Genomic DNA, 81,776 nt, shown 5'->3' with positions numbered 1-81,776 from the left:
GGCCCACGCGCGGTGAGGAACATGTAGCGGCGAGTCCCTGAACCGAAGTCGAAGATCCGCGCCCACGTCGACACGGTGTCGAGATAGACCCAGACCGCGATGGTGAAGTCGCTCAGTTCGTCCAGCACCGCGAATGGCAATTGGATGAACGAGCTGCGGCCGTCCAGTTGAACGGCTCGGCCTTTCTGGCCGTCGACTCGAACCACACTGTCACTGAGCACGCTGGGCGGCCAGCGCTTGGTGGCATCGGCCGTGGTGTCACCGGCGCGCTCATTGAACGGCAGGTGCAACCACAGGCGGGGCGCCCTGGATGCCGATACTTCGTTGGACGGCACACTCTTTCCACTGGCGCTGACGGCGACCACGACATACCAGTAGGTCGCTTCCTTGTCTTCCGGCGTGTCCGTCCACGTGAGCAGGCCGGAGATGCCGGTGGCGACCGCGGTGTAGGGCCCGCCGCTGCGCTTGGCGCGGCGGACGGTGTACGAGACCGCGCCCGGCGTTCCCCACCATGACAGGACAACCCGCTTGCCCAGCAGCCTGGCGGTGAGGCCGGTCGGTGCACGGCCGGTGCGGGCTTCGCGGGCGAAGGTGAGCGTTCCGAAGCCGAGTTGATCGCCGTTGCCACCGTCTCCCTCGGGGCGGAGGGTTTCTGCCATCGCGGCCACATGGCCGGTGGCGACACCCAGCCGCCCCTCATAGTGATGCAGCGCCATCTCCCACACTGGGCGGCGGTGCCCTTGACCTGCGCCGGAGAGTGCGGTGCTCGTGCCTTGCTTGTTGCTGTAGACGAGGTACGGTACCGAGAAGAAGGCGCCGCTGTCGTCCGTCAGGTTGGACTTGGCGACGTACTGGGCGCCTGCCAGGTAGCGCCGGTTGTCGTAGCCGTAGAGATCGTCGCCCTGGTTCCAGGCCATTTCGCAAAGCGCGCCGGCGAGGCCGATGCCCAGCGTGCAGTGCCCTTGATCACGTCCACTTTCCTGCCATTGGCCCAGGTAGCCTGGGTGGACGTAGTGAACGGCCTGGAGGGCCGCGCCGTTGCCGCCGCCGAGCTTGTAGTAGGCGATGGCCTCGTCGTAGATGTCGGCGCGATCGCACAAGACGCCGACAGCGAGGATGCACGCCAGCGAGCACTGGTCCCAATTGGCCCAGTAGTTGGTGATGACGGCATCGTTGTGACGAACGAGGAAGTCGGCGCTCAACGGATAGAACACCGTCAGCATCATGGTCTGGAATCGCGCCAGGTCCGCCGCCGCCCAGCCGGGGTAGCTGCGCATGATCTCGGCGGCATTGGCGAACTGGTAGCCGTAGATGCCGGCCGCGAGGAAGCGGTCGGCATTGCCGGTGATCGCGGTCAATGTCGACGACCAGGCATTGAGGAAGGTGACGGCGAGATCCGCATACTGCGTGTCGCCTGACACCTTCCAGCGCAAGGCCAGTTGGTAGGTGCGCGCGATGTCGATGTACAGCTGCGCATAGTTCTGCCCCGGGCCGCCGCGTATCACCGTCGCCAGCGGGCGCGGGCTCGCGCCGAGCTGGCTGCGGCCACTCGCGACCAGCGCGTTCCAGCCACTGAGCCATGGCTCGGCTTGCGCAGTCACCTTCTTCCGCATGCGGGCAAAGTCGGCTTCGGTGTGAAGAAGGCCGGGGTGGGTGAAGGCGCGCGGGCTGTGGGCCGACGACGTTGGCGTGGCATTGCTTGCCCGGAGCGCCCCGCAGCCGGCTGCGCCCAGCGCAGCGAGGCGGATGGCAATGGCCAGAAGACTCCGCCGCTGCATCGACACTGAAGAATCGTTCGCGTCCATTGAAAAGCTTCCTGATGCCGTCTATCGAGCCAGCGAGCACGCGGCCACGCGGTTGACTTGAATGTTGCCGCCACCGCCGCTGTAGGCCCACAGCACATCGCCGTTCGGCGCTGTCACCATGTCCTGGAAGTTGTCGATCTTCAGCGTGGTGGACACGGGGCCCTCGATGATGTCGCCGGTGCCCGCATCGGCCACCGCGAGCTTCAACTGGCCCGAGGCTTTCCAGCCGAGCAGCAACTTGCCCTTGCCAGAGGCCGCCATGTAGGGCCGGAAGGGGTAGGTCGCATCCAACGCGGCGCCGGTGGCGATCGTCTTCACCCGTTTGAGCGCCGACCCGGTCGCGGGCACCTTGGCGAGTTTCAGCTCCAGCCCATTCGACGCCGGCTGCAGGTAGTCGATCCAGAAGCCGCCGCTGCCCGCAGGCACCAGGCCGCCGAGTGCCCGGCGTGCGGGGTCGGTGCCCGCCAACCACTGCAAGGGATCGGGCGCCGCGGTGGGAGAACTCAGTCGCGAGACCTGCATCGCATTCGGAAAGGCATCACCATGACAGGCGGCACCCCAGCGCGATCCGCCGTGCGCCAGCCGCACCGACCAGCTGTGGCTGCAGCCCCATTCCCAGCCGCCGTTCACCAGTGCGCCCGTACTGGCATCGACGAACTTCAAGGTGTCGCCCGCGTGGATGTCCACCTCGCCGGGCGCGCCGGGCCGCGGCGTCGACAGGGCCGAACGGAAGTACACGCCGATGCGAGCGCCGTCCGTCGCGAGGCGCGCCGTGTGGCCGTACCACCAGATGAACTGCGCCCCGTCGCTGTCCACATTGCCCTTCTCGGTGAGCGTCGTGCGCGAGCGCTGTGCGCCGCTGGTGTCCACCCGCACCAGATCCATCTTGCCGCACACGGCCTTGTCGGGCGTGTCGGTGCGCCAGCAGTACTTGGGCGAGTAGATGTCGGGGTCGTTCGACATGATCGCCAAGGCCGTCCCATCGGCCTGCGGCAGCGCGGCATGCACTTCCAGGCCGGCCAGCGCCGGCAGCTGGCGCTTCAGCTTGTCCGCAGGCGTCAGTTTGGCCAGTTGGATGCGGCTGGCGGCACGATCGGTCCAGGCCAGCAGGCTGGTGCCGTCACCGCGCGCGGCGATCACGACCGGCGTGTACTCATCGCTTGGCGACACATTGCCGCCGACCGACACAGTGGTGACCCTCACGCGCTGGTCGAGTGCGTCGCAAGCCGCCTGGGCGGTGCCCCAGGCGCCCGTGGCGGAAACAGCCATCATCCAGACGACGGAGCGGAGCTTCGCTGCCCGGCAATTGAAGCGTGCGCGCAGGGGCATCACTTCTTGACGGGCACGACGTACATCGTGATCGAGTCAGCCGGCAGCTCGGCGTTGATGACGCCGCTCGTCACCGGCACGCCAGGCAGATGCTCGATCGCCGACAGATTGGCCGGCGAATAGCGATAGACCTGCGCCTTCCTGCCGGCGGCGAAGTGGTTCAGCGTGATCTTGCTGCTCAGCGCCGTGCCCGACTTGTTCACCGCCATCAATGTGAGCGCACCGTTCTTGCCGCGGCGCGATGCGTAGACCGAAAGTTGCCCCTGGTCCGCGCTCGTGGCCCGCACGCCGCGTGCGCCGAAACGGCCGCCTTGCCCGTCGACGTTGCGGTACATGCGGAAGGCGAACGCGGCCGGCTCGGCGGATGACGGCGGCGACCACAGCGTCGCCAGGTCCAACCCTTCGCGACCAAAGATGCCCAGCACATCGGCCTGGGCCAGCGCGCCGTTGATGTGGCCGTGTGCACCCCAGCTGTACTCGCTGATCGCGAGCTTGGTGCCGGGGTAGTTGTTGGCCACCCAGGTCTTCATGCGCGGGATCAGGTTGACCTTGTCGTTGATCCAGCTTTCGTCGGTGTAGGTCGGGTCCCACAGCGAGCGGGTGGAGCGCAGGCGCAGCGCGGCGGTGTTGGCGTCGGTGCCGTCGCCCCACACGCCGGCCGCCTGCGGGTAGTAGTGCTCGTCCAGGTAGTCGAGGATGCGCTTGCCGTTCTGCTGCTCGTAGACCTTCATCTGCTGCAGGTACCACTCGGCATGCGGCACGCCGCCGTGGGCGTTGCGATCCTTCGGGTCGTCCCACCAGTTGCCGCCGGGTGCGGTGTCGAGGTCTGAATAGAAGTAGGCCACCCAGCCCCAGCTCGACGGCCCGAGGATCTTCGCGCCCGGGTCCACCGCTTTGACGGCCGACGCGTACTGCCAGGTGCGGTCGCGCAACTCGTCGTAGCTCAGCGGCGCGGGCCGCACGTCGCGGTGGGTGGAGCGCCAGAGCTCGGGCTCGTTGTCCATCTCATAGAACTTCACGCCGCCGTTCTTCGCGCTGCCGTAGCTGGCGACGAGGTGGCGCACCCAGTCCTGCACGAAGCTCGGCCCGATGGCCATGCTCGTCTCGGTCGGGTCGTTGCCGGTGATGAGGGTCCCATCGGGCTTCACGCCGTTGCCGCAGTTCGTGTCCCACGTATCGACCGACTGCTGCGCGCCGTAGCGAGACACCTGGAAGCCGCAATCGAACGGATGGTTGTCATTCGGCGGACGGCGCTTGGCCACCCAGCCCGACATCGGCAGCGTCACCAGCGATTTGGTGCCGGTTCGCCGATCCTGCTCGACGAACCGATCGGCGCTGGAGCCATGGGGCAGCACCCGGCCATCGGTGGGCAGCGGATAAGGAATGTTCTCGAAGAACCAATCGCTGCCGCGGTTGTCGATGTCCAGCTGCCAGTTGTAGCGCGTGGTCGTGTTGCCGCCCCAGCGCCGCACCGGCAGCGCCAGCTCCTTGGCCAGGTCCTCGTCGGCGAAGTTCATGCCGTAGATGTCGTCGCTGATGTCGTGCAGATCCGCGGTGGCATCGACCGTGATGGTCGGCCCGGTAGCCGCCCAGGCGGCGGGCATCAGCGCAAAGCAGGCGGCGGCCGCGAGCGCAGTGAGATGAATCTTGCGTGTCATGGGGCTTGTCTCCTGATGTCGTTGCTCTGCTGTTGGCGGCAGTGCAACCGAGCCTCGGCCGAACCGCCCCGTCGAGCATCGTATTGATAACGTTGTCAACCTGCACCTCCTAACGCGCTGTGCGCACGCAAGTTCCGCAACCGGGCGTTACGGCTTCCACGTTTACCACTAGATAGTTGGTGCTGAAGCCGAACTAATCTGGCCGCCCCTGAAAAATGGACGGAGACCCCGATGAGACTGCTCGCGAGGATGACGTCACCAAGCCGCCTGTTGATGGTGGTGGCTGCGGCGATGGCAAGCGCTCCAGCGTGGTCGGCGACGTGGACGAAGGTCGCCGACGAGAACGGCAGCTTCACGGTATCGGGCACGCAGAACGTGCGTTATGGCAGCGGCTACAACTGGGTGTCGAAAGTCGTGACCGGCACGGCTGTCTGCAGCAACAGCTACTTCGGAAGCGATCCCTTCTGGGGCGTCCGCAAGCAATGCCAGGTCGCCAGTGCCACCGTCTGGACGAAGATCGCCGACGAGCGAACCAACTTCACCGTGGCCGGCACGCAGAACATCCGGTATGGCCGTGGCAGCGCCTGGGTGACCAGGTCGGTCACCGGCAGCGGCCAGTGCACCAACGACTTCTTCGGCAGCGATCCGCTGCCGGGCACGAAGAAGGAGTGCCGGGTGTCGGATGCCGCATCGGAATCGCCCGTGGGCTATGGCCGCAACGTCACGGGCGGCGCGGGTTCGTCAGAGATCGTCACGATCTCTCGTGCCGCAGACCTGCCTTCGGCGTTGTGCCGCTCCTACGACAGCGGCGGCGTATGCAACGACAAGGCGCCCCGGATCATCAAGATCGCCGGCGTGCTGGACTTCACCAACACGATGGGGCAGAAGTCGAGCAACGGCTGCGTCTACAACTCGTGCACCGATCCGAAGAAGAACGAGCTGATCCTGACGACCACCAGCCCGTCGTACTGTGCCGGGAAACCGAACTTCAGCGTCAGCTACGACGCGGCCGGGGTCAACCCGATGCAGGTGGGGTCGAACAAGACCATCATCGGCCAGGGTGACGACTCCGGCATCAGGGGCCGGGGCTTGCGGATCATCGGCGGCAACAGCAACGTCATCATCCGCAACCTGACCCTCAGCGACATCAACGACGGCATCATCTTCGCCGGCGATGCCATCACGTTGGACAACGCGGACCGCATCTGGATCGACCACAACCGCATCCAACGCATCGGCCGCCAGTTCGTCGTGTCGGGCTTCGGGACGGTCTCCAACACGACCATCTCGAACAACGACTTCAACGGCGCCGACCAGTACGGCTTCTATTGCGATGGCCGGCATTACTGGAACCTGATGTTCGTTGGTGCCAACGACACCATGACCTTCCACGGCAACTGGGTGCGCCACTTCAGCGGGCGTGCGCCGAAGTTCGGCGGCTCGGGGGCGGGCCAGCTGCACATGGTGAACAACTACTTCCAAGACTCGGGCAGCGGGCATGCGCTGGAATCATCGAACCCCTCGTCGATCCTGATCGAGGGCAACTACTTCCACGGCGTCGGCCAACCGATCAAGAAGGATTCCAACTCGGCTTATGTCTTTGCCCCGCTGGGCGCGCCGACGACCGCGGCCAGCAATGCCTGCAAGGCGGCGCTCAGCCGCGACTGCGGAAGCAACACGGCGAATCCGCCGCCTTCGGAGAACAACTTCACCTTCGACCAGGCGGTGCTCGACAGGCTGAAGTCCGCCGGCTCAGGCGCGGTCATTGCACCCGGCCCGGAGGGTGATCTGCCGACCCGGGTGCCGAACACGGCCGGGCCGCGCTCGACCGTTTTTTGAGATTCGACCCGGCCGCCGTGGCAAGTCGCCAACCGTTCGCCCTGAGCGCGTCGAAAGGGCGATCCTGAGCCTGTCGAAGAATGGCGGTGTTTCGACACGCTCGGCATGAACGGTGGCGGCGGCGCCAGGACGACACCACGAAACCCTGACTTGCATCAAACACGGCCGAGTGGTTATCATTTACCGACCGTTCGGTAGATTAATGCGGGCGGCGCTTGGAGATCCATCGCATGCCCGTGAAGACGCCTGCCCCCGGCGACCTGGAGCCGATCGAAACCGCGAGCCGCGACGAGCTGCAAGCCCTGCAGCTGCGCCGGCTGCAACGCACGCTGGACCGCGTCTACGCCAACGTGCCGCACTACCGCAAGGCCTTCGATGCCAAGGGTGTGCACCCGCTGGACTTGCGCAGCCTGGCCGACCTGGCCAAGTTCCCGTTCACCACCAAGCACGACCTGCGTGCCAACTACCCGTTCGGCATGTTCGCGGTGCCGCGCGAGCAGGTGGTGCGTGTGCACGCGTCGTCGGGCACGACCGGCAAGCCGACCGTGGTGGGCTACACCAAGGCCGACATCGACACCTGGGCCAGCTTGGTGGCGCGCTCGATCAAGGCCGCCGGTGGCCGGGCCGGCGACATCGTCCACGTGGCCTACGGCTACGGCCTGTTCACCGGTGGCCTGGGCGCGCACTACGGTGCCGAGCGGCTGGGCTGCACGGTGATCCCGATGTCCGGCGGCCAGACCGAGAAGCAGGTCCAGCTGATCCGCGACTTCAAGCCCGACATCATCATGGTCACGCCGAGCTACATGCAGGTGATCATCGAAGAGTTCCGCCGCCATGGCCTGAACCCGCGTGACATGTCGGTCAAGGTCGGCATCTTCGGCGCCGAGCCGTGGACGGAGGCGATGCGCCGCGACCTGGAGGCCGGCGCCGCCATCGACGCGGTCGACATCTACGGTTTGTCCGAGGTGATGGGCCCGGGCGTGGCCAGCGAGTGCGTCGAGAGCAAAGACGGCCCGGTGATCTGGGAAGACCACTTCTACCCCGAGATCATCGACCCCGAAACCGGCGCCGTGCTGCCCGACGGCTCGGAGGGCGAGCTGGTCTTCACCTCGCTGACGAAAGAAGCCTTCCCGGTCATCCGCTACCGCACACGCGACCTGACGCGGCTGCTGCCGCCCACCTCGCGCAGCATGCGACGCATCGGCAAGATCGTCGGCCGCTCCGATGACATGCTGATCATCCGCGGCGTCAACGTGTTCCCGACCCAGATCGAAGAGCTCGTGCTGCAGACGATGGGCTTGTCGGGCCAGTACCAGATCGTCGTCACCCGCGAGGGCGCGCTGGACGAAGTGCAGGTGCTGGCCGAGGTGCTGCCCACCCATGCCGGCGCCGACCGCGGGCTGATGGGCCAGCAACTGCAGCAGCGCATCAAGAGCCTGATCGGCATCAGCGCCCGCGTCGACGTGGGCATGCCCGAGTCGATCGAACGAACCTTGGTTGGAAAAGCGCGTCGCGTGATCGACAAGCGCCCTCGATAGGAGAACCGTATGTACACCCAAGCCATGGACACCGCGCCGAAGGAAGAGCGCAAGGCGATTCGCTCGGCCGAAGAGGCGGTGCTCGAAGAGCGCTTCGAGGCGCGCATCGACGAAGGCGCCTTCATCGAAGCGAAAGACTGGATGCCCGAGCACTACCGCAAGACGCTGGTGCGCCAGATCAGCCAGCATGCGCACTCCGAGATCGTCGGCATGCTGCCCGAGGGCAACTGGATCACGCGCGCACCGACGCTCAAGCGCAAGACCATCCTGCTGGCCAAGGCGCAAGACGAGGCGGGCCACGGCCTGTACCTGTACTCGGCGGCTGAAACGCTGGGCACGAGCCGTGACCAGATGGTGAACGCACTGCACACCGGCAAGGCCAAGTACAGCTCGATCTTCAACTACCCGACCCTGACCTGGGCGGATGTCGGCGTGATCGGCTGGCTGGTCGACGGCGCGGCGATCATGAACCAGATCCCCCTGTGCCGCTGCTCGTATGCGCCGTATGCGCGGGCGATGATCCGCGTCTGCAAGGAAGAGAGCTTCCACCAGCGCCAGGGCTTCGACTCGCTGCTGGTGATGATGACCGACGGCACGCCCGAGCAGAAGGCGATGGTGCAGGACGCGACCAACCGCTGGTGGTGGCCGAGCCTGATGATGTTCGGCCCGCCGGATGCCGACAGCCCGAACACCGCGCAGTCGATGCGCTGGGGCATCAAGCGCCTGTCCAACGACGACCTGCGCCAGAAGTTCATCGACGCGACCGTCGAGCAGGCCAAGGTGCTGGGCGTCACGCTGCCCGACCCGCTGCTGAAGTGGGACGCCGAGCGCGAGCACTACGACTTCGGCCCGATCGACTGGACAGAGTTCTGGCGCGTCGTCAACGGCGACGGCCCGTGCAACCGCGAGCGCATGGCCGCCCGCGTGAAGGCGTGGGACGACGGCGCGTGGGTGCGCGAAGCCGCGCTTGCTCATGCCCGCAAGAAGACCACCGCGGCTGCAGCCGCTTGAAGAGCCACAGGAGCAACACGCAATGACAACGCAAAACGAATGGCCGCTGTGGGAAGTCTTCGTCCGCCCGAAGGCGGGCCTGGACCACAAGCACTGCGGCAGCCTGCATGCCAGCGACGCGAAGATGGCGATACAGCTGGCGCGTGACGTCTACACCCGCCGCATGGAAGGCACCAGCGTCTGGGTCGTGCGTTCGGACCAGATCGTCGCCTCCGACCCCGCCGACAAGGACATGTACTTCGACCCGGCCGAGGACAAGGTGTACCGCCACCCGACGTTCTACGAACTGCCCGAGTCCGTGAACCACATGTGAGCCGAGGCTGCACGACATGACGACGCCTTCGATCACCCCGCCGAACGACCTGCGCACGCGCTACCTGCTGCGTGTGGCCGATACCTGTCTGATCCATGCCCAGCGCCAGTCCGAATGGTGCGGCCACGGCCCGATCCTCGAAGAAGACATCGCGCTGACCAACATGTCGCTCGATCTGCTGGGCCAGGCGCGTGCGCTGCTCACGCATGTGGGGCAGGGGGCGGCCGTGCCTGTGGATGAAGACCAGCTCGCCTTCCTGCGTGACGAGCGCGACTACCTGAACATGACGATGGCCGAGCTGCCGGGCCGCAAGGGCGGGCGCGACTTCGGCGATGCGGTGCTGCGCAACCTCTTCCTCGGCACCTGGCTGCACCTGTTCTGGCAGCGGCTGCAGGCCAGCAGCGACGCCGAAGTGGCCGCGATCGCCGGCAAGGCGGTGAAGGAAGCGCGCTACCACGTTGAACACGCGTCGGGCTGGGTCGTGCGCCTGGGCGACGGCACTGAAGAGTCGACGCGCCGCATGGGCCAGGCACTGGACAGCCTGTGGCCGTATGTCATCGAGCTGTTCGACGACGATCAGGCCGATGCGAACGCCGTCACCACCGGCCTGGGCCCGGCGCGCAGCGAACTGCGCGACGCATGGCAAGCCGCGGTGAGCGCCGTGCTGGCCGATGCCAAGCTGGCCCAGCCGAAAGACAGCGCCTTCCGCTCGACCGGCAGCCGCGGCGTGCACAGCGAGCACCTGGGCTACATGCTGGCCGAAATGCAGCACCTGCAGCGCAGCTACCCCGGCGGCAAGTGGTGACAGCCATGGTCGACACCCGCGGCCTGTTCCCCGCGCTGCCGACGCCGGACGCACGCTGGGCGCTGCCCGACGTGCCTGCGCGTCGAGCGGGCGAGGGCCGAGTCGAGCGCGCCTGGGGTGTGCTGGGCAGCGTGCCCGACCCGGAAGTGCCGGCGCTGTCGGTGGTCGACCTGGGCTTGGTGCGCGAAGTCGTCGATACCGGCGCGGGTCTGGAGGTGACCGTGACCCCTACCTACTCGGGCTGCCCGGCGACCGAGCAGATCAACGAAGCGATCGTGCGCGCGCTCGAAGATGACGGGCTCGGCCCCGTCAACGTGACGATGCGCCGCGCGCCGGCCTGGACCACCGACTGGATCAGCGAGGCCGGCCGCGAGCGTTTGCGTGCCTATGGCATTGCGCCACCTGGGCAATGCAGCGCCGAGGGATCGCCGATCCGCATCGTGGCCCGCGACATCGATTGCCCGCACTGCGGCAGCGCGCAGACCGAGCGCCTGTCTGCATTCGGTTCCACCGCATGCAAGGCGATGTACCGCTGCCTCTCCTGTCGCGAACCCTTCGAACATTTCAAACCCATATGAAGAGCCCCCACGCCCCTCCCGGAGCTCGGCCCGTCGGTAGGCACAAACAGTCCTCAGGACTGTTCATGTCCGACCTCGGCCCCCCGAGGGGGCTCGCGCAGCGGACCGGCAAAGCCGGATCCGCGCACGCCACTTGGAGCGAGCGGCGCTGCGGCGCTCCGTTGACGGTGACATTCCAATGACTACTCTTCACTTTCATCCGTTGCGCGTCCGCGAGGTGCGCCCCGACACCGACGAGGCGATGATCGTTTCGTTCGAGGTGCCCGACGAGCACGCCGAGATGTTCAAGTTCACGCAGGGCCAGTACCTGACGGTTCGGCATGACGTTGACGGGCAGGACGTGCGCCGCTCGTACTCGATCTGCGCCGGGCTGGACGACGGCGAGTTGCGTGTCGGCGTGCGCAAGGTCGCCGGTGGCATCTTCTCGAACTGGTTGCACCAGCACCTGAAGGCCGGCGACACGCTGCAGGTGATGCCGCCGCAGGGCAAGTTCTTCGTGCCGCTGGCGCCCGAGGCGCCACGCCACTACCTGGGCCTGGCCGGTGGCAGTGGCATCACGCCGATCCTGTCGATCATGAAGACGGTGCTCAAGCGTGAGCCCGGCAGCCGCTTCACGCTGGTCTACGGCAACCGCCGCGCGGCGTCGACGATGTTCAAGGAAGAACTCGAAGACCTGAAGAACCGCTACATGACGCGGCTGACGCTGCACCATGTGTTCAGCGACGAGCAGGTCGATTCGCCGTTGAACATGGGCATCATGAACCGCGAGAAGATCGCCGAGTTCCTGCACACCGTGATCGACGTCAAGCACGTCGACCATGCCTTCGTCTGCGGCCCCTACGCGATGAACGACGAAGGCGAGGCCGCGCTGCTCGAAGCGGGCCTGGCGCAAGAGCGCATCCACATCGAACGCTTCGGCATCGCGCTGCAGTCGGCTGGCGACCTGGCCAAGCTGCATGCGCCGAAGGAAGGCGACGCCGACAACGCCAAGATCACGATCGTGCGCGATGGCCTGACGCGTGACATCGTCTTTCGCAAGACCGACCCCAGCATCCTCGACGCGGCGGCCGGCGCGGGTATGGACGTGCCGTACTCCTGCAAGTCCGGCGTTTGCGGCACCTGCCGCGCCAAGCTGCTGGACGGCGAGGTGCGCATGGACCGCAACTTCGCGCTCGAGAAGGCCGAAGTCGCCGACGGTTTCATCCTCACCTGCCAGGCACACCCGCTGACGCCTTGTGTCACGGTGTCGTTCGATGAGCGTTGACAGCCGCCACGTGTCCGCCCTGAGCCTGTCGAAGGATGGTGCGCGGGTCGACGTGCAGCCACCGGTTTTCCGGCCCTTCGACAGGCTCAGGGCCGGTGCTTCGACTAGCTCAGCACGAACGGTAGGGGGTACGCCGCCCGCGTTCTTGCTGCTTGAGGGCCCGTCGAAGGCCCCAGACCTCCACCGCCACTGACCCATGGCCCGACCCCGTTCCGCCGGCTACGCTGACCAGCGCGATCAGATCCTCGCGAAGGCCTCGGCCTTGTTCGCGCAGCAGGGCTACACCGCGACGTCGATGAACCAGGTCGCGGCGGCGTGCGAGTTGTCCAAGGCGGCGCTGTACCACTACGTGCGCGACAAGCATGCGCTGTTGGCGCTGGTGGCCGAGGCACACGTGAAGCGGCTGGAGGCCGTCGTCGAAGAGGTGCTCTCACAGCCCCTGTCGCCCGAGGCTCGATTGCGCGAGCTGATCGTGCGCTTCGTCCGCGAGTACGCCAACGCGCAGAACGAACACCGTGTGCTGACCGAGGACGTCAAGTTCCTCGAAGACACCGAACGCGAGCAAGTGCTGGCGATCGAAAGGCGCGTCGTCAACGCATTTGCCGACACCGTGGCCACCGTGCGCCCTGCGCTCAAACCCGTCGATCTGCACAAACCGCTGACCATGCTGCTGTTCGGCATGATCAACTGGATGTTCACCTGGCTCAAGCCAGCCGAAGACGGGCAGCGCCTGACGCACGAGCAGATGGCCCCGATGGTGGCTGAGCTGTTCTTCGGTGGTCTGGGCGCTGTCAGCGTGCCCGCCGCGCCCACCGAGTCCCCCGCTTCCCGCAAGAAGACCCCCCGAAAGGAGACTGCCCTGTGAAAGCCCTGAAGACCCTTGTCGCCGCCGCCTGCGTGATGGCCGCCGGCGCGGCGCTGGCCGACATCAATGTCGGCGTCACCGTGTCGTCCACCGGCCCGGCTGCTTCGCTCGGCATCCCCGAGAAGAACACGATCGCGCTGATGCCGACCACGATCGCTGGCCAGAAGGTCAACTACATCGTGCTCGACGACGCGTCGGACACGACGAAGGCGGTGGCCAACACGCGCCGCCTGATCACCGAGGACAAGGTCGACATCATCCTCGGCTCGACCACGACACCGAACTCGCTGGCGATGATCGACGCGGTCTCGGAAGCCCAGGTGCCGATGATCTCGATGGCTGCGTCGGCGCGCATCGTCGAGCCGGTCGACGCGAAGAAGCGCTGGGTCTTCAAGACGCCGCAGAACGACATCATGATGTCGCTGGCGATCGTCTCGCACATGGCCGATGCGAAGATCAAGACCGTCGGCTTCATCGGTTTCGCCGACGCCTATGGCGAGGGCTGGTACGGCGAGTTCAGCAAGGCCGCCGGCATCAAGGGCATCCAGATCGTCGCGAGCGAGCGTTATGCCCGTACCGATTCGTCGGTGACCGCGCAGGTGCTGAAGCTGGTCGGCGCCAAGCCCGATGCGGTACTGATCGCCGGCTCGGGCACGCCGGCCGCGTTGCCGGCCGCCGCGCTGGCCGAGCGCGGCTACAGCGGCAAGGTCTACCAGACGCACGGCGTGGCCAACAACGACTTCTTGCGCGTCGGTGGCAAGAGCGTCGAGGGCGAATTCCTGCCCAGCGGCCCGGTGCTGGTGGCCGATCAACTGCCCGCCGGCCACCCGGTGAAGAAGTCGGCCCAGGACTACGTGGCCAAGTACGAGGCGATGTACGGCAAGGGCTCGGTGTCGACCTTCGGTGCGCATGCCTGGGATGCCGGTCTGCTGATGACCGCGGCCGTTCCCACGGCGCTGAAGAAGGCCAAGCCGGGCACGCCGGAGTTCCGCGCCGCGCTGCGTGATGCGCTGGAGCAGGTCAAGGAGCTGGCCGGCGCGCACGGCATCTTCAACATGTCATCCCACGACCACCTGGGCCTGGACCAACGCGCGCGGGTGATGGTCAAGATTGAAAAGGGTGCGTGGCGGTATCAGCCCTGACGATCAGATTTCCTCCACTCCGTTCGCCCTGAGCCTGCCGCAGGGCCGGCGACTGCGCGATGGGGCTTCGACCAGCTCAGCCCGAACGGTGGGGGAGGTGCCCCATCCGGCCTGAGCCTGTCGAAGGCCAGGCCCCCGGGACTTCGGCCGCCAGATTCTCATTCCAGCAAAGAACAGCATGACCACCACGCCCCAACTCCAAAGCTTCATCGCCGGCCGCTGGATCGGCAGCGATGCGGCGCAGACCCTGCGCAGCGCGATCAACGGCCAGCCCGTAGCGCGCACGCATGCCGACGTGATTCATTTTGGCGAGGCGCTGGACTATGCGCGGGGCACCGGCCTGCCGGCGCTGATGGCGTTGAACTTCCAGCAGCGCGCGGCGCGGCTGAAGGCGCTGGCCAAGTACCTGAACGAGCGCAAGGAACAGCTCTACGCGATCTCGGCCCACACCGGTGCGACACGCAACGACAGCTGGATCGACATTGAAGGCGGCACCGGCACCTTGTTCGCCTACGCCAGCATGGGCTCGGCCGAGCTGCCCAGCAGCAATGTCGTGCACGAGGGACCGGTGGTTCCGCTGGGCAAGAAGGGCGGGTTTGCCGGCACCCACATCCTGGTCCCGCGCGGCGGCGTCGCGGTGCACATCAACGCCTTCAACTTCCCGATCTGGGGCCTGCTGGAAAAGTTCGCGCCGACCTTCCTGGCCGGCATGCCCTGCATCGGCAAGCCCGCCACCGCGACCAGCTACCTGACCGAGGCGATGGTGCGGCTGGTCGAAGAGTCCGGCATCCTGCCGCCGGGCAGCCTGCAGTTGGTGATCGGCGGCACCGGCGACCTGCTGGACCGCCTGAACGGTGCCGACGTCGTCACCTTCACCGGCTCGGCCGATACGGCCGCCAAGCTGCGCGTGCACCCGAACCTGATCCGCCACTCGGTGCCGTTCAACGCCGAGGCCGATTCGCTGAACTGCGCCATCCTCGCACCTGATGTGCAACCCGGCGACGAGGAGTTCGACCTGTTCGTCAAGGAGGTGGCGCGCGAGATGACGGTCAAGGCCGGCCAGAAGTGCACCGCGATCCGCCGCGCGATCGTGCCGCGCCAGCATGTCGATGCCGTGGCCGCCGCGTTGCAGGCTCGGCTGGCCAAGACGGTGGTCGGCGATCCGGCTATCGAGGGCGTGAAGATGGGCGCGCTGGCCTCACACGCACAGCAGGCCGACGTGGCCGAGCGCGTCGCGATGCTGCGCAAGGACGCCGAGCTGATCTGCGGTGCCGATGCCTTCACGCCGCAAGGCGCGGGCACCGCCGAAGGAGCGTTCTTCGCGCCGACGCTGCTGCTGGCGAAGAACCCGATGACCAACGACGCGGTGCATGACGTCGAGGCCTTCGGGCCGGTCAGCACGCTGATGCCCTACGACGATCTCGATGAGGCCATGGCATTGGCCGCACGCGGCAAGGGCAGCCTGGTCGGGTCGCTGGTCACCAAGACGCCAGCGATTGCCGCGAAAGTCATCCCGGTCGCCGCGGCACATCATGGCCGCATGCTGATCCTCGACCGTGAAGCGGCACCGGAGTCGACCGGCCACGGCAGCCCGCTGCCGATGCTCAAGCACGGCGGGCCGGGCCGCGCCGGGGGTGGCGAAGAACTGGGCGGCATCCGCGCCGTCAAGCACCTGCTGCAGCGCACGGCGGTGCAAGGCTCGCCGACGATGCTGGCCGCGGTGACCGGTGAGTACGTGCGTGGTGCTGCCCGCATCGAAACCGAGGTGCACCCGTTCCGCCGCCACTTCGAGGATCTGCAGATCGGCGAGAGCCTGCTGACGCACCGCCGCACGGTGAGCGAAGCCGACATCGTCAACTTCGGTGGCGTCTCCGGTGACTATTTCTACATGCACTTCGACGAGATCGCCGCGAAGGACACGCAGTTCGGCCAGCGCATCGCGCATGGCTACTTCGTGCTGTCGGCCGCGGCAGGCCTGTTCGTCAGCCCCGCACCGGGCCCGGTGCTGGCCAACTACGGGCTGGACACGCTGCGCTTCGTCAAACCGGTGGCGATCGGCGACACGATCCAGGCGCGTCTGACCGCCAAGCGCAAGATCGACCGCATGAAGGTCGACGACAAGGGTCGCGGCCAGGGCGTGGTGGCGTGGGATGTCGAGGTGACCAACCAGCACGGCGAGCTGGTTGCCAGCTACGACATCCTGACGTTGGTGGCCAAACACGCCACACCGGCTGCATGAACCACGGCCTGCGCCGCATTGCGCTCGCGTTGGGCCTGGCCTGCGGCGCGGGGCCGGTCCTGGCCGCCTGCCCGCCAGAAGGCCAGACGCGTGACAGTCTGCTCGTGCTGCGCAACGCGAAGTGGGCCATCGACAACGTGGCCAGGCGCGAAGCGCTGGCACTGGGCCTGGTCGATTGCCTGGCCGACCCGGACCCGGCGCTGCGCGACGAAGTCGGTTTCGAAGCCCTGCAGCACTGGATGCGTGCCGGCGAGCTGTCACCGGCCACCGTCAAGCGCATCGGCGACCAGTTGCTGCGCCGTGTCATGCCTGCCACGGTGGCGGCCGATGCGCGCGGCGTGGTGGCACCGTTCGCGGCGCTGACACTGGCCGAAGTGGCGCGCGTCGATCGGCTTACGCCGTTGTACGGCGCCGCCGAACGGGACGCGTTCGTCATCGCCGCCGCGTCGTATCTGGCCGGTGTGCGTGACTACCGTGGTTTCGATGCCAAGGACGGTTGGCGCCACGGCGTGGCCCATGGTGCCGACTGGGCGATGCAGCTGAGCCTGAACACGGCGCTCGACAAGGCACAGCTCGACCGGTTGCTTGCGGCGATTGCGGTCCAGGTGCTGCCTCCCGGCGAGCACAGCTACATCTACGGCGAGGGTCAGCGCCTGATGGCGCCGGTGTTCTACATCGCCAAGCGCGGCCTGCACGACAGTGCGTTCTGGACCATCTGGTTGAGCCGCATCGTCAGCATGGCGACGCCGGGCGAAGGCCGGGCCTTTACCGCGGCCTCGCTGGCGCGCATGCACAACGCACGCGAGTTCATCTGGCCGCTGTATGCCTCGGTGCAGGAGACGCCCGATGCCACCCAGCGCGAGCGTCTGCTGCCCGGCTTGAAGGCGGCGGTGAGGGCCCTGCCGTGAGCCGCGCTCGGCCGGCCGCATGGGCGCAATCCCGCTTGGCGGTACGGCAAACAAGCCGCGAGGTGCGTCAATGAGTGCAGGTGACGAGCTGCCGCCGCTGCCCGACACGCCGCCCGGGCGCTACCGCCACTACAAGGGCGGTGAATACGAAGTGATCGGCGTCGCCCGGCACAGCGAAACGCTGGAGCCGCTGGTGGTCTACCGGCCGATCTACAACGCCAGCGGCCTGTGGGTGAGGCCGCATGCGATGTTCTTCGGCACCATCGAACAAGAAGGCCGGCAGGTGTTGCGCTTCGCACGTATCAGCTGAAACGGTTTCCGATTGGCGCGCCGCAAGCCCGCAGACGCTGGTTAGCATGCAGCGGTCGTTTGCCGTATCTGCCTGCTGAACCGATGCCTTCGCCCCGTCGCCGCGCCCGCGTCGCCCCCACCGAGGCCGAGCACGCGCCGGTGCGGTCACCGGGCGAGTTGGGGTTCGCGCAGATCGTTGGCGCGGCTTACCTCCCGTCGGCGCCGAAACGGGTACGCAAGCGGCCCACGGCTGCGCCGCCCGAGACCGGTGAAGAGCCGTTGGCCGACGCGCTTGAACGCGCGCTGCTGATGGTGCGCGGTGGCCAGGTCGAGGCGGGTCTGGCGCTGAGCCAGAAGCTGTGGCCGCGCGCCGCGCAGGCCGACGATGCGCTGCAGATGGGCATCTGCCAGCATGTGATGGCGATCGGCTATCACTACAGCGGCAAGCTGAAAGAGGCGCTGACCACCGGGCATGTCGGCATCGAGCTGTTCGCGCGCGCGGGCGACACGACGCGGCGGTTGCGGCTGATGTCGCTGCACGCGATCACGCTCGCGCAGCTGGGCCAGGCGGCCGAGGCGATGGAGCTGCTGGGCCGGGCAGTTGAACTGCTGCCTCAAATCGACGGCGAGCCTTGGCAGCAGTGCGTGTTCTGGAACAACGCCGGCAGCGTCTACGAGACGCTCAACCAGACTCCCGAGGCGCTGGCTGCCTGGGAGCGCTGCATCGCGTTGAGCGCTCACTTCGACGAGCCGAGCATGAAGGCGATCTCGCGGGGCAACCTGCTGACGATTCGCCTGACCTCGCTGCACCGCGAAAAAGCCGACCGCGAAACGGTGCTCGCGGCCTATGCCGAGCAGCGGCGGCATCTGGATGCGTTGGTGCAAGAGGAGCGCCACCACCTGGTGATGAACTGGGCCGCCGAAGCCGCCGACGTGATGATCCAGCTCGGCGAGATGGAAGAAGCGCGCGCGCTGTTGCACATGGGCTTGAAGTGCGGTGCGGCGGCCGGTCTGGGGCCCAAGCGTGCGAGCCTGGAACTGCAGTTCGCCCACGTCGAGCGGCTGAGCGGCCAGTTGCGGCCGGCGGCGGCCCACGTGGCCGAAGCGCTGGCGCTGGCCAACGAAAGCCAGGACCTGGAGCTGCTGGCGCGTGTGCATCTCGAGAACAGCTTGCTGCAAGAAGCGCAAAGCCATTGGCGTGCCGCCCTGGATTGCTACAAGCGGTACGCCCAGACGCGCGAGGCGCTGCTCGCCGCACAGGCCGAGGCGCGCTCGCAGGCACTGGCGGCGCGGGTGGATGTGGAGCGCAACCGGGTCGATGCCGAACTGGCGCGCCTGCGCAGCGCCGAGTTGCAGCGCCAGGTCGAGCATCTGGCGCGCCAGGCGGGCGAGCTGAAGCGCCAGGCGCTGGAGGACCCGTTGACCGGGCTGGCCAACCGGCGCCAGTTCGAGCGTCGCATCGACCAACTGAGGGGCGAGGGGCCACCGGGGCAACCGCTGGTGCTGATGATCGGCGATATCGACCACTTCAAGCGCATCAACGACCGTTACTCGCACACGCAGGGTGACGAGGTTTTGCGCACGATCGGCCGGCTGATGCGCGATCATTTGCGCCCGCACGACGTGGTGGCGCGCTGGGGTGGCGAAGAGTTCGTCGTCGGCTTCGGCGCCGGCTTGACGCTGGCGCAGGCCCTGACGGTGGCCGATCGCCTGCGTGGTGCCATCGAGCGGCACGCCTGGGCTTCGATGGCCCCGGCGCTGAGTGTCACGATGAGCCTGGGCCTGGCCGAGTGCCGGGTCGGCGACACGATCGCCGACACCCTGCAGCGGGCCGACGAGGCGTTGTATGAATGCAAGCGAGGTGGCCGCAACCAGGTGCGCGCGGCCCCGTGAGTCCTGTTGTTGTTTGCGGTACGCACCGGGCGGCCCCGAGCGAGCAGATCTCACGCCGGGCGTGGCGGATGGCTTGGGCGCGCTGATTGCTCTGACCCAGCTTGGCCGTCGATCGCTACGATGTGATGACCGCCTGGAGATCGCCGCCGATGTCGACTGCCCGCCCTCAGCCGCCCGCCGCCTCGCGGGACACCGATTCCGCCACCGCCACATCGCCCGCGCCTTCCGCAGGCGAGCTGGGCTTTGCGCAGATCGTCGGCGCGGTGGGCACCCGTCCCTTGGTGCCGAGGGCGTCGCGCAAGAAGGCCGCCGCGGAGCCGGCCGCCGCCGAGCAAGAGAGCCCCGCCGCGGCGCTGGAGCGCGCCGCCGCGATGGTGCGCAGCGGCCAGACCGAAGCCGGCATCGCGTTGTGCCAACAGATGTGGCCGATCGTGTCCGAAGCCGACGACGTGCTGCAGATGGGGATCTGCCAGCACATGCTGGCCATCGGCTACCAGTACAGCGGCAAGCTGAAGGAGGCGCTGACCGCGGGCCACTTGGGCATCGAGCTGCTGACCCGCGCGGCCGACCCGATCCGCCTGCTGCGCCTGCTGGCGGCGCACGCCATCACCGTCGCGCAGCTGGGCCAGGCGGCGGAGGCGTTGGAGCTGCTCAACCGTGCGATTCAGTTGTTGCCGCTGGTGGGTGATGCGCCATGGCACCAATGCGTGTTCTGGACCAACGCCGGTGCGGTGCACGAGGCGCTGGGGCAGACGGACCAGACGCTCGCCGCCTGGGAGCGCTGCATCGAGCTGAACAAGCGCCACGACGACGCCAACCTGGCGGCGGTGACGCGGGCCAACCTGATGGCCTACCGACTGGTGACCGCGCGCAAGCGGCATGCCGACCGCACGACCATCATGGCGGCGTATGACGAACTTCGGCGCTTGCTCGACGAACTGGTCGCCACCGAGCGGCACCACCTGGTCCTCGATGGCGCGGCCGATGCGGCGGACGCGATGATCGACCTGGGTGAGCTGGACGAAGCGCGCGCGGTGCTGAAGCTGGGCGTCAAGTCGGCCAAGATCGCCGGCCTCGGCCCCAGCCGCGCCAGTCTGGAGCTGCACCTCGCCCGCGTCGAACGCCTGAGCAACCAGCATCGGTTCGCGGCGGCGCATGTGGCCGAGGCGCTGGTGTTGGTCACTGAAAGCCAGGACCAGGAGCTGCTGGCCCGCGTGCACCTGGAAAACAGCCTGCTGCAGGAGGCGCAGCAGCATTGGCGTTCGGCCCTCGACTGCTTCAAGCGCTACGCCGAAACGCGCGAAGCCTTGCTCGCCGCGCAGGCGGACACGCGCGCGCAGGCCTTGGCCGCGCGGGTCGACGTGGAGCGCAACCGTGTCGACGCCGAACTGGCCCGCTTGCGCAGTGCAGAGCTGGAGCGGCAGGTCAATCACATGGCCGAAGAAGCGGGCGAGCTGAAGCGCCAGGCGCTGGAAGACCCGCTGACCGGGTTGGCGAACCGGCGTCAGTTCGAGCTCCACCTGGCGCAGTTGCAGGCCGAGCGCGGGCCCGACCAGCCGCTGGTGCTGATGATCGGTGACATCGACCACTTCAAGCAGATCAACGACCGCTTCTCGCATGCCTGCGGCGACGACGTGCTGCGCGCGATCGGCCGCTTGCTGCGCGACCACCTGCGTCCGCACGATGCGATCGCACGCTGGGGCGGCGAGGAATTCGTCGTCGGCTTCGGCGGCGGCCTGCCGCTGGACCAGGCCCTGAAAGTGGCCGACCGCCTGCGCGCGACGCTCGAGCAACACCCGTGGACCTCGATCGCACCTGAACTGAAGGTGACGATGAGCCTGGGCCTGGCCGCGATCGCCGAGGGCGAGCGCATCGCCGACGCGCTGCTGCGCGCCGACGAGGCTCTGTACGAATGCAAAAAAGGCGGCCGCAACCAGGTGCGCGCGGCCGTCTGAATCGGCCTGGCCCCTGGCGCTCGCCGCCAAAGCCCCCTCAAGACCCTTGAGGGGGTTGAGTCAACTCAGGTCAACCGTCGTTGACTCCAGAGCACCCAGCAAGTGTTGTGCAGCCCGCTGTGGGCGGCCTGGCCACGGCCCGCCACTGCGGGCCGCGTGCGCCAGCAGGGCTGGCGCTCAAAGTGTGTGGCGCAGCGCACCCCAACGGCGTCCCATGAACCATCGATGTCGTCTCCAGTGGAGGGGCGCGGCTTCGCCCGGCCGCGCCCGAATGGAACGAGTCAAACCAGGGCCCGGTATGGTGGCCGGACGCTGCGGGCGCCTCGCGAAGGCCCAGCGCTTTTGGCGGCCTGCTTTCGTGGTTGCAGTTGTACGGGCGACGACCCCGGTGCGACCACTTGGTGCTAACCCGCTTCGGGTTGATGCGGGTTCGACACCACGCCGGAACCTGGGCGCACCCGACGTTGCCCACGACCCGTGGCTGACGGACGCTTGCCGACGCGGCCCGCAGCCGACCTTGCGTGGCGGGCCCTAACCCAGCCGTGCTGGTGACAGGTAGTCGGCCAGGAAGTCTTCGAAGGTCTGCGTCTCGGCTTCTTCGATTTGCCGTTGCTTGACCAGCGATTCGGCGGCCGTGGCGGCCCAGCGGGCCGGCGCCTGGGCATCGGGCAAGGGGCGCGACAGGATCTGTTCACGCGCCTGGCCCGAGCGGGCGTCGATGAATGGCGCGAACTCGCCGCCGTACTCGCGCTGCATGACCTCGATCACTCGGGCCGATGGCAGCGTGGCCGGGATGGTCAAGGCACGTTGCGCGGCGGCCAGCGCATCGGCATGTGCGGTGCCGCCGTTCACCTCGTCGAGTACCCGGGCGATCGGCGCGCATTGGTCGACGATCTCCGCGGCCCAGTCGGCCAGGGCGATCTCGCGGCCGTTGCGCTCGAGCTTCAAGCCCGGCTCGCGGCCGCGTGCGGCGGTCAGGTGCTGGTTGCGCGCCATCGCGGCGATCTCGTCCGGCGTGTCGGGCGGGCTGTCCGACAGCAGGCAGTGCAGCAGGAAGACGTCGATGAAGTGCGCGGTCGTCGCGCCGATGCCGGTGGTTTCGAACGGGTCCAGGTCCATGCAGCGGACCTCGATGTACTCGACGCCGCGTTCGCGCAGCGCGTGCAGCGGGCGTTCACCGGTGCGGATCGTGCGCTTGGGCCGGATCGTGCCGTAGAACTCGTTCTCGATCTGCAGCAGGTGCGTCGACAGCTGCTTCCAGTTGCCGTCGGCATCGCGCAGGCCGATCTCTTCGTACGGCGGGTAGGGCGCGGTCAAGGCCGCCTGCAGCGAGCCGCCGTAGCCGGCCAGGCCGTTGTAGCTGACGGCCAGGCGGCTTTGCGCGTCGCTCTGGTAGCCCAGGCGGCCCATGCGCAGCGAGGTGGCGTAGGGCAGGTGCAGCGTGCCGGGGCCCAGCGGCTCCAGGCCATGCGGCAGGCCGTCGACAAAGGTCTTGCAGACGGCCGGCGAAGCGCCGAACAGCCACAGCAGCACGAACGACTGGCGGCGGAAGTTGCGGATCAGACCGAAGTAGTCGTCGCTCGTCGCACCCGGGATCGACCAGTTGTAGTGGATCCCGGAAATCGTTTGCATGCGCCGGCCGTAGCGGTGGCTCAGGCCGGTTCGGTAGACCGTCTTCGCACGGCCGACGTTCGAATGGCCGTACTGGCCGATCGGGATCTGGTCTTCATCGGGCAAGCAGCACGGCATGCTCGACACCCACAATCGCTCTTGCCCGCCATCGGCCTCGAGCGCATGGAAGACCGCTTGGTGGATCTCACCCAGCTCGGCCAGGCAGCCGGCGACGGTCGAATGGGCGCCGGTGATCAGCTCGACCTGCGATTCGCTGAAGTCCGTGGTCACCGTCGGGTGCATCAGGGCCGAGCCCAGCGCCAGCGGATGGGGTGATTGCGCCAGCGCGCCGCCCGGCAAAGCCCGCAGGCTTTCTTTCTCGATGCCACGCCGGATGCCGCGCAGGCGCTCGGCGGACAGGGCCTGCAATCGGGTGTTCAAAAGGCTCACGGCGTCGTTGGTGTGGTCGTCAGGGTGCGCCATTGGAAGACAGTTGCATGACCGTTACCCGGCGTGGGGGTTTGAGAGGCTGTGCTAGGCAGTTGGTCTTGGTGACTGGCGAGCGGTGCCGATCACTATAGGCCAGCTGTCGCCGCTGCGCAGAGCGTCCCCAACCGGAAGGACGTTTGCAGCCGTCTCGGGCCTCGGGTGGCTTGTACCCGTCAGAGGGGCCACCCAGAATTCCCTCGGTCCATTGCGCCGGAGGCAACGATGCGTGCGGAACTGATCGTGAAGTCCAAGGCCCTGGGGGGCGTCAGCGACTTGACGCTGCTCGCGCCACTGAAGAAGGGGTTCGTTCCTGCCCTCGATGCGGTGACGTACAAGACCCGCGCCAGGCGCCTGCTGAAGACCTTGAGCTTGGGCCGAGCGACGTCGCACGAGTATGCGTTGTTGCGGCCGTTCTCCGATGCCGTCGAGCGTGTCGGCAAGATCCATTCGGTCAGGGTGGCGATCGTCGAACCGGAAGACAAGATCCTGCTGGCCGTCACGTTCGACGGCACGTGGGAAGCCTACTTGCGCGTCCTGTGGCAAAAGGTCGGCACGTTGCTGGACGTGATCTTCTGCAACACCGAAGACTACCCGAGCGCCTGTGACCACAGCTTCGACGCGTGGGCATCGTGGGTGCGGCGCGTGCAGGTCGAGACGGACTTCTTCTACGGTATGCCCCGCTTGACGGTGGACGATGTCCAGTACTTGCGACAAGAGGAGCAACTGCACCGTGATCGACCGGGCCCGCAGGCCGACCTGGCAGCCGTCAGGGCCACGGTGCGCAGCCCCGAGCAGCGGGCCTGGGAGATGGCACGGCGGTTGTCGCCGTCGGCGGTTGCGGAGACCGTGCGCATGGCCCTCCAATCGTTGTCGGTCATTCACCGGCTGGCCAGCCTGTACTTGCCCACCAAGGAAGACGGCAAGTACCTTCACCGCGCGGCGCGCGATCTCCTGCTGGAGTTCATTCGCCTGAAGGACGAGACGCTGTTGATCGACGATCTGGTGAAGGCGGGGCGCGATCGATTTGCCGAACAGCTGGATTGGTTGCTGCGGCCGCCGGCCCCGGGTCGGCTCGAGGCACCACCGCCGCAGCCGGGCGTGCCGGCGTCGGTGAGCAAGGACGTGCAGGCCGGCATCCTCCATCCGCTGCCGCGCAATTCGTACGGGGCCTTGCTGATGTTCGCATTCGACTCCGGTGCGGCGATGGCCAGCTTCATCGGCGATCTGCGCCTGGCGCGTGATGCGGGCCCGGCCCCTGACGATGGGGTCTACTGCAGCGTCTCGCTCACCGTCGAGGGCCTGCGCCGGGCCGGCCTGAGCGAGGACGAGCTGGCGTGGTACCCGCTGGAGTTCCGGGCGGGGATGGAAGCCCGGGCCAGCGTGCTGGGCGATGCCTGGCACAACCATCCGCGTCGCTGGCGCCTGCCGGTGAGTCGACTTGAGCCGAGCAAGCGAATCGAGTTGAGCAGCGTCGAACTCGTGGTGCAGTTGCGGTCCGATGACCCCAGTGCGCTGGACGATGAGAAGGCGCGCCTGTTGGCTCACCCAGGCAGCCTCTTGCTGGCCGAAGAGCCGATGCAGCGGCATTACGAACCGGTTCCAGGGTCCGCCGATCTGGAACAGGTGCGCGAGCACTTCGACTTCGTCGACGGTATCTCGAACCCGGGTTTCGACGCGAAGGACGAGGGAGACGTCTACGACAACCGCATCGCGCTGGGCGAAGTGCTGCTCGGGCACCCGAACCAGGCCGACGCGATGCCCAGCGCCACATGGCCTGCGGCCCGGCGGGAGCTGATGCACAACGGCTCCTTCCTGGTGGTGCGCAAGCTTCGGCAGGACGTCGATGCGTTGAAGGAAACCCTGCACCAGGCACTGGACGGGCCATTGAGCGGCCATGGCCTGACCGATGAAGCCGTCCTGGCGAAGATGATGGGGCGGGGGCGAGATGGCCGTCCGCTGATCCAGCCCCGCGCCGGGGCCAAGCCGCCATTCAGCAACGACTTCGACTATGCCAACGACCCGGACGGCTCGCGTTGCCCCTTCCACGCCCATGTCCGGCGCGCCAACCCGAGGCCACTGGCCGACCCGGACGTTCCGCTGCCGCCCGGCGGCCGCTTTCCACGGCTGGTCCGGCGGGGGATGTCCTATGGCCCGCGGCACAGCGCCGCGACGGCGGACGAGGAACGGGGCCTGATGTTCATGGCCTACAACGCCAGCATCGCCGAGCAGTTCGAGGTGGTTCAACGCTGGTTGTCCGGCGGCAACAGCAGCGGTGGCTACTCAGGTCAGGGCGATCCGTTCCTCGGCGTCGCGCCGGCAGGCCAGCCGCGTCACTTCCGTTTCGAACACAAGGGGGAGGTCTGCTCGATGTTGCTCGACGAGGCCGAGCCGGCGCAGGCGGCGTTCCGGCAACTCGTCAGGCTCGAGTGGGGCGCCTATCTCTTCACGCCCTCCATCAGCGCACTGGGGCTGCTGCAGGCTCGTGCAGCGCTGGCGGACACGGTGCGCCCCGTCTGGAGTGCCGAGCGTGGCCTGCGCACGCTGGAAACGCTCGAGGCCATGCATGCGTCGACGCCCGAAGCGGACCAGATCGTCCACTGGAAAGCAGCCCTCGAAGACCCCGAGGCCCAAGAGCGATTTGCCTGCGCCGATCTCTGGGCTGCGATCCGGGCCCATCGGGATGGCGCGCTGCGGACGCCCTATGGCGTCATCGTGGCTGACGCCGGCCTGGTGAAGCAGGTGCTGGCGCGCAGCGGCAGCGAGTTCAGCGTCAGCGGCTATCGGCAGCGCATGGGCTCGTCGATCGGTGAGGTCTACCTGGGCCTGGACGATACGGGCGAGCAGCGTTGTCCGTATCGCCAGCAGTCCACGGTCCCGAACGACGCGATTTCGGCGATCGGCGAGCAAAGTGCATTCCAGGCGGCATTCGACCTGGTGAACGGCAAGCTCAAGACGATGGTGGGCTTCGAGCAGGCACTCTCTCGAGGCACGGGCCGCGAACCGTGGGAGCTGAACCTCAATCTGAAAGAGCTCATCGACCCGCTGATCGAGGGCTTGTGCGTCGCCTGGTTCGGTGTGCCGACGGCCGCCACCCCCGAGTTCAAGGGCGGCCCGGCGCGGTGGGACTGGACGCCGGTCGATCCACCACCATGCCCTGGCAATTTCACGGCGCCGTCACGCTTTTTCTTCCAGCCGCAGCCCGGCAGGACGGTGCAGGAATTCGGCAAGACCTACGGAAAACATCTGACCCGGGCCATGACGCAGCTGGTCACTCGTTGGCGTCGGCAGTCCGCGGGCCAGCCGATCGCTGCGCTGGCCAACGCACCGGTGGCGTCCGCGATCTTCGCCATGACGATCGATGGCCAACCCGCCAGCGATGACCTGGTGGCGCGCACGATGGTCGGCGCGATGATGGGGTTCATTCCCACGCTGGATGGTGCGCTCCGGCTCGTGCTGAACGAGTGGCTGCGTGATGGCGAGTTCTGGGCTCTGCGAAACCGCTGGCAGATGGCCGTCGCTGCCGAGAAAGCAGGCGATGCCTCGGCGCGGGAACTGGCGGACGCCGCCGCCACGGCGACCCGCACGACGCTGGTCAGGGCGATGCAGCTCAGGCCGATGCCCGAACTCGTCTGGCGGACCGTGGCGCAACCCTGCCAGCTCGGGCCATTGACACTGGAGCGTGGCGAGAAGGTGGTGCTCTCGATTGCCTCGGCCATGCAGCAGGCACTTGCGGATGGCAGTGACGACGTGATGGCGATGTTCGGCGGCGATCGCTCGACGGCGCCGCACTCGCACGCGTGCCCTGGCTACGCCGCGGCGGTGGGCGCGATGCTGGGGGCCGTGACCGCACTGCTGAAGTCGACCGAACCGATGCGGCCCAGTCCCGCTCCATTGGCCGTGACCTTGGGGCCGCTGCCTCCGGTGCCGCCGCTGCCGGTGCCACCCGGCGCGACGACTGTTTCGACGGCGGCACCGCGTCGCGCGAGGCCCGTGACACCATCGGAAGACAAGGCCGGCGACACGGCGAAGGGAGAAACCGGTTCGGGCTACGCCGAGGAAGAAACGTCACAGCGGCCGCTGCTGTTGGCCGAGGGCGACTCGTGGTTCGACCACTGGTCCCAGCCGGGCCTGTCCAACCTGCTGACACCGCTGCGGGACAGCCACGGCTACGAGATCGACGAGGTGGCCACCGCGGGCGACACGCTCAAGGCCATCAGCCAACCTGCCCAGTTGGACGAGCTGGCGCAGCGCATGCGACGTTTGCGTGGACGGGGCCTCACGCCGCGGGCGATTCTGTTGTCGGCCGGGGGCAACGACATCGTGGCGCGCGCCGCCGATGGGAGGACCGTGCTGGAGAGAATGCTGAACAAGAAGGCAGCAGGTGTCACGCAGGGCCTTGATGAAGCCAAGGCCAAGCATTTCGTCGGCAATCTGCGCAAGCTGCTGGAACAGGTTCTTCACCGCATCGATCGGGAGCGGAAAGAGTACTTTCCGGCATCGCCGCCTCCGATCGTGCTGCACGGTTACGCCTACCCTGTTCCGGATGGTCGCGGTGCGTTGGGTCAACTCGGCAACTGGCTGCTGCCCGCCTTTCAGCGCCAGGGATGGGCGGACGATCCGACGGCGTGTCAGTCGGCGATGGAGCGGTTGATCGATCTGCTCAACGAGATGCTGAGCAGCGTGGCCGCGGTCGGTGCGAATGTGCTGTACGTCGATCTGCGAGAGACCTTGCGAAACGAGTTCACCGACTACCGGCAGGCATGGGCGAATGAACTGCACCCGACCGTCGAAGGCTACGCGGCGCTGGCAGCGATTTTTCACGAGTCGATCGACAACCACGTCAAGGTGTCAGCGGTCGCGGGACAGTCCCATCTGCTGTCGAGCTCTTGATGCGTACCAAGACATGTTCAGGCTTTCGAACAGGGCCAATGCGTCCTCGGCGCAGCGTCGGGTGTCGGCCCCTCCTGCAGCGGCCACGGCTGCCCGGGTCAGCAGGTTCTTGGCCCGTTCATGCGGCGACCCGCGTGCACCGGCTGCGCGCTCGGCCTGGGCGAGATAGCGGTGGGCCCGGTCAGGCTGGCCGGTCTGCGCAGCGGCAAGCGCCAACGCCCGGCACCCCTCTGCCTCTCCGAGCCGGTCGCGCTGGCGTGCGCGCAGGAACAGCCGCGCCGCATGCCGACGCGCTTCGTCGAGGCGGTTGAGCCAGACGCACGCATCGACCATGTGGCCGTAGTTCAGCGAAGTCACCAGCCCGCCGCGGCGGGCTTCGATCCAGGCGATCGCGTCGCGCATGGCCTGCAGGTCCTTGTCGCGCTGGTGCAGCATCCACAAGGCACGCCCGCGCAAGGCGCGGCTCATCGCCAGCAACTGCCGGCTCTTGACCTGCTCGGCCACCCATACCGAGGCATCGGCCATCGCCGCCGCCTCATCCCAGCGGCCCTGCCATTGCCAGGTGCAGCTGATCCAGTTGCGCACCGAACTGGCCACCTGGTGCAAGCCGCCACCGAGCAAATCCATCGCTTCGGCGAAGCACTCATCGGCCAGGTCGAAGCGGCCGGTGTCGCCAAGCAGGGCGCCTTTGCAGGCCAGGGCGTAGGCCGATCCGACGGCCACACTGCCACCGGGCCGCCGTTGGCGACGCTTGCTGTCGATGGCGGCGTCGAGCAGCGGCAGCGCCGCCTGGTAGTCGCATGCAGTGTGCAGTACCTCACCCAGCGTCGCGCGGACCTGCGCGGCCAGGCGCTCATCGCCGGATTCCTGGGCCAACGCCAGCGAGGCCTCGCAATGGCTCTGCGCCGGGCCCGCCAGGCCGCGGGCATACAGCAAATAGCCGATCCAGTATTCCGAGCGTGCAATGGCGCGCGTCGAGCCGGCATGCCGTGCCAAGGCCAGGCCACGCTCGAACAGACCGACGCCGTCGCCGAGCGCCAGCGGGTCGAAGACGCAGGCCATGCCCAACTTCTCGGCGATGGCGCACCAGCGCAATTCGTCCTCGCGGGTCTTCGGCCCCTGTGCGTCCATCGCCTCCAGCGCGGCGGTGTACTGGGTCCGTGCGCGGTCCAGCGCCGGTGCCGCAGCGGCCTTGTCGCCGGCCAGCTCGGCATAGCGCGCAGCCTGGTCGGGCATGCCGCCTGCGGCGCAGTGATAGGCCAGGCTTTCGAACGACTCCTCGGGCACCGTGGTGCTGTTGCCGGCGCCCAGCGCGTGCGCCACCTGACGGTGCAAGGCCACCCGTTCCTGCAGGCCGACGGCTTCGTAGACCACATCGCGGGTGATGCCGTGCTTGAAGCGCAGCCAGCCCGGTTGCTCGGCCGGAAAGACCAGGTCTTCCTCGGCCAGCCGCAGCAGGCTGGCGTCGCTGGCATCGGTCTCGCACAGGCGATCCAGCAGCCAGAACGGGAACACATTGCCGATGACGGCGGCCGTGCGGACCAGGCGCGCCAGGTCCTCGGGCAAGCGGGCGACGCGTGACTGGATCAGCGCGCTGAGCCAGGCCGCTGCGCCCTGCGACTGCTCTGGAACGCGGCGGTTGGCGGCGTCCTCGGCGTGGTGGCACAGCTCTTCGATGAACAGCGGGTTGCCGCCGGCATGGCGGTGGATTTCGCTGACCAGGAACGGATCGGCACCCGGCAGCAGGTGATGCATCGCCTGCTGCGCTTCCTGCAGGTCGAGTGGTGCAAGTTCCAAGGTCGTGCAGCGGGCGTGGGCCCAGGGCTCCATGCCGGGCCGCCGCGCAAGCACGATGAGGATGGGCCGAGGCAGCGCATGCAGCGAATCGAGGATGCGCTGGCTGGCCTCGTCTGCCCACTGCCAGTCGTCAAGCACCAGCAGCATCGGTTGCAGCAAGGCGCAGGCGCCGAACACCGCCTGGACCAGCCCGACCGCACTGCCGGCCGAGACGCGCCGGCTTTCGTCCGGCAGCACCAGCGGCAGCGCGGCGACCAGGGCATCGCGCGCGGGCTTGCCCTCGTCGCCCAGGGCATCGAAGGCGCTCAAGGTCGGCGAGGTGAGCAAGGTGGCGCCCGGCGCGCCGGCGGGCAGGTGCAGCAGGCCGCGCAGCATCTGCAGGAACGGCTGCAGCGGTTCGGCGCCGAGATAGCTTTCGCAGTACCCCGTCAGCACCCGCCAGCCTTGCAGCTCCGGCCGACGCAGGAACTCCTCGACCAGACGGGTCTTGCCGACGCCGGGGCCGCCGACGATGGCGACGCTGGCCGGCGAACCGCCGGCAGCCTGCCGGACGCCACCCAGCAGTGTCTGCATCGCCGCTTCGCGCCCGACGAACGGTGCCATTCCACGCCGTGCGCGGGCCTCGTAGCGCCGCTGCAATGCCGCCCGGCCGGTGATTCGGTAGGCCGGCAGCGCAACCTTGCGGCCACGTGGCGTGATCCACTCGCGTTCGCCGAGCGCGAAGAAATGCGCCTCCGGCCCCAGCGTTTCTTCACTGACGACGATCTCGCCGCGTCGTGCCACGTCGGACAGGCGAAACGCGATGTTGGGCACGCTGCCCAGCAGCTCGAACCGGCCGCGCTCGACATCGCCGTCTGAAATGAACACCAGGCCGGCGTGCACGCCGGAGTGCAGCCCCAGCGTGCCGGCCCGAACGATGCTGCCTTCGACCTCGACCCGGGCGATGGCACGTTGCAGGTCGAGTGCGGCTTCGATCGCGCGGCGCCCGTCGTCTTCACGCGGCTCCGGATAACCGAAGATCGCCAGCATGCCGTCGCCCTGCAGCCGCGCGATGCGGCCACCGTGCCGAGGCACGATTTCGCGGCACAGTGTTCGCAGGGCACCCAGCATCTGGGCGTAGTGCTCGGCCTCCAGCAGGTCGCCCAGCTGGGTCGAGTCCGACAGATCGGCGAACAGCACCGTCAGGTGACGACGCCGGCCCAGGCCGGCAACAGCAGGCGTCTCGTGGGCAGGGTCTGGCATACCACTCCCTGAATCTGCAGCCGTTCCCTCGAGGGGCGGTCGCCGTGTGGCGTGACGGCGCCGTGATGGCCACAGTGTAGAGAGATGTGATCAGTTTGTCGTTGCCAGGCTGCGTGCGATGCGTTGTTTGGGCACCGTCGAGCGGGGGACCTTGCCGCGCACGTCGGTGAACCAGGCGCGCACGTCTTCATCCAGCCCGATGCCGTGCATGTAGTTGTAGATCGCCTTCTTCAGGCCCTTGCCGAGTGCGTCGTGGTCGGCTCCCGTCGGGTCGACAAAGCCGACATCGTTCTTTGCGAAGGGCGAGTCGGGCAATGGCAGCAACGTGATGCCGTATTCCTCGGGGTTCTTGCCGACCGGCGAATGCACGGTGCAGGCGAAGCGGTGGAAGAAGCCCGAATGGATGCAACCGTTCTCGAACAGCTGGCGTACGTATTCGAGCGCGTCGACGGTGTCTTGCACGGTCTGGGTCGGGAAGCCGTACATCAGGTAGGCATGGACCAGGATGCCGGCATCGGCAAAGCCTTTGGTGACACGCGCGACCTGCTCGACCGAGACGCCTTTCTTCATCAGCGCCAGCAGGCGGTCCGACGCCACCTCCAACCCGCCGGAGATCGCGATGCAGCCGCTGTCGGCCAGTTGCTGCGCCAGCGATGGCGTGAAGGTCTTTTCGAAGCGGATGTTGCCCCACCACGAGATCTCGACCTGGCGGCGTTGCAGCTCCTCGGCCAGCGCCCGCAACGCCTTCGGCGGTGCCGCTTCGTCGACGAAGTGGAAGCCGGTCTGGCCGGTCTCGCCGACGATGGCCTCGATGCGGTCGACCAGCGTGCTGGCCGAAGCCGCCTCGTAGCGCGAGATGTAGTCGAGCGTGACGTCGCAGAAGCTGCACTTCTTCCAGTAGCAGCCCTGGGCGACGGTGAGCTTGTTCCAGCGGCCGTCGCTCCACAACCGGTTCATCGGGTTGAGCATGTCCAGCAGCGACAGATAGCGGTTCAACGGCAGGCCGTCCCACGTCGGCGTGCCCACCTCGTCGAACGGCACCTCGGGCTCGGCCCAGTTCGTGTAGCGCACCTGGCCCGTGGTGGCCTCGCGGGTGAAGGTGCGCACCAGGCGCGAGGCCGAGCGCTTGCCCTGCAGATGCTCCAGCAGCGCCAGCAGCGGGCGCTCGCCGGCGTCGAGCGTCACGTAGTCGATGTGGTCGAACAACCTCGGCTCGGCCAGCTCCCGCAGCTCGGTGTTGACGAAGCCGCCGCCCAGCACGGTGGTGGTCTCGGGCCGCTTGGCCTTGATGGTCTGTGCGATGCGCAGCGCCGCGTAGACCGCGCCAGGGAAGGGCACCGACAGCAGCACGACCTGCGGGTGGTGGCGATCGAGCGCTTCCAGCGTCAGCTGGCGCAGTGTGTCGTCGATCAGGTTCGGCGGCGCCGCGAGTGCGCTGGCCAGCGGGTCGAAGCTGGGCTGGCTGGTGGCGAGTTGCTCGGCATAACGCACGAACTCGAAGCGCGGGTCCACCGCGTCGCGCAGCACATCGGCCAGGTCGTTCAGGTACAGCGTGGCCAGGTGGCGGGCGCGGTCTTGCAGGCCGAGGGCGCCGAAGGCCCAGGCCAGCGGGTCGGCGTCGTCGGCGTAGAGCTGGCTGTAGATGTCCAGCGAGCGGAAGCGTTCGCCCTCGGGCAGGAAGAAGCGGGTGTTGATGCGGTGGGCCAGCGTCGGGTCCTGGCCCTGCAGAAAGCCGATCACGCGCGCCACCGTCGCTTCGTAGCGCGGAAACTCGTCGATGAACTGCCGCGTCTGCGCGGTGTGCCGCGCGGTGGGCAGGGCCTGCACGGCATCACGCAGCTGCAGCAAGCCGGCGGCGGACAACAGGCGCAGCACCAGCGCCAGTGCAAGGTCTTCCTGCACGGCATCGACCCCGCGCGAGCGCAGGAAACCGGTCAGGTAGGCGGTCGACGGGTACGGCGTGTTCAGCTGCGTCATCGGCGGGATGACGGACAGCACGCGCAGCGGCGATGAAGGGGCGGGGGCGGCGGCAGGCATTCGAAGTCGAAATTGTGCCCGCCGCCCGGCCGGCACGGCGGGTCAGCTGCCGAAGACGTCCTTGTACGACGAGTACATCGTCAACGTCACCAGCGGCAGCAGCACCAGCCAGCCCAGGCCGAACGGGATCGACGCGACGATCGCCGCGACGAGAAACACAATGCCGTGCAGCAGGAAGGGCACGATGTTGCGCAGGCAGGCGGCGAAGCTGGCGCGCACCGCTTCCACCGGCGGCACGCCGCGGAAGACGACCAGCGCCGGCGAGAACCACAGCGCCATGATCACCGGGATCGACAGCGCCAGTCCGACCAGCAGCGCCAGCAGGCCGGCACCGGCCGCGGCCATCATGCCGGCCATGCTCTGCGATGCGCCGGCCGCGCCCATGCCCATGATGGCGCCGAAACCGAGCACGCCCATCACGACCATGATGACGACGATGGCGGCCAGGCACAGCGCGCCCAGCACCAGCAGCGGGTTCAGCGACTCCTTGAAGCCCAGGCTCAGGTCACCGACATCGAGCTTGTCGCCGGACTCACTTTTGCGTGCAGCCAGCAGGCAACTGCCGGTCACCACCGGCCACAACAACGTCGTCGCCAGCCCGCCGAGAAAGGGGATGAAGCTGAGCACGACGGCACCGATCAGCAAGATCAAGGCGATCACGACCCAGATGCCGGCGTTCTTCTGAAACAGCGCCCAGCCGTCACTCCACCAGTTGATACCACGGCCCGCGTCGACGCTGCGTGCCTGAACGCCACCTTCGTTGATGTTCACCATTGCAATCTCCTGTTCCCTGGCTGCTTTTGCCACGCGCCGCACGATAGCCGTTTTCGCCGGCGCTGCCGATGGGCGCGGGGGCTATTTCGTATTTCCCTCGCCAAACCGGACACGCCGCGGTCCCCTAGCCCCCGGGATGGGCGCCGGCAAGCGCGCCACCCACACTGGCGCCGCCGGCCGCAGGGGCTGGCAACCCCCTCGCACCTCGGGAGAACCGCATGAAGTACCACCTCGTCGCCGCCAGCCTGTGGGTCTTGGCCGCCTCCGCCCAGGCCGGCTCGCCAGCCTCCATTTACTGCCCGCCGATCGGCTTCGTCACCGGCAACACGGCGGTCAATGGCAGCTTCGAGACCGCCCAGCCCGGTGTGCCCGCAGGCACCGAAACGTGCTGGACGCCACGCACCGGCTCGACCGACTCGGCCGCCGCCAGCTGGACGATGCACAGCAGCAACGGCGGCGCCAAGGTCTGCTCGACGCTGGTGCCGTCCAACGCCCCGGGCGCCAACGGCAACCTGATGCTCAAGTTCAGGGCCGGCGGTAACGAGGGTGGGGTGTTCCAGAGCATCCCCGGCACGGCCGGCAAGACCTACATGTTTTCGGCCTGGGTCAAGGTGGCCAAGGGCCAGGTGGCGATGCAGTCCAGCGGCGGCAACACCGGCCCGGTGAGCTGGAGCACCAAGCATGGCGAATGGGAGCAACTGCGTGTCTGCACCGATTCGACCGGCGCCACCGACACGATGGTCATCTACAACCAGGATCCGAATGGCGGCCTGTTCTACGTCGATCGGGTCGAGCTGCGCGAGACCGTGCCGGGGCCCTGAGGGCACTGCCGGCGTGTGTCGCCTGCGCGTTCACGGTGCACGACCGGCGGACACTTCCATGACCAACCGTGCCACCAGGTACAGCCGGGGCACGATCGTGTCCGTGTCCACGTGTTCGGCATCGTTGGAGTGCGCACCGAAACCCGTGAGCCCCAGCCCTTCGATGACCGGGCCGCGCGCTCGCAGAGCCGCGAATGCGGCATCGGTGCCACCGCCGGTGGCCACGTCCGCCACCTTCATGGGCAAGCCGAGTTCGCCATAGATCGCCTGGGCGCGCCTGGCCAGCGCCCGCGACGCGTCGGTGGCTTCCAGCGGGGGGCGGCGAACCTCGAACTTGAGCTGGACCTTCGCGCCTGGCACCCGGCCGTTCTGCAGGCGCCGTTGCATCTCGTTCTCCAGCCGATCGAAATCGGCCACGCGCAGCGCGCGTGCGTCGGCTTGGGCCGTGGCGCCGGCCGGGATCACGTTTCGGTTCGTCCCGGCCTGGGCCATCGTCCAGTTCAGCTTCAGGCCGGCTCCCGGCTCGGACAAGTCCTGCATCTGCAGCACTTGGTGGGCGAGCTCTGTCAGTGCGTTGAGGCCACCCTCCGGCCGCGACCCGGCATGCGAGGCCCGGCCTTCCACCGACAGGTACGCCGCGCCGATGCCGCTGGTGGCCAGGCGCACGCCGCCCTGCGTGTTGCCGGCTTCGAAGGACAGCGTCATGTCCTGGTCGGCCGCCAGGCTCGAAATGGCGGCGCGCGACCCAGGCGAGCTGATCTCCTCGTCGCCGTTGATCAGCACGGTGAGCGTGCCGTACTCATCGATCCCGGCCTTCTTCAGCAGGGCGATGGCATGCAGGATCGTCGCCACCCCTTGCTTGTCGTCCGCGATGGCCAGCCCATAGGCCTTGTTGCCTTCGACGCGGAATGGCTGGTCCTTCAGCATGCCCTTCAGGTACACCGTGTCCATGTGGGCGATGAACAGCACCTTCTTGGTCCCACGGCCCTTGAATTCGGCCCTCACCATCGAGCCCACGCGTGCCGGCGTGTCTTCCATGCGGTACAGATCGGTCGGCTCGATCAGCGAGACCTCGCCGCCGAGCGCCTTCAGCTTGGCGGCGATCAGCCCCGCCAACTGAGCCAGGCCTTCCAGGTCCTTGCTGCCCGACTCGACTTCCACCAACGCACGCAGTGTTTCAAGCAACGCGGGCTGCTCTTGCCGCGCCAGTTGCTGCAGTTGCTGCTGTGAGGCGGGTGCGGCAACGGCCAGGCACGCCGCGAAGAGTGACAGCCCGGCGAACAGCGTGCGGAGGTAGGTCTTCATGGCCCGGGATTCTGCCGTCAACCCGGGGCAGCCGGCAGCGCTGCAACGCACCACCAGGTGCTGCCGCGCGATACCTCGTCTTTCATGCGTTAGGTCCACTGCGTCGGGCTCGTCCGGTTGCCGGACTGTCCGAGCCTGTTGGCGTCGGCTAGAACAGACCTGGCTGGTCGCCGAGCTGGGCGCCTTCGAGCTGCAGCAGCCTGAGCTTGGTCTGCAGGCCGCCGGGGCCCGAGAAACCACCCGCCTGGTGACGCGCGGCCATCACTCGGTGGCAGGGCACGAGTGACGCGAAGTGGTTGCGGCCCAGCGCCTGGCCGACGGCGCGGGCCACGGCCGGTCCGCCCAGCTCGGCGGCGAGTTCGCCGTAGCTTCGTGTCTGGCCAGGTGGGATCTGCCGCGCCAGCGCGTAGACGCGGCGGTTGAACACGGGCACGTCGGCATCGGCCAGCGGCACGTCGTCCAGCGTGTCCGGCGCGCCCTGCAGCGCAGCGGCCAGGCGGCGCAGCACCTGTGCCATGGCTGGTGGCGGCTCGGTCTCCCGCAGACCAGGAAAGCGCTGCTGCATTCGCCGTCGCGTCAGTTCAGGCGTGGGCTCAGGCAACTGACCGCCGCAGACTTCGAGCGCGTCGTTCCACGCCAGCCCGCACAGGCCGGCCGGTGTGTCGAAGAAGGCGAAGCCGCTCATCGACGTGGTGGCGCTATTGCGGCACGAAGCCGGTGGCCTTGATGATCTTGGCCCAGGTGGCGGTGTAGGCGCGCTCGCGGCTGCCGAGCTGTTCGCCCGTCATGTGGCCGACCGTCAGGCCCATCGCGGTCAGGCGGTCGCGCACCGCCGGCTTGGCCAGCACCTTGGCCAGCGCCGTGGAGAACTGGTCCAGTGCGGGCTTGGGTGTGCCCGCGGGGGCGAAGACGCCATAGTAGGGCACGTCTTCAAAGCCGGCCAAGCCAAGCTCGGCGAAGGTCGGCACATCGGGCAGCGCCAGCTGGCGCGTGCCGCCCAGCACCGCAACGATGCGCAGCTTGCCGCTCTTGTGGTTTTCGATGAAGTCCGGCACCGAGCCGACGCCGGCCGCGATCTGGTTGCCGAGCATGTCGGCCATCATCGGTGCACTGCCGCGGTACGGCGCGGCCACCAGGTCGAGCTTGTACTTCTCGGCGATCAGCTTGACCAGGAACTCGGGCACCGAGGCGGGCGCGGGCACGCCGACCGCGCCTTTGCCACCACCGGCGCTCTTGACCCAGGCAACGTACTCGTTGAACGACTTGGCTGGCGTGCCGCCGGAGACCGCGAACGAGTTGACGAAGGTGGCAAAGCCGGCCACCGGCACGAAGTCGACCACCGGATCGAAGCCGGGTGTCTTGACGACCTGCGGCAGGATCGAAATCGAGTGGTCGTGGCTGAGGAACAGCGTGGTTCCGTCCGCAGGCGCAGCCTTCAGCGTCTGCGCGGCGAGTTGGCCGCCGGCGCCGGGCTTGTTCTCGACGATCACCGTCGCGCCCAGCTCGTCTTTCAGGCTCTCGGCCAGTACGCGGGCGATGGCGTCGGTGCCGCCGCCGGCGGGAAAGCCCACCAGCAGCTTGAGCGTCTTGCCGGTGAGAGGCTCGGCTTGCGCCAGCCCGGTGAATGCGGTGGTGGCCAGGGCCAGCGCGGCGGCGAGGCCTTGGCGGCGGCTGAATCGGGACAGGCTGGGCATGCGGGATCTCCTCCTCGGGCTTGAGGGCGCCAGCGTAACTGAGAGTCGAAATCAGCGTGCGGCCGGCGCTCGCTGCGCCACAATGACCGCCCATCATGAATTACCCACAATTCGACCGCGCCTCGAACAACTCGCCGCTGGGCGACGACGAACTCGAAGCCTTTGACGAGCTGTTGCTGGCGCTGCCGGCCGACGGCGCGATGACCCTCGAGGGCGTCGACGGCTACCTGACCGCGATGCTGCTGGGCCCGGCCGAATGGCTGGACCAAAGGCCCACGGCCGATTGGCTGCCGCTGATCTGGGGTGGCGATGGCCCGAACGGCGAGCCATTTGCCAGCAACCGCCAGCGCAAGCGTGCCACCCTGTTCACGTTGCGCCATTTGCAGGCCATTGCCTGCCAGCTGCGCGACCACCCCAAGCACTGGGAGCCGCTGTTCAGCATCGTCGAAGCCAACGGTGAAGAGTGGGTCGACGCGCAGGACTGGTGCACCGGTTTCCTGCAGGCGGTCGACCTGCAGCCCGATGCCTGGGCCGATTGGCAGGCCGACGCCGAGCTGGGCCCGGGGCTGGCGACGATCGCGCTGCTGGGTGACGACGAACTGCCCGACACTGGCAGCGAAGAAGCGCAAGCGCTGGCCGACCCGGCGGCGCGCGACGCGATGGCGCGCGAGGTGTTTGCCGCCGTGCTGGCGATGCACGCCCGGCGCCACGGCGCGCCGCGCTGAACTGGCGTCAAGCGGGCACCGGCGCCGATCGGCGCCGCGCCAGCCAGGTAAAGCTGGCCAGCGCCGCCAGGCCCAACAATCCGGCCGAGACGGCCAGCGCCGTGCGAGCGCCCCAGGCGGTCGCTGCCGCACCGCCACCCAGCGCGCCGGCCAGCGTGACGGCGTGCCCGATGCTGCGCAGACTGCCGTCGACGCGCGCCAGCCGATCCGGCGGCGCAGCGGTCTGGCGCCAGGTGGCGTCGTGCACGTTGCGCAGCGTGTGACCGGCATCGCCGACCAGCTGGTGCAGGGCCAGCAAGACCAAGGCGCCCCAGCCGGCGCCAGACGCCAGCGGAATGAAGCAGGCGCCGACGGCCATCGCCGCCAGCCCCAACGTCATCGCGCGACCCGGCCCCCAACGCCGCCCCAGCGCTGGCGCCAGGGCGGCACCGGCCAGCGAACCGAGGCCGCCGAGCGCAAACACCATGCCCAGCGGGCCGAGCGCGAGACCGAGGTCGCGCGAGACATAGATCATGTAGCTCGTGCCGGTCACGCTCACCGCCAGCGCCGTCAAGGCCTCGATGCCTGCCAGGCTGCGCAGGGCCGGGTGCTGCCAGAGGGTCGTGAAGCCGGTGCGCACGTCGGGCCAGAGGCTGGCCGCCGGCGGGTGGGCTTCGGGCTCGCCTGCGGCAGGTCGGGCTTCCGGTACGCCGCGCAGGCACAGGGCCGAAGCGAGATAACTCAGGCCGTCGAGCGCCAACGCGGCCACGGCGCCCAGACCCTGGTAGAGCCAGCCGCCGATGCCGAAGGCCACGGCCTCGACCACGCTGCCGGTGGCGGACAAGGCAGCGTTGCGCTCGGCCAGCGTCTGGCTCGCGCTGGCTCGGGCCAGCCAGGCCGAGCGCGCCAGCTCGAAGCCGACGCTCCACAGCCCGCTCAGGCCGGCCGCCAACGCCAGCATCCACCAGCTCAGCCAGCCGGCGGCTGCGAGGCCGGCCAGCGTCAGCAGCAACAGCGCGCGCAGCCCGTCGGTCAACAACATCACGCGGCGGGCGGGCTGGCGGTCGACCCAGCCCCCCAGCCACAGTGCGCCGGCCGCGCCGGCAGCCACGTCGGCCACCAGCAACCAGCCCATCTGCCAAGGCGTGGCGTCGAGCGCCAAGGTGGCGAACCAGGGGATCGCCAACCGGCTGAGCATGCTGCCGAGGTTGGACACCGCCTCGGCGCCGAGGACGCGGCGGAAGGCGATCTTCGGATCGGTGGGGGCGGGCGCGGGCGCGGGCGGCATGGCGGGCCGCAGTATCGGCGACCGCGCAGCAATCCGCGGCGACGCGGCCCGCACAGGGCCGGCGCGCGCGACCGTCAGGACCGGGCGGTCATTCGTGTGCGGTCAGGCCGCTCTTCCACAGCCCGTCGGCGCCGGCAAACGGCGTGGCGCCGGCCAGGACCCGGCCATCGGTGGCCAACCTCACCCATGCGAGCGTGTCGTGGTGGCTGCCCGGGATCAGGTCTTTCGAGCGCTCCTTCAGCAGCCAGGCGTGCAGACGCTTGTAAGCCTCGGGGTGGCGTTGCTGCGTCCAGGCCAGGCCGACCAGATCACCATAGCCTTCCTCGCGGCGGGTGCCCTTCATGTTGCGGTAGGCATTGCGCAACTCGGGGCTCAGGCCCTCGGGCTCGACCGCGGTGAACCCGGCCGGCAGGCCCATCCAGGCGCCATCCAGGTAACGCCGGCAATGGCCCAGTTCGTGCGCGGCCATCAGTTCCAGCGTGACGTTCAGCAGCTCCGGCGCGATGCGGTCCAGTGTGGCCTCGGCTTCGGGGTTGCCGCGCATCGACAGCACCAGCTTGCAGCGGCCGTCGACGAAGCCCAGTGCGAGCGGCGCCTGCCCCGGCGTGGGCTGCGGCTGCACAACGATGTCCAGCGGCAGTTTGGTCTCTTCGGCGTAGGTGATGACCGGCCAGGCGCCCTTGAGCCAACGCATCTCGGTGGCGGTGAGGTCGGCAGCCGTGGCCGCCAGGGACGTGAACACCGTGAAGCAGGCCAGCAGGTATTTGCGCACAGAGGACTCCTGTTGCTGGCATCTTCGTCAAGCGCAGCGGCCCGTTGAGCGAGAAAAGCCGGGTATTTCCGCGGTGGCTGTGCGCTGCTGCGCAGGAATTGGCTCGGTTACAACCGCCGCCGCCCCAAGGCGGGGCGGTTGGTCGCAGGGCTGGGGCCGCGCGGCTCAGCGGACGACGAGCTCAGGCGTGCCGCCTGCCGGCGCGATGCGCCCGACCACTGCCGCCTGGCCGAAGCCGTGGCGGTTGAAGACCGCCAGCACGGCGTCCACGGCATCCGGCGCGCAGGCCACGAGCAGGCCACCGCTGGTCTGCGGGTCGCACAGCAAGGCCTTGTCTTCGGCCGCAAAGTCGCCCGGCAGCGCCACCTCGGCGCCGTAGCCCGCCCAATTGCGCCCGGAAGCGCCGGTGACGAAGCCTTGTGCCGCCAGGCCTCTGGCCCCGGTGAGCAAAGGCACGGCCGACCAGTCGAGTTGCACTTCGCAGCGGGCGCCGCGCGCCATCTCCAGCGCATGGCCGGCCAGGCCGAAGCCGGTCACGTCGGTCAAGGCATGCACACCCGGCAACGCGGCCAGGTCGGGCCCCGGGGTGTTGAGCTGGGTCGTGCAGGCAATCATCTGCGCATAGCCGGCATCGCCCAGCGCGCCTTTCTTCAGCGCCGCCGACATCACCCCCACGCCCAGCGGCTTGCCCAGCACCAGGAGGTCCCCAGGCTGTGCATCGGCGTTGCGCTTGACGTGTTTCGGGTGCACCAGGCCCAGCGCGACCAGTCCGTAGATTGCTTCGACCGAGTCGATCGTGTGGCCACCGGCGATCGGGATGCCGGCCGCCCGGCAGGCCGATGCGCCGCCTTCGAGGATGCGGCCGATGGTCCGCGTCGACAGCACGTTGATCGGCATGCCCACCAGCGCCAACGCCAGGATCGGCCGGCCGCCCATCGCATAGACATCGCTGATCGCGTTGGTGGCGGCGATGCGTCCGAAGTCGTGCGGATCGTCGACGATCGGCATGAAGAAATCGGTGGTGGCGATCAGCGCCTGATCGTCGTTGAGCTGGTAGACCGCCGCGTCGTCGGACGTTTCGATCCCCACCAGCAGCTCCTTGGGCACCGGCATCGCAGCCGTGCCTTTGAGGATCTCCGACAGCACGCCAGGCGCGATCTTGCAGCCGCAGCCACCGCCGTGCGACAGCGACGTCAGGCGAGGCTCGGTCGGCTCGGGTGCCGTGGCGGTGGCGGACGGGTCACGTGGATTCATGGCAGGGCTTGAGTGGGTGGGGCACGGCCGCCGGCCGCCCGAGCAGGTCGGCGACCAGCATCTGCAAGACAGCCGCTTCGTGCGCCGGGGCGAACAGGTCGGCTCTCGCATCGCATTGCTGCTTCAGGCGCGCAAGCATAGCCGGCTCGTCGCGGGCTCGCTCCAGCAGGGCCGCGAGTGCCCGCGAATCGCCCACGGGGAAGTAGCCGTCGTAATGCTCCCCGAGCAGCCCCACATTGCCGTCGACGCGTGACGCCAGTACCGGCGTGCCGCTGCGCACGGCCTCGATCACCACATGCGCGCCGCCTTCCATCCGGCTTGGATGCACCAGCAGGTGGGCCGACTGGATACGCCGCCGGGTTGCCGCGTGCGGCAAGGCGCCCAGCCACCGGTATCCGGGGCACTCGGCCATCAGGGTCGCCGCCTGGGCCCCCAAGGCCGGGTCGAGTGCGGCACCGACATGGTCGAGCCGAATGTCGGCACGGTGGGCCAACCGGCGTGCCGCCGCGAAGTAGGTGGCGGGCGATTTTTCTTCGCGCAGATGCCCGGCCATCAGCGCGCGCAGGTGGATCGGTGTCTTGGCGAGGGGGCGGCGCGCGGTGCAGGACTGCAGGACGACACAGGTCTTCGGCTGCAAGGCAGCGGGCAAGGCCTGCGGCCCGAGCGCGTTGAGCACGATCAGTCGATCGGCACTGTGCAACGAGGCCTGCGCGGCGGCGTCGCCCAGGATGTCGCGGTACAGATCGGTGCCGGTGAGGGTCACGATCAGCGGCGCGGTGGGGCGCTGTTCGCGCCACTGCGCGGCGGAGGCGGCTGACTTGCGAGCATGCAGCGCGATCATCAGGGCCTCGTCGCCACCGCCCCAGGCGGCGGCCAGGCGCACACGGTATGCTGCCGACAGCATGTGCGCCCAGCGGCGCGCCGTTTGCCAGTTGCCGTTGTTGGCGTCGGCCAGCGCCGGTGTCACGATGACGATGTCGCAGCGATGCACCACTCCAAGGTTAACCCGAAGCCGCCAGGCCACGAAGAAGGGAAGGCAGCGCGCCAGGCCGGCGCCGCCTGGCTAGCGACTGCGCTGACCGCCAGTCGCCGGGACACCTTGTCCAGCTTCCAAGTCTTCGAACAGCGGCTCGAAGCCCTGGCGGTGCCGCGCCATGAAACGCTGAACCCGCCGTTGTGGGAGCTTGGCCACATCGGCTGGTTCCAGGAGTTCTGGCTGGCGCGCAACCCGCACCGCCAGCTGGGCCTGCGCGCCGATCCGGCGGCGCACAGGTCGGCTTGCGTGCGGCCCCGTTGCGACGAGCTGTACAACTCCAGCACCGTGGCCCACGCTGCGCGTTGGACGCTGCCGCTGCCCGATGCGGCCGACACGCGCGCCGACCTGGGGCTGCAGCTCGACGCCACGTTGGCCCTGCTGTGCGAGGCGGGTGACGACGATGCCGCGCTGTACTTTTTCCGTCTGGCGCTGCTGCATGAAGACATGCACCACGAGGCGGCGCTGTACATGGCGCAAAGCCTGGGTGTGCCGATCGAGGATCGGCGCTGGCAGGCCACGCCGCTGCCTGACGATTGCGTTCAGTTGGCGTTCGACGCCGGTCGGTGGACTCTGGGCGTTGCCGATCGTGGTTTCGCTTTCGACAACGAGTTGGCGCCACATGACACGGCCGTGCCGGCCACGCAGATCGACAGCCGGGTGCTGCGTTGGGCCGAATACCTGCCATTCGTCGAATCGGGGGGCTACGACCAGTTGCAGTGGTGGTCCGAAGCCGGTCGTGCGTGGATCACCCGCGAGCGCCCGGTCGCGCCGCGCTACACACGCCGCCAAGGCTCGGGTTGGCAGCAATGGCGGCACGGTGAATGGGGCGACCTGGACCTGCGCTTGGCGGCGTGCCACCTGACGGCCTTCGAGGCCGACGCCTGGTGCCGATGGGCCGGTCGCCGCTTGCCGACCGAAGCCGAGTGGGAACGTGCGGCCATCGAACGGTCCGATGATTTCGATTGGGGCCAGGTGTGGGAATGGACGGCCAGCGTGTTCCAGCCCTATCCGGGCTTCGAGCCGCACCCTTACCGCGACTACTCGGCTCCCTGGTTCGGCGACCGGCCGGTGCTGCGGGGCGCCTCGTTCATGACCCAGCCGCGGATGCGGCACCCGCGCTACCGCAACTTCTTCATGGCCTGGCGCAACGATGTGCCAGCAGGGTTCAGGACCTGCCGGCTTTGAGCCGCACGAGCACCTCGATGGTCTTCCGGATAGAGTCCGTGCGCATGGCCCCCCCGCAAGCTGCCCTGATGGGCCATGAACCGATCCCCGGCGCACCGGCGCTGGTGGCGGCGGAGGCGAGTCCATGAGACTGCAACTCGCGCAGGTGGATGCACGGCACCCGGCCGCACGCACCGGTGCGCCGCCAGCCCTGCGAGCGCTCGATCTGCAGGTCGCCGATGGTGAGCACGTCGCGGTGATCGGGCCCTCGGGGGCGGGCAAGACGACGCTGCTGCAGGTGCTGGCCTGTGCCCTGCCGCCCGAGGCGGGTGACTATCGACTGGGTGATCAATCACCATGGCGCCTGTCCACCCGCGAGTTGCATCGCCTGCGGGGCCGGCTCTTTCTCGCCCCGCAGGTGCCCCCGTTGCCGCCGCGTCAACGCGTGGTCACGGCGGTGCTCGCCGGTCGCCTGCCGGCGATGGGGCTGCTGGCCAGCCTGCGTTCGCTGTTCTACCCCGCCGACATCCCGGCGGCCTACGAGGCCCTGGTTCGGTTCGACCTCGACGACAAGCTGTTCGAGCGGGTCGACCGGTTGTCCGGCGGCGAGCGCCAGCGCGTCGGCCTGGCGCGTGCGCTGGTGTCGCCGGCCCAGCTTTGGCTGGTCGACGAGCCGCTGTCGTCGCTCGACCCGACGCGCGCCCGCCAGGCCCTGGCCACGCTGATCGAGTCGGCGCACGAGCGACAGGTGACGCTCGTCACCAGCCTGCACCAGGTGGACGCGGCGCTCGCGCACTTCCCGCGCATCGTCGGCCTGCGTGACGGGCAGATCGCGTTCGACCTGCCGGCGCACGAGGTGACGCGGAAAAGGCTCGAAAAGCTCTACGAGCGCCACGAGGACGAACTGGGTGGCGAGGCCGCACCGGCCACGGTCGCCGAACCGGTGCCGGTGCCCGTGGTGATGCACTGCCGATGAAGGGGGGCGCCCCATTGCGGGCGGCGCTCGACCCGCCGACGCGCGATCCGGCATGGCTCGGGCGCCTGTTCTGGCTGGGCGCGACGCTGGTGCTGCTGTGGCCACTGCTCGTCGCCACCGAATTCAAGCCCTGGCAGGTTGCCGACGGGCGCAGCCTGCAGGCCACCAGCCAGTTCCTGCGCAGCTTCGTGCCCCCGGCGCTGTCGCCGGACTTTTTGACGATGGTGGCGCGGGAAACCTGGCGCACGGTGGCCATGGCAACCACCGGGATGACGCTCGCGTTGGTCATCGCGTTGCCGCTGACGTTGATGTCGACGCGGGTGCTGTCGGTGTCGGCGCTGCGCGGGCGCATGGCGGCCGTGCCATTCTGGGTGCGACAGGCCGTCAGGTTCCTGCTGATCGTGCTGCGCAGCGTGCCCGAGCTGGTCTGGGCGCTGGTCTTCGTGCGGGTCGTGGGCCTCGGGCCGACAGCCGGCGTGTTGGCGATCGCGTTGACCTACGGCGGCATGCTGGGCAAGGTCTACGGCGAGATCCTCGAAAGCGGCGAGGTGCACGCGACCGAGTCGCTGCTGCGCAATGGTTGCGGCCGATTGCAGGCGTTCTGCTTCGGGTTGTTGCCGCAGAACGCCGGCGAGCTGGTCTCGTACACCGTCTACCGCTGGGAATGCGCCATCCGCTCGACCGTGGTGCTGGGGTTCGTCGGTGCGGGCGGCCTGGGCCAGCAACTCGACGGGTCGATGAAGATGTTCGCCGGTGACGAAGTCTGCACGATGCTGCTGGTGTTCTTCGGCCTCGTGGCGCTGGCCGATCGAACCAGCACCTGGCTACGAAAGGCCCTGGCATGACGCCGCGTCGCGCAGCCAACCCGCCGTACAAGCTGCCGCCGACGATCTTCGACGCGCGCTGCAAGGCCTGCTGGTTCACCGCGGGCCTGCTGGTGCTGGTGGTGGCCAGTTTCTGGTCGCTGGACCTGCAGTGGGCGCAGTTTTTCTCAGCGGATGCGGCGCACGGCATGGCTCGCTTCATGGGCGAGTTCTTTCCGCCTGACCTGAGTTTGCCGTTCGTGCGGCAGGTGCTCCTGGCCACCTGGGAAACACTGGCGATGTCGGCCTTGGGCACGGTGTTGGCGGGTGCCGGTGGTCTGCTGCTTGCGCTGCCCGCGAGTCGCTTGCACGTGCAGGACCCCTCCCGCGCACGCGCACCGACCCGGCTGCTGCTGAACGCGCTGCGATCGGTGCCGGAGCTGGTGTGGGCCACGCTGCTGCTGATCGCCGCCGGCCTGGGGCCATTTGCTGGCACGTTGGCACTGGCCGTGCATACCACCGGCGTGCTGGGCCGCTTGTTCGCCGAGGCGATCGAGAATGCGCCCGCGGGGCCCGGCGCCGCGCTGCGAACCCAAGGGGCGCGCACAGGCCAGGTCTTCTTGTACGCCACGCTGCCGCAGGTGCTGCCCCAGTTGATGAGCTACACCTTGTACCGCTGGGAGAACAACATCCGCGCGGCGGCCGTGCTGGGCGTGGTGGGCGCCGGTGGCCTGGGGCAACTGCTGGTTTTCCACATGGGCCTGTTCCACATGGACAAGACGGCGACCATCTTGATCGCGATGCTCGTCCTGGTGGGCTGCGTGGATGCGTTCAGCTACTTCTTGCGACGGCTGATGACGCGATGAGACGCTGGGGTGGGGCAGTCACCAGGCGGTCGAATGGCTTGCAAGTATTCAATGATTCCATTACCATGGAACTATGGATGAGCAAGCTGTCGTTCGATCGTTGGCCGCGCTGGCCCAGCCGGTGCGCCTGCAAGTGTTCCGGGCACTCATCGTGGCCGGTCGCGAGGGCTTGACGCCGGGCACGATGGCCGACGCGCTCGGTGTGCCGCAGAACACCTTGTCGTTTCACCTGAAGGAGCTGGCCAACGCCGGCATGGTGACGCAAGAGCGGGCGAGCCGCCACATCATCTACCGGGCCGCGTTCGACCGAATGAACGCGTTGCTCGGTTATCTGACCGAGAACTGCTGCCGCGGCATGAACTGCGACGAAGCGACGGCCGCGCCGTCGTGCAGCAGCTGCTGACCCCATTTGCCTTCAGGAGACTGCGATGAAGCGATTCCACGTCCACGCCCATGTCGAAGACCTGCCCACGAGCATTGCCTTCCACTCGAAGATGTTCGGTGCCGAGCCCATTCGCGTCGAGAGCGACTACGCCAAGTGGATGCTGGAAGACCCGCGGATCAACTTCGCGATCTCCACCCGCGGCGGCACGCTTGGTGTTGACCACCTGGGCATTCAGACCGACAGTGCCGAAGAACTGGCCGAGCTGAAGGCCCGTGCGGAAGCTGCCGACATGGCGCTGCAAGACGAAGGCGAAACCACCTGCTGCTACGCCCGCAGCGAGAAACACTGGGTCACCGACCCCCAAGGCATCGCCTGGGAGCACTTCCACACGCTGGCAGACATCCCGGTGTTCAGCCAGAAGGCCCCCGCCACAGCCGGTACGGCCGCTCCTGACGCGAGCGCCTGCTGCGTCACCCCTGCCACACCCAAGCCGCGAGGCAAGCCCATCGGCATTGCCGTGACGGCAGACAAACCCGCGTCTTCCTGCTGCTGAGGTTCTACCGTGATCAATTTCTTGACGCGCCAGCTGTACCTGCTGGCAGTGGGCGGAAGCGTGGCCGTTTTCGCTGCGAGCCTGGCATGGGGCTGGCCGCTGGAAGGGGTGGTGCTGGGCTGGAGCGTGCTGGTGTTGGCCACCGGTGTCTGGCTCGAGCGCCTCGCGCCGTTCGATCCGCGTTGGCGCCTGTCGAACGACGACACCGGCACCGATGCCACCAGCGCCGTGGTGCTGATCGGCGTGGTCGACCCGCTGCTGAAGGCCGTGCTGCCGATCGTGGCGCTGGTGCTGCTGGCTCCCCTGGCTCCGTCCGGTGACGGGTGGTTCCTCGGTGCGGCGCCGTTTGCACTGCAAGTGGTGGCCGCTGTGCTGTGGATCGAATTCAGCAAGTACTGGTCACATCGTGCGCATCACCAGGTCGCCGCGCTGTGGTGGCTGCACGCGCTGCACCATGGCAGCGAGCGGCTGTACTGGTTGAACAACTTCAGGTTCCACCCGTTGAACCACCTGGCCAACGCCGCCGTCAGTCTGCTGCCGTTGTTGTTGCTCGGGGTGCCGCCAGAGGTGCTGCTGGGTGCCGTCGCGCTGACCCAGCCGGTGGTGATGCTGCAGCACCTGAACGTGCGCACCCACAACGGCTGGCTGAACCATGTCTTCAGCACCAACGAACTGCACCGCTGGCACCACTCGGCCGAGCCTCAGGAAGCGAACTCGAACTTCGGCAGCGCGCTGGTGCTGTGGGACCAACTGTTCGGCACCTTCCGCCACCAGCCGGGCCAGCCGGCGCGTGTCGGGCTGTTCGGCGACGGCAGCGGCTACCCGGCGAAGGCGCCGTACCTGCAGCAACTGCTGTCGATTTTCACGCCGGCGTGCTGCCGGGTCTAGCCAGAGACTTTGCCCATGACCACCAACGTCTTGATCCTGTGCACCCACAACTCGGCCCGCAGCGTGCTGAGCGAGGGGATGTTGAACCACCTGGCCACCAAGCTCGGCAAGGACGTGCGCGCCTTCAGTGCCGGCAGTGCGCCGAGCGGTCGACTCAATCCGTTTGCGCTCGAAGCGCTCGGCAACGCGGGTGTCGACGTGAGCGGCTACCGCAGCAAGAGCTGGGATGAGTTCACCCAGCCCGGCGCCCCGGAGATGCGCATCGTCATCACCGTGTGCGACAGCGCCGCGGCCGAGCAGTGCCCGTACTGGCCGGGCAGCCCGGTCAAGGTCCACTGGGGCTACCCCGATCCGTCCAATGCGCTGGGCGGCGATGAAGGCAAGAAGACTGCCTTCGAGCTGACCCGCCAGGCGATCGGCTATCGCATGCTGCAGCTGCTCGCGCTGCCGCTGGCGTCGATGGGCAACGCCGAGCTGCAGCAGGCGTTGGCCGACATCGTCAAGAGCTGAAGGTGGCTGATGGACTTGCCACGCAAACTCACCGGCGAGGCGCTCGGCACGGCGCTGCTGCTGGCCGTCGTGATCGGCTCGGGCGTCATGGCCGAGCGCCTGTCGGGCGGCAACGTCGCGATCGCGCTGCTGGCCAACACGCTGGCCACCGTCGGCGGCCTGTACATCCTGATCGAAGTGTTCGGTCCGATCAGCGGCGCGCACTTCAACCCGGCCGTCAGCGCCGTCATGGCCTGGCGTGGCGAGCTTCCCAGGGCAGCGCTGGTGCCCTACATCGCGGCTCAGCTGCTCGGCGCGATGCTGGGTGCATGGCTGGCCCACGTGATGTTCGACCTGCCCGTCCTGCAATGGTCGGCCAAGCTGCGGGGCGGCACGGGCCAATGGGTCGCTGAAGGCGTGGCCACCGCCGGGCTGCTGCTGGTGATCCTGCGGGCGCCGGCAGGGCGCGCCGCACCGATGGTCGCGGCCTACATCGGCGCGGCCTACTGGTTCACCGCCTCGACCTCGTTTGCCAACCCTGCAGCCGTTTTCGGCCGCATGTTCAGTGACAGCTTTGCCGGCATCGCGCCGGCGAGCGCGCCGGGCTTCATGGCCGCCCAGTTGGGTGGTGCCGCGATCGGCCTGGCGCTGCACCACCTGTTCGAGCCGCGGCTGCATCCGGCCGGCCACCCCAACGTCATCGAGGCTTCCGGGGCAGAAGGCGAAACCGCGAGAAAGTAGAACGTCAAACGCGGCGGACCTTCGGGTCCGCTCCTTTCGCCGAAGTAGTTGCTATTGACAACATAATTTGCGGAGTCTATCGTGCGCACAGATGGTTGCTGGACACAACGAAATGAACGAATCCGCTCAGACCGGCGAGCTGCTGCGCGAGGTCGCGCGCCTGTATGTCCGGGCTCAGCGTGTGGTGGCCGATTGCTGCCAGACCACGAGTACCCAGTGCCACATCCTGACCGAGCTGGGCCGCTCGGGGCCGATGCCGATGGTCGAGCTCGGCGCCCGGCTGCTGCTCGAGAAGAGTTGGATCAGCCGGGCAGTGGACAGCCTCGTCGAGCTCGAGCTGGTCGCCAAGGAACCGAACCCGGCCGATGCCCGCAGCTGGATCGTCACACTGACGGCCGCCGGCAAGCGCCGCGTGAAGACGCTCAACGCCACGCTCGACGGCCACGCCGAGCAACTGCTTGCTGGTCTGGGCGCCCAAGACCGCCAACAGGTCCGCCACGCGCTCCTGGTGCTGCTCAAGCAGCTCCGCCAGGACACCTCCGCCACCTGTTGTTTGCCCGTCTCTGATCGCAAGGAATCTTCATCATGTCGCTGAACACTTCGTTTTCCGTCCGCCAGGCCGGACCGGCCGATTGGCCCGCCATCTCATCGCTGCTCAAGGCCAACCAGCTGCCGCTGGACGGTGCGCAGGACCATCTTTCGACTTTCGTGGTGGCGCACCGTGCGGGCGAAGTGCTCGGCGTGGCCGGGGCAGAAGTCCGCGGTGACGCCGCCCTGCTGCGCTCCGTGGCCGTCGCGCCGGGTCTGCACCACATGGGCATCGGCCGCACGCTGGTCAGCACCCTCATCGACCAGGCGCGCCGGCGCCAGATCCGCCATATCTTTTTGCTGACGACCACCGCGGCGGCGTATTTCCCGCGCTTCGGCTTCGCGCCGATGGACCGCCAGCTGGTGCCCGAAGCGCTGAAGGCCTCGGCGGAGTTCCAGGGCGCCTGCCCGGCCACCGCGACGCTGATGGGTTTGACCTTGATCGAATCCCCCGACGCGCCGGCAGACCTGCCCGTGGCCGTGATCGGCGCCGGTCCGGTGGGCTTGGCGGCCGCGGCCCGGCTCATCGAGCGAGGCATCACGCCGCTGATCCTCGAAGCCGGCGCCTCGGTTGGTGCCAACCTGTTGGACTATGGCCATGTGCGGCTGTTTTCACCATGGCGCTACAACATCGATCAAGCGATGGCCGAGCAGCTGAAGGCCACCGGTTGGCAGGCCCCGGCAGACGACCAGGCGCTGCCGCTGGCACGTGAGATCGTCGAGCAGGTCATGCAGCCCTTTGCCGCCCTGCCCGAGGTCGCCAAGGCACTGCACCTGGGCGTGCGCGTCGAATCCATCAGCCGCGAAGGCTTCGACAAGGTCAAGACGGCCGGTCGCGACGCGGCGCCGTTCGTGATCCGCGGTCGCCGTGACGGGGAACCCGTGCAGTTCCGCGCCCGCGCCGTGATCGACGCGACCGGCACCTGGTCGACGCCGAACCCGCTGGGCGCCAACGGCCTGCCCGCCCTCGGCGAGCGCGATGCGGCCGACCGGATCTTCTACGGCATCCCGGACACTCTCGGCGCGCACCGCAGCCGCTACGCCGGCAAGCGCACGCTGGTGGTGGGTGCCGGCCACTCGGCGGCCAACGCCTTGCTGGGCCTGGCCGAGTTGGCGCGCACGGTGCCGGACACGCAGCTCGCCTGGTCGGTGCGCACACCAACGCTGGCGCGCGTGTTTGGCGGCGGCAGCGCAGATGCCTTGCCGGCGCGCGGCCAGCTCGGCGCCGATTTGCGCCGCTTGCGTGATCAAGCCGGCTTGGAATTCTTCAGCGGCCTGCGCATCGACACGATTCAGCGCCATGGCCCCACGCTCACCGTCGAAGGCCTGGATGCCAAGGGGCAGCGGATCCGCGTGCAGGGAATCGACGAGATCATCTGCGCAACGGGCCAACGGCCTGATCTTGGCGTGGCCAGCGAACTGCGGCTCAAACTCGACCCGTGGCTGGAGTCGACCGAGGCCTTGGGTCCGCTGATCGACCCGAACCTGCACAGCTGCGGCACCGTGCGCCCACACGGCCACCGCGAGCTGTCGCACCCGGAAGCCGGCTTCTACACCGTGGGGGTGAAGTCCTACGGCCGGGCGCCGACCTTCCTGATGGCCACCGGCTTCGAACAGGTGCGCTCCGTCGTCGCCGCGATCGCGGGTGACTGGGCGGCCGCGGACCGTGTCGAGCTGGACCTGCCCGAGACGGGGGTGTGCAGTGTTGGCGGCCCGTCGGCGCCGTCGGATGGTGCGGCCGGCGGCTGCTGCGGCACCGCGCCGGGCCCGGCGGCAACGGCTGCTTCCGCGGCGACAGCCGTGGCGGCCGCCGTCGCCGCTGCATCGTCTGGCTGCGGCTCGAGCTGCGGCACCGCACCGCCCAAGCCAGCCGCGGCGGCTGCGGCCGGCACGGCGGTGCGGACTGGCTGCTGTGGCTGATCGGTTGGCCGACGTGCGCAAGCCATGGGCCATCGTCGTGGCCCTGGGCATCACCCAGATCATCGCTTGGGGCTCGATCTACTACGCCTTCTCGCTGGTGATCGGCGCACTGGCAGGCGCCGTCGGCGCCGACCAACCGACTGTCGTTGGCGCGTTCTCGGTGGCGCTGCTGGCGGCCGGCGCGGCCTCGGCGCCGATCGGCAGCCTCATCGATCGACACGGCGGCCGCTGGGTCATGACCGTCGGTTCCGTGGGCGCCGGCTTGCTGCTCATCGCGCTGGGCCAGGTCCACGAGATCTGGCAGCTCTATCTGGTGTGGGCAGGCCTCGGCGTGGCGATGGCGGCCACGCTCTACGATCCGGCGTTCGCGGTGCTGGCGCAGGTGTTTCGAGAGCGCCAGCGCAAGGCCATCACGGCGCTGACGCTCTTTGGCGGATTCGCCAGCACCGTGTTCTGGCCGCTGACCCAGGCACTGATCGAGGGCTACGGTTGGCAGCAGGCGTTGCTGGTGCTCGGCCTGCTGAACCTGATGGTCTGCGCACCGCTGCACGCCTGGCTGCTGCCGCCAGGCGGCCATGCCAGCCGAGCCGCGCCGGATGAAGGGGCCATTTCCGCGGCCGTACCGGCAAACCGCCCCGCACTTCACACTGTTCTGCGCGATCCGACCTTCTACGGCCTGTGCGGCGCGTTCACCGCCAACGCGCTGGTGTTCTCGGCCATGACGGTCCACCTGATCTCGCTGTTGCAAGGCAAGGGGCTGACAGTCGCCCAGGCGGCATGGGTCGGCGCGCTGATCGGGCCGATGCAGGTGCTCGGCCGGGTGCTCGAGTTCGTCTTCCTGTCGAAGCTGCACCCATCACGCGTGGGCGTCCTCGCCATGTGGCTGCTGCCCGTGGCGCTCGCCCTGCTGGCAGGGGTGGGCCCTCATCCCGCCGGACTCGCCTTGTTCGCACTCCTGTACGGTTGCGGCAACGGGGTCATGACCATCGTGCGAGGGGCGATCCCCGCTGAGTTGTACGGCCGCCAGCACTACGGTGCGGTGAACGGCGCGATGGCCACACCGGTGCTGCTGGCCAAGGCCGCCGGGCCGATCGCCGCGTCGTTGGCATTGCTCACGTGGCCGGATCCGATGCACCTGTTGCTGCTCATGGCCGCCGTTGCCGCGGCGTCGGCTGCGGTCTTCGCCTGGACCGTCCGCCGACGCGCCGCGGCGCCCCCCGGTACGGCAGGGGGAACTCAGGCACCGGCCTGAGGACGCTCTGCCTCCTGGTGCACGCCGGCGCCGCAGCCTTCGCTCGCACAGCTGCGCGAGCACGCCGGCGGGCACGCCGGTGCCTGGGCTGGCAGGTACTCGACCAGACCTTGAGGGTGCGAGAAGTCAAGCTCGCAGCAGCGCACCACCGCGTCACGCACCGCAGACCGCGCGCGCTGCACGCGCGACTTGACGCCGGGCACTGACAGCCCGGTCCGCAGCGCGACTTCGCGGTGGGTGAGCCCCTCCAGATCCACCCAGCGCAAAGCATCGGCCATCGGCGGCGGCAGCACCTCGAGGAATCCAGCCAGGCAGTGGGTGGCGTCGCGCCGGGTGAAGCCAACCGAGGGTTCGGCTTCTGAAACGCCACCGGCGTCCGCCAGTTCGTCGTCGAGAGGTGTGGTGTCGGGCCTGCGGCCCCGCGCACGGTAGTGATCGATGATCACGTTGCGCGCAATCTGGAACAGCCACGGGCCGACCATCTGCCGGGCCCGCAATTGCCCCACGCTGCGGTGCAGGCGCAGCATCACCTCTTGCACGATGTCTTCCGCTTCGTGTGAATCGGTCACCTTCGATCGCACGAAGCGAACCAGCGCTGCGCGGAACGTCCGCGCCGCTGCCGCGGGATCGACGGGCTCGGTGGTGGAGACGTCGTTGCTGGACATCGTTCTCGCATCATCCTCCACGGCAACCCCGTCCGCCGGCGTTGCCACGGATCATTGGCAACCGCAGCGCGGGCCCGGTGCCGGAGCCGGCCCACAACAGGTCGGCTTGGCCTCAGCGTCGCAGCATGTGCCTTGCGTACGGGTGTCGCAGCAGGGTTCGTTGGCTTCGGCCGGCAGGGTGGCTGGTGCGGGTGTCTGTGGGGTAGGGGGCGTCGTCGGGGTGTTCATCAGAACTCCTGGGTTGTGCGCCCGGCACGATGCCGAGCGTCCACCTGCATAGACGACGCAGTGGCGAGAAGGATGCAAGGGTGCCCACTCGGCTGACCCGGCCAGGCCGAAGTGCCACCGCAGGGCCTGGTTGGCCGACCTGCGCTGCCTCGGCGGCAGCGCGCGTCTCGCCGATCGGTACGACTGAAGCGTGACCCACCAAAGACAACGGGCGCTAGCGGTTACCAACCTGCTAGCGCCCGTGGGCATTGGTGCCGGTGAAGAGAGTCGAACTCCCGACCTTCGCATTACGAATGCGCTGCTCTACCAACTGAGCTACACCGGCGAAAACGGGGATTCTAGCAGAGCTGTTTCGTGTTCTTCTCGCCTGCCTGTTCGGCTGCACGTACCCGCCGGAACTGGCCCGTGCACGGCCGTCTTTTCCGCGGCTTGCCGGCCTGGCCCCGATGGGAACATGGCCGTCGTGGAAAAAAGCCAACCCATCCTGGTGGTCGGCGATGCCATGCTGGACCGCTATTGGGACGGCAGTGTCGACCGCATCTCCCCCGAAGCCCCGGTGCCGGTGCTGCGCGTGACGCGCCGCTATGACCGTGCCGGCGGCGCCGCCAATGTCGCGTTGAACCTCGCCGCACTCGGTGCGCAGGTCACCCTGCTGACGCTCGCGGGCCGCGACGAGGCGGGCGACGCGCTCGAACGAATCTTGTCCGAAGCCGGCGTGCGCCTGGAGCGTGTCGCCGACCCGGCTTACCCGACGATCCAGAAGATCCGCTGCGTCGCGCGCCAGCACCAGATGCTGCGCGCCGACTTCGAAAGCGAGCCGTTGCCCGGGATGCTGGAAACCCTGGCCAAGCGCTACGTTGCCTTGCTGAACCGGCACGATCTGGTGGTGCTGTCGGACTACGCGAAGGGTGCGCTGTCGCGTTGCGAATACCTGATCGACGCTGCGCGCAAGGAATCCAGACCGGTGCTCGTCGACCCCAAGGGCCTGGACTGGGCGCGCTACGCCGGCGCCACCTTGGTCAAACCCAACCTGGGTGAATTCAAGGCGGTGGCCGGCCCCTGGGCCGACGACGCCGCGTTCCAGCGCCAGGCGGTGGCGTTGCGCAAGCGCCTGGGCTGGACCTACCTCCTGGTCACGCAAGGCGAAGCCGGCATGACGATGTTCAATGGCCGCGGCATGGTGCACGAGCCGGCGCGGGTGCGCGAGGTGTTCGACGTCAGCGGTGCCGGTGACACGGTGCTGGCCACGCTGGCCTGGCGCATGGCGCAGGGCGACGACGCGTTTGAAGCGATGCGCTGGGCCAACCGTGCCGCCGGCATCGTGGTCGGCAAGTTCGGCACCTCGACGGTCAGCCGCGAAGAGTTGCTGGCCGCCATGCGCGAAGCCGGGCCAGCCCCCGCGCCCACCCCTTTGCCCAAGCGCGCCGGCACGGCGCGGGAGCGCAACGAATCATGCGTGTCGTAGTCACCGGCGCGGCCGGTTTCATCGGCAGCAACCTGGTGCATGCGCTGAATGCGCGCGGCATCGACGACGTGATCGCGGTCGACGACCTGACCAACGGCCAGCAGTTTCGCAACCTGGTCGGTACGCAGCTGTCGAGTTATGTCGACATGGACGAGTTCTACGCCCGCTTCGAGCGCGGCGAGTTCGGCCGTGTCGATGCCGTGTTGCACCAGGGGGCCTGCTCGGACACGATGGTGCACGACGGCAAGCTCATGATGGCGCGCAACTACGAGTGCTCGCGCCGCTTGCTCGAAGCCTGCCTCGCGCAGGGCAGCCGCTTGATCTACGCGTCGTCCGCCGCGGTCTACGGCGGCTCGACGGTGTTCGCCGAAACGCCCGGCAACGAGCGGCCGCTGAATGTCTACGGCTGGTCCAAGCTGGTGTTCGACCAGACGGTGCGGCGCGCCTTGGCCGCCGGTGCGGGCAGCCAGATCGCCGGCCTGCGCTACTTCAACGTCTACGGCCCACGCGAGCAGCACAAGGGCCGTATGGCCTCGGTGGCGTTCCACCACTTCGGCCAGTTCCAGTGCCAGGGCCAGGTGGCCTTGTTCGGCGACTACAACGGCTACGGCCCCGGCGCGCACGAGCGTGACTTCGTCTGGGTCGGCGATGTCGTCGATGTGAACCTCTGGCTGCTCGAAAACGGCGGCGCGAGCGGCGTGTTCAACGTCGGCTCGGGCCGTGCCGAACCGTTCAATGCGGTCGCTGCCTCGATGCTGAACAGCTGCCGCGGGGCGCGCGGCGACGAGCCGCTGGCGCTGTCGAAACTGGTCGACGCCGGCCAACTGCGCTACACCCCGTTCCCCGATGCGCTGCGTGGTCACTACCAGTGCCACACGCAGGCGGACCTGCGCGCACTGCGCAAGGCTGGCTACACCCGCCCGATGACCAACGTGTCGACCGGCGTGGCGCTGTATGCGCAGTGGCTGATGAACCCGACCGACGGCCTGCCGACGCGCAGCGCTGTTTCGCAGAAGGCTTCACGCCTGGCCCGACGCCCCGCCTGAACCGGCAGAATCCCCGTTGCACACGGGAGATTCGACATGACACACGACGACAAGGCACGGCGCGCATGCGCACGGGCTGCGTGGATCGCCGCGACCGTGATGGCCGCGGTGGCGCTGGCCGGCTGCGGCGGCAGCCCGGGCACGGTGGCCCACACGGTGGGCGGTACGGTCACCGGGCTGATGCCTGGCAACCAGATCGTGCTGACCAGCGGCGAAGACAGTGTGACGCTGAGTGCCGACGGTCGGTTCACCTTTGCCCACCCGGTCGAAGAAGGCCGTGTCTACAGCGTCGCGCTCGGCACCACCCGTCCTATCGCGCAGCCCTGCACCTCCACCTATGGCGTGGCGACGATGGGGGCGAACAACGTTTCCAACGTCACCGTCATCTGCGGCCTGGCCGGCGGCACGGGGTCATTCACCGCCACCGGCGCGATGGCCGTGTCCCGCGTCAACCACACCGCCACGTTGCTGACGCAGGGTCAGGTGCTGGTCAGTGCCGGCTTCAACCAGGCCACGAACACGCCGCCGGCCGAACGCTACGACCCGGTCAACGGCAGCTTCGCGCCGACCGGCTACCCGCTGATCCAGCGCTTTGGCCACACGGCCACGCGCCTGCCCGATGGCAAGGTGTTGGTCGCTGGCGGCATCGAATGGACCTCGGGCCTGCAGTTCATGGAGTCCAGCGCCGAGCTGTACGACCCCGTCTCCGGCCTGTGGACCGCGACCGAACCGATGGACACCGCCCGCACCGGCCACACCGCCACCGCGCTGCCCAATGGCAAGGTGCTGGTGGCCGGCGGCCGCGACACGCTGGGCCGCAGCCTCGCCGGCGCGGAGCTGTACGACCCCGCCACCGGCAGGTGGCAGGACCTGCCGACGATGCACGAATCGCGCTGGGACCACACGGCCGTCCTGCTGCCGAACGGCAAGGTGCTGGTCAGCGGCGGCACCCAGGCCACGCTGGGCATGCGCACACTCGACAGCAGCGAACTGTTCGACCCGTCGAACGGCTCCTGGAGCACGACCGGCCGCATGGCGCGGCAGCGTGCCCTGCACACCGCCACACTGCTGCCCAGCGGCAAGGTGCTCGTGGCCGGTGGCGGCGAGTCGATCGACGGCGCCGAGCTGTACGACGCTGCCACCGGCAGCTGGACGGTGACTGCGCCACTGGCGAACGGCCGCGCGGACCACACCGCGGTGCTGCTGCCGACGGGCAAGGTGCTGGTGGCCGGCGGGCGCACCGGCGGCGACACCTTGGACAGCGTCGAGCTGTTCGACCCGTCGACCGGCCGGTGGGCCGCCGGGGCGCCGATGCTGCGGCCGCGCTATGGCCACGCGGCCACCCTGCTCGTCAACGGCAAGCTGCTGATCACCGCCGGCTCGGACGTGCACGACCACTTGTCGAGCAGCGAGCTGTACCACTGAGAAGGAGGGGGCGGCCTGATCGGTCAGGTGCGGATTCCCGCACTTCCGCGGCTGGGGCAGGGCGGAAAACCGCCCTGGTTGTTGCAGGCTGTAGCCGTGAACCAGCCGGTTTCCGCCCCGGCGGGCGCCAGGAGCGTCTTTTGCTCCGGGCTTACCCGAACTTCGAGGGTGAATGGCACGCGCCGTGCTCTTACCGAACCGCGGGAGGCCTGAGGGGCGTGTGACCCACGCAGCGAGGGCCGAACGTTGATCAGAGACCACTCCTCCTCGGGGCCACCTTGGGCAACCATCGTGGCCCTATTTTTTTGTGCGGCAGGGCAGTGTGCAGGCCCCGGCGAGAGTGGGCCATGAGGGAGCTCGTGGTGGTGAGGTCGCGATTTATGTGTTAACAGGCCCTGGTGTTCGGCCGCGCTCAGAGGGCGTCGTGGAACACCAGTCCGGCGGTGTGGCGGTGGCCCGTTCGCAGCGCGCTCACGCCATGACGCAGGTTCACCCGGTAGACGCCGCGCGTGCCTTGCACCGGCCGCTGGCTCACGGCGATCACCGCCGCATCACCCTGGCGCAGCGGCAGCACCATCGGCCGCGATTGCATGCGGGGCCGCTGCTCGGTCATCACGAACTCGCCGCCTTCGAAGTCGACGCCCGGCCGCGACAGCAGCAGCACTACCTGCAGCGGAAACACCAGGTCGCCGTACAGATCCTGGTGCAGGCAGTTGTAGTCGTCGCTGCCGTACTGCAGCAGCAGTGGCGTGGGCCGCCGTTGGCCGGCTGCGTGGCAGCGTGCAATGAACGCTTCATGCCCGGGCGGAAAACGCTCGGTCAGGCCGAGCGCTTCGTGCCAGCGGTTGGCGATGGGCGCGAGCTTGGCGTAGAACGCCTCGCGCATCGTGGCGATCAGCTCCGGCAGCGGGTAAGCGAAGTACTTGTATTCGCCACGCCCGAAGCCGTGCCGGCCCATCACCACGCGGCTGCGGAAGACCGGCTCACTGCTTGGATAAAGCCTCGCCAGCGCCTCACACTCGGTGCGGGCCAGCAACCCCTCGATCCGAGCCCAGCCATGGGCATCGAGCTGCGCGGCCAGGTCGTGTGGGTCGATGGCCTCGATCCGGTCGACCAAAGGGCTGGCCACCGTCAAGGCCGCTGAACGGTCCGGCGCGTTCATGCCTGCGCCTCGCGTTCGAGCAGGCTGCGCTTGCGCTCGACGCCCCAGCGGTAGCCCGACAGCGACCCGTCGCTGCGCACGACCCGGTGGCAGGGGATGGCCACCGCCAGCGCGTTGGCGCCGCAGGCCTGTGCCACCGCACGCACAGCCGTCGGTGCGCCGATGCGCTCGGCTACCTCGGCATAGCTGAGCGTGCGACCTGGCGGAATGTCGCGCAGTGCCTGCCATACGCGCTGCTGAAAAGCCGTGCCGCGCACATCCAGCGGCAGGTCCAGGCCCAACTGCGGAGCCTCGATGAAACCGACCACCTGCGCCACCATCCGCTCGAAGTCGACGTCCCCGCCGATCAGCTGCGCGTTCGGGAAACGGTCTTGCAGCTCGCGCGCCAACGCTTGCGGGTCGTCGCCCAGCAGGATCGCGCAGACGCCGCGCTCGCTGCGGGCCACCAGGATGGCACCGAGGGAACACTGGCCGATCGCGAATCGAATGTCGGTGTCCGTCCCGCCGGCGCGAAAGCGCGAGGCCGTCATGCCCAGCACCTGGTCGGCCTGCGCGTAGAAGCGGCTGCCGGAGTTGTAGCCGGCACCGTAGATCGCTTCGGTGACCGAGCTGCCCGCTTCGAGCTCGCGCCGCAGGCGCTGCGCCCGCTGCGCGTCGGCATAGGCCTTTGGCGTCAGGCCGGTGATGGCCTTGAAGACGCGGTGCAGGTGGAAAGTGCTCAGGCCGGCGCGCTCGGCCAAGTCTTCCAGCCGCGGTGGTCGTTCGGCCTGATCGATGTAGCGGCACAGCTCGGCCACCATGGCTGCCTGTTGTGTGGCCGGTCCTGCCTGGTCAGGCTTGCAGCGTCGGCAGGGGCGAAAGCCGGCCCGTTCGGCGTCGGCGGTGCTGGCGTGGAAGGCCACGTTCTCCGGCCGGGCGCTGCGGGCCGGGCAACTGGGCCGGCAGTAGACGCCTGTCGTGCGGACCGAATAGACAAACCGGCCATCGGCTCGGCTGTCGCGTGACGCGACCGCGACCCAACGTGGGTCGGCCACGGTGGCGGCGGCGCGCAGTTCGCTCTTGGTGCTCATGTTCATGTCGTGCCTCGCATCGCAAAGTTCGATGCAGGCAGCTTAGACATGCTGGCACAAGGTGGCACTCCGCGTCTTGCGGTCGAATTCGCGTCGCCGCGGTCAGCCGTATTGAAAGTAGCTCGGCAGCCCGTTCAGTTCGTTGCCGCTGAAGCTGTTCATCGCCGGCGTGCACTGATGCCCCGCGTTCGAAGCGGTTGCCCTTCAGCAACAGCTCGTCGACGGTGAACGCGACCAGGCCGATGCCGCCGACGCTGCCGCAATGCAGCAAGCGATTGGACAGCACCCGCACATCGTGCGACGGCGTGTTGCTGCCGACTCGCCGCCTGGATGGCGGCGGTGTCGTCGGCGACGCCGTCGCCCTTGGCGCGGTACGGCGGATCCTTCACGTTGACGTAGCCGACCGGCGTAGCGTCGACGCCGGTGGCCAGCACGGGCGCCGCACCGGCGCCGAGGGCACGGCGGATGAAGCGGGGACGCGACCCGGTCACCCGCATCACCGTGATGCTTCGCCGTGTGGTGCCGACTGGGCCTTGAAGTCCCAGGCCCGCACGTAGCGGATCTCGAACGAGTTGCCGCGCCCGGTCGGGGTCGTGTCGTCGGGCTGGCCCGAGGCGCTGCCGAACCACAGGTCCAGCAGCACGTACATCGGGTCGCCCATCGCGACATCGAGCGTCATCACTGGTTGGCCGTCGAAGTAGTAGGTCTGCCTGTTCGGCTCCCACTTGACGCCGTACTTGTGGAAGTCGGCAGACAGGTCCATGTGGGTGTCGAACTGGCGCGTGCCGATCAGGTGGCCTTCGTAGTCGCCGAGCCAGACCGTCGGCGCATAGGCCTGCGGGTGGGGGATGCCGTCGACCTCGAAACCCCATGGCGGCGCGCCGCCGGCGTAGGCTTCCATGATGTCCATCTCTGGGCGGCGGTCGCCGATGTGGTTGAAGATCCAGAAGCCGGGCCAGGTGCCCTTGCCGACCGGCAGCTTGGCGTCGATCTCGAAGTAGCCATAGGTCTGGTAGAACTTGCCGTCGGTGTCGATGGTGCGGTTGAAGAACTGGCCGTTGGCATCGCGCTGGGGCCAGATCTTCAGCGAGCCGTTCTCGACGGCGAAGTTCTTCGTGGGGTTGGGCGTGTCGTACCAGATGGCTTCATTCCAGACCGCGGCGTCGAGCTTGTCGCCGTCGAACTCGTCGTGGAAGCTGAGCACGTAGTCGTCCGGGTTCTGGCCGTAAGGGCCGTCGCTCGTCGTGGTCGACTTGATCTTGCAAAGCTTGTTGGCCCCCGGATAGGGATCGCCGAACTGCTCGTTGTTGCAGGCGACCGGGCCGGTGAGCCTCTGGTAGGCGTAGCGCCCATCCAGCCCGTAGCGCACCCGCCGCTCGCCGGCGAAACTGCAGACCCCATGCTCGGCCGCGCACTGGACCCACGGCTCCTCCGGCGGTGGCGCGCCGGGCGACACCTGGCACACCTTGCTGGTGCCGGGCAACGGATCGCCGAACTGGGCGCTGTTGCAGGCAATCGAGTCGGTGGCGTTGCGGTAGAAGAAGTGGCCGGCCCGGCCGAAGCGAACCTGGTGCGTGCCGGTGAAGCGGCAGACACCGCCTTCGATGGCGCACTTCGTCCAGTCGGCCAGTGTCTCGTCGGTTTTGACGGGGGTGTCGGGCATGCCCTGGACGGGCAGGGCCAACGTTGCGGACCACGCCGCCAGGCACGCCACTGCCCAGCGCCGCAGGCCGGACATGGATCGGTTGTTCATCTTGTGCGCTCCTCTGACAATGAATCGGTGATGACCGGTTCATTGTCAGAACGCCTCGGCGCTGCGATGGGCGCGAGGGGGTAACGCGGGGGTGACAAGCCGCTGCCGGGCGCAGCCGGCCCCCTTCGGAGGCGGTCAGCCGCGGATGCGACGGACCAGCGCTGTCGTCGAATAGCCGTCGACGAAGGGCAGCGCGAGCGAGCGGCCACCCCAACTTTGCACCAGCGGTGTCTCGGCGAGCTGGGCCATGTCGTAGTCGCCGCCTTTGACGTAGACCGCTGGCTTCAACTGCGCCAGGACCGCGAGCGGAGTGTCTTCCTCGAACAACAGCACCGCATCCACGCTCTCGAGCCCGGCCAGCAGGTAGGCGCGGTCGAGTTCGCGGTTCAACGGACGGTCCGGGCCCTTGCCCAGGCGGCGGGCCGAGGCGTCGCTGTTGACGCCGACGATGAGCCGATCGCCCAGCGTGCGGGCGGCCGCCAGGTAGGCCACATGGCCGCGGTGCAGCACGTCGAACACGCCGTTGGTGAACACGGTGCCGGCTCGGCCGCCGTGTTCGGCCACCGCCTGTTCCAGGCTCAGCAGCTTGCGGGCGGGGTCGAAGCGGTCGAAAGTGGGTGTGCTCACCCTGCGGATTGTCGCGCGAGCTTGGCCTGCCACAAGCGCTCGATCGCCGCCTCGAAGTCGCTCACGAAGCCCTGCGTGTCGAACAACCGCGAGCGGCCGCGCGCTTCGCGCAGGCGCTGGCGCAAGGCGTGGCGTTCATGGGCGTGCGCGATGAGTCGGCTGGCCAGCGCCTCGTGCTCGGCCACCGTGGTCGTCACGCCTTCGGGCAGGCCGGCTGCGCGCAGCAGGCTGGCGCCGACGCGGCCGGCGAAGGCGGTGCCCAGCACGCTGAGCACCGGCACGCCGGCCCACAAGGCGTCGCTGACGGTGGTGTGGCCGTTGTAGAAGCGGGTGTCGAGCACCAGGTCGGCCAGGGCCAGACGTTCGAGGTGGCGTGGCTTCGACCAGATCGGCGCGAAGACCAACCGGTCGCGTGCGATGCCGGCGGCTTCGGCGGCGGCGTACAGACGCTGCCGCGTCTCCAGGGGGCCATCGACCAGCCACAGCAGGGCGCGCGGTTCGCGGGCCAGCAGCCGCATCCACAGCGCGAAGGTGTCGGCGTCGAGCTTGTAGTGGGTGCAGAAGCAGGCCAGCACGACCGCGTGGTCGGGCAAGCCGCAGTCGGCGCGTGTCAGGCCCGTCGACGCGACGCGCTGTGCGTCGTCGGTGCACTGGTAGCTGTGTGGCAGGTTCACGATCGGCTCGACGAAAGCTGGCTGCGCAGACAGCGGCGTGACGGTGGCGTCACCGATCGTCGCATCGAACCAGGTCGCGGCCGAGGCGCCGGGGTAACCGAGCCAGGTCAGCTGCAACGGTGCCGGGCGCAGCGCGAACACGCCGGGGCGTGCATCGCGGGTGTAGCCTTTCAGATCGATCAGGATGTCGATCTCGGCCGCTCGCAATGCGTCGGCCAGCGCACGATCGCTCAGTTGGGCGACATCGTGGAATTGGTCGACGTCGCGCTTCAGGCCACGGCGGTAGTCGCTGGCATCGTCGGGCCCGAAGGACCAGGCGCTCAGCTCGTATCGCGCTCGGTCGTGGCGCGCGAAGACACCACGCATCAGGTGCATCGTCGCGTGGTTGTGGAAGTCGGCCGAGGCATAGGCCAGGCGCAATCGTGGTCGCTCGACCGCAGCGCGCGGCGGCAGTGGCGCGCCCACGCGCTGCGCGATGTGCGCGGCGTGACGGGCGGCGATCGGCGCGATGTCTGAATCGCTCAGGAGCAACGGCAACGACAGCACCGCGAACGGCGAGGGCGCGTCGAAGACGGGCGTTTCAGTGGCAGGCTCGTCGCTCAGCTGCCGAACGAGCGCGCGAAGCGCCGTCTCGTCGGGCAGGTTCGCCCAGTCGCACAACTGCTGGCGCAGGTGCACGATCTGCAGCTGCACGCCGAGGTGGCTGGGCTGCAGGTGCTGGCACTGTTCGAGTTCGTCCAACGCCTTCGCATGCGCGCCGCGCGCGAGGTGGATCGACGCGAGGTTGAAACGCGCCGCGAAGTGCTCGGGCGCGGCCGCCAGCAGCGTCTCGTAGTGCGCTTGCGCCGCGTCGTACCGTTGCAGCGCCTGCAACGCCAGTCCCAGGCTGTAGCGTGCACGGGTGTGTGTCGGCTGGCCGGCCAGCACGGCTTCGAAGTGTTGCACTGCTTCGGCCGATCGCTCGGTGCGCTGCAACGCGATGCCGAGGTTGAAGCGCGCTTCGAGGCTGGTGGGCTGCAGGAGCAGGCTGCGTTCGTAAGCCGCCAACGCGGCCTCGGTGTCGTCGGTGTCCAGGCTGGCGTTGCCCAGATGGAGCGCGGCTTCGGCGAGGTCGGGCCGCAAGGTGAGTGCGGCTTGCGCGGCCTGAACGGCATCGACCGCCCGGCCTTGCAGGCGCCACAGGTCGGACTGCTGCGACAGCGCGAGCGCATCGTCCGGCTGGCGGCGCAATGCTTCGGCATACAGCGGCTCGGCCAGCGCGAACTCGCCGCGGGCTTTGTGCAGGTTGGCCAGGTTGCGCCATGCATCGGTGTAGCTGGGGTCGACGTCGATCGCACGCCGATAGGCTTCCGCGGCACGGCCATCGGCGCCAACGCGGCGCTGGATCGCGCCGAGCAGCGCCCATGCATCGGCGCGCCGTGGGGCCCGTTGCAGTGCGGCGACCACGTCGGCTTCAGCGCGCGGCGCATTGAAGGCGGGCGACTGGTAGGCGGCGAAGGCGCGCTGCAGCCAGCCGTCGGCATCGGTCGGCGAGGCCTGGGGCCGGGGCAGCCTTTGGCGCACCATCTGGCCCAGGGCCGACGCCACCCCGTTGCGCACCGGCGTCCAATCGCCGCGCGTGGCCTGGCGGAACAGGCGTGCGCTCGGGTACCAATGGCTGCGCTCGGCGTCGAGGCCCCAGCGCCAGTCGCGGTGGTACGGCAGCGTCACGAACACCGGCTTGCCCATCGCGCCAGCCAGGTGGGCGACCGAGGTGTCGGAGGTGATCACCAAGTCCAACTCGGCGACCACCGCGGCGGTGTCGTCGAAGCTGTGGATCTCGGCGTCGAGGTTGACGAAGTGGCCAGGCAGGTCTTGCCCTGCCAGATCCCGTTGGCCATCGCCTTTTTGCAGCACGAACCAGCGCAGGCCAGGCAGGCGAAGCCACGGCGCAAACGGAGCGAAGCGCGGCGAGCGCTGCGCATCGTTCTTGACGTTCGGGTTACCGGCCCAAACCCAGCCGACCGCCAGCTCGCGCTCGCGTTGCCAGCCATGATCGACCAGACGTTGGCGCCAGTGCGTGCAGCGCGATGCGTCGGTATGCACGTAGGGCACGAGGGTCGGCATGGCCCCGTCGCTGGTACCCAGCACATGCGGCAGGCTCATCAGAGCGACATGGCAGTCGAACGCCGGGATGGCCTGCGGCGGCAGCCCACGCTGCGTGACTGCGTCGACGCCGGGAATGCGCGCGGCCAGGCCCATCATCTCGCCGAGCACCTCGAGCACGACGCGGCCGCCGCGGCGCTTGACCTCTGGCACGAAGCGCAGAAACTGCAGCGCATCGCCAAAGCCTTGCTCGGCCCAGATCAGCACGGTGCGGCCCTTCAGCGGCGCGCCGTCCCACACCGGTTGCGGGCAGTCACGCGGCTCGGGTTGGCGGCGCGCGAAGCGCCATTCGTAGTCGGTGAAACCTTGCTGGAACTGGCCGTGCAGCAGAAGCGCGAGCGCGCGGTTCCAATGACCGTCGACGTGTTGCGGCTCGCGCTGCACGGTGGCATCGAACGCGGCGAGCGCATCGTCCCAATCGCCGAAGTGCTCGAGCGCGACACCGAGGTTGTGGAGGGTCTCGGCGTTGTCCGGGTTCAGGCGCACGGCCTCGCGGTAGGCGGCCAGGGCGCCGGTCTTGTCTTCGCGGTCACGTCGCAGGTTGCCCAGGTTGTTCCAGGCGTCGGCGTAGCCGGGCTGCAGCTGAGTCGCACGCAGGTAGGCCCCTTCGGCCAGGTCGAGCTGGCCCTGGCGCTTGAAGAGGATGCCGAGCAAGGTCCAACCATCGGCGCGGTCGGGCTCGTCCCGCAGCGCGGCTTCGGCGTAGGAAAGGGCTTCGGCCTCGGCACCAGCCTGGTAGAGCGCGAACGCACGCTCGATCGACGTCGTGGGCCAGGCTGTCATCGCGCGTAGGGCCGCAGGCTTCAGCCCTTGGCGCTGGCGCCAGGCCATGCGGTCGTACAGGTTCTCGAGATCACGCGTCCAGCTCGCGCTGTCGAACAGCGGCATCGTCAGGCGCTGGCCGACCAGACGCTGCTTCAGTGCTTGCAGGCGCGCCGGGTCATGGGCCAGCGCCGCGGCGAGTTCGACATAGGCCTCGGCGCTGGTCGTGGCCAGCTCGGGCACACCCGCGGCATGCAGAAGGCTGGTCGCGACACGCGAGGCGAAGGTGTCGCCGGTGCGCGTCAGCACCGGCACGCCGACCCACAGCGCGTCGCTGCAGGTGGTGTGGGCGTTGTAGGGCTCGGTGTCGAGCACGAGGTCGGTCAGTTGCAGACGGGCCAGGTGCTCGGCCAGCGGTTTCTCGGGCGCGAAGACCAGGCGTTGCGGGTCGAGGCCACGCGCTTGCATGGTCGAGCGCAGGTTGGTTTCGGCCAGCGGGTTCGAGCGCAGCAGCCACAGCACGGTGTTCGGCGCGCGTTGCAGCACGTCGCACCAACGGGCGAACACCGGCTCGGTGATCTTGTAGCTGTAGTTGAAGCAGGCCAGCACGATCTTGTCGTCTGGCAGGCCGGCCTCGTGGCGCAGAGGCTTCACGGCCACGGCGCGTTGCCGGTCGTTCGGTTGGTAGCAGTGCGGCAGCTGGGCGATGCGCTCGTCGTAGTCGGCGCCATGGTCCAGCGGCGTGACGATGGGGTCGCCGATCACGTAGTCGGCGAAGTCGGCGCCCAGCGTGCCCGGGTAGCCGAGGAAGTTGACCTGCACCGGTGCCGGCCGCAGTGCCAGGACGCCGCTGCGGGTGTCGCGCGTGTAGCCCTTCAGGTCGATCAGGACGTCGATGCCGTCGGCGTGGATGCGGTGCGCCAGGTCTTCGAGGCCGAGCATGGCGCAGTCGATGAAATGGTCGACGGCGCGCACGAGGCGCTCGCGCATCGCACTGCCGTCGTTCGGGCCGCAGCTGTAGGCAAAGACCTCGACCCGCGAACGGTCGTGGCGCTCGAACACCTCGGCCATCAGGTAGGCCGTGGCGTGGGCGTGCAGGTCAGAAGAGAGGTAACCGATGCGAAGGCGCCGGTCGGCCGGGGCCCGCGCCGGCAAGGGGGCGTAGCGCATCTGCGATGCGCGCGCGAGCTGTGCCGCGTACTGGCGGGCGACCCACTGGCGGGCGCAACGGCGCTGCTGCGTCCGCGTGGCCGGCAGCGCGAGGTAGGCAAACGGGAACACCGGCTGCGCGGGGCCGGCCAGCGGGTCCTCGCCGCCGGCGTCGACCGCGGCCAGCACCTGCGCGGCGGCGTCTCGCGCGCCGTCGAAGTCACAGGCCGCCTGCAGGGCGCGCAGCAGTGAGGTCTGCGCCAGGCTGTAGTGCGGGTCGATGGCCAACGCTGCGCGGTAGTGCGCGATCGCATCGGCCGGACGGCCGGCGTCGTTGTACAGGTTGGCGAGGTTGTATTCGGTCGGGGCGCTGCGGTCGTGCGAGAGCGACTGCTGGAACAGCTGCTCGGCTTCGGTCGCTGCGCCTCGACGCTGCGCCGCGGAGGCCAGCAGGTTCAGCAAGCCTGCGGGTTCGCAACCGCTGGCCAACCCGTCGCGCCAGGCGGCTTCGGCCTCGGCCGGCTTGCCCTGGGCCAGCAAGGCCTGGCCGAGCGCCGACCAGGCGCCGGATTGTTTCGGCGCCAGCGCCAGCGACTCGCGGTAGCTGGCCACCGCGGCGGCCAGGTCCCCGGCCGCCTGCTGGGTGTTGCCGAAGTTGCTGAGGATCACCGCGCGAAAGGCCGGCTCCTGGACCAGCGTCAAGGCGTGTTCGAAGGCGGTCAGTGCCTCGGCGAAACGGTGGCGGCGCTTGAGCGCCAGCGCCAGCAGGTGCCAGCCGTCGATGCTCTGCGCATCGGCCAACAGCGCTTCGCGGCACAGTGCTTCCGCGCGTGCGTCGTGGTTGGCATTCAGGGCAGCCATGGCACGGCCCAGCAAGTCGCTGGCGGCCTGCACCGAGCGCGCCGGTGACCAATCGGCCAAGCGCCCGCGGATCGTCTGGACGACGCCGTCCCAGTCTTGCGGCGCGCTTTGGCGCAACAGGCGCAGGCTCGGGTACCAATCGGTTCTTTCGCCTTCGCGCAGCCAGCGCCAGTCGGGCCCGTGGGCCGTCAGCACCCAGCAGGGCTTGTTCAGCGCACCGGCCAGGTGGACGACCGAGGTGTCGACCGAGATCAACAGGTCGATGCCGGCCATCGCGGCCGCAGTGTCGGTGTAGTCGTTGAGCTCGGCGTCCAGGTCCAGCACCTGGCCTTGCCAGCGCGAGCCGCGCAGCTCTTCGACCGGCTCGCCTTTTTGCAGGCTGACGAAGCGCAGGCCGGGCAGATCGAGCAGTGGCGCCAGCGTCTCGAGCCGGGCCGAACGGTTGCGGTTGTTCGCATGGTCCTTGTTGCCGCCCCAGACCAACCCCACCGTGGCGCGCACGCCGGGCGGCTTGGCCAGCCGGGCGCGCCAGGCTGCGATCTTGTTCGCCGGGGCGCGCAGGTAAGGCACGACCGCCGGGATGCGGCCTGCCGTGGTGGCCAGCCGGTGCGGCAGGCTCAGCAGGAACGCCCAGTAGTCGTAGCGGTGGTTGTGCATCTGCCCCGGCGCGATCACCCGCGTCGGGCCGTCCAGGCTCTTGCACAACTCGACCAGCGGGCCGTCGACGATCAGGGTGACCTCGGCGCCGGCGTCGCGCAGCATCGTTGCGTAGCGGCAGAACTGCAGCTGGTCGCCCAGGCCCTGCTCGCGCACCAGCGCGATGTGCTTGCCGTGCAAGGGCTCGCCCAGCCACATCGGGCAGCCGAGCGCCGGCGGGCGCGGCGCGCTCTTGTTCTGCGAGCGGGCGTGGTAGCGCACTTCGTAGCCGGCGAAACCACGTTGCAGATGGCCGAACAACAGGTCGGCGAGCGCGATGTTGTAAAGCGTGTCGGCGTTGCCCGGTGACAGCTCGAGCGAGCGTTGGTAGCAGCGCATCGCCTCGTCGTAGTCGCCGCGTTCCTTGGCCAGCTGGCCCAGGCTGTTCCAGCTGCGGTGGAAGGTCGGATCGATCTCGAGAACCCGCCGGTACAGCGCGACAGCGTCATCGCAGCGGCCGTACTCTTTCAGCAACGTGCCCAGGTTGTTCAGGGCGTTGACGTGGTTCGGCTGCTCGGCCAGCACGCCGCGGTAGCAGGCCTCGGCCTCGATCGGGCGGCGCAACTCCTGGTGCAGCGTACCGAGGTTGTTCAACGCCTCGACATGGCCGGGGCGCAGGGCCAGCGCCTGCTGGTACGCGGCGTCGGCCTCGGCATGACGGCCGCGGGCCTGCAACACCAGGCCCAGGTTGTTCAGCGCTTCGACGTTCTCGGGCAGCAGCTCGAGCGCACGCCGCAGCGCCGCCTCGGCCTCGGGCCAGCGCGTCAGCGTGCGCAGCACCTCGCCGCGGTTAACGTGCAGGTCGGCGGCGTCGGGCTTGTGCTCGGCCGCCTTGTCCAGCCATTGCAGCGCGGCCTCGTGCCGGCCGAGCAGATGCTGGGCCACGCCCATCAGCTGCAAGGCCTCCGGTTGAGCCGGTGACAGTTTCAGTGCTGCCAGGCAGGCTTCGGCCATCACCTGCGGCTGGCCGGCGCGAAAGGCGGTGACGGCCTGGCGCAGCAGGTCCAGCACCTCGCCGGTGGGCGGCGCGGGCGGGGTTGGTACGGGCAGGGCGGAAGGGGGGGCGAGCAGCTCCATATCCCACCAAGGGTAGGGGGCCGGTTCGAAGTGCAACGGGGGAAAAGATGCCGGAGAGGGGCGCTATTTCGTCCGACAAGCTCGAGGCGAACGGAGGGCGGCGGCATCGCATGTCATTGCAGCGCCGCCAACCCTCCCCATTCAGCCCAAGGCGTGCGCAGCGCCGCCGCCATCAAGTGGCGTGCTCGGATCCGGCTTTGCCGGTCCGCTGCGCGAGCCCTCTCGGGGCTGCAAGGCCTCGGCCCCGGAGGGCCGTGGGGGCTCCATCACCCTCCGAAGATGTCACCCGCGTCGACGTTGCTGACGTTGGTGCCCAGCAGCTTGATCTCCATGTCGACCGCACCGTCGCCGTTCAGGTCGACCAGCAGCACTGCGTCACCGGCGCCCAGGCCGCTGCCGTAGGTCGTGCCGCTGACGGCCCGGACCTCGGTGTTGCCGCTGGAGGTGAAGGCATTGGTGCCGCGGAAGCCCAGCGTGCCCTGGACCAGACCCAGCAGGTAGATCTGGTCGACCGTCGTCGCGTTGGTGCCGGCGTTGAAGCCGGTGATCGTGTCGGCCGACGAGCCGGTGCCCGATTCCGACGCCGCCTTGAACAGGATCTTGTCGACGCCGGCGCCGGCGGTGATCGCGTCGACGCCGTCCTTGGCCCAGACGGTCGTGCCGCCGGCCCGGATCGTGATCGTGTCGTTGCCGCTGGAGCCGACGACGCTTTCGACTGACGAGACCGAGACCAGCCCGGCGGCCAGCATCGTCACCGTGTCGGTGCCAACGGCGCCCGTCACCGATTCGACACCGGACACCGACAGGCTGCCGGAGGCGACGAGCGTGACGCGGTCGGTGGTGCCGGTGGTGCCGATCACCGATTCGACGGACGAGATCTGCAGCAGGTTGGTGCCGCGCAGCGTGATGACGTCGGTGCCGGTGGTGCCGGTGACCTTCTCGATCGCCGAGACCGACAGGCTGCCGGCGCTCAACATCGTCAACGTGTCGGCGGTGCCGGTGGTGCCGTTGACCGACTCGATCGAGCTGATCCGCAAGGCGCCGCCGCTGAGCATCGTCAGCGTGTCGGTGCCGGTCGAGCCGAGCGCCGATTCCATGCTGCGAACGCTGATCGAGCCGGCCGACAGCATCGTCACGATGTCGGTCGTTCCGGTGGTGCCGATCACGCTCTCGATGCTGCTGACCTTCAGCGCGCCGCCGACCTGCAGCGTGATCGTGTCGGTGCCGGTGGTGCCGAGCACGCTCTCGATGTTGCCGACGCGCACGCCGCCGGTGCCCAGCAGCTGCAGCACGTCGGTCGTTCCGTTGGTGCCGAGCACGGTTTCGATCGCGCTGGTGGCCACGCTGGCGCTGAGCATCACGACCGATTCGATGCCGGTCGTGCCGATGACGGTTTCGACGTTGCTGACGCGCAGGGCGCCGGCGACGGTGATCGTCACGACATCGGTGCCGGTCGAGCCGATCACGGTGTCGATCTTGTTGACCCGCATCGAGCCGGCGTTGAGCATCGTCACCGTTTCGGTCGTCAGCGTGGTGCCGACGACGCTTTCGATCGACGACACGCGCAGCGAGCCGGTGCCCCGCAGCGTGACCACGTCGTTGGTCGCCGTGCTGCCAAGCACCGTTTCGACCGCACTGACCGACAGCGAGCCGCCGCCGACGAGCGTCACGACATCGGCCGTGGCGGTGGTGCCGTTGACCGAGTCGACACCCGACACGCGGATGCTGACCGCGCCGCTGCCACGAAGCGCCAGCACGTCGGTGGCCGCGGTGGTGCCGACGACCGACTCGACGCCCGAGACCGACATCGTGCCGGTGGCCAGCATCTGGACCACGTCGGTCGAGCCGCTGGCACCGTTGACCGTCTCGACCTTCGAGACCTTCACCGTGCCCGATGCGAGCAGCGTCAGCACGTCGGCGCCGGTCGTGCCGAGCACCGAGTCGATCGCCGAGGTGGCGACCGCGCCGGCGGCCAGCAGGCTCAGCACATCGGTCGTGGCCGTGGTACCGACCACGGTTTCGACGGCCGAGGTGGCCAGCGTGCCGGTGGCGAGCATCGACACGACATCGGTCCCGGTCGAACCGGTCACCGATTCGATGGCGGAGATGTCGATCGTCGACGCGGCCAGCAGGCGGATCGAATCGGTCGACGCGGTCGAGCCGATCACCGACTCGATCGCGGAGATCGACGTGGCGCTGGCATCGGCCAGCAAGGTCAATGTGTCACTCAGGCCGGTGGTGCCGATCACGCTGCTGACACCGCTGGTGGTCAGCTCGCCTTGCTGGCGCATCGTCACCACGTCGCCGGCCAGCGTGCTGCCGATCACCGTCTCGATGTCCGATACGCCGACCGTGCCGAGGCCCAGCAGCGTGACGACATCGCTGGTGTCCAGCGTGCCGGTGACCGACTCGACGCCGGAGACGGCGATCGAGCCACCGGTCAGCAGCGTGACACTGTCCGTCGTGCCGGTGCTGCCGAGCACGGTGTCGACGCTGGAGACGCTCAGCGCACCGGCAACCGCCAACGTGATCACCTCGACGCTGCCGCCCAGGCCGTAGACCGTTTCGACGGCGCTCACGCGCAGCGCGCCGCCGGCCAGCATGTTGACCTGGTCGCTGCCGGTGCTGCCGATGACGCTGTCGACGGCGCTGACGCTGACCGTGCCCGCATCGAGCAGGCTCAGCACGTCGCCGGTGCCGGTGGTGCCGACCACGGTGGCCACGTCGCTGATCTTCAGCAAGCCGCCGGCCAGCATCCGCACCACGTCGCCGGTGTTGCCGGTGCCAAGCACGCTTTCAACGCCCGAGACGCCGACGGTGCCGGCGGCCAGCAGGGCCACGATGTCCGCCGTGCCGGTGGTGCCGATCACCGAGTCGATCGCCGACACGGTCAGTCGGCCGCCGGCCAGCATGGTTGCCACATCGGTGGTGGCGGTGGTGCCGATGAGCGTTTCGACCGCCGAGACCTTGATGCTGCCGGCGGCCAGCAGCGTGACGACGTCACGCGTGCCGGCCGAGCCGGTGACCTGTTCGACCGCGGAGACGCTCAGCGCATCGCCGGTGCGCATCCGCACGCTGTCCGTGCCGCTGCTGCCGGTGACGGTTTCGACATCGGACACGTTCAGCACGCCGGCGACCAGCATCGTCACCTTGTCGGTGCCGGCCGCGGTGCCATCGACGGTTTCGACGCCGGAGACGGCCAGCGTGCCGCCGCCGATCAGCGTTGCGACGTCGGTGAGGGCGGTCGTGCCGATCAGCGTCTCGACGTTCGACAGTGCCACGGTGCCGGTGGCCAGCAGGCGCAGAACGTCGGTGGTGCCGGTGGTGCCGTTGACAGTGTCGACGGCGTTGATGGCCAGCGTGCCGCCGTTGAAGCTCAGCACGTCGACCGCGGTGGTGCCCAGCACGCTTTCGACCCCGGAGACTTCGACGCTGCCGCCGCCACGCAGAGTGACGACGTCGGTGCCGGTCGAGCCGACGACCGATTCGACCGCGCTGACGCCGACAGAGCCGGCCGCCAGCAGCGTGACCACGTCGGTGGTATCGCCGCCACCGACGACCGATTCGACGGCCGACACTTCGATGGCGCCCGATTCGAGCAGATGCACCTCGTTGGTCAAGGCGGTGCCACCGATCACGCGCTCGAAGGCGCTGACGGCCACGACGCCGCCGGCCAGCAGCGTCAGTGCCTCCGCGGTGGCGGTGGTGCCGAGCACGCTTTCAACGGCCGAGACGGCCAGCGCACCGGCCGTGCCGGAGTCGGTGACGGTGATCACGTCGGTGCCGGTCGAGCCGAGCACGGTGTCGACCTCGCTGAGGCTGACGGAGGCGGCAGCCAGCAGGCTCAGCACATCGGTGGTGCCCGTCGTGCCGGTCACCGACTCGACGGCCGAGGTGGCCAGCGTGCCGGCCGCCAGCATGGTGGCCGAGTCGCCGGCCGACGTGGTGCCGAGCACCGTTTCGACGGCGCTGACCGAGACCGCGCCGGTGTTGAGCATCGTCAGCACATCGGCGCCGGTGGCACCGATGACGCTGTCGACGTCAGAGACCGCGACGCGGCCGGCGGCCAGCAGCGTCAGCACGTCGCCGCTGCCCGCGCCGGTGCCGATCACCGATTCGAACGCCGAGACGGAGACGCTGCCGCTGTTCAGCAGCGTCAGCGCGTCGTTGGTGCCGGTGGTGCCGATGACCTTGGCCACGTCGGACACGGCGATGGAGCCGCCGGCCAGCAGGCTGACCTGGTCGGTCGTCGCGCTGGTGCCGACGACCGTGTCGACGCCTGAGACCTTGATCGCGCCGGTGGCCAGCAGCGTGACGACGTCGCCGGCGTTGGTGGTGCCGATGACCGACTCCATCGCCGAGATCGAGACGCTACCGGTGGCCAGCATCGTCAGCGCGTCGGTGGTGCCGGTGCTGCCGAGCACCGATTCGACGGCCGAGGTGGCCAGCGTGCCGCCGGCCAGCATCTGGAGTGCGTCGGTGGTGGCCGTCGAGCCGATGACCGATTCGATGGCCGAGATCGCCATGGCGGCGGTCGGTGCGGCCAGCAGGGTCAGCGTGTCGGCCGTGCCGGTGGAGCCGGTCACCGTTTCGATCGCGGACACCGCCACCGTGCCGTTGCCGATCAGCGTCAGCGATTCGGTGCCGGTGGCGCCGATGATGGTTTCGACACCCGAGGCGCGCAGCGTGTCACCGGCGTTGAGCATCACGATGTCGCCGGCGCCGCTGGAGCCGATGACCGATTCGATGCCGCTGAAACGCAGCGTTCCGGAGGCCAGCATCGTGACCGCGTCGGTGGTGCCCGTGCCGCCGACGACGCTGTCGACCGACGAGACGGAAATGGCGGTCTGCGTGCCGACCAGCGTGACGGTGTCGGTGCCGGTGGTGCCCAGCACCGTATCCACGCCGCTGACGTCCAGGCTGCCGGCGACGCCCATGGTGACGACATCGGCGCCGGTGGATCCGACCACCGATTCGATCGCCGAGACCCAGGTGCTGCCCGCAGCCAGCAGGGTCAGCGTGTCGGTGGTGCCAGTGCCGCCGATGACGCTGTCGATGGCCGACGCCGACAGCGCCGCCTGGGCGCTGAGCAAGGTCACGACATCGGTCGCAGCGGCGCTGCCGATCACGGTTTCGGCGCCGCTGACGCGCAGCGTGCCGCCGCCGGCCAGCGTCACCACATCGGTGCCGGTGGTGCCGACCAGGGTTTCGATGCGCGAGACCATCACGGTCGCCGAGGCGCCGTCCAGTGTCAGCACGTCGGTGCCTGTCGAGCCGATCACCGATTCGAAGGCCGAGGCCGTCAGGCTGCCGGCGGCCAGCAGGGTCAGCACTTCGCCGGTGGCGGTGGTGCCGACCGCGCTTTCGACGGCCGAGACGGCGAGCGAGCCGGTGGCCAGCAGGCTCACCGTTTCGCCGGTGCCGGTGGTGCCGATCACGGTGTCGACATGGCGCACCAGCAGGCTTTCGCCGGCGGTGCCGATGCGCACGGTCTCGGTCAGCGCCGAGCTGCCGGTGACGCTTTCGATGCCGGACACGGTCACCGTGCCAGCGGCCAGCAGCGTCAACGCGTCGGTGGTGTCGGTGGTGCCGAGCACGCTGTCGACGGCCGAGGTGGCGAGGCTGCCGCCGGCCAGCATCGTCACCGTGTCGGTGACGCCCGTCTGGCCCAGCACGGTGTTGATGTCGGATACGGCGAGCGCGCTGCCCGAAGCGAGCGTGACCACTTCGACCAGCGTCGAGGCGCCGACCACGCTGGCCACGTCGCTGACCTTCAGGCTGCCGGCGGCCAGCATCGTGACGGCATCGCTGCCGCCGCCGCCGACCACCGATTCGACGGCGGAGACTTCGATCGAGCCGCCGTCCAGCACGGTCACCACGTCGGTCGCGGCGGCCGAGCCGACCACGCGCTCGACCGCGCTGACATTGACCGTGCCGGTGGCCAGCATGTTGAGGATGTCGGTGCCGGTGGAGCCGACGACGCTGTCGACCTTGCTGATCGACAGCGTGCCGGCGGCCAGCATCGTCGCGGTGTCGGCACCGGTGGTGCCGACGAGCGTGTCGACCGCCGAGACTGACAGGCTGCCCGCGGCCAGCATCGTGACGGCTTCGGTGGTGCCGGTGGTGCCGGTCACGGTCTCGAAGCGCGAGACCGAGATCGCGCCGCCGGCCAACAGCGCCAGCACGTCGTCGGTGTCGGTGGTGCCGATCGCGGTCTCGACGCTGCTGACGGACATCGTGCCCGGCGTCGTCATGCGCACGATGTCGGCCACGCCGGCCGAGCCGAGCACGGTTTCGATGTCGCTGGCCGTCAGGCTACCGGCGGTCAGCATGCGCACCACGTCCGTGCCGGTGGAGCCATTGACGCTCGCCATGCTGGAGACGGCAATCGTGCCGGCGGCCAGCAGCGTGGCGGTGTCGGTCGTGGCGGTCGTGCCGACCAGGGTCTCCACGGCGCTGACTTCGATACTGCCGCCCGCGGCCACGGTGACCACGTCGGTGCCGGTCGAACCGATCACGGTCTCGAAGCGGTTGACCCGGATCGTGCTGTCGGCCAACAGCGACAGCGTGTCGCCCGCGTCGGTGCTGCCGATCGCGGTGTCGACGTCCTGCACCGCCAGAGAACCCGAGGCCAGCATGGTGACGATGTCGGCCGAGGCCGAGACGCCGATCACGCTGTCTACATCGGACACGCTGACCGCGCCGGCGACCAGCAGCGTCAGCACTTCGGTGCTGTCGGCGCTGCCGATGACGCTCTCGACGGCCGAGGTGGCCAGGCTGCCGCCGTTGCTCAGGGTCACCACGTCGGTGCTGGTGCTGCCCAGCACGGTTTCCAGGTCCGACACCGCGACGGTGCCGGCGGTCAGCAGGTGCATCACGTCGGTGGTGCTGGTCGTGCCGACCACGCTGGCCACGTTGCGCACGTGCAGCGTGCCGGTGGACAGCATCGTGATCTCGTCGGCCGTGTCGCCTGTGCCGACCACCGTCTCGACGGCCGAGACGGCCAGCGCACCGGCCGTCAGCAGCGTGATGCCATCGACGCCGGTCGTGCCGAGTACCGTTTCGACGTCGGAGACCTTCAGGCCACCGGCAACGAGCAGGCTGACCACGTCGTCGGTGGCGGCGCTGCCGGTCACGCTTTCGATCGCGCTGACGGCCAGGGTGCCACCATTGGCCATCGTGACGGCGTCGGTGACGCCGAGCGAGCCGAGCACGGTTTCGATGGCGTCGACTTCGACGCTGCCCGACGCCAGCATGTGCAGCACGTCGGCGGTGGCGGTGGTGCCGATGACGGTGGCCACGCGTGACACATGCAAGGTCGCGTCTTCGCTCAACTGCGTCACCACGTCGCCGGCGTTGCCGGTGCCGAGCACGGTGTCGATGTCACTGACGCTGAGCGATTCGCTGGCCAGCAGGCGCACCGCGTCGGCGGCGGTGGTGCCGATCACGCTGGCCACCGACGACACCGCGACGGTGCCGGCGGCCAGCAGCGTGACCTGGTCGGTCGATTCGCCGGTGCCTTGCACCGATTCGACCTGGCTGATCGCCAGGCTGCCGGTGGTCAGCAGCGTGACGCTGTCGACACTGCCCAGGCCGCCGACCAGGGTTTCGACATCGGACAGCGTGATGCTGCCGCTGGTCATCAGGTGGATCTCGTCGGCGGTGCCGGTCGAGCCGACGACCGTCTCGACGGCCGACATCGAGACGACGCCTTCGGCGCCAAGCGTGACGATGTCACCGGCGGCGGTCGAGCCGATCACGGTTTCGAAATCAGACACCAGCACTTCGCCGGCGGCCAGCAGGTTCAGCACGTCGGTCGTGGCGGTGCTGCCGGTGACGCTCTCGACGGCCTGCACGGCCAAGGTGCCGGTGTCGCCCAAGGTGACGCTGTCCGACAGGTCGGCCGAGCCGAGCACGGTGTCGACCGCGCTGACGGTCAGCGCGGTGCCGTCGCGCATCGTGACGACATCGGTGCCGCTGGTGCCCTGCACCGATTCGACGCCCGCCACCGACACGTCGCCTGCGACGAGCAGCTGGATTTCGTCGGCCGTGCCGTCCGAGCCGGTCACGCTTTCGACGCCGGAGATCTGCAGGGTGCCTTCGGTCAACAGCGTGACCGCGTCGGCGGTGTCGGTGGTGCCAAGCAACTGGTCGACATCGCTGACGGAGATCGCTCCCGCGGCGAGCATCTGCACGGCGTCGGCCGTGCCGCCGGCACCGATCACGCTTTCGACCGCGCTGACCGCCAGCGTGGTGTCGGTGTCGAGTTGCGTGACGGTGTCGTTGGTGGCCGAGGAGCCGACCAGCGTCGCGACGCCCGACACGCTGACCGACGCGCCCGCCAGCAGCGTGACGACATCGCCGCTGCCCGAGCCGACGACCGATTCGATATCGCTGATCGACAGATTGCCCGCGGCGTCCAACGTCACCGTGTCGGCGGTGTCGGTGGTGCCGGTGACCGATTCGACGCCGCTGACGTGCAATGACGTGGCGTCGAGCATGCTGACCGCATCACTGCCGGTGCTGCCGATCACGCTTTCGATGTCGCTGACCGAGACCGCGCCAGCGGCCGACAGTGTCACCACATCGGTGCCGCCGCTCTGGCCGAGGACGCTTTCGACGTCCGCGACCAGCACGTTTGCGTTGCTGTCCAGCAGCGTCACCGCGTCGCTCAGGCCGCCCGAGCCGGTGATGGTTTCGAACGCCGAGACCTCGATCGCGCCGCTGTGCAGCAGCGTCAGGGAATCGGTGGTGTCGGTGGTGCCGATGGCGGTCTCGACATCGCTGACCGCGACGCTGCCGCCGGCCAGCAGGGTCACCACATCGGTGCCGGTCGAGCCGAGCACGCTGTCGACCCCCGAGACGGAGATCGTCGCGTCGGTCAGCAGGCTCAGCACTTCGACACCGGTCGTCCCGGTGACGGTTTCGACGTCGCTGACGGCCAGGCTGCCGGCGGCGATCGTCAGCACATCGGTGCCGGTGGAGCCGAGCACGCTGTCGATGTTGGCCACCGTGATGCTGCTGCTGGTCGCGTCGGCCAGCGTGACGATCTCGACGGCGTTGGCCGCACCGATCAGCGACTCGACCGCGTTGCCCGCGCCGGCCACCGTGATGCTGCCGCCGCCGACCAGCGTGACGCGGTCGGTGCCGGTCGAGCCGGTGACACTTTCGACGCCTGACAGCGTGGTGCTGCCGGCGTTCAGCAGCGTGACCTCGTCCACCGTGCCGGCCGCGCCGATCAGCGTCTCGACGTCGGACAGCGCCACCGTCGCCGAAGCGAGCAGGGTCACGGTGTTGGTGCCGGCCGAGCCGAGCACGGTCTCGACATCGGTCACCGCAATGCTGCCGGCGGCCAATAGTGTCAGCTCGTCGGTCGTCGCGGTCGAGCCGATCACGCTCTCGACGCTGCTGACGCTGTGCGAGCCGGCGTCTTCGAAGGTCACGGTGTCAACCGAGCCGGCAGCGCCGAGCACGGATTCGACATCACTGGTCTGCACGCTGCCGCCGCCGGCGAGCGTCAGTACGTCGGTGGTCGCGGTCGAGCCGACGACACTTTCGACGGCGGACACGGCCAACGCCGCGCTGCCCATCGTCACCTGGTCGGCACCGGTCGAGCCGAGCACGGTGGCGATGTCGCTCACTTCGAGCGTTGCGCCGTTGCCGAGCAGGCTCAGCACGTCGGCCGTGTCACCGGTGCCGATGACGGACTCGACATCGGAAACCGCCAGCGCGCCAGCGGCGGCCAGCGTGATCACGTCGGTGGTGTCGGTCGAGCCGATCACGGTGTTGATGTTGGCGACCGACAGTGCGGCGCCGGCGCCGACGACGGTGACGATCTCGACCACGCCGCTGCTGCCGACGATGCTGTCGACATCGGACACGGCCACGCCGCCGCTGCCCAGCAGCGTCAGCACATCGGTCGTGCCGGTGGTGCCGACGACGCTTTCGATCGCCGTCACGGCAACCGCCGCGCTGGCCATCGTCAGCGTGTCGGTGCCGGTCGATCCAACCACCGTGGCCACGTCGCTGACGGTGACGCTGGCGCCGTTGCCGCCGAGCGAGACCACGTCGGTGGACTGGCCGGTGCCGGTCACCGATTCGATGTCCGAAACCTTCACGGCGCCGGTGGCCAGCAGCGTGACGGCGTCGGTGGTGTCGGTGGTACCGATCACGGTGTCGACGGCGCTGACCGCGAGCGTGCCGGTGGTGCCCAGCGTGACCACTTCGGTCAGGCCGGCGCTGCCGACGACGGTTTCGACGTCGGACACATTGACCGAGCCGGCAGCCAGGAGCGTCAACGCATCGGTGGTGCCGGTCGAGCCGATGACCGATTCGACGCCCGATGCGGCGAGCGTCGCGCTGGCCATCGTCAGCGCATCGGTGCCGGTGGAGCCGAGCACGGTGGCCACGTCGCTGACGGTGACCGTGGCGCCGTTGCCCAGCAGCGTGACGACATCGCTGCCGAGGCCGGTGCCGGTGACGGATTCGATGCCCGAGACCTTCAATGCGCCGCTGGCCAGCAGTGTGACCGCGTCGGCGGTGTCGGTGGTGCCGAGGACGGTGTCGACGGCGTTGACGGCGATCGTGCCGCCGGTCAGCATCGTGACCACTTCGGTGATGCCGCTGCCGCCGATCACGGTATCGACGTCGCTGACGCCGATGCTGCCCGAGGCGAGCAGCGAGACGATGTCGGTGGTGTCGGTGGTGCCGATCACGCTCTCGACCGCCGAGACGGCAAGGCCGCCGGTGGCCAGCATGGTGACCGCGTCGGTGGTGCCAGTGCCGCCGATGACGGTGTTGATGTCGGAGACGGCGACAGCCGTGCCGCCGATCATGCGCAGCACTTCGATGTTCGACGACGAGCCGATCACGCTGGCCACGTCGGAGATTCGTACGGTGCCGGCGGCGCCGAGCGTCAGCACGTCGGCGGTGCCGCTGGTGCCGATGACGGTTTCGACGGCCGAGACCCAGAGCGCGCCGGTCGTGCTCATCGTCACCGCATCGGTCGCACCGGTGCTGCCGATGATGGAGTCGACATCCGAGACGTTGACCGACCCGGCCACGAGGAGTTGCACGATGTCGGTGGTGTCGGTGGTGCCGATCACCGTTTCGACGCCCGAGACCTTGACGGTGCCGGTGGCCAGCATCGTCAGCGCATCGGCGCCGGTGGAGCCGAGCACGGTGTCGATGTCGCTGATG

At 68.7% G+C, this 81,776-nt stretch carries 52 protein-coding genes, 1 tRNA gene and 1 pseudogene; 32 read left to right on the top strand and 22 right to left on the bottom strand.

What is annotated here, in order from left to right:
• From VFY73_RS04420 to VFY73_RS04410, 3 genes are all read right to left on the bottom strand, one after another.
• A partial coding sequence (locus tag VFY73_RS04420) for an alginate lyase family protein (RefSeq protein WP_329716701.1) occupies positions 1–1,613 on the bottom strand: 1,613 nt, incomplete at its 3' end.
• Between the two features lie 213 nt (positions 1,614–1,826).
• On the bottom strand, positions 1,827–3,077 hold the full coding sequence (locus tag VFY73_RS04415) for a hypothetical protein (RefSeq protein ID WP_329716700.1): 1,251 nt from the start codon (positions 3,075–3,077) through the stop codon (positions 1,827–1,829).
• A gap of 56 nt (positions 3,078–3,133) precedes the next feature.
• Positions 3,134–4,792: a glycoside hydrolase family 44 protein gene (locus VFY73_RS04410; protein WP_329716699.1), complete on the bottom strand. Its 1,659-nt coding sequence runs from the start codon at positions 4,790–4,792 to the stop codon at positions 3,134–3,136.
• Between the two features lie 231 nt (positions 4,793–5,023).
• Here VFY73_RS04410 and VFY73_RS04405 point away from each other — a divergent pair, with 231 nt between their 5' ends.
• From VFY73_RS04405 to VFY73_RS04340, 14 genes are all read left to right on the top strand, one after another.
• Positions 5,024–6,631, top strand: coding sequence for a hypothetical protein (locus tag VFY73_RS04405; protein WP_329716698.1), 1,608 nt, complete (start codon positions 5,024–5,026; stop codon positions 6,629–6,631).
• Between the two features lie 230 nt (positions 6,632–6,861).
• On the top strand, positions 6,862–8,169 hold the full coding sequence (paaK, locus tag VFY73_RS04400; protein WP_329716697.1) for a phenylacetate--CoA ligase PaaK: 1,308 nt from the start codon (positions 6,862–6,864) through the stop codon (positions 8,167–8,169).
• A 9-nt stretch (positions 8,170–8,178) separates the two neighbouring features.
• Positions 8,179–9,180 (top strand): 1,2-phenylacetyl-CoA epoxidase subunit PaaA, encoded by a 1,002-nt coding sequence (paaA, locus tag VFY73_RS04395; protein ID WP_329716696.1) that lies wholly within the window; start codon positions 8,179–8,181, stop codon positions 9,178–9,180.
• 22 nt (positions 9,181–9,202) lie between these two features.
• Positions 9,203–9,493: a 1,2-phenylacetyl-CoA epoxidase subunit PaaB gene (gene paaB / locus VFY73_RS04390; RefSeq protein WP_329716695.1), complete on the top strand. Its 291-nt coding sequence runs from the start codon at positions 9,203–9,205 to the stop codon at positions 9,491–9,493.
• A 16-nt stretch (positions 9,494–9,509) separates the two neighbouring features.
• Complete coding sequence (gene paaC, locus VFY73_RS04385) at positions 9,510–10,298, top strand: 1,2-phenylacetyl-CoA epoxidase subunit PaaC (protein WP_329716694.1); 789 nt, start codon at positions 9,510–9,512, stop codon at positions 10,296–10,298.
• A gap of 5 nt (positions 10,299–10,303) precedes the next feature.
• Positions 10,304–10,876 carry a 1,2-phenylacetyl-CoA epoxidase subunit PaaD gene (paaD, locus tag VFY73_RS04380; protein ID WP_329716693.1) on the top strand — a complete coding sequence of 191 codons (573 nt, stop codon included), beginning with the start codon at positions 10,304–10,306 and terminating at the stop codon, positions 10,874–10,876.
• Positions 10,877–11,054: 178 nt separating this feature from the next.
• Entirely contained in the window at positions 11,055–12,140 is a 1,086-nt protein-coding gene (gene paaE / locus VFY73_RS04375; RefSeq protein WP_329716692.1) for a 1,2-phenylacetyl-CoA epoxidase subunit PaaE, read from the top strand.
• A gap of 196 nt (positions 12,141–12,336) precedes the next feature.
• Positions 12,337–13,005, top strand: a complete 669-nt coding sequence (locus VFY73_RS04370) for a TetR/AcrR family transcriptional regulator (protein ID WP_329716691.1) — start codon at positions 12,337–12,339, stop codon at positions 13,003–13,005.
• A 35-nt stretch (positions 13,006–13,040) separates the two neighbouring features.
• Positions 13,041–14,147 carry an ABC transporter substrate-binding protein gene (locus VFY73_RS04365; protein ID WP_329716704.1) on the top strand — a complete coding sequence of 369 codons (1,107 nt, stop codon included), beginning with the start codon at positions 13,041–13,043 and terminating at the stop codon, positions 14,145–14,147.
• Between the two features lie 178 nt (positions 14,148–14,325).
• Positions 14,326–16,386, top strand: a complete 2,061-nt coding sequence (gene paaZ / locus VFY73_RS04360; RefSeq protein WP_329716690.1) for a phenylacetic acid degradation bifunctional protein PaaZ — start codon at positions 14,326–14,328, stop codon at positions 16,384–16,386.
• Positions 16,383–17,294 carry a DUF2785 domain-containing protein gene (locus tag VFY73_RS04355; RefSeq protein ID WP_329716689.1) on the top strand — a complete coding sequence of 304 codons (912 nt, stop codon included), beginning with the start codon at positions 16,383–16,385 and terminating at the stop codon, positions 17,292–17,294. Before paaZ ends, VFY73_RS04355 begins: the two co-directional genes overlap by 4 nt.
• Before the next feature lie 70 nt (positions 17,295–17,364).
• Positions 17,365–17,604 (top strand): DUF1653 domain-containing protein, encoded by a 240-nt coding sequence (locus VFY73_RS04350; RefSeq protein ID WP_329716688.1) that lies wholly within the window; start codon positions 17,365–17,367, stop codon positions 17,602–17,604.
• Between the two features lie 83 nt (positions 17,605–17,687).
• The gene (locus tag VFY73_RS04345) at positions 17,688–19,478 is read left to right on the top strand and encodes a GGDEF domain-containing protein (protein ID WP_329716687.1); all 1,791 of its coding nucleotides are present in this window, start codon (positions 17,688–17,690) and stop codon (positions 19,476–19,478) included.
• Positions 19,479–19,627: 149 nt separating this feature from the next.
• Positions 19,628–21,433, top strand: a complete 1,806-nt coding sequence (locus tag VFY73_RS04340; RefSeq protein WP_329716686.1) for a GGDEF domain-containing protein — start codon at positions 19,628–19,630, stop codon at positions 21,431–21,433.
• Between the two features lie 531 nt (positions 21,434–21,964).
• Here VFY73_RS04340 and gshA read toward each other — a convergent pair.
• Positions 21,965–23,527, bottom strand: a complete 1,563-nt coding sequence (gene gshA / locus VFY73_RS04335; protein ID WP_329716685.1) for a glutamate--cysteine ligase — start codon at positions 23,525–23,527, stop codon at positions 21,965–21,967.
• Between the two features lie 228 nt (positions 23,528–23,755).
• Here gshA and VFY73_RS04330 point away from each other — a divergent pair, with 228 nt between their 5' ends.
• A complete protein-coding gene (locus VFY73_RS04330; RefSeq protein ID WP_329716684.1) occupies positions 23,756–28,423 on the top strand; it encodes a Dyp-type peroxidase in 4,668 nt (1,555 codons plus the stop codon).
• Here the strand turns inward: VFY73_RS04330 and VFY73_RS04325 are convergent.
• The 3 genes from VFY73_RS04325 to VFY73_RS04315 form a co-directional block, all read right to left on the bottom strand.
• On the bottom strand, positions 28,382–31,462 hold the full coding sequence (locus VFY73_RS04325) for an ATP-binding protein (RefSeq protein WP_329716683.1): 3,081 nt from the start codon (positions 31,460–31,462) through the stop codon (positions 28,382–28,384). The genes VFY73_RS04330 and VFY73_RS04325 overlap by 42 nt on opposite strands.
• A 90-nt stretch (positions 31,463–31,552) precedes the next feature.
• Positions 31,553–33,499 (bottom strand): B12-binding domain-containing radical SAM protein, encoded by a 1,947-nt coding sequence (locus VFY73_RS04320; protein ID WP_329716682.1) that lies wholly within the window; start codon positions 33,497–33,499, stop codon positions 31,553–31,555.
• A gap of 42 nt (positions 33,500–33,541) precedes the next feature.
• A complete protein-coding gene (locus VFY73_RS04315; protein ID WP_329716681.1) occupies positions 33,542–34,273 on the bottom strand; it encodes a BPSS1780 family membrane protein in 732 nt (243 codons plus the stop codon).
• 218 nt (positions 34,274–34,491) lie between these two features.
• Here VFY73_RS04315 and VFY73_RS04310 point away from each other — a divergent pair, with 218 nt between their 5' ends.
• Complete coding sequence (locus VFY73_RS04310) at positions 34,492–35,094, top strand: hypothetical protein (protein ID WP_329716680.1); 603 nt, start codon at positions 34,492–34,494, stop codon at positions 35,092–35,094.
• A gap of 30 nt (positions 35,095–35,124) precedes the next feature.
• On the opposite strand, the gene VFY73_RS04305 is transcribed toward VFY73_RS04310, so the two are convergent.
• The 3 genes from VFY73_RS04305 to VFY73_RS04295 all read right to left on the bottom strand — a co-directional run bounded on the left by VFY73_RS04305 (position 35,125) and on the right by VFY73_RS04295 (position 38,093).
• Entirely contained in the window at positions 35,125–36,399 is a 1,275-nt protein-coding gene (locus VFY73_RS04305; RefSeq protein WP_329716679.1) for a glutamate carboxypeptidase, read from the bottom strand.
• A 148-nt stretch (positions 36,400–36,547) separates the two neighbouring features.
• Positions 36,548–37,084, bottom strand: coding sequence for a methylated-DNA--[protein]-cysteine S-methyltransferase (locus VFY73_RS04300; protein ID WP_329716678.1), 537 nt, complete (start codon positions 37,082–37,084; stop codon positions 36,548–36,550).
• A gap of 13 nt (positions 37,085–37,097) precedes the next feature.
• A complete protein-coding gene (locus VFY73_RS04295; RefSeq protein ID WP_329716677.1) occupies positions 37,098–38,093 on the bottom strand; it encodes a Bug family tripartite tricarboxylate transporter substrate binding protein in 996 nt (331 codons plus the stop codon).
• Between the two features lie 95 nt (positions 38,094–38,188).
• On the opposite strand from VFY73_RS04295, the gene VFY73_RS04290 reads away from it, so the two are divergent.
• Positions 38,189–38,818, top strand: a complete 630-nt coding sequence (locus tag VFY73_RS04290; RefSeq protein WP_329716676.1) for a UPF0149 family protein — start codon at positions 38,189–38,191, stop codon at positions 38,816–38,818.
• A gap of 7 nt (positions 38,819–38,825) precedes the next feature.
• Here the strand turns inward: VFY73_RS04290 and VFY73_RS04285 are convergent, their stop codons facing one another.
• The 4 genes from VFY73_RS04285 to senB form a co-directional block, all read right to left on the bottom strand.
• A complete protein-coding gene (locus VFY73_RS04285; protein WP_329716675.1) occupies positions 38,826–40,085 on the bottom strand; it encodes an MFS transporter in 1,260 nt (419 codons plus the stop codon).
• Between the two features lie 88 nt (positions 40,086–40,173).
• A complete protein-coding gene (locus VFY73_RS04280; protein WP_329716674.1) occupies positions 40,174–40,857 on the bottom strand; it encodes a hypothetical protein in 684 nt (227 codons plus the stop codon).
• A 165-nt stretch (positions 40,858–41,022) separates the two neighbouring features.
• Positions 41,023–42,111, bottom strand: coding sequence for a selenide, water dikinase SelD (selD, locus tag VFY73_RS04275; protein ID WP_329716673.1), 1,089 nt, complete (start codon positions 42,109–42,111; stop codon positions 41,023–41,025).
• The gene (gene senB / locus VFY73_RS04270) at positions 42,098–43,102 is read right to left on the bottom strand and encodes a selenoneine biosynthesis selenosugar synthase SenB (protein ID WP_329716672.1); all 1,005 of its coding nucleotides are present in this window, start codon (positions 43,100–43,102) and stop codon (positions 42,098–42,100) included. Before senB ends, selD begins: the two co-directional genes overlap by 14 nt.
• Between senB and senA the strand changes: the two genes are divergently transcribed.
• From senA to VFY73_RS04210, 12 genes are all read left to right on the top strand, one after another.
• Positions 43,097–44,332 (top strand): selenoneine synthase SenA, encoded by a 1,236-nt coding sequence (gene senA / locus VFY73_RS04265; RefSeq protein ID WP_329716671.1) that lies wholly within the window; start codon positions 43,097–43,099, stop codon positions 44,330–44,332. The two genes, senB and senA, sit on opposite strands and share 6 nt — an antisense overlap.
• Positions 44,333–44,456: 124 nt before the next feature.
• Entirely contained in the window at positions 44,457–45,287 is an 831-nt protein-coding gene (locus VFY73_RS04260) for a phosphonate ABC transporter ATP-binding protein (RefSeq protein WP_329716670.1), read from the top strand.
• Entirely contained in the window at positions 45,284–46,132 is an 849-nt protein-coding gene (locus VFY73_RS04255; RefSeq protein WP_329716669.1) for an ABC transporter permease, read from the top strand. The genes VFY73_RS04260 and VFY73_RS04255 overlap by 4 nt, the downstream gene beginning before the upstream one ends.
• A complete protein-coding gene (gene phnE, locus VFY73_RS04250; protein ID WP_329716668.1) occupies positions 46,129–46,956 on the top strand; it encodes a phosphonate ABC transporter, permease protein PhnE in 828 nt (275 codons plus the stop codon). The genes VFY73_RS04255 and phnE overlap by 4 nt, the downstream gene beginning before the upstream one ends.
• A 73-nt stretch (positions 46,957–47,029) precedes the next feature.
• Positions 47,030–47,359 (top strand): metalloregulator ArsR/SmtB family transcription factor, encoded by a 330-nt coding sequence (locus tag VFY73_RS04245; RefSeq protein WP_329716667.1) that lies wholly within the window; start codon positions 47,030–47,032, stop codon positions 47,357–47,359.
• A 25-nt stretch (positions 47,360–47,384) separates the two neighbouring features.
• Positions 47,385–47,894 (top strand): ArsI/CadI family heavy metal resistance metalloenzyme, encoded by a 510-nt coding sequence (locus tag VFY73_RS04240; RefSeq protein ID WP_329716666.1) that lies wholly within the window; start codon positions 47,385–47,387, stop codon positions 47,892–47,894.
• 9 nt (positions 47,895–47,903) lie between these two features.
• Entirely contained in the window at positions 47,904–48,782 is an 879-nt protein-coding gene (locus tag VFY73_RS04235; RefSeq protein ID WP_329716665.1) for a sterol desaturase family protein, read from the top strand.
• A gap of 15 nt (positions 48,783–48,797) precedes the next feature.
• Positions 48,798–49,292: an arsenate reductase ArsC gene (locus VFY73_RS04230; protein ID WP_329716664.1), complete on the top strand. Its 495-nt coding sequence runs from the start codon at positions 48,798–48,800 to the stop codon at positions 49,290–49,292.
• A 9-nt stretch (positions 49,293–49,301) separates the two neighbouring features.
• Entirely contained in the window at positions 49,302–50,012 is a 711-nt protein-coding gene (locus tag VFY73_RS04225; protein WP_414654392.1) for an aquaporin, read from the top strand.
• Positions 50,013–50,124: 112 nt separating this feature from the next.
• Positions 50,125–50,607: a MarR family winged helix-turn-helix transcriptional regulator gene (locus VFY73_RS04220; RefSeq protein ID WP_329716663.1), complete on the top strand. Its 483-nt coding sequence runs from the start codon at positions 50,125–50,127 to the stop codon at positions 50,605–50,607.
• A complete protein-coding gene (gene arsN2, locus VFY73_RS04215) occupies positions 50,598–52,520 on the top strand; it encodes an arsenic resistance N-acetyltransferase ArsN2 (RefSeq protein WP_329716662.1) in 1,923 nt (640 codons plus the stop codon). The genes VFY73_RS04220 and arsN2 overlap by 10 nt, the downstream gene beginning before the upstream one ends.
• Positions 52,513–53,772, top strand: a complete 1,260-nt coding sequence (locus VFY73_RS04210) for an MFS transporter (RefSeq protein ID WP_329716661.1) — start codon at positions 52,513–52,515, stop codon at positions 53,770–53,772. Before arsN2 ends, VFY73_RS04210 begins: the two co-directional genes overlap by 8 nt.
• On the opposite strand, the gene VFY73_RS04205 is transcribed toward VFY73_RS04210, so the two are convergent.
• A complete protein-coding gene (locus VFY73_RS04205; protein WP_329716660.1) occupies positions 53,757–54,437 on the bottom strand; it encodes a sigma-70 family RNA polymerase sigma factor in 681 nt (226 codons plus the stop codon). The genes VFY73_RS04210 and VFY73_RS04205 overlap by 16 nt on opposite strands.
• Positions 54,438–54,914: 477 nt before the next feature.
• Positions 54,915–54,990: transfer RNA gene (locus tag VFY73_RS04200), tRNA-Thr, on the bottom strand.
• Between the two features lie 129 nt (positions 54,991–55,119).
• On the opposite strand from VFY73_RS04200, the gene rfaE1 reads away from it, so the two are divergent.
• The 3 genes and pseudogenes from rfaE1 to VFY73_RS04185 all read left to right on the top strand — a co-directional run bounded on the left by rfaE1 (position 55,120) and on the right by VFY73_RS04185 (position 58,601).
• On the top strand, positions 55,120–56,130 hold the full coding sequence (gene rfaE1 / locus VFY73_RS04195; RefSeq protein ID WP_329716659.1) for a D-glycero-beta-D-manno-heptose-7-phosphate kinase: 1,011 nt from the start codon (positions 55,120–55,122) through the stop codon (positions 56,128–56,130).
• A pseudogene (gene rfaD, locus VFY73_RS04190) lies at positions 56,118–57,098 on the top strand (ADP-glyceromanno-heptose 6-epimerase); the annotation flags it as partial. The gene rfaE1 and the pseudogene rfaD, both read left to right, overlap by 13 nt.
• Positions 57,099–57,212: 114 nt before the next feature.
• Positions 57,213–58,601 (top strand): Kelch repeat-containing protein, encoded by a 1,389-nt coding sequence (locus VFY73_RS04185; RefSeq protein ID WP_329716657.1) that lies wholly within the window; start codon positions 57,213–57,215, stop codon positions 58,599–58,601.
• 412 nt (positions 58,602–59,013) lie between these two features.
• Here the strand turns inward: VFY73_RS04185 and VFY73_RS04180 are convergent, their stop codons facing one another.
• From VFY73_RS04180 to VFY73_RS04155, 6 genes are all read right to left on the bottom strand, one after another.
• On the bottom strand, positions 59,014–59,763 hold the full coding sequence (locus VFY73_RS04180) for a 2OG-Fe(II) oxygenase (protein WP_329716656.1): 750 nt from the start codon (positions 59,761–59,763) through the stop codon (positions 59,014–59,016).
• Positions 59,760–60,839 (bottom strand): bifunctional DNA-binding transcriptional regulator/O6-methylguanine-DNA methyltransferase Ada, encoded by a 1,080-nt coding sequence (gene ada / locus VFY73_RS04175; protein ID WP_329716655.1) that lies wholly within the window; start codon positions 60,837–60,839, stop codon positions 59,760–59,762. Before ada ends, VFY73_RS04180 begins: the two co-directional genes overlap by 4 nt.
• Before the next feature lie 490 nt (positions 60,840–61,329).
• Positions 61,330–62,586 carry a glycoside hydrolase family 16 protein gene (locus tag VFY73_RS04170; protein WP_329716654.1) on the bottom strand — a complete coding sequence of 419 codons (1,257 nt, stop codon included), beginning with the start codon at positions 62,584–62,586 and terminating at the stop codon, positions 61,330–61,332.
• A gap of 135 nt (positions 62,587–62,721) precedes the next feature.
• Positions 62,722–63,171, bottom strand: coding sequence for a D-glycero-beta-D-manno-heptose 1-phosphate adenylyltransferase (gene rfaE2, locus VFY73_RS04165; RefSeq protein ID WP_329716702.1), 450 nt, complete (start codon positions 63,169–63,171; stop codon positions 62,722–62,724).
• Positions 63,172–63,209: 38 nt separating this feature from the next.
• Positions 63,210–70,577 (bottom strand): tetratricopeptide repeat protein, encoded by a 7,368-nt coding sequence (locus VFY73_RS04160; protein ID WP_329716653.1) that lies wholly within the window; start codon positions 70,575–70,577, stop codon positions 63,210–63,212.
• A 266-nt stretch (positions 70,578–70,843) separates the two neighbouring features.
• Positions 70,844–81,652: a hypothetical protein gene (locus VFY73_RS04155; protein ID WP_329716652.1), complete on the bottom strand. Its 10,809-nt coding sequence runs from the start codon at positions 81,650–81,652 to the stop codon at positions 70,844–70,846.
• Positions 81,653–81,776 lie beyond the last annotated feature (124 nt).

The sequence above is a fragment of the Ideonella sp. genome, from assembly GCF_036277275.1.
Lineage (GTDB): Bacteria > Pseudomonadota > Gammaproteobacteria > Burkholderiales > Burkholderiaceae_C > Ideonella.
Note: the sequence above shows the minus strand (reverse complement) of the source record. Positions and strands in the feature narration are given on the sequence as shown.

What these genes read in the sequence shown, in the direction of transcription:
- VFY73_RS04415 (WP_329716700.1), bottom strand. Translation starts at nt 3,077, where the DNA reads ATGATGGCTGTTTCCGCCACGGGCGCCTGGGGCACCGCCCAGGCGGCT.
- VFY73_RS04410 (WP_329716699.1), bottom strand. Translation starts at nt 4,792, where the DNA reads ATGACACGCAAGATTCATCTCACTGCGCTCGCGGCCGCCGCCTGCTTT.
- VFY73_RS04405 (WP_329716698.1), top strand. Translation starts at nt 5,024, where the DNA reads ATGAGACTGCTCGCGAGGATGACGTCACCAAGCCGCCTGTTGATGGTG.
- paaK (WP_329716697.1), top strand. Translation starts at nt 6,862, where the DNA reads ATGCCCGTGAAGACGCCTGCCCCCGGCGACCTGGAGCCGATCGAAACC.
- paaA (WP_329716696.1), top strand. Translation starts at nt 8,179, where the DNA reads ATGTACACCCAAGCCATGGACACCGCGCCGAAGGAAGAGCGCAAGGCG.
- paaB (WP_329716695.1), top strand. Translation starts at nt 9,203, where the DNA reads ATGACAACGCAAAACGAATGGCCGCTGTGGGAAGTCTTCGTCCGCCCG.
- paaC (WP_329716694.1), top strand. Translation starts at nt 9,510, where the DNA reads ATGACGACGCCTTCGATCACCCCGCCGAACGACCTGCGCACGCGCTAC.
- paaD (WP_329716693.1), top strand. Translation starts at nt 10,304, where the DNA reads ATGGTCGACACCCGCGGCCTGTTCCCCGCGCTGCCGACGCCGGACGCA.
- paaE (WP_329716692.1), top strand. Translation starts at nt 11,055, where the DNA reads ATGACTACTCTTCACTTTCATCCGTTGCGCGTCCGCGAGGTGCGCCCC.
- VFY73_RS04370 (WP_329716691.1), top strand. Translation starts at nt 12,337, where the DNA reads ATGGCCCGACCCCGTTCCGCCGGCTACGCTGACCAGCGCGATCAGATC.
- VFY73_RS04365 (WP_329716704.1), top strand. Translation starts at nt 13,041, where the DNA reads ATGGCCGCCGGCGCGGCGCTGGCCGACATCAATGTCGGCGTCACCGTG.
- paaZ (WP_329716690.1), top strand. Translation starts at nt 14,326, where the DNA reads ATGACCACCACGCCCCAACTCCAAAGCTTCATCGCCGGCCGCTGGATC.
- VFY73_RS04355 (WP_329716689.1), top strand. Translation starts at nt 16,383, where the DNA reads ATGAACCACGGCCTGCGCCGCATTGCGCTCGCGTTGGGCCTGGCCTGC.
- VFY73_RS04350 (WP_329716688.1), top strand. Translation starts at nt 17,365, where the DNA reads ATGAGTGCAGGTGACGAGCTGCCGCCGCTGCCCGACACGCCGCCCGGG.
- VFY73_RS04345 (WP_329716687.1), top strand. Translation starts at nt 17,688, where the DNA reads ATGCCTTCGCCCCGTCGCCGCGCCCGCGTCGCCCCCACCGAGGCCGAG.
- VFY73_RS04340 (WP_329716686.1), top strand. Translation starts at nt 19,628, where the DNA reads ATGTCGACTGCCCGCCCTCAGCCGCCCGCCGCCTCGCGGGACACCGAT.
- gshA (WP_329716685.1), bottom strand. Translation starts at nt 23,527, where the DNA reads ATGGCGCACCCTGACGACCACACCAACGACGCCGTGAGCCTTTTGAAC.
- VFY73_RS04330 (WP_329716684.1), top strand. Translation starts at nt 23,756, where the DNA reads ATGCGTGCGGAACTGATCGTGAAGTCCAAGGCCCTGGGGGGCGTCAGC.
- VFY73_RS04325 (WP_329716683.1), bottom strand. Translation starts at nt 31,462, where the DNA reads ATGCCAGACCCTGCCCACGAGACGCCTGCTGTTGCCGGCCTGGGCCGG.
- VFY73_RS04320 (WP_329716682.1), bottom strand. Translation starts at nt 33,499, where the DNA reads ATGCCTGCCGCCGCCCCCGCCCCTTCATCGCCGCTGCGCGTGCTGTCC.
- VFY73_RS04315 (WP_329716681.1), bottom strand. Translation starts at nt 34,273, where the DNA reads ATGGTGAACATCAACGAAGGTGGCGTTCAGGCACGCAGCGTCGACGCG.
- VFY73_RS04310 (WP_329716680.1), top strand. Translation starts at nt 34,492, where the DNA reads ATGAAGTACCACCTCGTCGCCGCCAGCCTGTGGGTCTTGGCCGCCTCC.
- VFY73_RS04305 (WP_329716679.1), bottom strand. Translation starts at nt 36,399, where the DNA reads ATGAAGACCTACCTCCGCACGCTGTTCGCCGGGCTGTCACTCTTCGCG.
- VFY73_RS04300 (WP_329716678.1), bottom strand. Translation starts at nt 37,084, where the DNA reads ATGAGCGGCTTCGCCTTCTTCGACACACCGGCCGGCCTGTGCGGGCTG.
- VFY73_RS04295 (WP_329716677.1), bottom strand. Translation starts at nt 38,093, where the DNA reads ATGCCCAGCCTGTCCCGATTCAGCCGCCGCCAAGGCCTCGCCGCCGCG.
- VFY73_RS04290 (WP_329716676.1), top strand. Translation starts at nt 38,189, where the DNA reads ATGAATTACCCACAATTCGACCGCGCCTCGAACAACTCGCCGCTGGGC.
- VFY73_RS04285 (WP_329716675.1), bottom strand. Translation starts at nt 40,085, where the DNA reads ATGCCGCCCGCGCCCGCGCCCGCCCCCACCGATCCGAAGATCGCCTTC.
- selD (WP_329716673.1), bottom strand. Translation starts at nt 42,111, where the DNA reads ATGAATCCACGTGACCCGTCCGCCACCGCCACGGCACCCGAGCCGACC.
- senA (WP_329716671.1), top strand. Translation starts at nt 43,097, where the DNA reads ATGCACCACTCCAAGGTTAACCCGAAGCCGCCAGGCCACGAAGAAGGG.
- VFY73_RS04260 (WP_329716670.1), top strand. Translation starts at nt 44,457, where the DNA reads ATGAGACTGCAACTCGCGCAGGTGGATGCACGGCACCCGGCCGCACGC.
- VFY73_RS04255 (WP_329716669.1), top strand. Translation starts at nt 45,284, where the DNA reads ATGAAGGGGGGCGCCCCATTGCGGGCGGCGCTCGACCCGCCGACGCGC.
- phnE (WP_329716668.1), top strand. Translation starts at nt 46,129, where the DNA reads ATGACGCCGCGTCGCGCAGCCAACCCGCCGTACAAGCTGCCGCCGACG.
- VFY73_RS04245 (WP_329716667.1), top strand. Translation starts at nt 47,030, where the DNA reads ATGGATGAGCAAGCTGTCGTTCGATCGTTGGCCGCGCTGGCCCAGCCG.
- VFY73_RS04240 (WP_329716666.1), top strand. Translation starts at nt 47,385, where the DNA reads ATGAAGCGATTCCACGTCCACGCCCATGTCGAAGACCTGCCCACGAGC.
- VFY73_RS04230 (WP_329716664.1), top strand. Translation starts at nt 48,798, where the DNA reads ATGACCACCAACGTCTTGATCCTGTGCACCCACAACTCGGCCCGCAGC.
- VFY73_RS04225 (WP_414654392.1), top strand. Translation starts at nt 49,302, where the DNA reads ATGGACTTGCCACGCAAACTCACCGGCGAGGCGCTCGGCACGGCGCTG.
- VFY73_RS04220 (WP_329716663.1), top strand. Translation starts at nt 50,125, where the DNA reads ATGAACGAATCCGCTCAGACCGGCGAGCTGCTGCGCGAGGTCGCGCGC.
- arsN2 (WP_329716662.1), top strand. Translation starts at nt 50,598, where the DNA reads ATGTCGCTGAACACTTCGTTTTCCGTCCGCCAGGCCGGACCGGCCGAT.
- VFY73_RS04205 (WP_329716660.1), bottom strand. Translation starts at nt 54,437, where the DNA reads ATGTCCAGCAACGACGTCTCCACCACCGAGCCCGTCGATCCCGCGGCA.
- rfaE1 (WP_329716659.1), top strand. Translation starts at nt 55,120, where the DNA reads ATGGCCGTCGTGGAAAAAAGCCAACCCATCCTGGTGGTCGGCGATGCC.
- VFY73_RS04185 (WP_329716657.1), top strand. Translation starts at nt 57,213, where the DNA reads ATGACACACGACGACAAGGCACGGCGCGCATGCGCACGGGCTGCGTGG.
- VFY73_RS04180 (WP_329716656.1), bottom strand. Translation starts at nt 59,763, where the DNA reads ATGAACGCGCCGGACCGTTCAGCGGCCTTGACGGTGGCCAGCCCTTTG.
- ada (WP_329716655.1), bottom strand. Translation starts at nt 60,839, where the DNA reads ATGAACATGAGCACCAAGAGCGAACTGCGCGCCGCCGCCACCGTGGCC.
- VFY73_RS04170 (WP_329716654.1), bottom strand. Translation starts at nt 62,586, where the DNA reads ATGAACAACCGATCCATGTCCGGCCTGCGGCGCTGGGCAGTGGCGTGC.
- VFY73_RS04160 (WP_329716653.1), bottom strand. Translation starts at nt 70,577, where the DNA reads ATGGAGCTGCTCGCCCCCCCTTCCGCCCTGCCCGTACCAACCCCGCCC.